Below are 115,343 nucleotides of genomic sequence, written 5' to 3' on the forward strand. Positions count from 1 at the left end.
CGTTGATGACCAGGGTATGGCCAGCGTTGTGGCCGCCCTGAAAGCGAACCACGCCCTGGGCAGACTCGGTCAGCCAGTCCACCAGCTTGCCTTTGCCTTCATCGCCCCACTGCGTGCCCACGACCACCACGTTGCGCCCCGGGGTGGCGCTGCTGTTCTTGCTCATTGCTTGTTTCCGTTTAAAGAGATTTCACTGTCCAGGCATCCGCATGGGCCGGATCGGCCACCAGTTCGCGGTCGCAGTGGAATTCGTTGACTTCGTGTTCATGGCCGGGCAGCACGCAAACCACGGTGTGGCCTTCGGCTCGCAAGGCGGCCACCGACCGACGCAGTCCAGGCGCCATGCCCCAGGGCGCACGGATGGCCGCGACCAAGGGACGTGGGGCCACGGCCGACACCAACTCCTTGATGTCGAGGCTGAACCCCACGGCGGGGCGCTTTCGCCCAAACACCGCGCCCACTTCGTCGTAGCGCCCACCACGGGCCAATTCGGTTGCCGCACCTTGCGTGTCTTGGGCAAACACCGCGAAACGCATGCCGGTGTAATAGGCATATCCCCGCAGGTCCGCCAAGTCAATCGACACGTTCATGCCCTGCCCTTGCGCCTGGCTGGCCAGCCAGACCAGATCGTCCAGCGCAGTGTGCAGGGCCACCGAGGGGGCCAGCCGGGTGCGGGCCTCCGCCAGCACCTCGATTCCACCAAACAGCCCGGGCAACGCACACAGATCGCTGCGCACGCGCTCGGGCAAATGCTGAGACAAGCCCTGCAACGCAGCCGCGTCCTTGCCCGCCAGCGCCGCATGGATCTGGCGTGTGTGCTCTGCATCCAGTTGCACGGAGGCCAGCACGGCGTCAATCACGCGCACATCGGCCAGGTCCAGCAAGAGGGTGTGCACCCCGGCGTGGCGCAAGCAGGCTCGCGCCAGCTCCACCACCTCCAGGTCGGCCTCCAGTCCGGCATGACCATAGATCTCGGCGCCGAACTGCAGTGGTTCTCGGCTGGCGAGCGGGCGGTCGATGCGTGTGTGCACCACCGGGCCGCAGTAGCTCAGACGGGCCACACCCTGGCGGTTGAGCAGATGGGCATCGATACGAGCGACTTGTGGCGTGCTGTCGGCGCGCAGGCCCAGCGTGCGACCCGAGAGCTGATCCACCAGCTTGAAGGTCATGAGATCCAGCGCTTCGCCGGTGCCGGTGAGGAGCGATTCCAGGTGTTCGACCAGCGGCGGCATGACCAGCTCGTAGCCGTAGCCTCGGGCTGTGTCCAGCAAGCCCCGGCGAAGTTCTTCGATGTGGCGGGCCTCGGAAGGCAAGACATCGGCAATGTGATCCGGGAGGACCCAGGCAGACATGGGCATTGTGGGGGGCTGTTAAAAACGTGATTTTACCGGGACGGCAGGACCGCCCCGGCGGACAGCACTCAGGCCACCCACCAGAGCAGCGCGCCGGCGAGCAGGCAGACGAGTCCGAAGAAACGAACCTGGCCATCGTTCAGCTTCAGCATCTCGCTGAACATGCGGCGCCAGGCGCCAGGCGCGAGGAAAGGCATCAAGCCTTCAAACACCAGGACCAGCGCGAGCGCTGGCCAGAACACATCGGCAAGCGACGTGTCCACTCAGCGAGCAACGTTGCTGCTGCGCATGGCCTTGAAGAAATCAGACGACGGGTCGATGACCATCACGTCGGACTTGCCCGCAAAGCTGGCCTTGTAGGCCTCCAGGCTGCGGTAGAACTGCGCAAACGCTGGGTCACGCCCAAAAGCCTCGCCATAGAGACCAGCTGCCTTGGCATCGGCCTCGCCCTTGATGGTCTGCGCCTGTTTGTAGGCCTCGGCCAGAATCACTTCACGCTGGCGATCGGCATCGGCACGGATCTTTTCACCCTCGGCGAAACCCGTGGATCGCAGCTCGTTCGCCACGCGCTTGCGCTCGGTTTCCATGCGCTGGTAAACCGACGCGGTGATGCTCTCGGCGTAGTCCACGCGCGTGATGCGCACATCGACCACGTCCATGCCCCAGGGCTGTTCAGCGCCCTTGACAGCCAACAACACCTCGCGCTTCACATCTTCCATCAGCTGCTCGCGGCGGGTGGACAGCAACTCATTGAGCGTGCGCTTGTTCACCTCCTGCTGAAAGGAGTTGCGAACCACGCGGTTGAGCTGCAGCGCTCCAGCGCTCTCATTCAAACCCACGTTGCGGATGTACTGCTGCGGCTCACTGATGCGCCAGCGCACATACCAGTCGATCACGACGCGCTGCTTCTCAGCCGTCAAGGTGGGTTCGGTGTCACTGCTTTCCAGCGTGAGCAGGCGCTTGTCGATGTACGACACGTTTTGCACCAGCGGAATCTTCCAGCCCAGACCAGGTTCGGTCACGACCTTCTTGATTTCACCGAGCTGGAACACCACGCCGAACTGGCGTTGGTCCACGACAAAAAAGGTGGCGCTCAGAAACGCCAGGGCCACCAGGATGGAGGTGGCAATGAAGCCAAGCTTGTTCATGTGTGGGTCTCTTCGTGGGCCGCGCTTCAGCGGCTCTCACGCTCGCGCGAGCGGGCGTTGTTGGTCGTGCTGGTGGTCGGTGCCACGGGTGATGGCGCACTGCTGGTCGGTGCGGAGCTTGCGGGCGCAGCGGCCGCGCCACCTTGTGCAGTCATCTGCATGATCTTGTCGAGAGGCAGATACAGGAGGTTGGAGCCGGCCTTGGTATCGACCATGACCTTGGTCACGTTCGAATACACCTGAGCCATCGAATCGGTGTACATGCGATCCCGCGTCACCTGCGGCGCCTTCTGGTACTCAACCAGCACAGAACGGAAACGTTGGGCATCGCCATCGGCCTGCCCGACGATGCGGGCGCGGTAGCCCTCGGCCTCTGCGCTCAGGCGCGATGCGGCACCACGAGCCCGCGGCACCACGTCATTGGCGTAGGCCTGAGCCTCGTTCTTGGCCCGGTCGCGCTCCTGGCTGGCCTTCAACACGTCATCGAATGCGGCCTGCACCTGTTCGGGCGGCCTCACATGGGTCAGGTTGATGCCTTCGACGACGACCCCGACCTTGTAACGGTCCAGAATGGTCTGCATCAGTGCCCGCACACGTGGCGCAATCTGATCACGCTCTTCCACCAGGGCAGCGTCCATCTTCATCTTGCCGACCACTTCACGAACGGCGGTCTCAGCGGCCTTGAGCACGGCCGCATCCGGGTCACGGCTCTCGAAAAGGTAGGCCCGCGCGTCATTGAGGCGGAACTGGACCACGAACTTGATGTCGACGATGTTCTCGTCGGCCGTCAGCATCGACGACTCGCGAAGGCCGGTGGCGGGCACGATGGCGTCACGCCCCACATCGACCGAGCGGAGCTGGGTGACGAAGATCGTTTCGTGGCGCTCGATCGGGTACGGCAAACGCCAGCGAAAACCGGCGCCTGCCGTGCTGCTGAACTTGCCGAATCGCGTGATCACGGCCTGCTGGCCTTCCTGCACGATGAAAAAGCCGGTGCCCAGCCAGATCAGCAATGCCACAACGGCAATCAATCCGGCTCCAATGCCCGCAGACTTGGGGCTGGGGTTGAAACCGGGCGTACCGCCACCATTGCCACCCCGGCCCGATCCACCGCCTTTGCCACCCAGCAAACCTCCGAGCTTGCGATTGAAGTCGCGCCAGAGCTCGTCCAGATCGGGTGGTCCTTGATTCGGTCCTTGCGGCGGGCGTTGGCCGCGCGTTGGTTGCCGGGGCTCATCGTCACGCCCGGGTTCAGCACCCGCCTTGGGCTCGTTTTCACCACGCGCAGGCTCGTCACGGCCCCAACGCGGATCATTCAGATTGAACATGCCGAGCAGGCGCCGAAGCCAGCCTGACGATTTGTTGCTGCTCGCGCCACCGGGTGGGGATTCCAGATTCACATCCATGGATTGCCAACTCTTCTTTCGAATCAAAACCATCACATTGTGCCCATTCCAGGGGGCATGTCTTGCGCACCGGTCAAGTCACGCTCGTCATCCGGAAGGGCATCGACCGGCCTCTCAGCCAGAACGACCGAAGACAACAGCGATCGCAAGTCCGGCAAACCGGATCCGTTCAAAGCGCTGACGAAGATACGAGGCACGCTCTGCCCACCGAGTTCCATGGAGTCGCTCAGCGTCAAGGGCAGGCTGGCGGGATCCATGGCGTCAAGCTTGTTGAACACCAGGATCTGCGGAACCTGGTCGGCACCAATGTCCTTCAGGACACCCATCACCGACGCGATCTGCTCGAGATGGGCGGGGTTGGAAGCATCCACCACATGCAGCAGCAGATCGGCGTCCGCCGCTTCTTGCAGAGTGGCCGCAAAAGCATCCACCAGTCCGTGCGGCAGGTCGCGAATGAACCCCACGGTGTCCGACAACGAAACTGAACGCCCCGCTTCACCGAGGTACAACTGGCGTGTCGTGGTGTCCAGCGTCGCAAACAGCTGGTCGGCCGCGTAGGCACGGGCTTTGACCAACGCATTGAATATCGACGACTTGCCGGCATTGGTATAGCCCACCAGCGAAATCGTGAACGCCTCACGACGCTCCCGCTGACGCCTTTGGGTGGCTCTCTGCTTCTTGACCTTTTCCAGCCGCTCTTTGGTTCGCTTGACCGCGTCATTGATCATGCGTCGATCCAGCTCGATCTGCGTCTCACCCGGACCGCCGCGCATGCCGATACCGCCGCTCTGGCGCTCCAGGTGGGTCCAGCGGCGGACGAGCCGGGTCGACAAATACTGCAACCGGGCCAGCTCCACCTGCAATTTGCCTTCATGGCTGCGGGCACGCTGGGCAAATATCTGAAGAATCAGCAAGGTCCTGTCGTTGACGGGCAAACCAAGCTCCCGCTCAAGATTCCGCTGCTGGGCCGGACTGAGCGCCTGATCGAACAGAACTTCGCTGGCGCCCGTGGACTGAGCCAGCATCCGGATTTCTTCCGCTTTTCCAGAACCTACAAACAATGCTGGATCGGGCGCCCGGCGCTTGCAGCTCACCCTATCGGCGACTTTAAAACCAGCCGTTTGCGCAAGCAAACCCAGTTCTTCAAGACCACGGTCGAAATGTGGGCCACCCAGATCCACGCCCACCAAGATCACCGATGGGGTGGAAGATGCAATGGATGCGGAGGGATTCAATTCAGATCCGCCCGATAGGATGAAGGGCATGGCCCATGCGGCACCCGCCCATCAGGAGCGGCGCCCCGATCAAGAGGCTGCGGCTTCGTCCGGACCGACGGCAGTGAACTGCACCGGACGGCCCGGCACGATGGTGGAGATGGCGTGCTTGTAAACCATTTGCGTGACGGTGTTGCGCAGCAGCACGACATACTGGTCAAACGATTCAATCTGACCCTGCAATTTGATGCCGTTGACCAGGTAGATCGACACGGGCACATGTTCCCGGCGAAGCTGGTTCAGGAAAGGATCTTGCAAGAGCTGGCCTTTGTTATTGCTCACGATATGCTCCGTGTTCAAAAGAAGTTGTTAGGGCGTGAACCATACCACACGCCTGCCAGTCTGCAGGGATTGGCGAAGCTCAATCCGCATCCTTGAAGGGGTTGTCCGCGGTTTTGAACTCGATGCGCAGCGGTGTTCCCACCAGATCAAAGGCTTTGCGGAAGCGTCCTTCAAGGAAACGCTTGTACGCATCAGGCACGTGCTGCAACGAGTTGCCGTGAATCACGATCACAGGTGGATTCATGCCTCCTTGATGAGCGTAGCGCATCTTGGGACGGAACATGCCGCCCCGGGTCGGCGCCTGGAAAGCCACGGCCTCCATCAGCAGGCGCGTCAGCACCGGCGTGGACATCTTGCGCATGGCCGACGTTCTCGCCTGGATGATCGATTTCCACACCGGGCCCAGACCCTGACGTTTCTTCGCCGAAATCAGGTGCAGCGAGGCGAACTTCAGGAACGCCAGCCGGGTTTCGATCTGGCGTTCGATCTGTTCGCGCTGGTAGGCGTCCACAGCGTCCCATTTGTTGATCGCCAGCACCACGGCACGCCCACTCTCCAGAATGAAGCCCGCGATGTGTGCGTCCTGATCCGTCACGCCCTGGGTGGCATCCAGCAGCAGCAGGACAACGTGAGCGCTCTCGATGGCCTGCAGCGTCTTGACCACAGAGAACTTCTCGATCGCCTCAAACACCTTGCCCTTGCGGCGCAAGCCGGCGGTGTCGATCAGCTCGAACTTCTGGCCATCCTTTTCGAACGGCACCGAGATCGCATCGCGGGTGGTGCCTGGCATGTCGAATGCCACCAGCCGCTCCTCGCCCAGCCACACGTTGATCAGGGTGGACTTGCCCGCATTGGGCCGCCCCGCCACCGCCAGACGGATGACACTGGTGTCCTCTTCTTCAGCTTCGTCGTCCTCATCGGCCAAGCCGGGTATGGCTTCAAGTGCTGCGTCAAGCATGGAGCGCACGCCCTGTCCATGCGCACTCGACACTGGCAACACCTCACCCAGACCGAGCTCAAAGAACTCCACCAGCTGCAGGCCTTGCGTCATGCCCTCAGCCTTGTTGGCCACCAACACCGTGGGTTTGCCCAACCGACGCAGGTATTTGGCGATGTCGTGGTCTTGAGCACTGATGCCAGCGCGGGCGTCCACCACAAAGATCACCACGTCCGACTCGGCCACAGCCTGACGGGTCTGCTTGGCCATTTCCTTGTAGATGCCGGACTCGGCGGTGGGCTCGAACCCACCGGTGTCGATCACAATGAACTCGCGCTTGCCCACATGCCCGTTGCCGTAGTGGCGATCACGGGTGAGGCCTGCGAAATCCGCAACGATCGCGTCGCGGGTGCTGGTCAGTCGATTGAACAGGGTGGACTTGCCCACATTGGGCCGCCCCACCAGGGCGATAACGGGTTTCACGGAAATAGACTTTCGTTCAGGAACGCAGAAAGCCTGTGTTCTTCAGCAAATATCACTGCGAGCGCCACGCAAAGACGCCGCCGTTGAGCGTCTGCACCACCAACGCGGGGCCCGACAGCACAGGTGAGGCCAAGATGGGCGAGCCATCGGTGGTGAGACGGGTCAACTCACTGCCGTCTTCCCGCGACAAGAGGTGCACCAGCCCGGTGCCGTCGCCCACAACCAGCAGGCGACCCAAGGCCAGCGGGGCCGTCAGTTCGCGGAATTTCAGGCGATCAACCTCCCAGCCACGATCCCCTTTGACACGTTGCCAGGCCATCAGGCGGCCGTCGGTTTCGCTGCCAAAAACATACTGCTCGTCACCATGCACGCCCGTCACACCTTGTGCGGGCTTGCTCCAGAGCAAGCGGCCTGTGTCGGTGTCCACACAGCCCACCGCCGAGTTGAAAGAGCGGGCGCACACCGTGTTGCCGACCCGGCTCACGGAGCCCACCAGATCCACCAGGCGCTCCACTTCATTGGTGCCGCGCGAATTCGCGATCGGAACTTCCCAGCGGAGCGTGCCATTCAGGGGGTTCAGCCCCACGAGACGACCCGACAACCCCGCCACCAGCGTGTCCCCCACAGCCAACAGCACACCCGACTGACGCAACACCAACGGCTCCCCGGGACGGGCCTGGGTCCACAACCGCGCGCCATTCTGCGCGTCAAAAGCCATGACACTGCGGTCGGCCGCCAGCACAAACACACGGCGCCCCGCCACGAGCGGCGCCGTGAACGAAGCGGCGGAAAGCTGCACCCGCCAGCTTTCTCGGCCATCGGCCATGGCAATCAACTGGTTGCCCTGGGTCACCACTGCCGTCGTCTGACCATCAGATCCCGCGCCCGTGGACAGCGATGTGCCCAGGTTCAAGCGCCAGACATCGCGCCCTGACGTTGCATCCACCACGGCGACGGTGCCCTTGGAACCCGTGAGGTACACCCTCCCCTGGTGCGCCAACGGCGCCATCGACGGTGACGAGGGGCCCATCTGGGTTGACCAGATCAGTTGCGCGCTCGCGCGGTTGGCCGCAGGGGCGAGTTCGGCCGGCTTCATCTTGACGGGACCTGACGAACACGCCGCCAGCAACATCGCGGCCGCCATGGCCACCACACCACCCATCACGCGCACATGGCCAAACTGGATCATTTTGTTCATGGCGCTCAACGCGCCGCCTCGGTGGAGACAGGCGCCGGGGACACGTCCACGCCCAGCGCCGCCAGTTTCACTTGCACCAGTTGCCGGTACTCATTGCGGTTGCTCAGCCCGTCCCAGGCCTTCTGGTACTGGGCCTTGGCATCGTCGCCCTTGCCCTGAGCCATGAGCACATCGCCACGGCGATCGGCGGCCAGCGGTTCGTAAGCCTTCGGCATAGGGGCCTCCAGCACCTTCAGCGCCTCGTCAAATGCCTTGGCTTCCAGATGCACACCCGCAAGTCGCAGACGCGCCACGGCTTGGAGGGACTCATCGCTGGACTTCTCTGCCACCCAGGCCAACGCCGCTTTGGCGCCATCGGGCTTGCCCGCCTCAAACAGGCTCCTGGCCGCCAGCAAGGCGCCTTGAGCGGCATAGCTGGTGCCTCCGAAGCGGTCCTTCATGTCCGCCAGCGCGCGCTCGATCTTTTCGGCATCCTTGGCACCGGATGCCCGCTCGATTTCGTCGAACAGGGCAGCGGCCTTGGTGGCCTGGGTGCGCTGCCAGTAGTTCCATCCGTTCCAGGCGGCGAATCCGCCGAGCACCGCGATCAGCAACCAGGTGATGAGGTTGCCGTACTGGGCCCAGAAGTGTTTGAGCTGGTCAAGTTGTTCCTGCTCTTCGAGATCGAGATGTTTCGCCATGGGTGTCCGGGGAGATTGCTTCGGCCGATTGTAGGTGGTGGGGTCCGGAGAGGCTCAGTCGCCGCGCAGCGAGACGCCCCAGGCGGAGGCATTGTTCAGCGGTTGGAGCTGCTGCCCCACATCGCCGTCGCGGGTGCCGCGCAGCGGCTTGACCGCCACCATGCCTTGCTCAAGCTCCTGCGCGCCGAACACCAGAGCATGACGCGCGCCACTGGCATCGGCCTTTTTGAACTGCGACTTCATGCTGCCCATGCCATCAGCGCCACCGGCGTGCATGGTGACGCTCACGCCTTGATGGCGCAGCTCGCGCAGCAGCCGCATGGCCACCGGCAGGGCCGCCACGTCCGGCACCACGGCGTAGGCGTCGGGTACCACCGGCTCTGGCAGGCGGCCCTGCTCTTTCAGCAGCTCCAGAATGCGCTCCATGCCCAAAGCCCAACCCACCGCCGGCGCGGCCTTGCCGCCGATCTGTTCAAACAGGCCGTCGTAACGCCCCCCGGCACACACCGTGCCCTGCGAGCCGAGCTGCGTGGTGACGAACTCGAACACCGACAGGTTGTAGTAGTCCATGCCGCGCACCAAGCGCGGGTTGATGCGGTAGGCGATGCCCTGCGCATCCAGCAGCGCCCGCAGGCGGTTGAAGTGATCCAGCGACTCGGGTCCCAAAAAAGCCATGAGGTGTGGTGCACCGTTCACCATCGCCTGCATGGCGGGATTTTTCGTGTCCAGGATGCGCAGCGGGTTGCTGTGCAGGCGGCGTCGGGCGTCTTCGTCCAGCAGGTCGGCGTGGGATTCCAGGTAGCTGATCAGTGCCGCGCGGTGCGCCTGTCGCTCGGCCGGCTGGCCCAGGCTGTTGATCTCCAGCTCGATGCCTTCCAAGCCCAGCTCGGCCCAGAGGTCGCAGGCCAGCACGATCAGCTCGGCGTCGACATCCGGCCCGGCAAAGCCCAGGGCCTCGGCACCAAACTGGTGGAACTGGCGGTAGCGCCCGCGTTGCGGGCGCTCGTGGCGAAACATCGGGCCCATGTAATACAGGCGCTTGCCGCCGTCGTACAACATGGAATGCTCTACCGCCGCTCGCACGACACCTGCCGTGTTTTCAGGGCGCAGCGTCAGCTGTTCGCCATTGAGACGGTCTTCGAAGGAGTACATCTCCTTCTCGACGATATCGGTCACTTCGCCCAGACCACGAACGAACAAGGCCGTGGGTTCGACGATCGGCGTGCGCACGTTGCGGTAGCCATAGCGGCGCATCAGCGCGCGCAGGGTCTCTTCCAGCCACTCCCAGTGCGCGGACACGGGAGGTGCAATGTCGTTCATGCCTTTGACGGCGCTCAATTTCTCGGCCATGGATGCTTGTCTTGTGAAGGCGCGGCTTCATCGCCACGCTGAGGGTCAGGCAGTGACGCCAAACCTCTTTTCAATGTAGTTTTCTACGACCGACTGGAACTCGGCGGCGATGCGATCGCCCCGCAAGGTCAGTGCCTTCTGGCCGTCGATGAACACCGGAGCCGCCGGGGCCTCGCCCGTGCCGGGAAGGCTGATGCCGATGTCGGCGTGCTTGCTCTCGCCGGGGCCGTTGACGATGCAGCCCATGACCGCCACCTTCATGTTCTCGACGCCGGGGTAACGCTCGCGCCAGGCGGGCATGGAGCTGCGCAGGTAGTCGTCGATCTGCTTGGCCAGCTCCTGAAAGGTGGTGCTGGTCGTGCGGCCACAGCCCGGACACGCCGTCACACTGGGCACAAAGGCTCGCAACCCCAGCGCCTGCAGGATTTCGGAAGCGATCAACACCTCCTGGGTCCGTGCCTCGCCGGGTTGCGGCGTGAGCGACACGCGAATGGTGTCGCCAATGCCCTGCTGCAACAGAACGGCCAGCGCCGACGCGGACGCTACCGCCCCTTTGGTCCCCATGCCGGCCTCGGTCAAACCCAGGTGCAGCACATGGTCAGTGCGCTGGGCCAGCGCCTGGTAGACCGCGATCAGGTCTTGCACGCCGCTGACCTTGCACGACAGCATGATGTTGTTCCGGTTCAGGCCGATCTCTTCGGCCCGCCGGGCAGAATCCAGCGCCGACGTGATGAGTGCCTCGTACATCACCTGGCGCGCGTCCCAAGGCTCGGCCCGCTCAGAATTGGCGTCCATCAGCCGCGCCAGCAGATCCTGGTCGAGACTGCCCCAATTCACGCCAATGCGGATGGCCTTGTCCCAGCGCGCGGCGATCTCGACCATCTGGGCAAACTGCCTGTCACCCTTGTCCCCGCGACCGACGTTCCCGGGGTTGATCCGGTACTTGGACAGTGCTTCGGCGCAGGCCGGGTGGTCGGTCAACAAACGGTGACCGTTGTAGTGGAAATCGCCGATCAGCGGGACGTGGATGCCCATGCGATCGAGCTGCTCGCGGATGTGTGGTACCGCCTTGGCGGCATCGTCGTTGTTGACGGTGATGCGAACCAGCTCGGAGCCCGCCTGGGCGAGTTCCTTGACCTGAATGGCGGTACCGATCGCGTCGGCGGTGTCCGTGTTGGTCATGGACTGCACGCGCACGGGCGCACCGCCGCCGACCGTGACACGGTGCGATTGCCAAGCCACCACGCCGGGGCGGCTCTGGCGAACACGTGGGGCACTGATGGCGATGGGACCGTTCAGGCCGGCCTGAGACCCCACGATGGAGCGATCTGACGTCATGGTCATTTCACCTTAAACCGCGCCACGCTGTTGCGCGCATAAGGCACGACGTCAAAGGCCTGCCCACGAACGGTGACCTCGACCGCGTCGGCCCTGCCCAGCACCACCGAATAGGGCGGCGAGGCCGAAAAGCTGAGAACGTCACCCGTCTTGAGCATGCGCTGCACCTGTGACACACCTCGGCCATCCACCACCTCGACCCACGAATCGCCGTTGGCCTTGATGCTCAGAAGACCCTCACTGTCAACGGAGGCAGGGGGAGCAGCCACGGAAGCGTCGACACTTGGCGTCACCACCGAGGACGGTGGCGTCAACACCACCGGCGCATCGCTGGTGACTGGGGCGCCCGGTGACAGAGGAACAACTTCCGTGGTGGATGTCCTGTTTTCAAAGGTCGTCGCTACAGAGGTGTCGGACAGGCGGGTCACCGCACCCGAGACGTTGTCCACTGTCGACCGCCAGTCGGGCATGTACATCAGCGCCACGGCAGCCATCACCAGCGCCCCGGCCACCAACACCGCCGGACGCCGCAACCATTCCGAGGGCTGCAGAGACAGTGACGATCCGCGGGGCGATCTGAAAGGGGCGTTGATGGTGTGCGACGAGTCACCCAGCATCGGCGTGCGCCCCGTGGGGATCTGCTCGAGAACAGGCGCAGGATCGATCTTGAGCTGGCGGCAGGCGCTGGAGGCCAGTGCGCGGGCAAACGTCATGTCCGGCAGCTCCTCATAGCGCCCGGCTTCCAGAGCATCCAGCTTCTTGACAGGGACTTTCAGCGCGGCCGCCAGGGCCGCAATGTGCAACCCAGCCGCCTCCCTTGACTGGCGCAGGAGCTCGGGCCGGGTCCAGGCCGTTTCACCAACTGCATCCGGCACCACCGACTCACTCATTGAACGCCCCCCGCTGATAGGAGGCGTACTCCGGCGAACGCGGGAACCGGCGCAGCAGCTGCTGCGCGAGCTGGTCGGCCGCCTGGGGGTTGTTCATGCGACGTTCGACCTTGATACCCAACCACAGCGACTCGGCATTGGCCAAATCGGAGTTGTTCAGGCGACGGATGTAAAACTGCGCGCGTTTGTCGTCACCCCGCTTGTACAGCAGTGACGCCAGGTTGTAGCCGGTGATGGGGTTGGCCGCATCCAGCTCATAGGAGCGGGCGAAGCTGCCTTCGGCCTCGGCGAACTGGCCCATTCGAACCTGGCACACACCCTTGGCCATGAGCGTCTTGGCCTGACCGCCGTAAACCGGGCTGGCCAGCGCGCGGACAAACAGCTGAACCGCCTCGGCATGGCGACCCTGTTGGCAAACAAACCAGCCGTAGTTGTGCAACGCATCGGGGTCGCGCTCGTTGATCTGCAAGGCGCGACGGAAGCTGTCTTCGGCCTGACCCGGTTCATTCATCCGCATGTAGACCAACCCGCGAAGCACATAAGCAGGGCCATAACCTGGGAACGCGGCGAGTGACTGCTTGATTTCATCCAGCGCCACCGAAGTCTGACCTTGTTCAAAGTAGCCGGTCGCCAGTTCGAGGCGAATGCGGGCGCGCTTTTGCGCCTCGGGTTCATCGGACTCGGTGAGCGGTTGCGCCGTGTTGGAGGTCGAGGTCCCGGGACCGCTCGCGCAAGCCGACAGCACCGACAACAACACGGCGAGAAGCAGCAACAGCGACCAACGGACCTCCACAGAAAGACCCATCAGAGGCGCACCATCAGACCGGGTCTGACGATCCGGTTGGGCCTTGAAGCGGATCGGGGAGGCGTGTGTCATTCCTGTTTTTCCTTGGCTGACTTCAAAAAGCGGATAGGCTGCGCCGCGGCTCGCCGCTTGGCCACCTGGGTTCGGTCCATCACGTCGCCGGCGAGCTGTCCGCAGGCTGCATCGATGTCATCACCGCGCGTCTTGCGCACGGTCGTCACGATCCCCCCCGCGATGAGGATCTGCCCGAAGGCCTGGACCACTGGGCGGGGTGAACATTTCAGACCGGAATCCGGAAACGGGTTGAAGGGTATCAGGTTGATTTTGCAGGGAACACCTTTGCCGCCATGGCCTTTGAGCAATGCCAGCAGCTGCTCGGCGTGTTCTGGCTGGTCGTTGACCCCGTCCAGCATGCAGTATTCGAAAGTGATGAAGTCACGCGGTGCCGCCGGCAGGTAACGAAGGCAAGCGTCGAGCAATTCAGACAATGGGTATTTTCGATTCAGCGGCACCAGCGAGTCGCGCAGCGCATCGTTGGGGGCATGCAACGAAACCGCCAGCGCAACCGGCACGTCGCCGGCCAGGCGGTCAATCATGGGCACGACACCCGAGGTCGAGACGGTCACCCGTCGGCGCGACAGGCCGTAGCCATGATCGTCCAGCATCACACGCAACGCCGGCACCAATGCGCTGTAGTTCTGCAGCGGTTCACCCATGCCCATCATCACCACGTTGGAGATGACCCGCTCGGTTGTCTTCAGGTGCTGACGCAGGAAAAATTCGGCGTGCCACAACTGCGCGACGATCTCACCTGTGGTGAGGTTGCGCGAAAAACCCTGATGACCGGTGGAGCAGAAACGGCAACCCACGGCACATCCGGCCTGCGAGGAAATGCAGAGCGTGCCACGGTCATCTTCGGGAATGAACACGGTTTCCACCGCATTGCCGCCACCCACATCGAACAACCACTTGATCGTGCCGTCGGATGAGTCCTGACGGGAAAGCACCTGCAAGCCCGTGATGGTGCAGACCGAGGGCAGCTTTTCGCGAAGGCTCTTGGCGAGATCGCTCATCTCGTCAAAGCGCGAAGCGCCCTTCTGGTGAATCCAGCGAAACAACTGGACGGCGCGAAAGCGCTTTTCGCCCAGCTGCTCGCAAAAGGCGGTCAGGCCCTCAAGATCGAAGTCGAGGAGGTTGACCGTCATGGCATGGTGGCCCCGCGCCGATCAGCGCGAGTAAACGTTCATGCCGGGGAAGAAGAAGGCAATTTCCACGGCAGCGGTTTCGGGAGCGTCGGAGCCATGCACGGCGTTGGCGTCGATGCTGTCAGCGAAGTCGGCACGGATGGTCCCTGCTTCGGCCTTCTTGGGATCGGTGGCGCCCATCAGGTCGCGGTTCTTGAGGATGGCGCCTTCGCCTTCCAGTGCCTGGATCATCACAGGGCCGGAAATCATGAAATCCACGAGGTCCTTGAAGAAAGGACGGGCTTTGTGAACCGCGTAGAACTGCTCGGCTTCGCCGCGCGACAGGTGCGCCATGCGAGCGGCCACCACCTTCAGGCCAGCGGCTTCAAAACGGGCGTAGATCTGGCCGATGACGTTCTTGGCGACGGCGTCGGGCTTGATGATGGAGAGAGTGCGTTCGATGGCCATGGTGATCCTTGAATTTATGGAATAAAAACGATTCTTGCGCGGGTGGCAAAGCTCTTGATTCTACATTGCCCAGAGCGAAAACAATGATGCGCCTGAGTGGCAACCTAGCGGTCAGCGGCCTCCGGAACGGCCACCACCACCGCTGCCACCCCGGCGGCGACCACCGCTGGGACCGCCACGGCCGGTGCCTTGTTCGCGCTGGCGCTGCAAAGCGTCCTGGCCGATGTAGCCAAGAGAGGTTTTCAAGGGGTCGGGCTGGCCACCGCCCGCGCCCTGCCCCTTGCCGCCCTTGCCTTTGCTCGCGGGTGTGTCGAACATGCTGCCGCGGCGCACGGCAGGCGCCTCCCCCCGGCTGCCCGCCGGATTGCCGTAGTTGCGTCCACCCTGTGGCCCCTGCTTCTTGCCACGCCCTGGCGTGGCCTTGCCGACCGGGCGCTCTGTGCGCTGGTAGACACCGGCCGCCGCCGTCAGGCGGTCAATGTCGCCCTGGTCGAGCTCCAGCCAGACACCGCGCTTGAGCCCGCGCGGCAACATCATGGCGCCATAGCGGATGCGGATCAAACGGCTCACGGCGTGGCCCACGGCTTCGAGCATGCGCCGCACTTCCCGGTTACGACCTTCGCCGATGGTCACGCGGTACCAGCAGTTGGCGCCCTCACCCCCGCCGTCTTCGATGCTGTCGAAACGGGCCTCGCCATCGTCCAACCGCACGCCGTCGAGCAGGCGCTGCTTTTCGTCGTTGGACAGGGCACCCAGCACCCGCACCGCGTACTCGCGCTGCAGGCCAAATCGCGGGTGCATCAGCCGGTTGGCGAGCTCGCCCGAGTCGGTGAGCAGCAGCAGGCCTTCGGTGTTCAGGTCGAGTCGACCCACTGACTGCCACTTGCCTTGGTAAAGACGCGGCAGGCGGCGAAACACCGTGGGCCGGTTTTGCGGGTCATCGTGCGACACCACTTCGCCCGCGGGCTTGTGATAGGCCAGCACGCGAGGGGGCGGCGGAGCGATGCGCACGCGCACCGGCTTGCCGTTGACCTTGATGTTGTCGCCGAACTGGATGCGCTGACCGATGTGGGCCGGCTCGCCGTTGACCGAGATGCGCCCCTCCAGAATCAGTTGCTCCATTTCCAGCCGGGAACCCATGCCAGCCTGTGCCAGCACCTTGTGCAGTTTGGGCGACTCGGCCTCGGGTTGCAGCACCCGCTTGGTCGGCAAGGGCAGTTCCTGCTCTTGCTCGGCGTCAAATGCGCCGCTGACCACGTCGTCAAAACGCAAGGCCTGTGGTTGCCCCTCCCCTTTCACAGGCGACGGGCTCGCAGCCGTCTTGGGCGTTGAGTCCGTGGTGGGCTCAGCGGGCAAAGCGCCTGCGTCGCTGCTGGACGGTTCAATCGGGTTGTGAGGGGGTTGCGCCGGTGTCATGGTCGTCCTGTGGTTCGTCCCGGGTCGGGACGGGGATCGCCGGTTCGCCGGCGGTGTCGGGGGTGTCTTCACCCACGGTTAAAGACTCGCCAGCAGGTGGCTCAGCCATTCCGCTGGCGAGAGATTCAAAGTCGAGTCGATCCAGCGCCGATTCCTGCACCTCGCTGCCATCCAGTGGCGGCAGCTGATCCAGGGAAGAAAGGCCCAGATCGTCGAGAAACTGGCGCGTGGTCGCAAACAGAGCGGGCCGCCCCACCGTTTCGCGGTGCCCGATCACTTCCACCCAGCCGCGGTCTTCCAGTTGCTTGATGATCAGGGAATTGATCGTCACGCCACGGATGTCCTCCATGTCGCCACGGGTCACCGGTTGGCGATAGGCGATGATGGCCAGGGTTTCCATCGCGGCGCGCGTGTACTTGGGTGGCTTTTCAGGATGCAAACGGTCCAGGAATGGTCGCAGCTCGGGCCGGCTCTGAAAACGCCAGCCGGTGGCCACCTGCACCAGTTCGACGCCGCGCCCGGTCCATTCGGTCTGGAGATCAGTCAGCAGGGTCTTGATCGTGTCGGGAGCGACTTCCATGTCGAACAGCACCCCGAGCTCTCTCACGGAGAGCGGCTGGGGTGCGCAAATCAAGGCCGTTTCGAGGACGCGCCTGGCATCCGTGGTGTTCATCGCTGGTGCCTAAAAAAACCGGTTGTCGGTCAAGGGGCAAGAAGTTGCGGACAAGGTCTGCAGGGCTCATCAGGCCCGCGGCGGACAACAGCAGCACGGGAGGGGTCGAGGAGGACCATCCGGGTGGGCTGTGGGAACGACCAGAAATCGCAACAGGGCCCGAGGGCGGGCCGCTGGACACCGGGATCAAGTCACCCCAGCTGAGCCGGATTGTAATGGAGCCCGGCCGCAGCGATGGCCTGGCCCATATCAGCGGGCGGTTCGCAGGCGAAAGCCAGTGGTGCGCCCGACACCGGGTGAGCCAACCGCAGCCGCGCAGCGTGCAAGGCCTGGCGTTCCATGCCGAAGAGAGTTCGTCCGCCATACACCGCATCACCCACCAGCGGATGCCCGAGCCAGGTCAGGTGCACGCGAATCTGATGGGTTCGCCCGGTGTGCAGCTTGCAGGCCACCAGACAGGCCTGGTCGGTCCCGTCGAGCAGCCGGATCGACGTGCGGGCGGACTTGGCCCCCGTGGTCTCCGGCCGCAGCACGGCCATGCGCAAGCGGTTGTGGGGATCGCGCCCCACCGGTTGCTCCACATCCAGCTCGGCCGGCCCCTTCCAGCGACCCTGCGCCAGCGCCAGGTATTCGCGATGCACCTCACGAGCGGCAATGGCGCGCACCAGCGCCTCCACGGCCTGGCGGCTCTTGCCCACGAGCATCAGGCCCGAAGTGTCCTTGTCGAGCCGGTGCACGATGCCGGCCCGCGGCAGCGCGGATGCGCCAGCATGATGCGCCAGCAAGCCGTTGAGCAAGGTGCCACTCCAGTGACCGGCCGCCGGGTGCACCACGAGACCTGCGGGCTTGTGAATCACCAGCAGGTCCGCGTCTTCGAACACCACCTCCAGCGCCATGGGCTGCGCCACGAACGCCATGGTCTGCTGCGTCGGGCGCAGCTCTACCTGCAAACGGTCTCCCACCGACACCTTCGCCGACGGCTTGAGCGCGGGCGCGCCACGCCACGCCACGGCACCGTCGCCCATGAGCTGCTGAAGATAGGAACGGGAGAATTCCGGGATCAACGCCGCGAGGGCCCGGTCGAGCCGCCAGCCGTGCATGGACACGGGCACCTCGCAATCCCGGACCTCGACCCCCGTCAGACTTTCGTCGGCATCGCCCTCACCCTCTGAGATGCCCAGGTCGGTTTCACCCCCCGTCGATATAATTTCAGCTGCCAAGACCTGTGTTCCTGTTGTGAAGGTGTGCGTGTGAAGCTATGTTCGAGATTATCGGCGGTGTCGTTCGGCGCACTGACCACGGTGCTGGTCGTCGCGGGTTGCAGCAGCACCCCCGTGGATCCGACCACGGACTGGAGTCCCAACAAGATCTACAGCGAAGCCAGCGACGAGCGTGAGGCGGGCAACTTCGACAAGGCCATCGGCCTGTACGAAAAACTCGAAGGCCGTGCCGCCGGCACCCCCCTGGCCCAGCAGGCCCAGCTCGACAAGGCCTACACCCAGTACAAGGGTGGCGAACAGGCCCAGGCACTCGCCACCATCGAGCGGTTTCTGCGCCTGCATCCGGCCAGCCCTGCGCTGGACTATGCGCTGTACCTGAAGGGCTTGGTCAACTTCAACGAAAACCTCGGCCTTTTCGGATCGCTGGCGCAGCAAGACCTGTCCGAGCGCGACCAGAATGCCGCGAAAGAATCTTTTGAGTCGCTGCGCGAGGTCGTGACCCGGTTTCCGGATTCGCGCTACGCGCCCGATGCCCGCGCCCGCATGACCTACATCGTCAATTCACTGGCGCAGTACGAGGTGCATGTGGCGCGATATTACTTTGGTCGTGGCGCCTACCTGGCAGCGATCAACCGTGCCCAGACCGCGGTGAGCGACTACGCCAACACGCCTGCCATGGAGGAGGCGCTGGTCATTCTGGTGCGGAGCTATGACGCCCTGGGCATGACCCAGCTGCGCGACGATGCCCGCCGAGTGCTTCAAACCAACTTCCCCAAAAGCAGCTTTCTGGGTGGCAGCGGCAGCAGCGGCTCCGGCGTCAGCAGCCCCTGGTGGAAGCTCTGGTAAGCGCCAGCTGATCGAGTTCCTCCAGCAGTTCCGCTTCGTCCAGAAGGCGGCGCATGGGCGGCATGGCCTCCAGCAGGTCGTTGCCGTATGAGCGCGTGAGCAGCCGCCGGTCGGCCACAACCAACACCCCCCGATCGGTTTCACTGCGGATCAACCGCCCCGCGCCCTGTTTGAGTGCCAGCGCCGCCTGGGGAAGGTAAGAGGAGCGGAAGGCGCTTCGCCCCTCAGCCTCATGCTGACGGGCCCGGGCCTCGACCAGCGGATCGTCGGGCGGCGGAAACGGCAGTTTGTCGATCACCAGCAACTGCAGCACGTCGCCGGCCAGGTCCACGCCCTCCCAGAAGGCCATTGACGCCACCAACACTGCGCCGGCCCCCTCCCCGCGTCCGGCGGCCCGGAACCGGGCCAGCAGCGCACGCCGCGACATCTGACCCTCGCACAACAATTGCAGCGGCTCGCGCTCCCCGTCCCCCACCATCTGCTGCAGGGCCTCCGTCAGTCGCGCCGTCGCCCGCAGCGTGGTGGTCAGCACGAGGGTGTGTCCGCCGAGCCGAGTGGCCCAGCGCGCGACGGCCTGGGCCAACACGGGCGTGTGGCGGGGATCGGCCGGCTCTGGCAGATCGTCCGGCACGTGCAGGGCCAGTTGCCGTGCGTGATCGAACGGGCTGGGCACCCGCAGCGTGCGCATGAGCGGGTGATGTCGCAGGCCCAGCGGCTCCGTGAACCAGCCCAATGTCTCTTCGGTGCCCAGTGTGGCGGACGTGAACACCCAGCTTCGTGCCTTGCCGGCCAGTTCGAGCGCGTCACCGATGTGCCGGGACGCGTCGATCGACGCCTGCACCAGCGCCCAGCCCGAAGCACCCACGTCCAGCCACGTCACAGTGGTGGTGTCTTCACCGGCGCTGCCCGGCCGGGTCAGCTGGCCCCACCCCGTCCAGAGACCATGCGCCTGGCGGTACAGTCCGTCCATCTCGGCCGCCGCTCCCGCGGTCGCCTGCAGCGCGGCCACCACCGCATGCAAGGCCCGGCTCACGGTCATGGTCCATGCCGACCACTGTTCGTCCTTTGACCTCCTCAGCCAGCGGTGCCGGCCGGGTGGACACGGTGGTGATGCGCCTGCCGCCTGATCCAGCACCAGCGCGAGGTGCGCCCAGGCGCGCTGGCCTCTCGCCCACCGGGGAGCGAGGTTCAACACGTCCCGCGCGAGCGCGCGCAACGACCCGCTGCCCACCGACTCGGCCATCAGCTCGACGCCGGTTGCGTTCAAGCGGTGTGCCTCGTCAAACACCACCACCTCGGCGCGTTCCAGAAGGCCGCCGAGCCAGGCGCCTTCGCCATGCAGGCTGGAGAAAAACAGGTGATGATTGATGATCACCCAATGCGCCTGCAGCGCCTCGTGTCTTGCGCGGTTCACGTGGCACCCATCCCGTCGGGGGCAGGTGTCACGCAGACAGTTGTCGCGGGTCGAGGTGATCTGGGGACGCAAGGCCGAGCGCTCGTCCAGCCACGGCAGCTCGGCCAGATCACCCTGCTGCGTGCGCCCCGCCCATTGCCTCACCCGATCCAGCCGCGAGGCCTGCGCAGGGTCGATCCCGCGCGACGGCACGTCGGCCACCTGGGCGAGGCGGTGCAAACACAGGTAGCTGGATCGCCCCTTGAGCATGGCCACGCGAACCGGCATGCCCAAGGTCTGCGTCAGCGTGGGAATGTCCCGCGCGAACAGCTGTTCCTGCAGCGCCTGGGTGGCGGTGGACAACAGCGCGCGACGGCCGCTGAGCAACAAGGGCACCAGGTAGGCCAGCGTCTTGCCGACGCCGGTACCCGCCTCCACCGCCAGCAAGCTCCCACTGTCAATGGCATCGGACACCGCCACCGCCATCGTGACCTGCGCCTCGCGGTGCACAAAGCCGGGTGACGCCGCCAGCGGGCCCTGGGCCGACAACGTTTGACGGACCCCGTCGGTGACCGAGGTCACCCGGAGCACCTGCCGCTCTCGCCTGGCACCATGGTACGGGTGGCCCGGCGCCGATGTGTTCGGTTTTGGTGACAAGCCAATCCGGCACAGAATTTAGTGGTTACCATCCGACACGTCACCGGCATACTGCTTCATTCTCACAACGAATTCCCATGTCCAAAGGCTATCGCATTCACGCGTCCACCGGCATTCACCGGGGTGACCGAGACTACCAGCAGGATCAGGTGTGCCTGCTGCACCATCCCCGCGAAAGCGCTTGCCTGCTGGCCGTGGTGGCCGACGGCATGGGGGGACGCAGTGGCGGTCGCAAGGCCTCTGACCAGGTGATGCTGACCTCGCGCCAGCTGTTCGAACGCTACGACCCGGAGACCGACGACGCCTCGTCGCTGCTGCGACAGATCGTGGAAGAGTCGCACCTAGTGATCAAGCTGACCGCGGTGTCGGCCGAACAGGAACCCCACAGCACCATTTCGGCCTTCCTCATCAACCCGGGTGGCAGCAGCCACTGGATCCACGCCGGCGACTCGCGCATCTATCACTTCCGCAACGGCAAGATGGTGTTCCGCACCATGGACCACTCCTATGTGCAAACCCTGGTGAACCAGGGCGAGATCACGGAAGAAGAGGCGCTCGATCACCCGCACTCCAACATCCTCATGGGCTGCCTGGGCACAGACAACGACCCGCCTGTGGACATCCATGTGGTTCAGCAACTGAGCCCCGGCGACGCGATCATGGCCTGCAGCGACGGGGTGTGGCACTACTTCACACCGGAGGAGCTGGCCAGCACCATCGCGATGCTCTCGCCCCGCGAAGCGTGTGAGTTCCTGATCCAGAAGGCCCGCTCGCGGGCCAAGGGCATGGGCGACAACCTGTCCATCACCATCGTCAAGCTCGAACCCCTGACCTGACCACCCACAGGTTCAGGTCAGGCCGGTGTCCACCTGGCGGTGCTCCAGCGCCAGAAATTCCGCCGACTGCATTTCGGTGAGCCGAGAGACCGTGCGGGGAAACTCGTGCGACATCGGGCCCTCGGTGTACAGAAGCTCCGGCGGCACCGCTGCCGACATGACCAGCTTGACACGCCGGTCGTACAGCACATCGATGAGCCAGGTGAAGCGCCGCGCTTCCGAGGCCTGCCGCACCGCCATCTGCGGCACGTTGGACAACATCAGCGTGTGGAACTGGGTGGCGATTTCCAGGTAGTCATTCTGCGAGCGTGGTCCGCCGCAGAGCGTGCGGAAGTCGAACCAGATCACGCCACCCGCGCGGCGCAGCGCCTGGATCTGCCGCGCCTCGATGTGCATCACCGGGTCCTGGTCGGCCATCTCAGCCAGCTCGCCGAACGTTTGCTCCATGGCCGCATCGGCCGCGGGGCCCAGCGGGCAATGGTAGAGCTGGATGTGGGTCAGCGTGCGCTGGCGGTAGTCGGTGCCGTTGTCCACACTCAGCACCTCCAGCCGCGATTTCAGCAGCTCGATGGCGGGCAGGATGCGATCGCGGTGAAGACCGTCCGGGTACAGGCCATCGGGGTGGAAGTTGGAGGTGGTGACGAAACCCACACCGGCCTTGAACAGCGCATCCAGCAGGCGGTGCAGGATCATGGCGTCGGTCACGTCGGCCACATGGAACTCGTCGAAGCAGATGAGCTTGTAGCGCTTGGCCATGCGCGCACCCAGCTCGTCCAGCGGGTTCACCGTGCCTTGCAGATCGCGCAGTTCGCGATGCACCTCGCGCATGAACTCGTGAAAGTGCAAGCGCGTCTTGCGCCGGATCGGGACCGCGTTGTAGAAGCAGTCCATCAGGAAGCTCTTGCCCCGCCCCACCCCGCCGAACATGTAGACGCCGCGCGGGATCTCCGGCTTGACGAACATCTTCTTCAGCGCATTGGAGCGGCGCTGCTTGTACGTCGCCCATTCGGCGGCACACCGCTCCAGCGCGTCGATGGCACGTTGCTGGGCGGGGTCGGTGGTGTAGCCGCGCTCCTTGAGCGCGGCTTCGTAGGTGCTGCGGACCGACAAGGGCGAACCCGGGTCAGAAGTTCAGCGTGCGCTTGTCCACCGCCAGAGCGGCTTCCTTGGTCGCCTCGGACAGCGACGGGTGCGCATGGCAGATGCGGGCGATGTCTTCGGCGCTGGCCTTGAACTCCATCGCCACCACGGCTTCGGAGATCAGCTCGGAGGCCATCGGGCCCACGATGTGCACACCCAGGATCTCGTCCGTGGTCGCGTCGGCCAGGAACTTGACCATGCCAGTCGTGTCGCCCAGCGCGCGTGCACGGCCATTGGCCAGGAACGGGAAGGTGCCGGCCTTGTACGCCACGCCGTCCGCCTTGAGCTGCTGCTCGGTGCGGCCGACCCAGGCGATCTCGGGGCTGGTGTAGATGACCCAGGGGATGGTGTTGAAGTTGACGTGCCCGTGCTGGCCGGCGATGCGTTCGGCCACGGCCACGCCCTCTTCTTCTGCCTTGTGCGCGAGCATCGGGCCACGCACCACATCGCCCACCGCCCACACGCCCGGCAGGTTGGTCTTGCATTCGGCGTCCACCATGATGGCGCCGCGCTCGTCCAGCGCCAGACCCACGGCTTCGGCGTTCAGGCCGATGGTGTTGGGCACGCGGCCGATGGACACGATCAGCTTGTCGGCCTCCAGCGTCAGGGCTTCACCCTTGGCGTTGGTGTAGGCGACGTTCACGCCCTTCTTGCCGGTCTTGATCTCGCCAACGGTCACGCCGAGTTCGATCTTCAGCCCCTGCTTGTCGAAGGCCTTCTTGGCTTCCTTGGCGATCTGCTCGTCCACCGCCCCCAGGAAGGTCGGCAGACCTTCGAGGATGGTGACGTCGGACCCCAGGCGGCGCCAGACCGAGCCCATTTCCAGGCCGATCACGCCGGAACCGATCAGCACCAGCTTCTTGGGCACCGCGCCGATGCGCAGTGCACCGTCGTTGGACAGCACGGTCTCTTCGTCGAATGGGGTGCCGGGCAGCGCGCGGGCATTGGAGCCCGTGGCCAGGATGACCTGCTTGCCCACCAGGGTTTCAGGCTTCTCGCCTGTCACCTGGACTTCGTAACCGCCTTCAGCGGCTTTGGCGAACGAACCCCGGCCGTGGAAGAACGTGACCTTGTTCTTCTTGAACAGGTAGAGGATGCCGTCGTTGTTCTGCTTCACGACGGTGTCCTTGCGGCCCACCATCTTGGCCACGTCCACCGTCACTTTGCCGGTGCTGATGCCGTGGTCGGCGAAGTGGTGGTTGGCGTGCTCGAAGTGCTCGCTGGATTGCAGCAGCGCCTTGGACGGGATGCAACCGACGTTGGTGCAGGTGCCGCCCGGGGCGGGGCCGCCAGCGGCGTTTTTCCACTCGTCGATGCACGCGACCTTGAAACCCAGCTGGGCAGCGCGAATGGCAGCGATGTAGCCGCCTGGGCCGGCGCCGATCACGACGACGTCAAATGCTTGAGACATGATTGTTCCTGAATGGGGTTGGACAAACGCCCCCGAAGGGGCGTCTGCAATGTCACTGTTCGATCAGATGTCGAAGAGCAAACGAGCGGGATCTTCCAGCGCTTCCTTCATGGCCACCAGACCCAGCACGGCTTCGCGGCCGTCGATGATGCGGTGGTCATAGGACATGGCGAAGTAGTTCATCGGGCGCACCACCACCTGACCGTTTTCGACCATGGCGCGGTCCTTGGTGGCGTGCACGCCCAGGATGGCCGACTGGGGCGGGTTGATGATGGGGGTGGACATCATCGAACCGAAGGTGCCGCCGTTGGAGATGGAGAAGGTGCCACCGGTCATGTCGTCCATGCCCAGCTTGCCGTCCTTGGCCTTCTGGCCGAATTCGGCGATCTTCTTCTCGATCTCGGCAAAGCTCATCTGGTCGGCGTTGCGCAGGATGGGCACCACCAGGCCACGCGGCGAACCCACCGCGATACCGATGTCGAAGTAGCCGTGGTAGACGATGTCGTTGCCGTCCACCGAGGCGTTGAGCACCGGGAACTTCTTGAGCGCGTGCACGGCGGCCTTCACGAAGAAGCTCATGAAGCCCAGCTTCACGCCGTGTTCCTTCTCGAACCGTTCCTGCATGCGCTTGCGCATCTCCATGACCGGGGCCATGTTGATTTCGTTGAACGTGGTCAGGATGGCGTTGGTCGCCTGCGACTGCAGCAGGCGCTCGGCCACGCGGGCGCGCAGACGCGTCATGGGCACGCGCTCTTCAGGGCGGTCGCCGAGGTCGGGGGCGACCGTGGCCACCTGCGGCAACACCTTGGTCGGTGCGCCGGTGGGGATGGCGGCGGGCGCGGCCACAGCTGCCTTGGGTGCCGCGGCGGCGGCGAGCACATCGCCCTTGGTGACGCGGCCGTCCTTGCCCGTGCCGGGCACCGAGCCGGCGGCCATGCCGTTGTCGGCCATCAGCTTGGCGGCGGCGGGCATGGCCACGCCGGCTTTGCTGGTGGAGACTACTGCAGCAGCAGCAGGCGCCGCCAAAGGCGCTGCGGCCACCGGAGCGGGCGCGGCGGCGGCGGGCGCAGCAGCACCCGCCACAGCGGCGGTGTCGATGCGCGCGATCAGCTGCTCGGCGGCCACCGTGGCGCCATCGCCCTGGAGGATTTCGACCAGCACGCCCGACGATGGTGCCGGGCATTCCAGCACGACCTTGTCGGTCTCGATCTCGATCAGGGTTTCATCCGCGGTGACGGCATCACCGACCTTCTTTTTCCATTGCAGCAGGGTGGCCTCGGCCACGGACTCGGAGAGCTGCGGAACTTTGACTTCTACGATTGCCATGTTCTTGTCCTAGAGATATTGCGTTCAGGGTCGGGGGTCGGGCGAGCCAGGCGCGGTGCGCGCGTGGCCAGCCGATCAACGTGCCGACAGTTACTTGGTGAGGATGAAACCCTTGAGCTTGCTGAAAGCGGCTTCGATCAGGGTCTTCTGCTGCTCCTGGTGCAGGTGGGCGTAACCCACGGCCGGCGATGCCGATGCGGCACGGCCGGCGTAACCCAGCTTCTGACCGTCGAGCATGTTCTCGTGGATGTAGTGCTGCACGAAGAACCAGGCCCCCTGGTTCTGCGGCTCGTCCTGGCACCACACGATGTCGGTGGCGTTGGGGTACTTCTTGAGTTCGGCGCCGAACACCTTGTGCGGGAACGGGTACAGCTGCTCCACGCGCAGGATGGCCACGTCGTCGTCGCCACGCTCTTCGCGTTTCTTGACCAGGTCGTAGTACACCTTGCCCGAGCAGCAGATCACGCGCTTGACCTTCTCGGCCTTCTTGGCCACGTCCGGATGGCTGTCCGGAATCACGGTCTGGAAACCGCCTTTGGTGAACTCGGACAGCGGCGAGGTCGCGTCCTTGTTGCGCAGCAGCGACTTGGGCGTGAAGATGATCAGCGGCTTGCGCAGGTTGCGGATCACCTGGCGGCGCAGGATGTGGAAGATCTGGCTGGCCGTGGTCGGCTGCACGAGCTGCATGTTGGTGTCGGCGGCCAGCTGCATGAAGCGCTCCAGGCGCGCCGAGCTGTGCTCGGGGCCCTGGCCTTCGTAGCCGTGCGGCAGCATCAGCGTGATGCCGTTGACGCGGCCCCACTTCACCTCGCCGGAGGCGATGAACTGGTCGATCACCACCTGCGCGCCGTTGGCGAAATCGCCGAACTGCGCTTCCCAGATCACGAGGGTGTTCGGGTCGTTGGACGCGTAGCCGTATTCAAAGCCCAGCACCGCCTCTTCGGACAGGATGGAGTCGATCACGACGAACGGCGCCTGATTGTCGGCCACGTTCTGCAGCGGCGTGTAGGTGCCTTCGTTCCACTTTTCACGGTTCTGGTCGTGGATCACGGCGTGGCGGTGCGTGAAGGTGCCACGGCCGCAGTCTTCGCCGGACAGGCGCACCGGGAAGCCGCTGGCCACCAGCGAGGCAAAGGCCATGTGCTCGCCCATGCCCCAGTCCACCGGAATGTCGCCACGGCCCATGGCCGCGCGGTCGGCGTACACCTTCTTCACCAGCTGGTGCGGGGTCACGCTGTCGGGGATGGTGGTCAGGCGGTCCGAGAGGCGCTTCCACTCGGCCATCGGAATGGCGGTGTCGCCCGAGTCGGTCCACTTCTTGCCCAGGAAGGGCGACCAGTCGACCGCGTACTTGCTCTTGAAGTTGGTCAGCACCGGGTCCACGGTGTGGCGACCAGCGTCGAGCGCGGCGCGATAGGCCTTGGACATGTCATCGCCCAGCGTCTCACCCAGGCCTTGCGCGGCCAGCTTGTCGGCGTAGAGCTTGCGGGTGCCGGGGTGGGCGCCGATTTTCTTGTACATCAGCGGCTGGGTCAGGCTCGGGGTGTCCTGCTCGTTGTGGCCCAGCTTGCGGAAGCAGATGATGTCCACGACCACGTCCTTGCGGAAGGTCATGCGGTACTCCAGCGCCAGCTGGGTGGCCAGCACCACGGCTTCGGGGTCGTCGCCGTTAACGTGCAGCACCGGCGACTCGACACCCTTGACGATGTCGGTGCAGTACAGCGTGGAGCGCAGGTCGCGCGGGTCGGAGGTGGTGAAACCGATCTGGTTGTTGATGATCAGGTGCACCGTGCCGCCCGTGGTGTAGCCACGGGTCGCGGCGAGCGCCAGGGTTTCCTGGTTCACGCCCTGGCCGGCGAAAGCCGCGTCGCCGTGCACGAGCACCGGCAACACCTGATTGCCCAGCGGGTCGCCACGGCGGTCCATGCGGGCACGCACCGAGCCTTCAACCACCGGGTTCACGATTTCCAGGTGCGACGGGTTGAACGCCAGCGAGAGGTGCACCGGGCCGCCAGGGGTGGACACGTCGGAGCTGAAGCCCTGGTGGTACTTCACGTCACCAGCGGGCAGCTCTTCGGGCGCGGTGTGGTCGAACTCGGCGAACAGGTCCTTGGGCATCTTGCCCAGGATGTTGACCAGCACGTTGAGGCGGCCGCGGTGGGCCATACCGATCACGATCTCCTGCACGCCCTGAGCGCCGGCCTGCTGGATCACCTCGTCCATGGCGGCGATGAAGCTCTCGCCACCTTCGAGCGAGAAGCGCTTCTGGCCCACGTACTTGGTGTGCAGAAAACGCTCCAGGCCTTCGGCCGCGGTCAGGCGGTCGAGGATGGCCTTTTTCTTGTCGGCGTTGAATGCCGGCTTGCTGCGGATCGATTCCAGCTTTTCCTGCCACCAGCGCTTCTGCGTCTGGTCGCTGATGTACATGTACTCGGCCCCGACGCTGGCGCAATAGGTTTCGCGCAAGGCGTTGAGCAGGTCGCGCAAGGACATGACCTCCTTGCCGAAGAAGGTGTTGCTGGTGTTGAACACGGTCTCGAAATCGGCGTCGGTGAAGCCGTAGAACGAGGGGTCGAGTTCGGGAATGTGGTCGCGCTCGGTGCGCTTGAGCGGGTCGAGGTCGGCCCAGCGAGAGCCGACGTTGCGGTAGGCGGCAATGAGCTGCTGCACGGCCACGCGCTTGCGACCCAGATCGGAGTCGGCGCCGGCGGCGACAACGACACGGGTTCCACCTTGTTTGGCGCGTTCGGCGAAGGCGTTGATGACGGGCAGGTGGGGCACATCACGGGCATCGGTGCCGTCGACGGCAGGCACGTGCTGCAAGGCGTCGAAGTAGCTGCGCCAGTTGTCTGGCACGCTGCCAGGGTTGTTCAGGTAGTTCTCATACATCTCTTCCACGTACGGCGCGTTGCCGCCGAAGAGGTACGAGTTGTTTTGGAAGGCAACATAGACGTTGCTCCCGTTCGATGGGGAATTGCTCATAGATCCGCTGACCTCCGCTTCCCTCTGGGAAACATTAGCTGGTTAAAGAAACCTCCCGCGACACGGCTTGACCGATTGGCGGATGCGACAGTGACTGTGGAAGGACCTGACTGCAGCCCGCGATTGTGCCATCGCCGGAACAGCTGCGGTGCAGAGATTGCGTGTTATCGGTGCATTGGCACCGAAATGAGGTTCGCGTGTTGCGCGACGGCGAAGCGACAGCCTCCCGTCAGCGAGCGCGCGTCAGGCGCCGACGCGGGGTGACAGGCGCTCGGAGGCAGGCACCGCGCTGGGCTCGTCCATCTCGATCGCGATCTGGGTGCAGACGGTGCGACACAGGGTCACCGCCTTCTCACTCTGGACACGGTAAATGACCTGCGTGCCCTCCTTGCGCTTGGCCAGCACGCCTGCCCTGTACAGCAGGTTCAGGTGTTGCGACAGGTTGGGCTGTGTGGTCTGGATCTCCAGCAGCAGCTGGGACACGGATTTTTCCTTGTCGCACAGGGCGCTCAGGATGCGCAAGCGCATCGGTGTGGCCAACACACCGAACAGTTCGGCTGCCAGCTCGAAAACACGGACTTTCTCGATGTGGGCGTCAGACCCGATCATTTGTTCCATGGTTCACCACACTTTTGTCAATATAAGCATGGATCATACTGACTTCAGGAGGGCTGTCACCCGCCCAAAATACACCCGGGAGTTCAAAAAAAAACACCGGCGCCCTTGCGGGTAGCGCCGGTGCTTTCTACAGCCCGGAACGCGCCTCAGGTCTGCAGGTCCTTGATTTGCTGCAAGGCAGCCGGGTCGTCCATGGTCGTCAGGTCCCCCGGGTCGCGCCCTTCGCACACCGCCTGAATGGCACGCCGCAGCAGCTTGCCGCTGCGGGTCTTGGGCAGCACGTTGACGAAACGAACCCGGGCAGGACGCGCAACCGCACCCAGCTGCTCGTCCACCAGCTTCATGACCTCGCCTTCAAGCTTCAACCGCGCCGCTTCGTCGCCCAGCAACGAAGCGTCCTTGACCACGGCGAACGCCATCGCCACCTGACCCTTGAGCTGGTCGGCCACGCCCACCACCGCCACCTCGGCGATTTTCGGGTGACTGGAAATGCTCTCCTCGATCTCGCGCGTGCCCAGGCGGTGACCGGCCACGTTGATCACGTCGTCGGTGCGGCCCAGGATGAAGTAGTAGCCGTCTTCGTCGCGGATGCCCCAGTCAAAGGTGCTGTAGACCATCTTGCCTGGCACGCTGGACCAGTAGGTCTTGACGAATCGCGCGTCGTCGCCCCAGATCGTTTGCATGCAGCCTGGCGGCAGCGGGCCCTCGACCGCGACCACGCCCTTCTGGTTCCCGCCCTGCAGCTCGGCGCCGGTCTGGTCGTCGAGCAGCTTGACGTTGTAGCCGTACACCGCCTTGCCCGGGGAACCGAACTTGCTGGGCGCCTTTTCCACGCCGTTGCAGATCGCCAGGATCGGCCAGCCCGTTTCGGTCTGCCAGTAGTTATCGACGATGGGCTTGCCCAGCTCGTCGGAAATCCACTTGGCGGTCGGCTCGTCCAAAGGCTCTCCCGCCAGGAACAGCGCCTTGAGGCTGGACAGGTCGTATTTCTTGATGAACGACGGGTCGTACTTCTTGAGCACGCGCACGGCCGTCGGCGCACTGAACATGACACTGACCTTGTACTTTTCGACCAGGCTCCACCAGATGCCGGCGTCGGGCCGGATCGGCAGACCCTCGTACATGATGGTCGCCATGCCGCCGATCAGCGGGCCGTAGATGATGTAGCTGTGGCCCACGACCCAGCCGATGTCGCTGGTGGAGAAATAGGTTTCGCCCGGCTCGCCCATGTAGATGTGCTTCATGGACGCCGCCAGGGCCACGGTGTAGCCGCCGGTGTCCCGCTGCACGCCTTTGGGCTTGCCGGTGGTGCCGCTGGTGTAGAGCGTGTAGCTGGGGTGGGTGGCGTCGACCCATTCGCAGGGGACCACGGTGTCCATGTGCTTCGCACGCTCGACCTCGTAGGCCACATCGCGCCCCGCCTCGGCGCTGAACGGCGCCAGCCCGCGATTGACCATCACCACCTTCTGTGGCTTGTGGGCGGACAGCTTGATGGCCTCGTCCAGCAGGGGCTTGTATTCCACCACCTTGCCCCCGCGCGAGCCGGCATCGGCGCTCACGATGGCCACGGGCGAAGCGTCTTCAATGCGGCTCGCCAGCGAGTGGCTGGCGAAACCGCCGAACACCACGGAGTGAATGGCGCCGATGCGCACGCAGGCCAGCATGGCAAACGCGGCCTCGGGAATCATGGGCATGTAGATCAGGACACGGTCGCCCTTCTTGACACCCTGGTCTTGCAGGATGGCGGCCATGCGCTGCACCTCGGCGTGCAGTTGGCGAAAGCTGTAGATCGTCTCGACGTTGGTTTCCGTGGACACGAAGATCAGGGCGTTCTGGTCCGCGCGGTCTTTCAGGTGTCGATCGACCGCGTTGTGGCACAGGTTGGTCAGTCCACCCTCAAACCAGCGCGCAAACGGCGGGTTGTCGTAGTTGCAGACACGGTCAAAGGGCTTGTGCCAATCCACCAGCGCCGCCTGCTCCGCCCAGAAAACGTCGCGCTCTTCGATCGAGCGTTGGTGAAAGGCCGCATAGCCTTGTGGATTGCCCATGGGAGTCTCCTGCAGGTGGTGGTTCGAAACGACTGAAACGGCGTCGGCTGGCGCACCGAGGTGCATCCATCGAAACTGAATTCATAATTATGAAGACCAGACTTTCGGGAGTCTGACACCCGACACAGATGGTCCCTGGGTCGCCGATCAACCCCTGCCCTTGGGGCAGCGGAACCACACCCCTCCAAGCGACCTACTTGATCAGCGCCTGAACTTCACGGAAAGCAGGGTGTTCGGCGCTGCGCAACCATTCAAACACCACCATCTCGGTGGTCACCAGCTCGCAACCAGCGCCGGCGAGCCGGTCAAACGCAGCGTCCCGGTTGCGCTCGGTGCGCGAGCCGCAGGCATCGGTGACCACCCAGACATCGATTTCCTGCTCGACCAGTTCCAGCGCCGTCTGCAGGAGACACACATGGGCCTCGCAACCGGCGAGCACCACAGTGTTGCGCTCGGCAACCGGGGCGGCGGGCTTCTGCAAATGGCGCGGCAGGCTGCGGGCATTGCCTCCGGCTTGTTGGCGGGCCGGCGGCCGCAGCCACTCCATGAGGCCATCACTGGCCGCGCTGAAGCTCATCTTGGTCAGGGTGCGCTGGCACAACTCGCGCAAGGCGGGATCATTGGCGCCGAGCTTCTCGGGGTTTTGTTCGGTGCCGAACGCGGGTACGCCCAGCAGGCGTGCCGCGCGCGCCAGACGCAGCGCATTGGCCAGCACCTGTTCGCGCTCGGGCATGGCCGGCATCAGGCGCTCCTGGTAGTCCACCAGAACCAGTTGGGAATCGGTTACGTCAAGCAGCATGAAATGTCCTGTGGAATGTCTTGGATCGCGCCGGGTGCGCGCGCCGCCGATTGTGACAAAACCGGGCCGCCTGGCGACACTGGTGACGAATCACACGGCGAACAAGTCGCCTTGCTCGATGGACGTGGTGCCCGTCGCGCCGAGCGCGCTCGCGAGCGCCACGTCCAGCCAACGTTGAAGGCTCTGAACGAAACGCGACTCCAGAGCCGTCTGGCCGCTCGCCGGTTTCGATCCCTGCAGCACCAGCAAGCCCAGTCCGTAGGCCAGCACCTCATCGTGCAACTGCAAAGCGCACTCGGGCGGCAAGCCCGTGGCCAACAAAGCGTCCAGACACGGCTGCAAAGCATCGGTCAGCTGCGCAAACGGCACCGAAGCCGCGCCCTGATCGGGGGACACATCGGGAAGACCGTCAGATCCGCCATGCAGAACCAGCTGCAAACGCTGCGCGTCCCTGGCAAGACAGCCCCACCACGCCAGCGAACGGTCCAGGAACAGGTGGCGTGCGGCCTGCACATGGCCTGGAATCGGCACCCCGTCGGTCCGAGCACGCGAGCTCCGTTCGCCGCGGGACGCCTTCTGCGACCTGACCTGCTCTCCCAATTCTTGGATCACGCGCTGCTGCAGCGCCGACAGGATGGCGTCGCGCCCTGGAAAGTACGCGTACAGCGCGCCTGCCGTGTAGCCGGCCCGCTGAGCCAGCTGGCGCATGTTGAACCCCTGGGCACCCGTCTCACACCAGAGCGCCCACGCCACATCCAGCAGTTGAACCCGCCGTTCATCACCGAAACGCTGTTGCCGCAACTGCCGGTCGATGGCCCGCTGCTGCATGTGTCGCACCTGCTCAGTAGTCAGCACTGGGGTGATCGCATCAAATTTGACAGACATGGACGATGGGGGGCTGCCGCTCAGAAAAAGGGTTCAATTGTATGAACAATGTTCAAATTAATGATCCGGGGCAACCTACTTTAAGGATGTTTGATGGGTTTTGCGGTGACAAAGGGCTCGAACAACGTCCGCCGAAGCAGAACGGCGCCCCTTGAATTCTTTTGTGTTCAGAGGGATTCAAAAATGAGAACTTCAAAGAAATATTGAACAGAATCAATCTTCTGCAACCCATTCCTCGCTTGACTCGTCATCTCCAGGACGATAAGCTGCGGCGATGCATCGTGTGATACTGATCCCCCTTCTGATGAGTTGTGCCTTGGCGCAGGCCGCACCAACAGAAGAAGAAGGGGCAGTCGGTCACGACGACATGACTCAGCTGCTTGAAGAACGGGGTGTGATATCCCGTCTTGGATCCCAACTGAAGTTGGCCCGGAGCAACGTGGGCGAGAAGGCCTCGGACCTCGTGATGAGTGCCATGGGTTTTCTGGGGGTGCCTTACCGGTACGGTGGCAACAGCGCAGACACCGGGTTTGATTGCAGTGGGCTGGTGCGCGCGGTGTTCGAACAATCGGTGGGCAAGATTCTCCCGCGACGGGCCGACGAGCAGGCCGCAGCCACCCAAGCCATCGACCGCAGCGAACTCAAACCGGGCGATCTCGTGTTCTTCAACACCATGCGACGTGCGTTCAGCCACGTGGGCATTTACGTCGGCGATGGAAAATTCATCCACGCGCCGCGCACAGGCGCATCGGTTCGGGTGGAAGACATGCGCATTTCCTATTGGCAGACGCGCTTCAATGGTGCGCGGCGCGTTCCCTTGCCGGGTGGCGACACGACCGCTTCACGCTGATTGACCACCTGGAACGTTCCGTGCGAGCCGCGCGGCACCTGCGCCACAGGCCCCTCAGACGCCTGATCAGATCAACGAATAGACCCTTGTGCCGCGCACGTTGCCGGTCACCGGTCAACCGCGCTTCTGTATCGACCTGCTGAAAAACCGCTCGCGAACGCGGCGCACATTGCGCCAGACCACTGGCGGCGCGAAATCCTGGCCCATGCGCCACATCACACCCTTGAAACTCTCGTCCGGCCGCGCCTTGAAGATGGTGGTGTGGATGCCATCGTCTTCGCCTTTCGGGCGACCGTTGGTGTAGTAGTACAGCGCCAGTGACTTGCGGGTCATGTCTTCCGGACAATTGAGCGGGTCCGGGTGACCGTGGAAGGAATCGCTGGTGGTGGTGAAAATGGCCAGCCGGTTGAACACGGGAAGGATCCTGTCGCCACAGAAAGTGGTGTCCTTGTCCCACAGCTCCAGGCAACCCCCGTACTCCTCTTTCCAGTCCTTGTTGAGATACAACAGGATGTTGATGCGCCGGTCGAGGAACAGGCTGTCGTGCTTGTTGAAGTCGGCGTGCAGCTTCAACAGTCCGCCACGACGGATCTGGTGCAAGCCGCCACCTCGCAACAGTGGATCGGGTATCAGGTTGGGAATCCCCGTGACTTTTTCCAGGAACCGCAGGAAAGGGATCGAGTGAAACTGGTAGAACAGGTTGCGCGTGACGGGGCCGAACTTCGTTTCATCCGCGCACACCAGTTTGATCTCGGTCTGCCGGTTGTAGTTGTGCCAGTCGATGTCAGCCGGCTTGGGGAACTCTGCCAACACCGCCTCTGCCACATCTGCCGGCAGGAAGTTGTCGAAATGGATGTGAGGAAACGGCGAGCCCGCCGCGTATTTCTGAGCGCTCTGTTCGGCGAGCAAGCCATATTTGGGATCATCAAAAACGAACCGCTCACTCAGATCCACTGTCGCCATGTCCATACAGACCTCGGTAGTACTTCAGTAACATCCTCGTTGGCGCCGATCCACGGTATCGAGGGTTGCCATGGACAGGGCCAACGTTCCAGAGGAAGGCGACCCACAACCGCAGCGGCGAGGGCAGCTTCACAGCCTGAGGATGCTAGTGCGAGAGACTTAAGGTTCGATTAAGAATCCTGTCGCACCGGCACACGCATGGATGCGGGCGATGCCAGGTGACAACAGGGCCTGATCGGTACTTCGGGTCTATGAAGCTGGCCTTCAGACCCGCCCAGCCAATGGTCAAAGGCTCCAGCCCCCTGACGCGCTTGAAATGGCCATGGGACAAACTCTGCTCAGTGCTGGGCTTGCGGTGGCGCCCATTCCGATGTGCCGAAGCCCTGCGGCATTGAGATGCAGAACGTCGCACCTTCTCCTGGCACCGCCTGTGCGGCGATCTCGCCGCCATGCCGGTGGACGATGCGCTGCACAGTCGCCAGCCCAATACCGATCCCGGGAAACTCGTCCTGGCGGTGCAAGCGCTGGAAAGGTCTGAAAAGTCGTTCCGACTGAGCCATGTCGAAGCCGGCGCCATTGTCGGAAACGCAGATTCCTCGCAAGCCGCCGACCTCGCCCCTGTGCACGCGAATGGCCGGTGTCACGGTGATGCCAGTGTATTTCCAGGCGTTGTCGAGCAGATTGACCAGGGCGCAGTCGAGCATGCGCGCATCCCCCTGCACAACAAGGCCATCTTCGACGTCCCACGCGACCCGCCGTTCAGGCTCTGCCGTGGTCAGTTCGGTCAGACGTCGGCGCGCCACTGCCGACAGGTCAACACGATCTTGTCGAAGATCACCGCGTGTGCTTCGCGACAGGGCCAACAGACCGTCGATCAAGTCGCTCATCTTGTGAGTCGCGAGAGCCATCTGATCGAGATAGGTCTTGGCCGGGCCCTGCAGCGAGGCACCACAGTCCTCCCGCAACGCCTGAGCGAAGCCGTTCATTGAGCGCAGCGGTGCCCGAAGGTCGTGCGAGACAGCGTCGGCAAATGTCTCCAGCTCCCGGTTCGCGGCGGTGAGTTCGGCCGTTCGTTCGATCACGCGGGCCTCAAGGGTCGTGTTGATGTCGCGCAGCGCGGTTTCCGCTGTCTTGAGCACGTCAATGTCGGTGTGGGTTCCGAGCATGCGAAGCGGCCGCCCTTCGGCAGAGCGTTCTTGGAGCTCACCCATGGAGAGGATCCACTTCCAACCGCCATCATGGGTCCGCAGGCGGTGCTCCACACGGTAGGCCGGCAGATGGCCGGCCAGATAGTCGTCCAGCGTCTTGAGCACCATGACACGGTCGTCCGGGTGCAGGCGCTTGCGCCATTCGGCAAACGTTTCCCTGAAAGACGTTGGATCATGGCCGAGCATGGTGGCGTAGTCCTGACTCACCATCACCTCGCCCGTCTCCAGGTTCAGGTCGTAAAGGCCCTGCTTGGCCGCCACCAAAGCCAGTCGCAAGCGCTCTTCACTGTCGTGCAGGGCCTGCTCGGTCTTCCTGCGGTCAGTGATGTCGCGTGAGATGCCAAAGGTACCGAAGGTTCGGCCCTGCGCGTCGCGCAGCGGTCCCTTGGTGGCCAGAAACACCCGTTCGCCCTGTGCGGTGTTCAGGCACTCTTCATTGGTTTCGACCTGTCCTGAAACGAAAACCCGTCGATCGATGGACATGATCCGCGCCGCCTGTTCGGCCGGGAAAGCGACGCGGTCGTCCTGCCCCAGCAGGTCCTCGGCGGACTTGCCCATGTACCGTGCGGCCGCGTTGTTGACCAGCAAATAGCACCCCTGGTCGTCCTTGGCGAAGATGGCATCGCTGGAACTCTTGGCGATGGCAGCAAGGAGTTGCATGGCCCGTCGCTTTTCTTCAGCCTCGGCCTGCTCTCGTTGGTGCGACGTGTTCAGCTGATCGACCAGCTGACCGACCAGCACATACAGCAGCAGGGTGGTGACCGCAACAAAGAACCAGCCCTTGGCCATGCTCGCGCGCACGAGCGCCTCGGGATCGCTGAACAGCAGCCCCATGGCCCGGTCGGACAGCAGGATCCACAAACCTGCGAAAACGGCATACGCCAGCGCCACGCGAGTGGCGCCTTGCCGGGGAGTCGATCGTGCGGGGGCGGAGTTCACGGAAGCCGGATGCGTGGAACCTGGTTAACCTCAATGGAAGAGACTATGCCTCGGCCCCACTTCGCCATGCGCCCTTCAACAAGGACTGCCGAGGAAGTGAACACATCGTTGGAAAAATGCAACGCCACGAGCCATCTGGACACCATCGATCGAGGCAGCAGGTGGCAACCGGCGTGCGCGCCGTCTTTGCCGCACCGTGCAGCACTGCGCCACAATCGCCCATCATGTCCCCTACCCCTCCTGCGGCACCGACCCCACCCGCACCCGGCTCCGCACTCCCATGCGCCCAGTGTCACTTGCGGCCACTGGCTTTGTTTCAGGCACACGAAGCCGCCGAGCTGGAACTCGTGCAGTCGCTCAAACGCCGGGACATGCGCCTGCTCATGGGACAAACGCTGATTCAAGAGGGACAGGTCGACGCGCCGCTCTACACCCTGCAGTCCGGCTGGGCGTTTCGCTTCAAGACGCTGAGCGACGGGCGCCGGCAGATTCTCAATTTTCTGCTCGCAGGTGACTTCATCGGCGTTCAGCAGAAGATGGGTGACGCAGCGGCCCACGGTGTCGAGACGCTGACCGATGCCGTGTTCTGCGTGTTCCAGCGCGACTCGCTGTGGGAGATCCACCGCCGCTCGCCCAGCATGGGCTTCAACGTGACCTGGCTCACCGCGCACGAAGAGTCGCTGGTGGACGACACCTTGCTCTCTGTGGGGAGGCGCAGCGCCGAAGAGCGCATTGCCACGTTGCTGATCCTGCTCTTCAAGCGCGCCGCCGCGCTGCAGGCCGATGCCGGTGCGAGCGGTGTGCCGTTTCCCCTGACGCAGCAACACGTGGCCGATGCCCTCGGGCTGTCACTGGTGCACACCAACAAGACGCTGCGCAAGCTGGAGCGCCGCGGACTGCACCACATTGGCGACGGTCGGCTGTTCATGCGGGACGTGAAGGCGCTCGCGCGCCTCGCCGACCTGTACGGCGACGGCCGCCCGCCCGTGCGCCCGCTGGTGTGACCGGGGCCCGGCGGCCCCCGTCTGCGCACGCCTGGCCCGCCCACACCCGGTAACAACTGGATCGGCACACATGTCTTTGTACACAGTGAAAGACTGACCGGCCACCTACATTGCGTTCAACCCTGCTCCCCGCCTTTCAGGCCCGCAGGGACATCGAGAGACCCATGGCCTTTGAAGCCCGGGCTCCAGATGGAACGCAATGCCCTAAGGAGGCCGCATGACAGCCACCGCTTCACGGTTCAACACGAACCAACTGCTCGCCACCCTCTCCAGCGCCGAATGGCAGCACCTGGAGCCCGACCTGGAATGGGTCGACCTGTCGGCCGGCACCGTGCTGCATTCCAATGGCAAGGCCCTGCGCCATGTGCACTTCCCGGTCACCGCAACCGTGTCCCTTGTGTCCTCCATGTCCGACGGCGCCTCGGCCGAAGTGGCCGTGGTGGGCAGTGAAGGCATGGTCGGCATCTGTGCCTTCATGGGCAATGCCAACGCCCTGAGCGACGCGGTGGTCCAGCGACCCGGCCATGCCTGGCGCATGGGCACGGCGGACGTGCAGCACCACACCCGCCGATCACCCGACTTCATGCAGCAGTTGCTGGGCTACACCCAGGCCTTGTTCACGCACATGGCGCAGTCATCGGCCTGCAACCGCCATCACGCGCTGGACCAGCAACTGTGCCGCTGGCTGCTGCAGCACCTGGACCGACAAGAAGGCACCGACATGCAGATCACCCAGGAGCGCATTGCCAGCCTGCTGGGCGTGCGACGCGAAGGCGTCACCGGTGGTGCACTCAAGCTGCAGAAGGCCGGATTGATCGACTACCACCGGGGTCACATTTCCATCATCGACCGCAGCGGCCTGGAAGCCCGCAGCTGCGAGTGCTACGGCGTGGTCCGGCAGGCGTACGACCGCTTGTCCTGCGCCCACGGCGCACCACGCCGAACGCCTGGCATGGGCAACCTGGGGCTGGCCGCTCCGGTGGTGCACCGCCAGCCCATGCAAACCGCCTGATCCTTGCGAGGAATGCGCCCACGGTGCCACGCGGCCCAACGCGCAAAGGCAGCCCCTCTCTGCAGGGCACGTGGTCAACAGCCACGCTGCCCAGCAGACTCCACCCTTCCCTGCAGCCCCTTTTCTTGAAAACCATCACATGAACTACGAAGAACGCGACAGCTTTGGCATGTACGCCGCCGCCACCGTCCTGGACGACACCGTCCCCAACCGCAATCGCGGCCCAGGCCCCTACCTGATGGGCGCTGACACTTTGTTGGGCAACGACGTGGTCAATGCCAGGGACCAAGACCTGGGCGACATCAAGGAGATCATGCTCGACATGCGCACCGGCCTGGTGAGCTATGCCGTGCTGTCGTTCGGCGGCTTTCTGGGTCTGGGGGAGAAGCTGTTCGCTGTGCCCTGGTCTGCGCTGAAGCTGGACACCAACAACAAGCGCTTCGTGCTCGATGTGAACATGGACCGCCTCGAAAGCGCACCCGGTTTCGACAAAAACGACTGGCCCGACATGGCCGACACCGCCTGGGAAAAAGGTGTTCATGACTACTACGGCACCCAGCCACACGTGGCCCCCCGCGGCAGTTGATCGGGCGGTCAGGGCAGCGGGCCGAACACCTGTTCCAGGCTCAGTTGGTCGGGCAGCACATAGATGGCAGCGGCCCGGGCGGAGAACACGGGCAGCAGGTGGGCATCGAAAAACCCGGCCGGCACATTGATGCAGCCGTAGGAAATGCGGTTGTCTTCGATGGTGTCGGAGGCCAGGCGCTGCAAGCGCCGCTCGGCGGGCTGGTGCGCGCGCACGCGGTGCATGGACACGGCCGCGTCGTAGTCGACCCACACCACCTCTTCCCCCGTGAGGTTGCGACCCAGTCGGCCGTTGAAGCGGCCCGCCGGCGTGGTCCGTTCTTCGGGGAGCACGTCGGCAATGGCCTTCTGTCCGATACCGGGCACCGAATGATCGCCCAGGGCCGAACCAATCAGCACGGCGGTGTGGGCTTGCAGCCGGGCCATGGCGTCAAACACGTACAGCCGCGCTGCCTGCTTGTCGACGACGACAAAGGGCATGGCAGCATGGTCCTGCGTGCCCACGCTCCAGCTGGCGATCCGCTTCACCTGTTCAGATGCAGGTACCACACCCAGATCCGCACGGTGCGGCGGGATGAACGGCAGCGCCGGGACGCCCGCCGCGAGCTCCCCCGGCGGGCTCTGTTCGGGCGTGCCGCTCGGCATGAGCAGCACCACGACGGTGAAGCCCGCGATCAATCCGGTGCGCAGCTCGGCGATCACCCGCGCAACGGTGTGTTGTTCAGCAGGAAACGGCAAGCCTGTGCCGCGGTTGAGGGGCGCAGGCAACGGGCCAGATGAAGGCGGCATGGTGGTTGCGGCGTGAGCCAGTGGCACAAGGCCGGCGACCCGGCATCCACCCACGCTGTCGCAGCGAGGATGACACCGGGCCGGGTGGCGTGCCGATCAGTTGCGGTCGGCGCGGGCCACAGGTTGGTCCATCGTGGACGCATCCTGGTTCATGGCGGGGGCGGTCATACCACCGCTCGCGGGAGGCGTCACCAAAGGCTGTACCTGAACCGTCGGTTCAGTCGCTGGCGTGGCGGTGCCAGGCGTGGACTGGGCATAGACCAGTCCGACAGTGCCAGCGACGGTGAGTGCGGTCAACGAAGCGGTGAGAAGTTTGGACGTGAGCATGGAAGTTTCCTTTCGGCTGCAAGCAGCACATTTCGTGTTCAGCCGGGAATTGCCGACCGGGTTTCAGCGTAGGTGGCGGCCACCCGAGGGGTCTGTACGCCCGCGTACCAACGCTTCGTCCTGCATGTAAGACATTGCGTCTGGCGCGGGGTGCGTTGGTGCGCTGCCGAACCGACCGGTCTGCGCACCTGCGCCAAGATGGTTCTTTAAAGAATGAAAGGAACAGACATGGCTCAAAGCGCAAAGATTGTGGGCAAGGTGGAATACCGGGGCGGCGATGGCCCGGCCGTGGAGATCCGCGAAGGCCCGGTGGAGGTGTCGGTCTCGACGGCCGACGCCACCCTGAGCTGGGTGGACGAGGATGTGCATGGCTCGGCGGCCATGCCCATCGGTGACTTTCGCCGCTATGTGAAAGAAGGGAAGATCAAGCTCGATGGACCGGTACAGGCCGAGCCTGAGCCGTCACCAGCGGGCCAGCCGCCGGTGACCTGAGGCCGGCCATCAGGACGACCGGTCGGAAAGGTCGAACGTCTTCACCAGTGTCGCCGGATTGCCGCTGACCACCACACCGGCTGGAACGCTGGACCGCACCACCGATCCCGCACCCACCACGCTGTCGTCGCCTATGGTCACCCCTTTCAGGACGATGCAGCCATAACCCACCCAGACGTTCGCGCCGATGCACACCGGCTCCGTCACCTCGGGCCGAGGCGGCGATCTGCGGATGTTTGGCGCCAGGTTGTGGAAGTCGGTGTCGGTCACCAGACCGGCGCCCACCAGCGAATGGCGACCGATCGACACCGATTGCATGCAATTGATCTTGGTGGCGTTGAGCACCACCCCTTGCTCCACCCGGACGCGGCCACGTCCGTAGATGCGCACGCCCATGATCACGTTCACACCCTGCGCCAGTTCGACCACAGCCGAACCCCACACTTCCAGGGTGTCGGCGATCACCGAGCCTTCACCGATGCGGAGCTGGCAATCTTTGTGCAGGGAAATCCGGCCAAGGAGACGGACCCCTGGGTGGATGGTGATGCGGGCGCCGTATCGACCGATGAGCCAGCGCCGGTAGATCCGGCTGCGGAGCTTTTGCCACTGGGCCACGACCCTGGCCCCCACGGTTTCGACGAGCTTTCGAACGGCCATCAATCAGCCCGCAGGCTTGAACGCCAGCGCTGCGGTCGCCGCAACGGGCAGGGAATGGAACGGCATGGGCAGAAGTATGGCATCCCGTTCGGGCCCGCACATCAAGGCGGAAGCGGTTATGCCTTCGCCGACGGTCACCTGGCTGGCTGCAGCAACAAAAGCCAATCACCTTCACCGGCGGCGTTCTTGCGATGGGGTTGGACGTGCATCAGCTGGCCCCGCACATCGAACCGAGCGGGGTGTTCATCGAAACTGGTGGGGTCGATCCAGGTGCCTTTCACCGGCCCTTTGAACAGGCGCAGGTCCACACTGAACGACTGGTCTGAAACCGTGTAGGCGATGGCGACCGACTTGTCCCTGGCGATGCCCATGGCCACGGGGGCACGGTGTGCCTGGAGCCATCCCAGTTTGTGCACGACCCGCCGCAGACGCGGTGAATGCTGCAAAAACGTGTCCAGTCGGCTGGTCTGAACCGGCTGCGGCTCGACTTCGTTCCAGGGGAGCGTTTCCAGGAATTTTCTGGCCCGCCCCAGTTGTCGGGCGCCGGGAAGATCCATCGCCTGATCCCAGGGCATGTTGCCCCAGCAGGACCCTGAAGGCGATGGTCCGAACGGCCGTTGAACCGCATTGACCTGCCAGATGCCATTGGCGCCGTAGGTGTGCCCGGCCAGACCGCTGTTGAGCGCGTGCGCCCAGAAAGCTTCGCGTGCGTTCCGGGCGGTGACGGTGGGGCTGATCTCCAGACCCTCGTAGCGTGCTTCCGCGCTGATCACGGGCATCGCCGGCGGCGTGCACCAGCCTTGCCACGCCCGCATGGCGTGGTGTGCCGTGGGCCCCCCGTGACCCGTTTGCTGCATCTCGAAGTCGAGCAATCCAGTGTCCGTGACCGATTCACGGGCGCTTTCGACGGGATGGGTGGTGATCAGGCGACCGAACCCGTTGAGGGTGCGCATGTAGGCCATCACCTGGCTCCAGTCCGATCTCAGCTGGATCCTTGAGGCCACCTTCTGGGCATGGCTCTCGAGGTACCAGGGCATGGTCTGCTCACCGGCCGCGGCCCAGACCAAGGGCAGCGCCCCCCAGCGCGCGATCAGGTAGCGCCAGTGGCGCTGCATGTTCTCCAACCCGATCATGGGCAGGTAATACCCCCAGGCTCCCAGAATGCACGGCGTCAAACCCTGCTCGACCAGATGAAAGATCCGCTGATCGGCCTCATCAAAAAAGCGGGGATTGATCTGTCCAAGGTCTTTTTCCCAGCAGAATCCACTGGGACTCACCCCCCGCTCGTCAAACAGCGGCATGTCGGGATACAGGCCCGCAACCAACTGGATCACGTTGAAGCCGGTCTCCTTCCGGTTGTGTGCCAGCGCCTGAAAGTCGTCCGGCCAGGACAGGCGACCGCACAGCCCCATCCACCAGGTGTCGCCCAGCCAGAAGAACGGCGTGCCGTCCGCGTGACAGAAATGGCGCCGATCCTCCGCGACCCGTATCCCGCCGTGTCGATAGAGCGGGTTGTCGCCGAGGTACGGTTCGATGTGCGCTTCACCGACCTGACCATGCAGGGACGGGTTGCCCTCGTCGCTGCACTGGGTCTTGAACGCATGGACGCCGGTTTCCGGCGAGGCGTACCGGACACACCAGGTGGTTTCACCGGCCCAGAAAGCAGGAACCACCACGGTGTTCCCGCTGGGGGCCGTGAAAGCCACGTCCAGCTCAACGTCCTTGAAGGGCTCCGCGTAGGCGGTCTCCGACTGAAAGCGGATCTCGATCGCCTGGTTCTGGTGCGCCTTGAACGAGGTGGTGTTCAACACGGCCAACCTGCGGTCAAGGGCTCGGGCTGGTGCCGGTGACGCGCCAGATCACGTCGCCCACGTCGTCGGCCACGAGCAAGGAATGGGCATCCGGCCCGATCGCGACACCCACCGGCCGGCCGTACGACACCGATTCGTCGGGCGCCAGGAAGCCCGACAGGATGTCGCGCACCGGGCCTGCGGGCCGGCCGTCGGCGAACGGCACAAACACCACCCGGTAGCCGCTGAGCGTGCTGCGGTTCCAGGAGCCGTGCTGCCCGATGACCATGCCGTCAACGTCGAAGCCCGGCAGGGTGCCGGCCGGCATCCAGCACAGGCCCAGCGAGGCGGTGTGCCCGCCCAGCGCGTAGTCGGGGGTGCGTGCGGTGGCCACTTTCGCCGCGTCCTGCGGCACACGGTCGTCCACCGTCTGGCCCCAGTAGCAGAAGGGCCAGCCATAGAAGCCGCCCTCGGCGACCGAGGTCAGGTAGTCGGGGGGTGTCTCGTCGCCCAGGCCGTCGCGCTCGTTGACCACCGTCCACAGGCGCTGCGTGGTCGGCTCCCAGGCCATGCCCACGGGGTTGCGCAGACCGCTGGCGAACACCCGGCAATCGTTTGTGGCCAGGTCCAGTTCATAGATGCATGCCCTGCCCTCTTCGACCTCCATGCCGCCTTCGGCGATGTTGGTGAGCGAGCCAACACCGACATAGAGCCGTCGACCGTCAGCACTGGGCAGCAGGCTGCGCGTCCAGTGACCGTCGGGCTTGAAGGTGGTCAGCCGCCTCGCCGGTGCGCTGATCCTTGTGCTGCCCTCGGTGTAGGCAAAGGCCATCACGCCGTCGGTGTTGCCGACATAAAAGGTATCGCCCAGCAGCGCCATGCCAAAGGGCTGGCGCTGGTTCTCCAGCAAGACATGCCGCTCTTCGGCCACCCCGTCGCGGTCGGCGTCACGCAGCAGTGTGATGCGGTTGGGGCTCTCGCCAAAGGCCGCCGCGCGGCGCATGGTGGCGACCATCGCATGGTCGAACAAGGTCTGAGGCTTCCCACCGGACTGCAAGGCCTCGGCGACGGTGACGTCGCCATTGGGCAGCACCAGAATCCAGCGCGGATGCTTCAGCCCGGACGCAAAGGCGTTGACCTTCAGGCCGGGGGCGGCTGTCGGCAACTGGCCCGGCGCCCAGCCGCGTGCGGTGGGCATCTTCAAGGTCGGAATGCGGCCCTGCGGGCGGGCCTCCGGAATCTGCGGAGCTTCACCCACCGCCGGACTTTGCGCACCATCCTGAAGGCTGCGCCACTTCACGGCACCGGCACCGACTACGGCCACCACCTTCGCCAATACATCATAAAAAACCATCGCAAGGCTCCTCGTCTGGGTTCAAAGGCCGGACAACATTGTCGGGCCGCGAACAAACCGGTGGGGTCACCCAAACAAAAAGCCCGGACGGTGTCTCATCCGGGCGCCAAGTCGTGTGCGTGCCTGCGGCACCCACATCAGATCACGGGTTCGCACGCACCAAATGAAGCGCTCTTAAATTGGACGGGCTCTCGATTTGACTGGTGCCGTTATGCAGATTGACGGACCAGGTGAAATTGCTGTTGAACGAGCGATAGGGGGTGGTTGACCATGTGAAATAGGAGGGGTTGTGCGGAAACACCGACGCATCGAGCGCAGGCGCCGCGCAACCATGGTCCACCACACTGAGCAATTCCTTGACATTGGGCACGCGCCAGCCGGCCTGTGTCCTGGCGTACTGCAAGGCCCCGAAATAGGTCATCGGCAAAGACTCCCCTGTGCAGGTGAATCCGTCCCAGCTCTTCCCTGCGGCGCAACGCGCCCAGACCAACCCGGTGGTCTTGTCCGTGGCTTCTGCACCGTTCAGCGTGAATCGCTCGGCCGTGGGTTGACTGGGGCAGGTGGACTCCGAAACCGTCCAGGCGCTGCGGACCAGACGCACGCCAGACGAACGCCACTCGCTCCGGCTCTCCGGCAAAGCCCCATGGGCGCCGCCGACGACCCATCCATCCCCGCTACGTATGGACACGCTAGGCGTGGCCGCCCAATAGGGGGACCAGGACTCAGCGTTCACGAACCAGCTTTGGTCGACGCCGGCCGGTGTACCAGCATGGAGGATCGAGTTGAGTTCCTTCACCGTTGGCAGTCGCCAGTCGGCATACCCGCAAAGTCCGACACTGTTGACATGGTTGAGATAGCCCACGCTGTTGGTGATGGCGAGAATTTCTGCCTGAGTGGGGTTGATCCAATCGCCCCCACTCCACTTCTGCGGCAGCGCCGGGTTGTCAAGATTTGTGGTTCTGTAGAGTCCCGATCGCACGCCACTGGCGGTCTTGCCTTCCCAGACCAGACCTGTGACGTTGTCCAGAACACATTCGGATTTGTCGTAGGAGCCGCCGCCTGGCTTGGGCAACAAGCTGTAGCTCAAGGGATTGACGGCGGATCGGTGTCCATCCTGCTGGTCGTAGAAGTCCAGCACAGAAGACGCCGCGCAGTCAGTCAGAGCGCCGGACAGGTTGAGGCACTCCGTATTGGAGAAACCGGTGTGTGGCACCTTGAACTTGGGGGCGATATAGGTGGCATCCGGCACGTAGTAAGCCGCGTTTTCGAACGCATATTGCGGCAGCGTGGCGCGGACGCGGTCCTTTTCCACCTCGTCCACCGTGTAGAAGTGGACCCCCTTGTTGAACTGGTAGAAGCGGTACAGCGGCCGGTAGCCATCGCCCAGGACCTTGCTGGCGTAGTAAGCCACGCCCTCGTAGGCAAACTGGGGCAGCGATGCCTCAATGAACGCCTTCTCCTCATCGCTGATGGAGTAGAAGTGGATGCCGGTACGCCTGTTGAAGAACCGGTACACGGGACTCAACCCGCTCTGAGCCGACTCGCTGACCTGAAAGGCAATACCTTCGTACACAAACTGGGGCAGGTTGGCCGTCACCGAGTCGCGCTCCTCTGCGCTGCTGGTGTAGAAGTGGGCGCCGGACCGGGTATTGAAGAAGCGATAGACCGGAACAGTGGACAGCCCTTTGGCGAGGCGCTTGGCCAGGCCCTTCGATGGCGAACCGCCAGCCTCTGCAGCAGACTGTGCCCCGGCAAGCTCTCGCGAATTGAGCTCAGCGCCTCTCCTGATCAAGGCATCCGACTGCTCCGTCGACGTCGTGGTGTCCGCCGCGCCGTTCGTCTTGAGTTTGGCATCGGACGATACGCTTCCACCGCCACAAGCCGTCAGCACGAGCCCCATCGCGATGCCGGCCAGAATTCGCCGGCCCAACGAGCGCCCAGCCAGCAGCGCATTGGATGTGATGACCAGGTGATCCATGCTTCCTCCCTTTACTTTCAGTTTTCAGCAGATCTCCGCATCAGATGCACGATCTGTCTGATGAAGTGATCCAACGACCCAGAATGTTTCTTTCGATCATAGATGGCAAAAGCCCTGGACAGTTTCCCGTCCTGGGCTTCTTGCTGGTGTGCGTGACAGCGAATTACTTCTTGCTCGGCGGCAAGTCGGTACAAGAGCCGTGCGCCACCAGCGCCGCCATGCCGATGCTCTCGCCCAGCGTGGGGTGCGGGTGGATGGTCTTGCCGATGTCGATGGCGTCTGCGCCCAGCTTCCGGGCTGTCGTCGAACAGCAGCTTGGTCGCGCCTTCGTCGCGGCCGTTGGCAATGGCGCGGCCAGAGGCCATCCAGGGGAACAGGCCCTTCTTGACCTTGATGCCCTGGGCCTTGGCTTGGTCTTCGGTCAAGCCCACCCAGGCCACCTCGGGGTCGGTGTAGGCCACGCTGGGGATCACGCGGGCGTTGAAGGCGGCTGCGGCCAGCTCCTTGTTGCCTTGGAGTTCACCGGCAATCACTTCAGCGGCCACATGGGCCTCGTGCACCGCCTTGTGCGCCAGCATGGGCTGACCCACGATGTCGCCGATGGCGAAGGTGTGGGGCACATTGGTGCGCATCTGGATGTCGACGTTGAGAAGCCGCGGTCGGTCACGACCACGCCGACCTTGTCGGCGGCGATCTTCTTGCCATTGGGCGTGAGGCCCACGGCCTGCAACACGAGGTCGTAGACCTGCGGCGCGGGGGCGGTGCCGCCCTCTTCCGCAGCGGCAAACGTCACCTCGATGCCTTCGGGCGTGGCCTTGGCGCCCACTGTTTTTGTCTTCAACAACCCATGAACCTCCACAAACCGCTGATGAGGGCCGTTGATTCCAGCATGTCTGCGCAGCATTGCAGGCAGCTTCCGTATTGTCGAACGCCTATGAAGCAGACGGTTCCTCTTCAGACTATTTGGCAAAGCCCAATCCCAAAAGGCACGAACCACCCGCGTGCCGATACGAGCGAGTTTAAGAAGCCCGCTATAGCTTCTTCACCTGAAAGGCGCTTGAGTCTTGGACACCCCCCATTCCGGCAGCAGGGCAAGAGAGGCACGTCGTACGCTGGCGACTGCTCTGATGTTCAAAGCGGAGGGCTTGGTAGCGCGAGTTATTCCAGATCTTTTCAAAGGAATCGGTTTTCAAATTTCCCATTGACTCTTCGGGGTAATACCACCAGCCGCAAGGTACGACATTCCCATAGCAATCGATACCGATGAAGTGCCAAGGGAATGGGCAGCAGTTTCTTGTTGTTTGCTCGGTGATTTGCAGGTCGAAATAAGAACGACCCAAATGAATCAAAGACACCTCGCCTTCAATCTTAAAGTTCGGGGGAAAATTGACCGAGATACCCAATCGGCTCGCCAAAACTCTAGCCTCATCCATCATACGGTTGCAAAGTTCTTTTTCGCCTTCAAGGGTTTCGTCAAGCGTGTCTGTATTTTCGTAACGAACAACATGCGTCGCGCTGATTCCCTCTATCCCAAGTTCATGGGCCAACTGGACCATTGCCGGCAATTCACGGATGTTGGAGCGCATCAGGACAAAGTTGAAGCTCAAGTGAGGAATGTTCGTTCCATGAAGATTTTTAGCCGTTTGCAGAGCCTTGATATTTCCGATGACCTTTTCGAAACTTGAGCCAACCCGGATGCGCTCGTAGGTTGGCGCTGTGGCTCCATCAATGGAGATGGATATATGAGTTAAAGCCGACCGCAGAACTGCATCGATTCGATTTTTATTGAGGAGAAGACCATTGGTGTTGATGTACACCATTGGAACCTTGTACCGTCCGGTTATCGAAAGCAACTCCTCAAAACGCTGGTGAAGCAATGGTTCGGTGCCGATGGAAAGTGAAACCCTTTCGCAAAATGGGAAAATTTGCTCGGCAATCCGGGCAAAGTCGGCCACACTGATATCTTCCCGCTTGCGCTTATAGATACGCTCATCGCTAAAGTAACACATAATGCAACGAAGATTGCACTGATTGGTAATATCCATCTCAAGTTTGAAGGGCCTGATTCCCAGATGGGTCCGAATATTTCCTTCAGAGATGGCCTGCTGGCAAGCCTTGACGCTTCCAAAGTGTTCATGGAACTGACTCAGTAGCGACATGACCTCGCTGGGGGTTGGTTGGCGGAGAAGATATTGGTTGTAGATGTTGGCGATTTCCGTGAACAGAGGCTTACCCACCACAGAGTAAAACGCACTACGCTGGATTTCGTATTGAAGTCGATCCAGGGTTACTCCCTCTTCCGCGAGACGCGATAAATAACGAAGTTGGGAATCGATCCCAAATCGGCGATTGACAAATCGGATCACTTGAGCCGGCAGATTTCTCCATGCAACCGTTCTGAGCATATCTAAGCACCTTTTGTCTGAGCACTACAAATGACAAGAATAGCTTTTATTCTTGTTTTTAACATTCAAAATTCTTTATCAAATCCCAACTTTAGCCTCACCATGCAATGTATTTCAATTTTCAAGAGTCAAGCGACATATTCAACCTCTATCATCTCTTGGTCGTGAAATGAGGTATACGAATCGGAAATGCAGCAGCATGAAAAACCATGACATGAGGATTGTGCATCACAAGCCCGTATATCGGAATACATAGGCAACTTGTTCCGAGCCAGTTGCCCGAACTGGGCAGGTTTGACCCGTTTGGTTCTGTGGCAGTCACAGCCGCACCGGAACGATGTTGTTTTCGCATTCTTTCAACTCACCGGCTGATGCGCTGGTCGACATCGATGTCCTGCGCGAGGACAGGAATTTCAACCACATGAGGTCAAGCATTGCATGGATCTGGGGCTAACGAAGCGTCCTTGTTTGCTGAGTTTTAGGTGGTGTTGTTTGTCCGCAAGTGATTTTGGAATGTGTCCGGTCGTTGGAGATGCTGCATATGCAATGCGTGTCGCTGCGGGTCAAAGCCGCTGTCTTTTCGTTCACTAAGGAAGGTCTGCACAACACCCGCTACGGCGCGAGGTGATGCATGCAATTTCAAATGATGGCGATTTCAGGCTCACGAGGGCGCTTTGTTGGCCGATTTCGCCCTGATTCGTGGCCGTTGGCCGCATTCGGACGCACTCATCCTCGGGTCTCCTTCAAAAGCGTTCGGCGCACCATCCAGATGTTGGACAACGCAAACAGGGTGTGCAGCTGCGCCGTGTTCTTGGCCAATCCCCGGTAGCGCACCTTCACATATCCGAACTGGCGCTTGATCACCCGGAACGGGTGTTCGACCTTGGCTCGGATGCGCGCCTTGGTTTTCTCCAGCGCTTCCATGATCGAGCCCATGGGCGTTTCCTTGTCCAGCGCCTTGCGATGGCTGGGCATCATGGCCACGTACCAGTGGACCTCGGGATGGTCCTTGATCACCTCATCGCGCTTGTGAACGCCCCGGTAGCCAGAGTCGGCAAAGACATCGGTTTCGTCGCCGTGCAGCAGTTCGCTGGCCTGGGTGATGTCGTGCGCGTTGGCCGCTGTGGCCTTGACGGTGTGCACCAGGCCCGATTCGGCATCGACCCCAATATGCGCTTTCATCCCGAAGTGCCACTGGTTGCCCTTCTTGGTCTGATGCATCTCGGGGTCGCGTTCGCCGCTGTTGTTCTTGGTCGAGCTGGGGGCGGCAATGAGCGTGGCGTCGACGACCGTACCGCTCTTGAGCAGCAGGCCTTTGTCGGCCAGGGTGGCGTTGACCGTGGCAAGCAATTGCAGGCTCAAGTTGTGTTGTTCGAGCAGATGGCGAAAGCGCAGGATGGTGCTCTCGTCAGGCAAGTTCTCCTCACCCTGGTCCAGCCCCGCAAACTCTCGAAACATGGGCGTGTCGTACAGCGCCTCCTCCATCGCCGGGTCGGACAGGTTGAACCACTGCTGCAGGAAGTGAATGCGAAGCATGGTTCGCACGGCAAACGGCGGACGACCACCCTTGGCGCCAGGCGTTGGTGCATGCTGTGCAATCAGCGACACCAGCTCGGTCCACGGCACTACCAGGTTCATCTCGTCGAGGAACTCGCGCTTGCGCGTTCTCTTGGTCTTGCGCTCGAATCCGCTCTCGCCCAGGCTCATTTGCTTCATGACGTCACTGTCTCACATCGGCCCACGGCGCCGCGGTTTTGCAGACCTTCCCTAACTGACGCGCGGACCCACCTGATAGTTCGGTGCCGATTGTGCAGCCTCATACTGTCCAAGCCGTTGATCAACGCATCCACTTTGGCACATCGATGCCGATCAGGGTGGGGGCGTCCATCCCATTGCTGATTGCCCTTCTTGGTCTGGTGCGTCTCGGGGTCGCGCTCGCCGCTGCTGTTCTTGGTCGAACTGGGCGCGGCAATCAGCGTGGCATCGACCACCGTGCCGCTCTTGAGGAGCAGCCCCTTGGCCGCCAGCTTGGCGTTGACGGTGGCCAGGATCTGCAGGCTCAGGCGGTGCTTCTCCAGCAGATGGCGAAAGCGCAGGATGGTGCTCTCATCGGGCACGTAGTCCCCGCCCATGTCCAGCCCGGCGAATTCGCGAAACATCGGCGTGTCGTACAGCGCCTCTTCCATTGCCGGGTCCGACAGGTTGAACCACTGCGGCAGGAAGTGGATGCGCAGCATCGTCTGCAGAGCAAACAGCGGGCGACCGCCTTTGCCACCAGGGGCCGGCGCGTGCGGGGCAATCAGCGCCACCAGCTCCGCCAACGACACCACCAGGTTCATCTCGTCGAGGAACTCGCGCTTGCGCGTCCTCTTGCTCTTGCGCTCGAATCCGCTCTCGCCCAGGCTCATTTGCTTCATGCCGGCAATGTCTCACATCGTTCGATGGATGCCGAGGTTGTGCAGACCATCCGTGGCGGATCCAGAATCCGCGTCAGCTGGGTGCCGCCCATTGCCCGCTCGGCCACGATGGCCACCGCCTCATGGGTTGCATCATCGACCACGGTCAGGTTCTTGAGAGTGCGACCTTCAGCCGTTCGGTCAAAGACGAAGTCCATGGACCACACCTGGTTGGCAACCATCGGACGTTGCAGGGGGGTGGCGGTCAGCCAGCGGGATCTTCTTGCGCTTGCGTTTCCTGACCTGCAGACCCGCCTCGGCATACAGGCGCTCGACGCGCTTGTGGTTAACGATCTCACGGAACTGGCGCACGTCAGGTAGATCATGCCCGCACCGTACCGTCGATGGCGTTGCGCCGGGGCGATGATCTTGTCCTTCAAGGCGCTGTTTCAGTCTGCAGCGGGCTCACAACGATAGGCGCTGGCGCTCATGCCGATGACGCGCAGTGAACGGCGTTCGCTCAGTCCGCAGCCGACCATGTGGCTCACCATCTCGCGCCGTGCGGGTGCGTTCACCACTTTTTTCTCAAGGCTTCTTTCGTCACCTCGCTCTCAAGCATCGACTCGGCCAGCAGCCGTTTGAGGCGAGCGTTTTCAAGCTCGAGGTCCTTGAGGCGCTTGGCATCAGAGATGCTCATGCCACCGAACGTGTTGCGCCAGAGGTAGTAGCTGGCTTCCGAGAAACCGTGCCGACGACACAACTCGGCCACCGGCAGACCCGTCTCAGCCTCGCGCAAGAGGCCAATGATCTGCTCTTCCGTAAATCTCTTCTTCACGTCCAATCCCCTGTCCTCGGGATTGGACTCCAGATATTGAGCGTGAAAAGCACAAGGCCCGATACATTTCGGGACCGGGCCTCGTCGGGGTGTCGGGTAGGCCGTGCTACTTTTTCGACGGTGGCAAATCGGTACAAGACCCGTGCGCCACCTCCGCCGCCATGCCGATGCTTTCGCCCAGCGTGGGGTGCGGGTGGATGGTCTTGCCGATGTCGATGGCGTCTGCACCCATTTCAATGGCCAGCGCGATCTCGCCGATCATGTCGCCCGCGTGTGTGCCGACCATGCCGCCGCCGAGGATCTTGCCGTGGCCATGTGCCTCAGGGCTGTCGTCGAACAGCAGCTTGGTGACGCCTTCGTCGCGGCCGTTGGCGATGGCGCGGCCTGAAGCCGTCCAGGGGAACAGGCCCTTCTTGACCTTGATGCCCTGCGCCTTGGCCTGGTCTTCGGTGAGACCCACCCAGGCCACCTCGGGGTCGGTGTAGGCCACGCTGGGGATCACGCGGGCGTTGAAGGCGGCCGCTGCAAGCTCCTTGTTGCCCTGCAATTCACCAGCGATGACTTCCGCCGCCACGTGCGCCTCGTGCACCGCCTTGTGCGCCAGCATGGGCTGGCCCACGATGTCACCGATGGCGAAGATGTGCGGCACGTTGGTGCGCATCTGGATGTCAACGTTGATAAAGCCCCGGTCGGTCACGGCCACGCCGGCCTTGTCGGCGGCGATCTTCTTGCCGTTGGGCGTGCGGCCCACGGCCTGCAGCACCAGGTCGTAGACCTGCGGCGCGGGGGCGGTGCCGCCCTCTTCCGCTGCGGCGAACGTCACCTCGATGCCTTCGGGTGTGGCCTTGGCCCCCACCGTCTTGGTCTTGAGCATGATGTTGTCGAAGCGCTTGGCGTTCATCTTCTGCCAGATCTTGACCAGGTCGCGGTCGGCGCCCTGCATCAGGCCGTCGAGCATTTCCACCACGTCCAGGCGCGCGCCCAGGGTGCTGTAGACCGTGCCCATCTCCAGGCCGATGATGCCGCCGCCCAGGATCAACATGCGCTTGGGCACTTCCTTGAGCGCCAGCGCGCCGGTGCTGTCCACCACGCGCGGATCGTCGGGCATGAAGGGCAGGCGCACCGCCTGCGAGCCGGCGGCGATGATGCACTTCTTGAAGGCCACGACCTTCTTGCTGCCGGTCTTCTCCTGGCCGGTGCCGGTGGTCTCTTCCACTTCCACATGGTTGGGACCGACGAAGGCGCCGTAGCCGCGCACGGTGGTGACCTTGCGCATCTTGGCCATCGCGGCCAGGCCGCCGGTCAGCTTGCCGATCACCTTCTCTTTGTGGCCGCGCAGTTTGTCCACGTTGACCGAGGGTGCACCGAAGTCCACGCCGAGGTCGGCCATGTGGCTGACCTCGTCCATCACCGCGGCCACGTGCAGCAGCGCCTTGGACGGGATGCAACCCACGTTCAGGCAGACGCCACCCAGCTGGGCATAACGCTCGACCAGCACGACCTTCAGGCCGAGGTCGGCGGCGCGGAACGCCGCCGAGTAGCCGCCGGGGCCGGCGCCGAGCACGAGCACGTCGCACTCGATGTCGGCGCTGCCGCCGAAGCTGGCTGCGGCAGGGGCCACCACGGAAGCCGTCGCCGGAGCGGCAGCAGGTGTCGGCGCTGCAGCAGCGGGCGCTGCCGCTGGTACTGCAGGAGCGCTGGCAGCGCCCTCACCGTCCAGCACCAGCACCACCGAGCCTTGCTTGACCTTGTCGCCCAGCTTCACTTTGAGCTCTTTCACCACACCGGCGTGCGACGAAGGAATCTCCATCGAGGCCTTGTCGGACTCCACGGTGATCAGCGATTGCTCGGCCTTGACGGTGTCACCGGGTTTGACCAGCAACTCGATCACGGCCACTTCGTCGAAGTCGCCAATGTCGGGAACTTGAATATCGATCAGTGCCATCGTCATTCCTTAAAGAAGAACACGACGGAAGTCGCCGAGGATCTGACCGAGGTACGCGTTGAAGCGGGCCGCCGCGGCGCCGTCGATCACGCGGTGGTCCCAGGTCAGCGACAGCGGCAGCATCAGGCGCGGCTGGAAGGCCTTGCCGTCCCACACCGGTTCCATGTTGCTTTTGCAGACGCCGAGGATGGCGACTTCGGGCGCGTTGATGATGGGCGTGAAGTAACGGCCGCCAATGCCACCGAGGCTGGAGATGGTGAACGTGGCACCGCTCATTTCAGCCGGGCTCAACTTGCCGTCGCGCGCCTTCTTGGCGAGCTCGCCCATTTCCTGGCTGATCTGCAGCACACCCTTCTTGTCAGCGTCCTTGATCACCGGGACCATCAGGCCGTTGGGCGTGTCGGCCGCAAAGCCGATGTGCCAGTACTGCTTGTAGACCAGCGAGTCGCCGTCGATCGAGCTGTTGAACTCGGGGAACTTCTTGAGCGCGGCAACCGATGCCTTGATCAGAAAAGCGAGCATGGTGACCTTAACGCCGCTCTTCTCGTTCTCCTTGTTGGTGGAGACGCGGAAGGCTTCGAGGTCGGTGATGTCGGCGTCATCGTGGTTGGTGACGGCCGGGATCATGATCGCGTTGCGCAACAGGTTGGCGCCGCTGATTTTCTTGATGCGGCCCATCTCCTTGCGTTCGATGGGGCCGAACTTGGCGAAATCCACCTTCGGCCAGGGGATCAGGCCCAGCTCGGAACCACCACCGCCGGTCGATGCCGGGGCCTTGGCCTTTTGGGCGGCGGTCTGCACCGCACCGGCCATGACCGATTTGGTGAAGCCCTGCACGTCGTCCAGGGTGATGCGGCCCTTGGGGCCCTTGCCCTGCACTTCGCTCAGCGGCACGCCGAGCTCGCGGGCGAACTTGCGCACCGAGGGTGAGGCATGCGGCAGGCCCAGCGCCGGGGTGCTGGTGGGGTTGTGGGCCGGTGCGGCTTCCACCGACGCTGTGGCGGCCGCAGAAGCGGCCACGGCAGCAGCAGCGGGCGCAGCGGCCTGGGCAGCCGGTGCGGCTGCTGGGGCCGAAGCGGCGGCGCCAGCGGCGCCCTCCAGGATGGCCAGCAGGTCACCGATGTTGACCGTGTCGCCGACCTTGACCTTGAGTTCCTTCAGCACGCCGGCGTGCGACGAAGGGATCTCCATCGAAGCCTTGTCCGACTCGACCGTGATCAGGCTCTGCTCGACCTTGATGGTGTCGCCGGGCTTGACGAAGACCTCGATGACGGCGACGTCCTTGAAGTCGCCGATGTCGGGCACGAACACCTGCACCGGGCCTGAAGCCGCGGGTGCGGCCGCAGGCGCAGCAGCGGCAGCTGGCGCGGCCACCGGTGCAGGTGCGGGCGCCGCAGCAGGAGCTGCTGCAGGCGCAGGGGCGGCGGCCTCACCGGCGGCTTCCACCACCAGCACCACCGAACCCTCTTTCACCTTGTCGCCCAGCGCCACTCGCAGTTCTTTCACCACGCCAGCGGTGCTGGACGGAATTTCCATCGAGGCCTTGTCGGACTCGACCGTGATCAGCGACTGTTCGGCCTTGACCGTGTCGCCCACCTTGACCAGCAGTTCAATGACCGCCACTTCGTCGAAGTCGCCGATGTCCGGGACCTTCACTTCTACCAGTGCCATGTTGTTGTCTCCGGAAATTTATGCGTACAAGGGATTGATCTTGTCGACCTTGATGCCGTACTTCTTGATCGCCTCGGCCACCTTGGCCAACGGCAGCTTGCCCTCGTCGGCCAGCGAACGCAGGGCGGCGATGACGATGTAGTGGCGGTTGATCTCGAAGTGCTCGCGCAGCTTGCTGCGGAAGTCGCTGCGGCCAAAGCCGTCGGTGCCCAGCACCTTGTACGAACGGCCCTTGGGCATGAACGGGCGGATCTGCTCGGCGTAGTTCTTCATGTAGTCGGTGGACGCGACCACAGGGCCGGCGTGCTTCTCCAGCTGCTGCGCCACAAAAGGCACTCGCTGCGGCTCGGTCGGGTGCAGCATGTTGAAGCGCTCGGCGTCCTGGCCGTCGCGGGTCAGCTCGTTGAAGCTCGGGCAGCTCCACACATCGGCCTGCACACCCCAGTCGGCGGCCAGCAGATCCTGGGCGGCGATGCTCTCGCGCAGGATGGTGCCGGAGCCCAGCAGTTGCACGCGCTGGTCGCCCTTGGCGCCCGGCTTGCACAGGTACATGCCCTTGATGATCTGCTCTTCGGTGCCGGCGGTCAGGCCCGGCATGGCGTAGTTTTCGTTCAGCAGGGTCAGGTAGAAATACACGTTGTCCTGCTTTTCCACCATGCGCTTCAGGCCATGGTGCAGGATCACGCCCACTTCGTGCGCGAAGGTCGGGTCGTAGCTGATGCAGTTCGGGATCGTGCCGGCCAGGATGTGGCTGTGGCCGTCTTCGTGCTGCAGGCCTTCGCCGTTGAGCGTGGTGCGGCCGCTGGTACCGCCGAGCAGGAAGCCTCGCGCCTGCATGTCGCCGGCCGCCCAGGCCAGGTCGCCGATGCGCTGGAAGCCGAACATCGAGTAGTACACGTAGAACGGCACCATGATGCGGTTGCTGGTGCTGTAGCTCGTGGCCGCCGCGATCCAGCTGGACATGCCGCCGGCCTCGTTGATGCCTTCCTGCAGGATCTGACCGGCCTTGTCTTCCTTGTAGTACATGACCTGGTCTTTGTCGACCGGGGTGTAGTTCTGGCCTGCCGGGTTGTAGATGCCGATCTGACGGAACAGGCCTTCCATGCCGAAGGTGCGGGCCTCGTCCACCAGGATGGGCACCACGCGCGGACCCAGGGCCTGGTCGCGGAGCAACTGCGTCAGGAAGCGCACATAGGCTTGCGTGGTCGAGATTTCACGGCCTTCGGCGGTGGGTTCCATCACGCTCTTGAAGGTGTCGAGCGAGGGCACGGTGAAGCTCTCGTCGGCCTTGGTGCGGCGGTGCGGCAGGTATCCCCCCAGCGCCTTGCGGCGGGCGTGCAGGTACTGCATCTCCGGCGTATCGTCGGCCGGCTTGTAGAACGGCAGCTTGGGCAGCTCGCTGTCGGGGATCGGCAGGTTGAAGCGGTCGCGGAAGATCTTGATGTCTTCGTCGGTCAGCTTCTTGGTCTGGTGCACGTTGTTCTTGCCTTCGCCCGACTTGCCCATGCCAAAACCCTTGACGGTCTTGATCAGCAGCACGGTCGGCTGGCCCTTGTGGTTCACCGCCTTGTGGTACGCGGCGTAGACCTTCTGCGGGTCGTGGCCACCGCGACGCAGGTTCCAGATGTCGTCGTCGCTCAGGTGCGCCACCATCTCCAGCGCCTTGGGGTCGCGGCCGAAGAAATGCTTGCGCACGTAGGCACCGTCATTGGCCTTGAACGCCTGGTAGTCGCCGTCCAGCGTGTCCATCATGATCTTGCGCAGGGCGCCGTCCTTGTCGCGCGCCAGCAGCGGGTCCCAATTGGAGCCCCAGAGCAGCTTGATCACGTTCCAGCCGGAGCCACGGAACTCGCCTTCGAGTTCCTGGATGATCTTGCCGTTGCCGCGCACCGGGCCGTCCAGGCGCTGCAGGTTGCAGTTCACCACAAAGATCAGGTTGTCGAGGTTTTCGCGCGCGGCCAGGCTGATGGCGCCCAGCGACTCGACCTCGTCCATTTCACCGTCGCCGCAGAACACCCAGACCTTGCGGTTCTCGGTGTTGGCGATGCCGCGGGCGTGCAGGTATTTCAGGAAGCGCGCCTGGTAGATCGCCATCAGCGGGCCCAGGCCCATCGAGACGGTGGGGAACTGCCAGAACTCGGGCATCAGCTTGGGGTGCGGGTAGCTGGAGAGGCCCTTGCCGTCCACTTCCTGACGGAAATGGAGCAGTTGCTCTTCGGTCAGGCGGCCTTCGAGGTAGGCGCGGGCGTACACGCCGGGCGACACGTGGCCCTGGATGTAGAGGCAGTCGCCACCGTGGTTCTCGCTCTCGGCGTGCCAGAAGTGGTTGAAGCCGGCGCCGAACATGTGGGCCAGCGAGGCAAAGGAGCCGATGTGACCGCCCAGGTCGCCACCGTCTTCGGGGTTGTGGCGGTTGGCCTTGACCACCATCGCCATGGCGTTCCAGCGCATGTAGGCCCGCAGCCGTTCTTCGATCTCGATGTTGCCTGGGCAACGGGCTTCCTGGTCGGCCTCGATGCTGTTGACGTAGCCGGTGTTGGCCGAGAACGGCAGGTCGATGCTGTTCTGGCGGGCTTCTTCGAGCAACTGTTCCAGCAGGAAGTGCGCGCGCTCCGGCCCCTCCCGCTCGATCACGGCGGCCAGCGCCTCCATCCATTCGCGGGTTTCCTGGGAATCGGCATCCCCCACACCACGGCCATTGAGAGCGTCGGACGCTGACATGCTTGTCTCCTGTTGGTTTGAAATTGAGCTTACGGCGGGCTTCCCGCAGTGTCACGGATTTTTCCACAAAACAGCGGCAATTTCAATATGTGCTTTTATATTTCATTATGCGGAATACTGCAGATATCAAATTTATAGCAGCCTGTGGCTTTTATCCTCTTGCAGGCAGGTGCCCACACGTAAACTCGGCGCATGAAATCTGCCCCCGAAAAACCAGTCACCCCGGTGGGGAACAGCACCCCGCTGGGCTGGTGGAACCGCTGGTGGCGCAGGCTGCCGCCCTCGCGCCAGGACCGCTTTGCGACGCTGGCGCCGTTGCTCTCGGTGCTGCTCTTTCTCTCGGCCATCGCCGTGGCGATCACCTACCTGCGCTATGAAGAGCTGGAGCGCGAACAGGAAGCGGTGACCCGCGACGTCGAGTACGCACAGCAGCGCCTGAGGCTGCGGCTGCTGGAACGCCAGGAGCAGCTGATGCGTCTCGCCCGCGAGGTGGACAACAAGGAAATCAGCGCCGAAGAATTCGAGTTCCAGGCCGAGACCCTGATCAGCCAGTTTCCGGAACTTCAGGCCATCAGCTGGGTGGACGCACGGCGCACCGTGGCCGCCAGCTACACCTCCCCCAGCGCGCCGGTGAGCCTGATGCGCCTGAAGGGCGCCACCATGACCGCTGCCGAAACGGATGGGTCGTTCGAGCTGGCGCGCGATCTGCGCCAGCCCATCTACTCGCGCCCGCTGGGTGAAGACTCGCGCCAGTCCACCCTGATGCTTCAGGTGCCACTGACCGAACAGGGCCGCTTCGCCGGCACGGTGATGGGCGAGTATTCGATCGATGGCCTCATGCGCTTTGGCATGCCGCCGGAAATCATGGCCCGCTACGCCGTGGCCCTGATGGACGACCGCGGGCGGGTGCTGGCCGGCAGCCTGCAGTCGCCAAGCGCCGTGTTGCGCCTGCTGCCCTGGTCAGCGCAGCCGCTGGAACACGAGGTGCCTGTCTCGCCGGTGGGCAACGGTCTGCTGCTGAAAGCGCAGGGCTACCGCACCTCCCAGGACATCGTGGGCAGCGGCTTTTTCTGGGTCATTGGAGCCCTCTCGGCGCTGACGGTGTGGATGCTGTTGGGCACCTGGCGCCACACGCGGCGTCGCGTGCAGGCCCAGCAAGCCCTGGTGTCCGAGACCAACTTCCGCCGCGCCATGGAAAACTCCATGCTCACCGGCATGCGTGCGCTCGACATGCAGGGCCGTATCACCTATGTGAATCCCGCTTTCTGCTCGATGACCGGCTGGACCGAGGCCGAACTGGTGGGCCGCACAGCCCCCTTCCCCTACTGGCCCGATGACGACCACGACCAGCTCGCGGCCCGTCTTGACGACGAACTCAGCGGACGCTCGACGCCGGGCGGTTTTGAAGTGCGCGTGCAGCACCGCAATGGCACCATCTTCGATGCGCGCATGTACGTTTCGCCGCTGATCGACCCCAAGGGCCACCAGACCGGCTGGATGACGTCGATGACCGACATCACCGAGCCCAAGCGCATCCGCGAGGAGCTGTCCGCCTCCTACGAACGTTTCACCACCGTGCTGGAGTCACTGGACTCGGCCGTGTCGGTGGCGCCGCTGGGCAGCGACGAGATGCTGTTCGCCAACAAGATGTACCGCCTCTGGTTCGGCACCCGCGGCATGGGCCATCGCCATCTGGTCGACCTCGCAGGCAACCAGCCCACACCGAGCCCGGACAACGGCGATGCGGTGGACGCCTTCGCCGGCATGCCTACCGAAACACTCACCGATGCGGGTGCGGAAAACGCCGAGGTGTTCGTGGAAGAACTCGACCGCTGGCTGGAGGTGCGCACGCGTTACCTGACCTGGGTGGACGGTCGCCTTGCGCAGATGGTGATCGCCAGCGACATCACGCCGCGCCGCAACGCCGAAGCGCAGGCCGCGCTGCAAAACGAACGGGCCCAGACCGCCAGCCGCCTGATCACCATGGGCGAGATGGCCTCGAGCGTGGCGCATGAGCTGAACCAGCCGCTGACCGCCATCAGCAACTACTGCAACGGCATGATCTCGCGCCTGAACGAACAGCGCATCAGCAATGAAGATCTGCTGAATGCCCTGGACAAGACCGCGCGGCAGGCCCAGCGCGCGGGCCAGATCATCCAGCGCATCAAGGCCTTCGTGAAACGCAGCGAACCCAACCCGATGCCATCGGATGTGCCCACCATGGTGAGCAACGCGATCGAGCTGGCCGACATCGAGCTGCGGCGTCAGCAGGTCAGGTTGTCGCCCTATGTCGCCGCGCGCCTGCCCACGCTGATGGTGGACCCGATCCTGATCGAGCAGGTGCTGATCAACCTGCTCAAGAACGCGGGCGAAGCCATCACCCAGGCAGGCCGTCCACCGGGCGAGCGGTACGTGGAGTTGAGGGTGGGCCCGCGCCGCCTCGAGAACCAGGAAGTGGTCGAGTTCTCCGTGCGCGACTCCGGCAACGGCGTGCCCGACGAAATGATCGAGCGCATCTACGAAGCGTTCTACAGCACCAAGAGCGAAGGCATGGGCATCGGCCTCAAGCTGTGCCGCAGCATCGTGGAGTCTCACCACGGGAGGATGCAAGTGCAGAACATCTACAATGGTGAAGAGGTGGTGGGTTGCTGCTTCAGCTTCTGGATACCGGTGCAGTCCCGATTGACACCGCCTCCGGAAGCCACCGAACCCTCCAAGGCGTCGTTGCCGGACACAGAAAGAGCGAGATGAGTTTGATCCCCAAAAAAGGCACCGTCTATGTCGTCGATGACGACGAGGCCGTTCGAGACTCCCTGCAGTGGCTGCTGGAAGGCAAGGACTACAGGGTCCGGTGCTTCGAATCCGCAGAAGCCTTTCTCAGCCGATACGACGCCCGCGAGGTGGCCTGCCTGATCGCCGACATCCGAATGGGTGGCATGACCGGCATGGAACTCCAGGAAAAACTGATCGAGCGCCAGTCGCCACTGCCCATCGTCTTCATCACCGGACACGGCGACGTGCCGATGGCGGTGGAGTCCATGAAGAAGGGTGCGCTGGACTTCATCCAGAAGCCGTTCAAGGAAGACCAGCTCGTGGTGCTCGTCGAACGCATGCTGGAAACCGCCAAGGAAGCCTTCGCCACCCACCAGCAGGCCGCCAGCCGCGACGCCCTGCTCTCCAAGCTGACCGGCCGTGAAGCCCAGGTGCTCGAACGCATCGTGGCCGGCCGTCTGAACAAGCAGATCGCCGATGACCTCGGCATCAGCATCAAGACGGTGGAAGCGCACCGCGCCAACATCATGGAAAAGCTGGGTGCCAACACCGTGGCCGACCTGCTCAAGATCGCACTCGGCCAGACGCCCGCCAAAGCCTGACACCACCCCACCCTTTGCCACGACGCCCGCCCTCACCGGCGGGCGTTTCCGTTTCAACCACTGCACAGACATCCCACCATGACCGCCCAACTGATCGACGGCAACGCCCTCTCCCGACAACTGCGCGCCGACGTCGGTGCGCGGGTGACCGCACTCAAGGCCAAGGGCATCACCCCCGGCCTGGCGGTGATCCTGGTCGGCGACAACCAGGCCTCGCAGGTGTACGTGCGCAACAAGGTCAAGGCCTGCGAAGACACCAGCATGCACTCGGTGCTGGAGACCTGGCCCGCGAGCATGACGGAAGCCGAACTGCTGGCGCGCGTGGCCGCGTTGAACAATGACGCCACCATCCACGGCATCCTGGTACAGCTGCCGCTGCCGGCGCACATCGACGCGCAGAAGGTGATCGAGGCGATCTCGCCGGCCAAGGACGTGGACGGCTTTCACATCGCCAGCGCCGGCGCGCTGATGACCGGCCTGCCCGGCTTCTGGCCCTGCACGCCCTATGGCTGCATGAAGATGCTGGAAAGCATCGGCTACGAACTCAAGGGCAAACACGCGGTGGTGATCGGCCGCAGCAACATCGTGGGCAAACCCATGGCGCTGATGCTGCTGCAGCAGAACGCCACCGTCACCATCTGCCACAGCGGCACCAAAGACCTGAAAGCCATGACGCTGCAGGCCGACGTGATTGTCGCCGCCGCGGGCAAACGCAACGTGCTGACCGCCGACATGGTCAAGCCCGGCGCGGTGGTGCTCGATGTGGGCATGAACCGCAACGAGGAAGGCAAACTCTGCGGCGACGTGGACTTTGCCGGCGTGAAAGAGGTGGCGAGCCACATCACCCCCGTGCCCGGCGGCGTGGGCCCCATGACCATCACCATGCTGATGGTGAACACGCTGGAATCGGCCGAGCGCCTCGCCGGCTGATCGGCTTGGTGCCCTGAGCGCAGACCCGGATCAGGGCACCCGCAGCAATCCGCATGGCTCGGGATGAACCCCGAGCAGTGGCGCCGTGCCGGCCGATGGCGCGAAAGGCCCCAGCCGCTGGCGCTCCATGAAGTCCCATTGCGCCTGCCTCCCCATCCAGCCGGCCTGGTAGGCGTGCAGGTCGTCCTGCTGCAGAAGGCGCTCGTCCGCCTGGGCCACGCTGCCTCCGGTGGCGAGGTATTGCTCGATCCAGCACAGTTTCACCGCCGCGTAATACCGCCCCTGCACGTAAGCCAACCGGGTTTCCGGCACGGCGCGCAGCAGGAACAGCACCAGCAACGCCAGCAACACCGGGGCGGTCTGTTCGCGGCGGCGGAACAGCACCAGGCAGATCGCGGCCCAGGCGGGCAGCGTCAACGCGGTGTAGCGCGAGGCGATCGCCGCCTCGACACCCAGCTGAACCCGTCCGTAGGCGGTGAGCAGCGCAAACACCAGGCTGCAGCCCACGAGGATCACACACACCTGCCAGAAACGGTGTGACGTCGGCGTCCCGGTGTTCGTCGGACGAACGGCCAGACGCTTCAGGCCCCAGCCGAACATCGTAAGCATCGCCGCCAGGAACACCGTGCCGACCGGGTACAGGAACCACCACGACATGCGCTGCACCATGAGCACGAAGTAGCTCAGCATGGCCGCCACGAACCGCAGGTAGTCCAGCGGATTGGGTCGGAACACCTGAAACCCCTCGGCCGACACCACAAACCGGTAATTCACCAGAAACGCCGCCAACGTCAGCAGGCAGGCCGCCACCAGCGCCAGCGCATGCCCGCGCTGGGTCGCCGAACCGCGCCACGCCTCCATGGCCAACACCAGGCCCAGGGCGGGCAGCGCCGTCAGACCGAAGCCCGTGAACCCCAGACCCACCACCAGCACCGCGAGGGCGGCCGTGCGCGCCCCACCCGGCGCCCACAGCCAGACGTTGACCAGCAGCATCAGCAGGAACAGGGGAACCACGCTGTGGGAGCCATTGGGCGCCACCCACATGGTTTCAAAACCGGCCACACCCCAGAACGGCAGCAGCAGGAGCGCATCCCAGACCGACCAGGGACCCGGCACCAGTCGCCGGCGCAAACGCAAGGCCAGGGCCCCGGACGCCAGTTGCACACAGGCCATCCAGAGGCTCTCCCACCGGACGCTCCAGTCGCTGAAGTGGTAAGCCGGCAGCGCCAGCGCGAAGGCCAGACCTTGCCGGTGCGGCCCGTGCTGCCAGAAAAAAGCCGCCGGCACGTCGCTCCACTGGAAGCCGTTGTACAGCCGCGTGAGGAGGGCCCACTGGTCAGAAAACGGGACATTGACCGAGAGCAGCCAGGTCAGACCCAGCAACCGGGCCGCCAGCGCGACGCCGAGCACCACCAGCAGCACCTTGGCGACCGGGGGCGGCAGCGCCGCCAGCGGGCCAGACAGGTGCCGCAAAGGGTTCATGGGCGCGACGGCCATGCCACGCGGCGGGCCAGTCGCCAGAGCACCCACCCGCTGCACACCCATTGCCCCAGCACCATGACAGAGCCCATACCGTGCCAGAGCCGCAGGTTCCCGCCAGTGGCGCGCGCGCTGACGATCTTCTGCGCCACGCCAAACTCCTGCACCAGGGCCAGCAACATGGCCAGCAAGACCACCGCCAAGGTCACCAGCAACCCGCGCAACGCCGACAGCCCCTCCGGGGAGACCTCCGCCGCCAGCAGCGCGCGCTGCCGGCGAAGGATCAGCATCAGCACCGCACCCAGGACCAACCCGGCCCAGCACTGAAGGGAAAACAGCCGGGCCGCCACAGGGCCCGCCACAGCGGGGTTGCCCAGGCTGGCGAACAAGGTGGGCACGGCGACAAAACTCAGCGCGTTGATGCCGCCCCACCAGAGGGCGGCCATCATCACGGACAGGCGCTGCCAGGGCATGGGCGCAGGATCAGATGTAGCGCACCGCCACGACCTCGAAGCGGCGCGTGCCGCCCGGGGTCTGGACCTCAGCCACATCCCCCTCTTCCTTGCCGATCAAGGCGCGGGCGATTGGGCTGCTGATGTTGACGAGACCCAGCTTGAGGTCGGCCTCGTCTTCGCCCACGATCTGGTAGGTCACTTCGGCTCCCGTGCCTTCATCGGCCAGATCCACCGTGGCGCCGAAGACCACGCGGCCCGACGCATCCACCGCCGTCGGGTCGATGATCTGGGCGACCGAGAGCTTGCCCTCGATCTCGGCGATGCGCCCTTCGATGAAGCCCTGGCGCTCCTTGGCGGCGTCGTAGTCGGCGTTTTCGCTCAGGTCACCCTGGGCACGGGCTTCGGCGATCGCCTGGATCACGGAAGGACGCTCCACGGTCTTGAGTTTGTGCAGCTCTGCCTTGAGCAATTCGGCGCCGCGCTTGGTGATGGGGAAAGTGGACATCGGGAACTCCAGATCAGGGGCGGCCCCGATCGGGGCCTGTTGGGCAGCACAGGCCACCCGGAAAAAGGCAAACCGCCGAACGTTTCCGGTCGGCGGCTTCACTGCCCGAAATTATGCCCTGAATCGATCCGACCGCATGCCGTCGCCGGGCCGTCTCAGTCGCGACCCGCACGCTCGATGGTGTCGGCCAGCCGGGCCGGATCGGTGAAGCGCAGTTCGTGGCTGCCCTGGCACTCCACCAGCCGGAACAGACCCAGCCGCTCCGACAGTCGCGGGTGCCAGGGCAGGTTGTGCGGCAAGGCCGTGTCCTGCTGACCATTGATGTAGCTCTTGCCCATGGGCATGGCCTCCAGCGGCGTCGCGGCGGCATCAACGAAGGCGCACGCCATGTTTCAGGTGCCAGTGGAGGGCCAACTGGACCACAGGCAGAACGGAATGGCTGGACTGCGCGCAGGCCGTGGGCTGTGGCAGAAAGCACAACGGGCATGGCCGCAATCCAGCGTCCATGCCCGTTGGGTTCAAGAGGGAAAGCCCCTCGGCCGGATCAGGCCACCAACTGCGCGTGCATCTCCTGCACGGAAATCACGCCGAGGCTGTCCATGTACTTCATGCCCTCGACGGCCGCTTCAGCGCCGAAGATCGTGGTGAAGGTGGTCACGCGGGCCAGCAGGGACGAGGTGCGGATCGCGCGCGAATCGGCGATGGCGTTGCGGCGCTCTTCCACCGTGTTGATCACCAGACTGATGTCGCCGTTCTTGATCATGTCCACGATGTGCGGGCGGCCTTCGGTGACCTTGTTGACCGCGACCACCGGCACGCCGGCCGCGGCAATGGCGGCGGCGGTGCCGCGAGTGGCGACCAGCTCGAAGCCCATGGCCACCAGCGCGCGCGCAATCTCCACCGCACGCGGCTTGTCACCGTTCTTCACGGTCAGGAACACCTTGCCCGACGGGCTGCCGTCGGCCTTTTTGGGTCGCGGCAGCTTGGTGCCGGCACCCAGCTGGCTCTTCACGAAGGCTTCGCCAAAGGTCTTGCCCACGCCCATGACTTCGCCGGTGGACTTCATCTCGGGGCCGAGGATGGTGTCCACACCGGGGAACTTGACGAACGGGAACACCGCTTCCTTCACGCTGAAGTAAGGCGGCGTCACCTCGGCGCCGATGCCTTGGTCGTCCAGCGACTGGCCGGCCATGCAGCGTGCGGCCACCTTGGCCAGCTGGATGCCCGTGGCCTTGGAGACGAAGGGCACCGTGCGCGAAGCGCGCGGGTTCACTTCCAGCACATAGATCACGTCCTGACCGTCCTTCTCCTGGATCGCGAACTGCACGTTCATGAGCCCGATCACGTTCAGGCCTTGTGCCATGGCCGCGGTCTGGCGCTTGAGCTCGTCGATCGTGGCTTGTTTCAGGTAGTACGGCGGCAGCGAACAGGCCGAGTCGCCGCTGTGCACGCCGGCCTGCTCGATGTGTTCCATCACGCCACCGATGAAGACACGGCCCGTGTGGTCGCGGATCGCGTCCACGTCGCACTCGATGGCGTCGTTCAGGAAGCGGTCCAGCAGCACCGGCGAATCGTTGCTCACCTTCACGGCTTCGCGCATGTAGCGCTCCAGATCGCGCTGCTCGTGCACGATTTCCATCGCGCGGCCACCCAGCACATAGCTCGGGCGCACCACCAGCGGGTAGCCCAGGGCGGCGGCTTTTTCCAGCGCTTCAGGTTCGGCACGCGCGGTGGCGTTGGGCGGCTGGCGCAGCTTCAGCTCGTGCAGCAGCTTCTGGAAGCGCTCACGGTCTTCGGCGGCGTCGATCATGTCGGGGCTGGTGCCGATGATGGGCACGCCCGCGGCTTCCAGGCCGAGCGCGAGCTTCAGCGGCGTCTGACCACCGTACTGCACGATCACACCGGCGGGTTTTTCCTTGTCGACGATCTCCAGCACGTCTTCCAGCGTCAGCGGCTCGAAGTACAGGCGGTCGGAGGTGTCGTAGTCGGTGGACACGGTTTCGGGGTTGCAGTTGACCATGATGGTCTCGTACCCGTCTTCGCGCATCGCCAGTGCGGCGTGCACGCAGCAGTAGTCGAACTCGATGCCCTGTCCGATGCGGTTCGGGCCACCGCCCAGCACCATGATCTTCTTGTTGTTCGTCGGCTCGGCTTCGCACTCGCCGTCGCCGTGGCCTTCGTAGGTGGAGTACAGGTAGGCGGTGTCGGTCGAGAACTCGGCCGCGCAGGTGTCCACGCGCTTGTAGACCGGGCGGATGTTCTGCGCGATGCGGCGCGCGCGCACGGCGGCGTCGGTGGTCTTGAGCAGCTTGGCCAGGCGGCGGTCCGAGAAGCCCTTCTTCTTGAGGCCGCGCAGGGTGTCCGCGTCGATGGCGTCGAGGCTGGTCTGCTCCAGCTTGAGTTCGATCTGCACGATCTCTTCGATCTGCACCAGGAACCAGGGGTCGATTTTGGTGAACTGGTGCACCTCGGCCAGCGTCCATCCGGCCGCAAAGGCATCGCCCACGTACCAGATGCGTTCGGGACCGGGTTCACCCAGCTCGCGCTCCAGGATCTCGCGGTCCTGGGTCTTTTCGTTCATGCCGTCCACGCCGACCTCCAGGCCACGCAGGGCCTTCTGGAAGCTTTCCTGGAACGTGCGGCCCATGGCCATGACCTCGCCCACGGACTTCATCTGTGTGGTCAGGCGGCTGTCGGCGGTGGGGAATTTCTCGAACGCGAAACGCGGGATCTTGGTCACCACGTAGTCGATGCTGGGCTCGAACGACGCCGGCGTCGCGCCGCCGGTGATCTCGTTGCGCAGCTCGTCCAGCGTGTAGCCGATGGCCAGCTTGGCCGCGACCTTGGCGATGGGAAAGCCGGTGGCCTTGGAGGCCAGGGCCGAGGAGCGCGACACGCGCGGGTTCATCTCGATCACCACCATGCGGCCGTCGGCCGGGTTGATGGAGAACTGCACGTTGGAGCCACCGGTGTCCACACCGATCTCGCGCAGCACCGCCAGCGAGGCGTTGCGCAGGATCTGGTATTCCTTGTCGGTCAGCGTCTGCGCCGGAGCCACGGTGATGGAGTCACCGGTGTGCACACCCATCGGGTCCAGGTTCTCGATCGAGCAGATGATGATGCAGTTGTCCGCCTTGTCGCGAACCACTTCCATCTCATACTCTTTCCAGCCGAGCAGCGACTCTTCGATCAGCAGCTCGTTGGTCGGCGAGGCTTCGAGGCCGCGCTTGCAGATGGTCTCGAACTCCTCCGGGTTGTAGGCGATGCCACCACCCGTGCCACCCAGCGTGAAGCTGGGGCGGATCACGACCGGGAAACCCACGGTCTTCTGCACACCCCAGGCCTCTTCCAGACTGTGGGCGATGCCCGAGCGCGCGGAACCCAGACCGATCTTGGTCATGGCGTCCTTGAACTTCAGGCGGTCTTCAGCCTTGTCGATCGCCTCCGGCGTGGCACCGATCAGCTCGACGTTGTGTTTCTCCAGCACGCCGTGGTGCCAGAGGTCCAGCGCGCAGTTCAGCGCGGTCTGGCCACCCATGGTGGGCAGGATCGCGAAACCACCGGGGGTGAGCGGCCGCTCCTTGGCGATGATCTTCTCCACCGTTTGCCAGGTGATGGGCTCGATGTAGGTGACGTCAGCCGTGGCCGGGTCGGTCATGATCGTGGCCGGGTTGCTGTTGATCAGCACCACCCGGTAACCCTCTTCGCGCAGCGCCTTGCAGGCCTGCACGCCGGAGTAATCGAACTCACAGGCCTGGCCAATGATGATCGGGCCGGCGCCAATGATGAGGACGGTCTGGATGTCTGTTCTTTTGGGCATGGTTCGCTTGTGTGTCTTGTGGCGCAGGCTTCAGCCTTGGCGCTGGGTGTCCAGTGTGTTCAGCAGCGCCTGGATGCGCTCGGCGGGCACGTTTTTCTGCATCAGCTGCAGCAGGCCGTCGCCTTCGATCAGGGGGCGCAGCACCTCGACCTCGGCTGGGTAGAACAGCGCGTCCCAGGCGGCCAGCTCGGTGTTGAAGGTCTCGTCGTCCCAGGTCTTGCCTTTGGCCAGCAGGGTCACCAGCGGCGCGGCCTTGTTTTCGACGAAGGCCTTTCGGTAGGGCTTCTGTGCCCAGCGCTGGGCAAACCACTCCTTGTGTGGCGACTCCAGTCCCAGCATGCGTTTGGCAATGGCTTTTTCGATCGCAAAAACCGGGAAACTGAAGAGCTTCATGGGGGTTCCTTGTGGCGCGCGGAAGTCAGGCCTTGGCCTGCTGCATCAGACCGATGAACCGGTCAAACAGATAACCGATGTCGTGCGGGCCGGGCGAGGCTTCCGGGTGGCCCTGGAAGCAGAAGGCCGGCTTGTCGGTACGGGCCAGGCCCTGCAATGTGCCGTCGAACAGGCTCACGTGCGTGGCGCGCAGGTTGGCCGGCAGGTTCTTCTCGTCCACCGCGAAACCGTGGTTCTGGCTGGTGATGCTCACGCGGCCGTTGTCGAGGTCTTTCACCGGGTGGTTGGCGCCATGGTGGCCGAACTTCATCTTGAAGGTCCGGGCACCGCTGGCCAGCGCCATGATCTGATGTCCGAGGCAGATGCCGAAGGTCGGCACGCCGCTGTCGATGATTTCGCGCGTGGCGGCGATCGCGTAGTCACAAGGCTCCGGGTCGCCCGGGCCGTTGGACAGGAACACGCCGCTGGGCTTGAGCTTGAACACGTCGGCCGCGGGCGTCTGGGCCGGAACGACCGTGATCTTGCAGCCGCGTTGCGCCAGCATGCGCAGGATGTTCCTCTTGACGCCGAAGTCGTAGGCCACGACGTGGAACTTCGGTGCAATCTGCTCGCCGTAACCGAAGCCCAGTTGCCACTCGGTCTGGCTCCAGTCGTAGGGTGCATCGGCGGACACGACCTTGGCCAGGTCCTGCCCGGCCATGTTGGGAGCCGCCTGGGCGGCGGCAATGGCCTGCGCGCGGTGTGCTTCGGTGATAGCTTCTCCGGCAGCGAGCGCGACGATGCAGCCGTTCTGGGCGCCGTGGGTGCGCAGCCGACGCGTCAGGGCACGCGTGTCCAGATCGGCGATGGCCACCGTGCCCTCGGACTGCAGGTAGTTGGTGAGTGTCTTTTCGCTGCGGAAGTTGGACGCTAGCAGGGGCAGGTCTTTGATGATCAGGCCGGCCGCATGGATGCGATTGGCCTCCACGTCTTCACCATTGACACCGGTGTTGCCGATGTGCGGGTAGGTGAGCGTGACGATTTGCTGGCAATAGCTCGGATCGGTGAGGATTTCCTGGTAACCGGTCATGGAGGTGTTGAACACCACTTCACCGGTCGTCTGACCGGTGGCACCGATGGAAATCCCTGTAAAGACCGTGCCGTCGGCGAGCGCGAGAAGGGCTTTCGGATGGACGGGAAGCACGGTTTTCTCCAGAGAGTTTTCGAAACGCACCCGCATGTCACCATGAGGCGATGCCGAAGCCGTTTCGCGCCCGCACCCAAGGAGTCGCGAGCGGATCGCGACGGGGTTCGTGTGCGGGGAATCTGGGCTGGCAGCCGGGGCTGACGCAGAGCTTGCGTCGAATGCGGGTAAACCTTGAGATTATAGCCGCTCACCCCCTGCCCTTCGGCCACCACCATCCGGAAAACGCACCCATTCGGGGCAGCCAACCAGACCGCAACGAGGGCTCATCGCGCCGCTGCGCTGGCGTGCAGACAGATCGCCGCCGCTGCCGCGACATTGAGCGACTCCTCGCCGCCCGGCTGGATGATGCGCACGGATTGCGCGGCCAGGGCGCCGAGCGCCGGGCTCACGCCCTGCCCTTCGTGACCGAGCACCCAGGCACAGGGCCAGGGCAACCGGGCCTGATGCAACAGATCCCCTTGATGGGAACTCGTCACCAGCAGCGGCACGGCCAGATCGCCCAAGTCGTCTGCGGCGAGCCCCTCCACCAGATGCAGGGCAAAGTGAGCCCCCATGCCGGCACGCAGCACCTTGGGCGACCACAACCCCGCTGTGCCCTTGAGCGCGAGCACCTGTACAAAACCCATGGCGGCGGCGCTGCGAAGGATGGAGCCCACGTTGCCCGCATCCTGCAGGCGGTCGAGCACCACCGCCGCGCCACCTGTCTGCAAGCCAGCCGCCTCGGGCAGGTCCCAGACAAAGCCGACCCCCGCGGGTGATTCGAGACCGCTGATCCCCGCCATGAGCGCGTCGGGCACCGTGACGATGTGGTCGGCGGCATCGCGCAGATCGTGGGGCGCCTGGGGCCAGAAACTCTCGGTGAACACCGCCGTCGCGGGCCGCCGCCTGCGCGCGAGCAAGGCCCTGCACAGGTGGTCCCCCTCCAGCCAGATCTGCCCCTGCTTGCGGTAGGCGGTGCTGTCCTGTGCGAGCAGGCGCAAGCGCTTGAGCAAGGGGTTGTCGCGAGAGGTGATGGCGGTGGGTTGATTCATGGAGGCGCTTGGTCGGGTGAGGCTGCGAGCACGCGTGCCACGGGTGCGAAGCTGCGGCGGTGCTCGGCGAGCGCGCCGTGCGTCTGAAGCGCTTGCAGGTGCGCGGCCGTGCCATACCCTTTGTGGCGATCAAAGCCGTACACGGGGTGCAACAGGTGCAACTCGTCCAGCAGGCGGTCCCGGGCGACCTTGGCCAGGATGGACGCCGCCGAGATGGCGGGCACCAGCGCATCGCCCGAGACGATGGCCTCGGCCAGCACGTCCAGCGACGGCAGGCGGTTGCCATCCACCAGCACCTTGACCGGCTTCAGGCGAAGGCCATTCACCGCTCGCTGCATGGCCAGCATCGTGGCCTGCAGGATGTTGAGCCGGTCGATTTCTTCCACCGAGGCCTGGGCCACACTGCAGCACAGCGCCTTGGCACGGATTTCGTCGTACAGCTGTTCGCGCCGCCTGGCCGTGAGCTGTTTGGAGTCGGCCAGGCCTTTGATCGGCGCCTTGTCATTGAGGATGACCGCGGCTGCGACCACCGGCCCGGCCAGGGGTCCGCGACCGGCCTCGTCCACGCCCGCGACCAGACCCGGCACATCCCAGATCAGGGACGCCTGCTCAGCCTTGAAGAACTTTTTCAATCGCATCGGCGGCCAATTGTGCGGTGTCGCGGCGCAAGCTGTGGTGCAACTCGGTGAATCGCGCCTGCAACGCTGCGGTTTGGGCCGGCGCATCCAGCCAGGCCAATGTGGTCTGCGCGAGTGCCGGCGGCGTGGCGGCATCCTGCAGCAGCTCGGGCACCACAAAGTCGCGGCACAAGATGTTGGGCAGGCCCACCCAGGGCTGCAGCTGCTTGCGCCGCATGATGTGCCAGGACAATCGGTTCATGTTGTACGCGATCACCATCGGCCGCTTGAACAGGGCCGCCTCCAGCGTGGCCGTGCCACTCGCAATGAGCGTCACGTCGCAGGCAGCCAGCGCATCGTGTGAACGACCGTCCAGCACCATCAGGTTGTCCAGACCGCTGGCCGACGCGATGGCCACGATGCTGTCCTTGAGCGCAGGCACGGCAGGCACCACGAATTTCAAACCAGGCCTTTGACGCCGCATCAGCACCGCAGCATCAAAAAACCGTCGGGCGTTGTACTGCACCTCCGAACGGCGGCTGCCAGGCAGGATCGCCACGACGGTCTCGTCGTCACGCAAACCCAGTCGCCGCCGTGCCGCCGACCGATCTGGCACCAGCGGAATCACACTGGCCAGCGGGTGCCCGACGTAGGTAGCATCAATGCCATGCCGGGCGAGCAGCTCGGGCTCGAACGGAAAGAGGCACAGCACATGATCGGCGCTGTTGCGCAGCTTCAGGACCTTCTTGGGCCGCCATGCCCAGAACGACGGGCAGACGAAATGCACGGTTCGAATGCCATCGGCCTTCAGCGCGGCCTCCAGGTCGAAATTGAAATCGGGCGCGTCGACGCCGATGAAGATGTCGGGCCGATCGGTCGTCAGCAGCCGCTCCTTGAGCCGGTTGCGGATACCGAGGATTTCCATGAACTTGGGCAGCACCTCGATGTACCCGCGCACGGCCAGCTTGTCACTGGGCCACCAAGCTTCGAACCCCTGGTGGGTCATGCTGGCGCCACCAATGCCCATGGCCGTCAGACCGGGCCAACGTTCGCGCAGGCCTTGGAGCAGCAACCCCGCGAGCAAGTCGCCAGAAGCCTCGCCGGCCACCATCGCAAAGCGGCGTTGCGCTTCCATGAGTCGAGCAGCGGAACCGTTAACGGGCAATGCCGCGGGTCGCGGACGCGAGGAAGCGGTTCATCATCTCCACATCGCCAGCAGCATCGGGGATGTCATGCGCCAGGGCCTCGATACCGCCCCGGGCCTGCTCCAGGGTGAGCCCCTGGCGGTACAGCAGCTTGTGCATCTGCTTCACCGCCGCCACCCGCTCCGGCGTGAAGCCGCGACGGCGCAAACCCACCACGTTGAAGCCGCGCACGGCCAGCGGATTGCCGTCGACAAGCATGAAGGGCGGCACGTCCTGCGAAACCGCGCTGGCAAAGCCAACCATCGCGTGCGCACCGACCGAGACGAACTGATGAATACCGGTCAGACCACCGACTGTCACCCAGTCGGCGAGGTGAACGTGACCTGCGAGCGTGGTGTTGTTCGCCAGCGTGGTGTGGTTGTCGACAATGCAGTCATGGGCGATGTGTGTGTACGCCATGATCCAGTTGTCGTTGCCCACCCGCGTGACCCCGCCCGCGCCCGGCACGCCCAGGTTGAAGGTGCAAAACTCGCGAATGGTGTTGCGGTCTCCGATGATCAGCTCGGTGGGTTCTCCCGCGTACTTCTTGTCTTGCGGGATCGCACCGATCGAGTTGAACTGGAAAATCCGGTTGTCCCGTCCGATGGTGGTGCGGCCGTCGACCACACAATGAGGGCCGATGGTCGTGCCCGCACCCACTTTCACGTGGGGACCGATCAGGGCGTAGGGGCCGACGGTGACAGAACTGTCGAGCTCGGCACCCGGGTCCACCAATGCGGTGGCGTGGATCTGCGTCACAGCGTGCTCCCGGTGTCGATCAGGCAATCGTGCGCATGGTGCACATCAGCTCGGCCTCGCACACCACATCGCCCGCCACGCGGATCACGCCTTTGAACTTGTAGATGCCTGCGCGCACGCGGTCGAGGTCCACATCCATGATCAGCTGGTCACCAGGCTCCACGGGGCGCTTGAAGCGGGCGCCATCGATGCCAGCGAAGTAGTACACCGTCTTGTCGTCCATGGTCACGCCCGCCGTATCAAACGCCAGCAGCGCTGCCGCCTGTGCCATGGCTTCGAGCATCAGCACCCCGGGCATCACGGGTCGGTTGGGGAAATGCCCCCCGAAGAACGGCTCGTTGATCGTGACGTTCTTCAGCGCCTTGATGCGCTTGCCTTTTTCGAGCTCCAGCACACGGTCCACGAGCAGAAAGGGATAACGGTGCGGCAGCTGCTTGCGAATCTCGTGAATGTCCATCATGGTGATCGGGTGTCTTGGGAAGCGTTGTCGAGGCTCTGTTCGACGGCTCGGAGCCGTTCGCGCAGGCGGTTGAGTTGTTTGAGGGAAGCGGCGTTCTTTTCCCAGGACGCATTGTCGTCGATGGGAAACATGCCGGTGTAGTGACCCGGCTTGCCGATGGAGCGCGTGACCACCGTCGCCGCCGAGATGTTCACCCCGTCGGCCAGCGTCAGGTGTCCCAGCACGATGGCGCCACCACCGATGGTGCAACGCGCACCGATCACAGCGGTGCCAGCCACCCCCACACATCCGGCCATGGCCGTGTGGTCGCCCACACGCACGTTGTGGCCGATTTGGATCAGGTTGTCCAGCTTCACACCGTTACCGATCACCGTGTCGTCCAGCGCTCCGCGATCAATGCAGGTGTTGGCGCCGATCTCCACATCGTCACCAATGCGTACCGCACCGAGCTGTTCGATCTTGACCCACTCACCACGGTGCGGGGCAAATCCAAAACCATCCGCACCGAGGACCACGCCGGGGTGAAGAATGCAGCGCTGTCCCACAGCGCAGCGCTCCCCCACCGTGACGCGCGCATAGAGCAGCGAACCCGCGCCCACGCTGCTGCCTGCCTCCAACACGACGTGGGGACCAATGCGAACGCCGGTACCGACATGCACCCCTTCGCCCACCACCGCAAAGGCAGCGATTGAAACGCCCGCCTCGATCACAGCCGTGGGGTGAATGCTCGCCAGTGGGTCGATGAGTGCCGGTTCGGCCGCCCGATGCTCTGCGCGCCACCATTGGGTGAGCCGGGCAAAGTAAAGGTAAGGGTCGTCAATGACGATGCACGCGCCCCGTGAGGCAGCGGCTTCCAGAAGCGTGGGCGGAACGATCAGCGCCCCTGCCTGGGTGGTATGCACCTGATTCGCATACTTCGCCTGCGCCACAAATGACAGATCGGAAGGCGTTGCCGTGGCCAACGGCGCCAGGCGATGAATCTGGAGGTGGGGCTCGCCGAACAACTGGCCCCCTAGGGCCTCGACAATGGCGCCGAGTGGCCGGGACACGTCTCGGCCGCGCCTTACTTGACGCTGTTCAAGCCACTGAGCACCTTGTCGGTGATGTCGTGCTTGGGGTTGATGTAGACGGCTTCTTGAAGGATAAGGTCGTACTTTTCTGTCTCCGCCACCTGCTTGATCACGCGGTTGGCTTTCTCAAGAACCTGCTGGAGTTCCTCATTCTTGCGCAAGGTCACGTCTTCCTGGAACTCGCGTTGCTTGCGCTGGAAGTCGCGATCTTGATCGACCAACTGACGCTGGCGAGCGATGCGTTGCGCTTCCGGCAATGTGGGCGCTTCCCGCTCCAACTTTTCTGACGCGGCTTTGAGCTGGCCGCCCAAAGTCTGCAGATCCTTCTCGCGGCGCGAAAACTCCTGCTCCAGTTTGGCCTGAGATGCTTTGGCAAGATTGGCCTCGCGAAGCACTCGCTCGGTGCTGACAAAGCCGATCTTGAAATCCTGCGCCCCTGCCGCGAGTGCGACGCATGCACCGGCCAGCAAAACGGCGAGATGGCGCGCGAAACGGCGCTGAGAAGTCTTCATCAAAAAGAGGTTCCGATCTGAAACTGGAATTTCTGGATTCTATCGCCCGAGAACTTGCGCACGGGGTTGGCAAGAGCGAACCGCAGCGGACCCACAGGGGAAATCCAGCTCAAGCCGATGCCAACCGATGACCGCAACTGACTCAGGTCCACGCTCTCCGACTCCCCGTACACATTGCCCGCATCGACAAAGGCAAACCAGCGCAGCGTGCGGTCGTTGCCCGCCCCAGGAAACGGTGCGATGAACTCGGCGTTGAGCACCAGGTTGCGCGCACCGCCGACGTTGACGGTTTCACCGGTCGTGGACCCCATGACCGCGGAAGTGGGGCCCAAGGTGCCTTGCTCGAACCCGCGCACAGAACCCAGGCCACCACCGTAGAAGTTGCGCAGCACAGGGTAGGGCTTTCCACCCAGACCCTTGCCAACGCCCAGTTCAGTATTGAAGGCGAGTGTGTACTGGCGGGTCAGCGCAACATACTGTTGAAACTGGTAGGTCAACTTGGCGTAACGCCTGTCACCACCCAAGCCAAATTCGGTGTTGAAACGCTGCAGGCGTCCGGTCGTGGGGACCAGCGCACTGTCGCGGTTGTCACGCGCCCACCCGATCGTGGCCGGAAGGTAAGTCCCACTCTGATCGCGATAGGCTTCGGGCAACTGATCGCCCTCCTTCACCTTTACGCGCTCGGCACCCGCCCCGAAATACACCGTGTCCGTCTCGGTGAAGGGCACGCCAAAGCGCACACCCACACCCGGCGTGGCGATTTCGTAGTCACCCCCCTGCGCGTCGTAGGGACGGGTGGTCTTGTAGTAAAGGTCAAAGGTGCGCGAGATGCCGTCTTCGGTGAAGTACGGGTTGGTCGTGCTCAGGACGAACTGTCGGTTGTACTTGCTCGTGTTCAGGTCCAGCCCGAGGTAGTTCCCGCTGCCGAACACGTTTTCCTGCTTGATGCTGGCAATCAGCGACAGCTTGTCGGCTTGCGAATAACCCGCACCAATGGACAGGTTGCCGGTGGGCTTCTCGGCCACGGTGACCGTGAGGTCCACCTGGTCATTGGACCCGGGCACGGGTTCGGTCTCGATGCCAACCTCAGTGAAAAACCCCAGACGGTCGACACGATCGCGCGACAAGCGGATGCGGTCGCTGTCATACCACGCCGACTCCAGCTGGCGGAACTCGCGCCGGATGATCTCGTCACGGGTCCGGTTGTTGCCTTCGACATTGATGCGACGCACGTACACGCGACGCGCCGGCTGCGCGCGAAGCACGAACGCCACGCGGTTGTTGGCCCGATCGATCACAGGACTCGCTTCGACCTGAGCAAAAGCGTAGCCAAAGGCCCCAAAGTAATCGGTGAACGCCTTGACCGTGCGCGTCACGTCCTCGGCGTTGTAAGCCTCACCCGCCCGGACGCTCACCAGCGACTTGAACTCCTGCTCTTTGCCCAGGTACTCGCCTTCCAGCGTCACCGAAGAAACCACGAAGCGGTTGCCCTCTGTGATGTTGATGGTCACCGACATGTCGCGCTTGTCGGGGGAAATCGCCACCTGGGTCGAGTCGATGCGGAACTCCAGATAGCCACGCGCCAGGTAGTAGGAACGCAGCGACTCCTGATCGGCATTGAGCTTCGCCCGCGAATAACGATCTGCCTTGGTGTACCAGCTCATCCAGCCACCGGTGTCCAGATCGAACAGGTCGCGCAGCGTGGACTCCGAGAAGGCCTTGTTGCCAACGATGCGGATGTCCTTGATCTTGGCCACTTCGCCTTCGACCACGTTGAAATTCAAGTTGACGCGATTGCGTTCGCCCGGTGTGACCGTCGTCACCACCTGAGCAGCGTACATGCTTCGGTTGATGTACTGTCGCTTGAGTTCCTGTTCGGCACGGTCGGCCAGCGCCTTGTCAAAAGGGCGCCCCTCAGCCAGACCCACTTCGCGCAGTGACTTCTTCAATATCTCGGCGTCGAACTCCTTGATCCCCGAGAAGCTCACATCGGCCACTGTGGGCCGCTCTTCCACGATCACGACGAGCACATCGCCATTGATCTGCAAACGCACATCAGTGAACAAACCCAGCCCGAACAGCGAGCGAATCGCCGTTGAACCCTTGTCATCGCTGTATTGATCGCCGATGCGAAACGGCAGCGACGCGAACACCGTCCCAGGCTCCACGCGCTGCAACCCCTCGACGCGGATGTCCTTCAATGTGAATGGATCCACAGCCCATGCAGGCAGCGCTGCAAACAAGGAGGAGGCGACGGTCAACAGCGTCAGGCCACGCAGTCGGTGATGGATTTTTTTCATGAAGAGAGAGGGTTCAGCCCACCAAGCGGGTGATATCGTTGAACAGGGCGACGGACATGAGTGCCAACAGCACCGCCACACCCCCGCGCTGCAGCCGCTCCAGCCAGACGTCCGAGACGCTTCGACCAGTGACACCCTCCCAAAGATAATACATCAGGTGCCCCCCATCGAGCACTGGCAGCGGCAGCAAGTTCAATACGCCGAGACTCACGCTGATCAGGGCCAGAAACACCAAGTATGACGTCAACCCGATGCTGGCCGACTTGCCTGCGTAATCCGCAATGGTGAGTGGCCCGCTCAGGTTCTTGAGCGAGGCTTCGCCGATGACCATTCGGCCCATCATCTTGAGGGTGAGCCAGGACACCTCCCAGGTGCGGACCACGCCCAGCCAGAGGCCGTCCACCACACCATGTCGCACCGTGGTCATGGCCGGCGCGGACCCCACATAGGCTCCAATGCGGCCGATCCAGACACCCTCGACCTGCTCCAGGCGCGGCTGCACATTCAGCTTCAAGGCCTGACCTGCGCGTGAAACATCCCATTGTTGTGTCGAGGCATTCCCCTGCGCACCCACCGACTGACGGATCGACATGCGCAGCGACTGCCCGTCAGCCACAGGCCGGCCGTTCACCCGCAACACGTGATCTCCGGCTTTCAGCCCCGCCGCTTCGGCCGCCCCTCCCGGCATCACCTCACCCATCACTGGAGCGGTCCAGGGGGCGGTGATGCCGATGCGTTGAAACAGGCTGGCGTCGGCCTCGCGCACTGTCAGGCCACTCAAAGGCAAGATCAACATGCGGGTGGGAGCGCCCTCTTCCCGCGCCACCCATAGTCGCATGTCCATGCCCGACAGCGCCGACTGGGTCAAGCGCCAGCGCAGATCCTCGAAAGAGCCGACCGGCGACGCTTCATCATCGCCAGACGCCGTCTCAGCCACCCACTCGCCCCCCAACAGGCCCGCCTTCTCGGCCAGAGAGCCCGCCACGGGACCCGCCAGAACGGGCTTGGGCTCTTCGACACCCATCCAGTTCACCGCCGTGTACAAAACGACCGCCAGCAGCAGGTTGGCCAGTGGCCCTGCCGCCACGATCGCCGCTCGGGAACGCAGGGGCTGGGTATTGAACGCGAGGTGGCGCTCTGCCGCGTCCACAGGGGCTTCACGCTCGTCCAGCATGCGCACGTAGCCCCCGAGCGGCAGCATGCACAGCACAAACTCCGTGGGGTTGCCTGGCCGTTGCCAGCGAACCAAGGGCTTGCCGAACCCCACGGAATAGCGCAGCACCTTGACACCACAAGCCACCGCCACCCTGTAGTGACCGTACTCGTGCACAGCGATCAACAGGCCCAGGGCCACCACAAAGGCAATCAGGGTCATCATCTTGAATCTTTCGAAAGGCCTCCACCGCGCCCGGCGGAGAAGTCACGGCTCAGGGGTCACCTGCGACTCAAACGGTGTAGCGCGCCACACAAGATGCTGCCATCGCCCGGGCTTCGGCATCGATGGCCAGCAAGGCGTCCAGGTCATCGGACTTGGAGGGGCTCAGGGCGCCCAAAGTTGCGTGATTGACCGCATGAATCTGGTCAAACCTCAAACGGCGTGACAGAAATGCCTCCACGGCCACCTCGTTGGCCGCGTTGAGCACGGCCGTGGTGCCTGCCGTTGCGGCCAGCGCATCCCAGGCCAGACGCAACCCAGGGAAGCGCCGCTCGTCCGGCACCTCAAAGGTCAACGCACCCAAGGTCGAAAAATCGAGCGCGGCCGCGCCAGATGCCATCCGCTCCGGCCACGAAAGGCCGTATGCGATCGGCACACGCATGTCGGGCGTCCCCAGCTGGGCCACCACGGAGCGGTCGTGGTACTGCACCATGGAGTGGATCACGCTCTGGGGGTGAATCACCACCTCGATTCGGGAGGGTTCCAGACCGAACAGGTGGTGCGCCTCAATGACCTCCAGCGCCTTGTTCATCATGGTGGCCGAGTCCACCGAGATCTTTCGCCCCATGACCCAGTTGGGGTGGGCGCAGGCCTGCTCCGGTGTGATCTCGGCGAGCGTGGCCGGGTCACGTTGACGGAAGGGCCCACCCGATGCGGTCAACACGATCTTGTCCACACGGCGCGTCCAGCTTGACGCGTCTTCAGGCAACGACTGGAAGATGGCCGAGTGCTCGCTGTCGATGGGCAGCAAGGTGCCGCCACCGTCGCGCACCGCGCGCATGAACATCTCGCCTCCGACCACCAGGGCTTCCTTATTGGCGAGCAACAGCTTCTTGCCCGCGCGGGCCGCGGCCAGACTCGGAGCCAGCCCCGCAGCACCCACGATGGCGGCCATGACCGTGTCAACTTCCGGATCGGCGCTCACCTCGCACAAGGCATGGGCGCCAGACAACACCTGAACCGACAGACCCAGATCTTTCACCCGGTCAGCGAGCTGCCGGGCATGCATGGGGCTGGACATCACGGCGAACCGGGGCGAATGGAGGCGGCACTGGGACAGCAACAAGTCGACCTGGGTCGCGGCCGTGAGCGCGAACACCCTGAACCGTTCCGGGTGACGAGACAACACGTCGAGCGTGCTCGTGCCGATGGAGCCCGTGGAACCCAGGATGGTGACGTTTTGCAGGGACGAACTCATGGTTTCAGCGTACTCGTGATCAACATGGCCACCGGCAACACCGGCAGCAAGGCATCCACTCGGTCCAACACGCCTCCGTGCCCGGGCAGCAACTGGCTGGAGTCTTTCATGCCGGCCCCACGTTTGACCAGCGACTCCAGCAAGTCCCCAACCACACTGGTGCCCGCCAGAACAACAAACACAACAACCGCCCAAACAGGGCTGGCGGTCCACAGCTGGGCGAACAGGCTGGGCGCCGCGGCCGGAAACCGTTGGTCAAACCAGATCCAGAACCAGCCCAACAGGCACACACCCAACACGCCGCTGAACACACCTTCCCAGCTTTTGCCGGGACTCAGGGTGGGCGCCAGCTTGCGCCGGCCGAAGGCCCGTCCACCCGCGTAGGCGGCGATATCGGCGGCCCACACAAGGGTCAACACCGACAGCAGAAACCCCAGGCCCACGATGCGGGCCTGCACCAGTGCCAGCCAGGCACACGCCAGCAGCACCAGTCCGCCGGCCAAGCGCGACCAGGCAGGCCATGACAACCACCCCGCCACACCCCGGCGCAACATCACCACAGACAACACCAGCCAAGCTGCCGACGCCGCCCACCAGACCTCAGGCCACGACCGCTCCAGACCTCCCCACCACCAGAAAAAACACACGGCCAACCCCAGCGTGCCGCCCAGCAGCCTGGCGCTCCATTCGCTGCACCCATTGAGCCGTGCCCACTCCCAACCTGCCGCCCCCATCACCAGCGCCGACAGCGCGGTGAAGGGCTCCATTGAGGGGTAAAACATCGCAGGCAGCAGCACCGCCAGCAGCAGCAACGCCGTGACGATCCGCTGCTTAAGCATGGGATGGCGCCACCAATTGTTCGGACGTCAGGCCAAAGCGCCTCTCGCGTCCCGCAAAATCGGCAAACGCCCGGTCCAATTCGGCGGCATCAAAATCGGGCCAGAGACAGGGGGTGAAAAACAGCTCGGTGTACGCACACTGCCACAGCAGGAAGTTGCTGATTCGCATCTCCCCCCCCCGTGCGAATCAGCAAATCGGGATCCCCCACGTGGGCCAGCGCTGTGGTCTCGCACAGCCCAGCCTCGGTGACTTCTTTGCCCTGCTCGACCAGTCGACGCGCAGCCTGCGCAATGTCCCAGCGCCCGCCGTAGTTGAAACAGACGTTGAGCACCATTTTCTGATTGTGCGCCGTGGTTTGCTCGGCTTTTTGCAAGCCCTGCAAAACACGTGGCGACAGGCCACCCGCTTCACCTGGGAAATGGAGTTGAACGCCGTTTTTGCCGAGCTTGGGCACTTCCCTGGACAAGGCCATCAGCAGCAGGCTCATCAGACCGGACACCTCGTCTTCCGGACGGCTCCAGTTTTCCGACGAGAAGGCAAACACGGTCAGCACCTGGACATTGCGCTCCAGGCAAGCTCGCACGGTGCGCCGCAGCGCGTCCACACCTTGTTTGTGTCCCGCCACGCGGGGTAGGTGGCGCTTTTGCGCCCAGCGTCCATTGCCATCCATCACGATGGCCACGTGGCGAGGGACACAGGAGGCGGGCGGCGGGGTGTGGGCCATCAGCACAGACAGGGGATGCAGTTCATGGAGCAAAGCGATGCCAAATGGCCACGCATCAAACGGCCATGATGTCTTGCTCTTTGGCCGCCACCAGCCGATCCACCTCGCCAATGACGCGATCGGTGAGCTTCTGGATCTCGTCCACCGAGCGGCGCTCATCGTCTTCCGATGCCAGTTTGTCCTTCACCAGTCTTTTGACGTGTTCGTTGGCATCGCGACGCAGATTCCGGATGGCGATCTTGGCGGCTTCACCTTCGCCTCGAACGACCTTGGTCAGCTCCTTGCGGCGCTCCTCGGTCATGGGCGGCATGGGCACGCGGATCAGATCACCCTGGCTCGCAGGGTTCAAGCCCAGATCAGACTCGCGGATGGCCTTTTCGATTTTCGCGCCCATGCCCTTTTCCCACGGCGCCACGCCAATCGTGCGGGCATCCAGCAACGTCAGGTTGGCTACCTGCGACAACGGGACCATGGAACCGTAGTAGTCCACGTGCACCGTGTCGAGCAACTGGGGGTTGGGGCGACCGGTACGGACTTTGGTCAGGTTGTTCTTGAAGGACTCCACCGATTGCTGCATTTTGTGCTCTGCGGTGTTGCGAATCTCGGTCGTGCTCATGAATGCTCCTCAATGCGACTGATGGGGGTGTTCCTGGGGTGTCAAACGTGGACCAGGGTGCCCTCGTCGCCACCCAGCACCACGTTGCGCAGCGCGCCCGGCTTGAAAATCGAAAACACCTTGACGGGCAGCTTCTGGTCGCGGCACAGCGCAAACGCCGTGGCGTCCATCACCTGCAGATTCTTGGCCATGGCCTCGTCGAAGGTCAACGTGGCATAGCGAGTGGCCTTCGGGTCCTTGTTCGGGTCAGCGCTGTACACCCCGTCGACCTTGGTGGCCTTGAGCACAATTTCAGCACCGATTTCGGCGCCGCGCAGCGCTGCGGCCGTGTCGGTGGTGAAAAACGGATTGCCCGTGCCTGCGGCGAAGACCACGACCTTGCCCTCTTCCAGGTACTGCAGGGCTTTGGGGCGCACATAAGGCTCGACCACCTGCTCGATGGCAATGGCCGACATCACACGGGCCACCAGGCCCGCCTTGTCCATGGTGTCGGCCAACGCCAACGCGTTCATCACCGTGGCCAGCATGCCCATGTAATCTGCGGTCGCGCGGTCCATGCCCACCGATCCACCAGCGACGCCGCGAAAGATGTTTCCACCACCAATCACGATCGCCACCTGCACACCCAGGCGGGTGACCTCGGCAATCTCCTCCACCATGCGCGCGATGGTGGCACGGTTGATGCCGAAGGCGTCGTCCCCCATGAGGGCCTCACCGGACAGTTTCAGCAGGATGCGTTTGTAGGCTGGCATGGAAGATTTCCCTAATATCAACTCGATCTGGACCCGACCGGCAAGTGTACCGAGGAGCGGCGGGCGATCCCGCACTCAAAACACCTGCCGTCCGCAAAAGCCAGGTTTCACATACGACAACGGGCCTTGCGGCCCGTTGTCTGGATCGGCGAACGAACCGCCAATCGGGTGCCGTTATGCGCCCTTGGCCGCAGCGACCTGCGCTGCCACTTCTGCCGCAAAGTCGTCAACCTTCTTCTCGATGCCCTCGCCCACCACGTACATGGTGAACGATTTGACGGTGGTGCCGGTGGCTTTGAGCATCGCACCCACGGTCTGTTTGCCGTCAGCGGCTTTCACAAACACCTGGTCAAACAGCGAGACCTCCTTCAGGTACTTCTGCACCGCACCGTCGATGCGCTTGGCAACGATCTCGGCGCTTTGCGCTGGCTTGCCAGCCGCCACCAGTTCCTTGTTGGCTTCGTCCGCCTTGGCCGTGGCCACGGACCGCTCCCGCTCGATGAACTCGGCCGGCACATCGGCGCTGGTCAGCGCCACCGGCTTCATGGCGGCCACGTGCATTGCCACATCCTTGGACGCCACGGCATCGCCTTCAAACTCCACCACCACGCCAATGCGCGTGCCGTGCAGGTAGCTCACCAGTGAAGCACCGTCGGCATAGCGTTTGAAGCGGCGGAAACTCATGTTTTCGCCGATCTTGCCAATCAAACCCTTGCGCACGTCTTCCAGCGTGGGGCCGAAGTTGTCCTGACTGTAGGACAGGCCTCCCAGCGCCGCAACGTCGGCGGGGTTGTGCTCGGCCACCAGCTTGGCAGCGGCATTGGCCAGCGCCAGGAAACTGTCGTTCTTGGTCACGAAGTCGGTTTCGCAGTTGACTTCAATCAGCGCACCGGTATTGCCACTGAGGTAGCTCGCGACCACGCCTTCGGCCGTCACGCGGCTGGCGGCCTTGCCAGCCTTGGTGCCGAGCTTGACGCGCAACAACTCTTCGGCCTTGGCCATGTCGCCATCGGCTTCGGTCAGCGCCTTTTTGCACTCCATCATCGGCGCGTCAGTCTTTGCGCGCAGTTCACCAACCATGCTTGCGGTAATTGCCATTTCAGTTCTCCATTGGCCGCATCGAACCCACAACGGGGACACGGACTCATCGATTGATCGGTTTCGCTTGTGAAAAAGGGGCTACTGGAGCCCCTCTTTCGCTCAGCGGCGAGGCTCAGGCAGCCGCGTCTTCCTTGACCTCAACGAACTCGTCGCCGCCTTCGGCAGCCACAGCCCTGACGACATCGTTCACCGCATTGGAACGGCCTTCGATGATCGCGTCAGCGATGCCACGGGCGTACAGCGCCACGGCACGGGCCGAGTCGTCGTTACCAGGAATCACGTAATCGATGCCAATGGGCGAGTGATTGGTATCGACCACACCAACCAGTGGGATGCCCAGCTTCTGGGCCTCGAGGATGGCGATCTTGTGGAAACCCACGTCGATCACAAAGATAGCATCGGGCAGTGCAGCCATGTCCTGAATGCCACCAATATCCTTCTCCAGCTTTTCCATTTCGCGAGCAAACATCAGCTGCTCTTTCTTGGTCATGCTGTCCAGACCGGCTTCTTTCTGGGCCTGCATGTCTTTCAGACGCTTGATCGAGGTCTTGACGGTCTTGAAGTTGGTCAGCATGCCGCCGAGCCAACGCTGATCAACGAACGGCACGCCAGCACGGCGGGCTTCCTGGGCCACGATGTCGCGCGACTGGCGCTTGGTGCCCACCATCAGGATCGTGCCGCGATTGGCGGACAACTGCTTCACGAATTTGGCAGCCTCCTCAAACAGGGGCAGCGTCTTTTCGAGGTTGACGATGTGAATTTTGTTGCGGTGACCGAAGATGTACGGGGCCATCTTGGGGTTCCAGAAGCGGGTTTGGTGACCAAAATGGACACCGGCTTCCAGCATTTCGCGCATGGAGATAGACATGAGAAAGATTCCAGAGGTTGAGACTAAAATCCAGCCCCGATTGCTTGCAAACCAAGCCACATTTCGGGCCTAGCTCGACAAAACAACACCTGGTTGGGCTGGTTTGAGATTGACTCTGCAGAGGGAGATCGGAACAAGCGTTCCGCCCATCGCCCGCAAAGCCAGTCAATTATAGCAGCCCGGGCCACAACCAAGCGCCTGCACTCCAAACGGCTTTTCAGCAAGCCAAACTCTCTTTTTGCCCCATCCATGCCAGCACTCCCGCCACAAGAACGATCGACCGTGCGTCTGCCAGAGTCCTTGAACCCTTCAACTGGAGCGATGCCTTGCGACTGGCAGTGATCGGGGCAGGCGTGGTGGGTGTGACCACGGCCTATGAACTGACCGAAGACGGACATGAGGTCACGGTGTTTGAGCGCCACAACACGGCGGCCGAGGGCGCCAGCTTCGCCAATGGTGGCTTGATTGCCCCGGAATGGATCGCCGCCCAGGCGGCGGCGGCATGGCGTTCGGATCAGGCCACGGGTTTTCGCGCCTTATGGCGGTCGGTTCGCGCAGGCAAGGCACCTCGACATGCCAACCCCGCACCGGGTCTGCTCCACCTGGCGCGATACAGCTCCGAACGTTTGATCGCGCTCACCGAGCAACATCAGTTGACCCTGGACAGCCATCAGGGCTTGCTGGTCCTCTGGCGCAGCGAACGAGAGGCCGTCCTGGCCCAGTCCATGCAAGCGGAGATTCGTGAAATGGGTGGCGAATGTGCCCTTTTGGAGGCCGCCCAGGCGCGGGATCTGGAGTCGGCCCTCAACGCAGAAACAGCCCTGCACAGCGCGTTGCTGCTTCCTGATGCGTGGTCGGCCAATTGCCGGCAGTTCACGTTGCAAATGCGGGCCATGGCTCAACAGCGAGGCTGCCAGTTTGAGTTCGACACGGCGGTGCAGGGCCTGGAGATTGGCAACGGCGTCCAGGTTCTGGCCACGGGGCCGGCCCACAACGCCCACCGATTTGACGGGGTGGTGGTGTGTGCCGGCACCGCCAGCGCCGAACTGCTGCGTCCGCTGGGGCTTCGCGTCCCGCTCCACGCCCTGCGAGGCCATTCTCTCAGCGCCGCAGTGCGCGAACCCCTCGACGCTCCACTGTCGGTTGTGCACGACCATCGCCTCCAAGTCACCATGGCCCGCATGGGCCAGAGGGTCAGGGTGTCGAGCACGGGGCATTACGACCATGCCACCGAGAAGTCGCCGAAAGAAATCAAAAAACTGTACGCGGTGTTGAACGACTGGTTTCCCGGCGCCATCCGCTTGGGGGGTGCTGCGAACGTACAGGAATGGTCCAGCACCGTGTCGATCACACCCGATGGCCTGCCTCTGTTGGGCCATGCTGGATTGCCCGGCGTTTGGCTCAACCTGGGACACGGCATGCACGGATGGGCCATGGCGTGCGGCAGCGCGCGCACGATCGCAGACCAGGTGGCAGGCCTGTCGCCCGCTGTGGATCTGGCGTCATACAACCCTGGGCGATTCGATCGCTGAAGAACATCGGCGGCGTCGGCACCACTCCGTGATGAAATGCGGACAGACGCAGTTCCCGTTGCGGCGCGCACCCCCATGCAGTCATGCGCCAGCGCTTGAAGGTCATTTTTTGACGAGGATCCCAACAGCATGCAGGTATCTCTCTGCGGTCCCACCTTCCCAACCAAAAGCGCCACCATGGGCATGTTCTGTTTCGCTAGCGGAAAGCTGCTCGACCCCTTCAAGGCGCGGGCTGCGCCCGCTGCCGCACCGTCCGCACACTGTGGTGATCGCGACACCCGGCTGAACAACCCATGAAACGGATCGGCACATCGGGCTCAGAGCAACTTTATGACGTGGAGGGCACGCGAGCGATCGAGCGCGCCTTGGCTTCCAAGCTTCTGCCTTTTGAACTCATGGACCGGGCCGGGCTGGCCGTCGCGCGTCTCGCGCTGGCGGTTGCGCCCCACAGTCGGCACATCTGGGTCGCCTGTGGACCCGGCAACAACGGCGGCGACGGTTTGGTGGCGGCAAGGCACCTGCTGGGCCACTCCCGTCGAAACGGTGGCCATCTTCACGTGACCGTCACGCTATGCGGCGACATGGCCCGGCTGCCGCCCGACGCAGCGCGCGCGCTTGACAGGGCACTGGAAACCGGCGTTGTGATCGCCCCGCGCCCCCCTCGTGTGTTCGATTGCGCGATCGACGCCCTGCTCGGACTGGGCGCACAACGCCCCCCCGAAGGCCGCCTGGCCGAGCAACTGCAGACCATGCACAGCGGCAGTGCCACTGTGCTCAGCGTGGACCTGCCCAGCGGCCTGCTGGCTGACACCGGCGTCTACTTCGGTCCTGCGCCCAAGATCGGGCCAGGTCCACGCCACACATTGTCTCTGTTGACTCTCAAACCCGGACTCTTCACGGCCGACGGAAGGGACATGGCAGGCACCGTGTGGTTCGACGACCTGGGCGCCACACCCCTGGACCAGGTCGCCCCGGTTGCCATGCTGCAGTGCGTACTGACCACATCGCCTCAGCGCGCGCAGGCGGCCCACAAAGGCAGTCAAGGTGACGTGGTGGTGGTCGGTGGTCAGGGCGTCGCCATCACCGGCGCCGGCATGACCGGTGCCGCCATTCTGGCCGCTCGTGCCGCCCTGCATGCGGGCTCAGGGCGGGTGTATGTGGGCCTGCTGAATGGCGCAGAGCCCTCCGTGCACTGGGATCCTCAATGCCCTGAACTCATGTTTCGAGAGATCGACACGCTGCTTCAGGATCACCGCCTGCTGCAGAACGCAGGCGTGGTGTGCGGCTGCGGAGGTGGATCTGCCGTGGTGGTCCGACTGCCGCAGCTTTTGTCAACGTGCCCCACGCTGGTGTTGGATGCCGATGCGCTGAACGCCATTGCGCAAGATGCGCTGCTGCAGACACTCACCAGGCAGCGCGCTCTGCGCGGGTGGGTGACCGTGCTCACCCCCCACCCACTGGAAGCCGCCAGGCTGCTCGGTCAGAGCACCGGCACCGTGATGTCAGACCGCCTGGCTGCCGCGCAAGCCTTGACCAAACAACTCGGAGCCATATGTGTGCTCAAGGGCTCGGGCAGCGTGATCACCGGACCGGAGCAGACACCCGTCATCAACGCCAGTGGCAATCCGCTGCTGGCCACGGCAGGCACAGGCGATGTTCTCGCAGGCATGGTGGGTGCCGCGCTGGCCGTGCCGCCCAGGTCTGCTTTTCAAGCGGTTGCAACCGCTGTGGCCCAGCATGGTCAATTGGCCGATCGCTGGGACCGCGAGCGCATGGGTGAACTCACCGCAGGACGCCTCGCGCTGAAAACACGGCACCTGCGCTGAGAGCAGTAGAAATCAGCCAAGCATGATCAGGCCGATCTGCAACAGAACAATCAGCACCATCACAGACAGGTCGACGCCGCCGACCAGGGGCAGGACGCGGCGGATCGGCTTGAGGAGCGGGCCACACAAGCGGTCCAGCGTCGTCAGCACCGGAGAGGCTGGCTGCACCCATGACAGCACGGCGAAGATGAGCAAAAGCACCATCAGACCCTGAAGCAGCACGCGCAGCAACAGCTTGAACGCCAACGACGGGATCGCGAGCAGAGGCGCCACCGCCGAACCATCTGTAGGTGACACAGCAGTCACCAGCACCACCCACACCCCCCCATAAGCCAGCGCCAGCAACAGTGCCGCCACGAGACTGCCCCAGTCGATCCGGCTGTGCACCATCGCCTTGGGCAGGAACCGCCGAACAGGTGCCACCAGCCAATGGGTCAATGCCATTACAAAACGACCTGGCTGCGCGGACATGTTGACGCGAAGCTGATTCATCCAGGCCCTCAGAAGAGCGGCTCCGACCAAAAAGAAGAACAGGGTTTCCAGCAGAAAAAAAAGCACCCTCATCAGCGACGCCCCTTGCGAGATTTGCCTGAGGGTTGCCGTGCGCTGCTCCGAGCTTCATTCCGGCTCGAAGAACGTCCCGAGGGGCTCTTGCCTGCGGCCGGCGAGGACGGCGCCTTGCCCGGCTTCTTGGTCTGCTGTTTGGAGTGGGCACTGCGAGGTGTGCCCTCCTCCACCTCGGCAGCGCCACCCGTCTTGTCACGCATGGCGCGGAGAACCAGATCGTCTTCACCCGACACCAAGCGGAAATCGATGCGCCGGCCATCCAGGTCCACACGGCTCACTTGCACCTGGACGCGGGTCCCCAACGCATAGCGAATGCCGGTGCGCTCCCCGCGCAGCTCCTGTCGGGCTTCATCGAAGCGGAAATACTCACCGCCCAACTCAGTGATGTGAACCAGCCCTTCAACATACATGGCATCCAGCGTGACGAACAACCCAAAGCTCGTGACCGAGCTCACAACCCCGCTGAACTCCTCGCCCAGGTGCTCGCGCATGTACTTGCACTTGAGCCAGGCTTCCACGTCGCGACTGGCTTCGTCAGCCCGCCGCTCATTGGCGCTGCAATGCAACCCAGCGGCTTGCCAGGCCAAGGTGTCGGCAGACGGCTTTTTGACCTGTTCACCCGCAACGGGTGGCTTCACGCGACTGGCCAGGCGCTTGCTCAACTTGGCGTGCGCTTCCCCCGGTGTGGGCAAGACGGGCAACTGGTACCGCTGCTTGTTGAGGATGGCCTTGATGACGCGGTGAACCAGCAGATCCGGGTAGCGCCGGATCGGGCTGGTGAAGTGGGTGTAAGCCTCGAACGCCAAACCAAAGTGGCCCTGGTTCATGGGGGTGTAGATGGCCTGCTGCATGGAGCGCAACAGCATCATGTGGATTTGCTGGGCTTCAGGCCTGTCTTTGGTTGCCGCCGCGATCTGCTGGAACTCTGAGGGCTGCGGGTTGTCGCTGATGGTTTGCGGCACCCCCATGGCTTTGAGGTAGTTGCGCAGAATGTCCTGCTTCTCTGGGGTCGGGCCCTCGTGCACCCGGAACAGCCCCACGTGTTTGCCCTGGCTGATGAAATCGGCCGAACAGACGTTGGCCGCCAGCATCGCCTCCTCGATCAGCTTGTGTGCATCGTTGCGGGTGCGGGGCACGATCTTTTCGATCCGACCCGATTCGTCGCAAACGATCTGCGTTTCGGTGGTTTCAAAGTCCACCGCTCCGCGTGCATTGCGCGCAGTCAGCAGGGCACGGTAAACATCGTGCAGATTCAGGAGATACGGCACCAAGGGCTTGCGCAGCGCCGCTTCTGGTCCACGCGTGTTCTGAAGAATCGCCGCCACCTCGGTGTAGGTGAAACGAGCGTGGCTGAACATGACCGCCGGGTAGAACTGGTAGGCGTGCACCTCGCCCTTCGCGTTGACCAGCATGTCGCAGACCATGCACAGGCGCTCCACGCCGGGGTTGAGGGAGCAAAGGCCGTTGGACAGTTTTTCCGGCAGCATCGGGATCACACGACGCGGAAAGTAAACCGACGTGGCGCGATCATAGGCATCCACATCGATGGCCGAACCCGTTTGCACGTAGTGGCTCACATCTGCAATGGCCACGAGCAATCGCCAGCCCTTGGCGCGTCCCACCTTGGCTGGTTCGCAATACACGGCGTCATCGAAGTCGCGCGCATCTTCGCCATCGATGGTGACAAGCGGCACGTCGCGCAGGTCGACACGGTTTTTGTGGTCTGCCGAGCGCACATGGTCGGGAAGACCTCGTGCCTGGGCCAGTGTCGCCTCGGAGAACTGATGAGGCACGTCGTACTTGCGCACGGCAATTTCGATTTCCATGCCAGGATCGTCGATTTCGCCAAGCACTTCCTTCACACGCCCCACTGGCTGCCCGTAGAGTGCTGGAGGTTCGGTGAGTTCGACCACCACGACCTGACCAGGCTTGGCGGAGCCCGTGGCGCCCTTTGGAATCAGAACATCCTGGCCATAGCGCTTGTCCTCCGGGGCAACGAGCCACACACCGCTTTCCTGCAGCAGTCGCCCGATGATGGGCGAGCTGGAACGTTCGATGATTTCAGTCACCCGTCCTTCCGGACGGCCTTTCCGGTCCGTGCGCACGATCCGTGCCTTGACGCGGTCCTTGTGCAACACCGCCCGCATTTCGTTGGAAGGCAGATAGATATCAGCCTGCCCGTCGTCGCGGACCACAAAACCATGTCCGTCGCGATGACCGGACACGACGCCTTCAAACTCGGCCAACAGATTGTTTTTTTCGTTCACTTTTGAGGTTCTTTTTTATCGTGCTATACTAGCGTTTTTCCTGAAATGCCCAGGTGGCGGAATTGGTAGACGCACTAGTTTCAGGTACTAGCGCTGAGAGGCGTGGAGGTTCGAGTCCTCTCCTGGGCACCAATCATAAGGGGTTGCAAACACGATGTTTGCAACCCCTTTTTTGTTTTCCCTTTCGGGAAAATGGCGGTCAATGACCGCCATCAAAAAGGCACCGCCAGCAGGTCGTGTCCTTCGGCCGCAACGATGCGAGCCTTCGTGAACTCTCCCACTTTCAGTGTCTTGCTGATTTTCTCTGGCGGCAGCAGTCGAACGACGCCATCAATCTCCGGCGCGTCGGCGTAGCTCCGGCCCACACCCCCCTTCTTGCCCATGCCCGGCGCTGAATCCACCAGCACCTGCATGGTGGCGCCCACCCGCTCGCGCAATTTTTCGGATGACACCGCTTCGGCCACGGCCATGAAACGCGCGCGGCGCTCCTCGCGCACCGCATCGGGAACCGCATCGGGCAACGCATTCGCCGCCGCGCCATTCACCGGCGAGTAAGCAAAACAACCCGCTCGATCGATGCGAGCCTCCCGCACGAAATCCAGGAGGTGCTGGAACTCGGTCTCGGTTTCGCCGGGGAAGCCGGCGATGAAGGTACTGCGCACCACGATCTCGGGACACAGCTCACGCCAACGGGCAATGCGCTCCAGGTTCTTTTCGCCGCTGGCAGGGCGCTTCATGCGCTTGAGCACGTCAGGGTGGCTGTGCTGCAGCGGCACGTCGAGATAGGGCAAGCACAAGCCTTCTGCCATCAACGGAATGACGTCGTCCACGTGCGGGTAGGGGTACACATAGTGCAAGCGCACCCAGGCACCAAACCCCTTGGCCAGTTCACCCAGGGTCCGCACAAGATCGAACATGCGGGTCTTCACTGGCTTGCCATCCCAAAAGCCCGTGCGGTACTGCATGTCCACACCATAGGCAGACGTGTCTTGGCTCACCACGAGCAACTCTTTCACGCCCGATTCAAACAGCTTCCTTGCCTCCGTGAGCACATCGCCGATGGGGCGACTCACCAGATCACCGCGCATCGATGGGATGATGCAGAAGGTGCAGCGGTGGTTGCAACCCTCGCTGATTTTGAGATAGGCGTAGTGACGAGGCGTCAACTTGATGCCTTGCGCAGGCACCAGATCCACGAACGGGTCATGCGGCTTGGGCAGGTGCTGGTGCACCGCCTCCATCACTTCATGGGTCGCATGCGGTCCTGTCACTGCAAGAACGCTGGGGTGCATCTCCCGCACCATGTTGCCGCCGCCTGCGCCTTCACGCGCCCCCAGACACCCGGTGACGATCACCTTGCCGTTCTCAGCCAACGCCTCACCGATGGTGTCCAGGCTCTCCCTGACGGCATCGTCGATGAAACCGCAGGTGTTGACGATCACCAGATCGGCGCCTGCGAAAGTCTTGGAGGTTTGATAACCCTCAGCGCTGAGTTGCGTGAGGATGAGTTCGGAGTCGGTGAGCGCCTTGGGGCAGCCGAGGCTCACAAAACCCACTTTGGGCGCGGAAGCACCCGAGGAAATAGCTGTTTCTGTCATGGTCTGATTGTCTCAGACCCTTGACCTCGGTGCGCTGCCAGCCTCAGCGCTTGAGCCCGAGGGCAGCCAGCATCTGTTCGCTGTGTTTCTGCATCTGCTCCTGCATCTGGGTGAACGCGGTTCGGGACTGCTCCATGTAGGTGCCCATCATGCCCTGCATCATCGGCGACTGAACATTGGTGAACTGCTTCCACAAATCAGGATTCACACCCTTGGTCTGCTCGGTCATTTTGTTCTGCAGGTCCATGAAGATCTGGACGTTCCTTTCCAGGTAGGTTCCCATGAAGTCCTGCATGGCATGGCCATAGAACCGGATGATGTTGGCCAACACCTGCTCGGTGAAGATCGGCACCCCGGCGGTTTCTTCCTCAAGAATGATCTGCAAAAGGATGCTGCGGGTGAGGTCGTCGTTCGTCTTGGCGTCGCGCACCACGAAACGCTCGTTGTCCATCACCAATGCTTTGACCTCAGCCAACGTGATGTACGAGGAAGTGTCGGTGTCGTACAGCCGACGGTTGGGGTATTTCTTGATGACCCGCACGGCGTCTGGGTGGGGTCCATTGGCATCTGCCTTGCTTTTTTGCACTACACGACTTTCTTGAGTGAACAGGACACCACCCGGTGTCGGGGCTGACGTTACGCCACATTCTAGAAACCGGAGACCCGCATGGCGAGCATGGGTTTACCCTGTGCGGCAAAAGAACCCCCACACGGTGTGTTCGGCACAAAGCAAAAAGGGCCTGACTGACGTCTGGCCCTTTGATTTCCGGAGATGTTTGGTAGGCGCGATTGGACTCGAACCAACGACCCCCACCATGTCAAGGTGGTGCTCTAACCAGCTGAGCTACGCGCCTACAAACTGTCCGAAGCCTCGCAGTATAGCAGCTTTTATGCGCTTATCGAAACACCCACTATTCATTTGCGCCTGACCACGCGCACGCCAGCCACATCACCCACCACCGCCATGGCCCGCGAGACCTGACGGGCATCGGTGACCTCAATCGTGAAGGTCATCCAGGCAATGCCTTTGACCGACTGCGTCTGCACACCGATCACGTTCATTTTCTCTCGCGCGAACACTTCGGAGATGTCCCTCAGCAAACCTTGTCTGTCCAGCGCCTCGACCGCCACATCGACCGGGTACACCGCTGCGTGGCCATCGCGGCCTGCGGGCGTCTGACCGCCCCATTGAACATCAATCACCCGATCGGGACTCTTTCGCTGCAAATGAGCAAAGTCACTGCAGTCACTTCGATGGATGCTCACGCCCTTGCCCCTTGTGACGAACCCCCGAATGTCGTCGGGCGGCGCCGGCTTGCAACATTTGGCCAGCTGGGTCATCAGGGAGTCCACGCCCACGACCAGCACTCCGCCTCCGGTTGAACTGCTCGCCTTGCGGGGCTTCTTCAACCAAGGTGGCACCTCGTCGACCACGGCAGGTTCGCCGGGGCGCAGTTGCACCTCGATGGCTCGCAGTGACAACTCGTCCTTGCCCACTTGTTCGAACAGCTCCTGTGCCGAATTCAGGCCCATGGTGCTGGCCAGTTCATCAAAACGCAGCGCTGTGCGTCCCTCCCGCTGCAAGAGCTTTTCCACCGCCTCACGGCCACGCGCCACGGTCTCTTCCATGGCCAGGACGTTGAACCACGCGCGCACCTTGCTCTTGGCGCGGTGACTGACCAGAAAACCGAGTTCGGCATTCAGCCAGTCGCGTGAGGGGCCTCCGTCTTTGGTGGCAATGATCTCGACCGTCTGACCGTTCTGCAACGGCGTGTTGAGCGTGACCATCACGCCGTCCACCCGGGCCCCGCGGCAACGGTGACCCAGGCTGGTATGAACCGAGTAGGCAAAATCCACAGGCGTCCCGCCTTGCGGCAGCTCGACGATTGCCGCATCGGGCGTGAGCACGTAGATGCGATCGTCGAACAGCCCCTGGGCCGTTCCGCTGAGATCGCGCTCCCAGGCCAACAACTGGCGCAGCACAGCGATCTTGGCGTCGTATTCCGAGCTGGCCGATACACCGGCGTAGCCCTTGGCGCCCGCCTCCTTGTAGGCCCAGTGGGCCGCCACGCCGTGCTCGGCGTGATCGTGCATGGCCTGCGTCCGGATCTGGATTTCAAACGCCCTGCCCTGCGCGTCGCGCACCACGGTGTGCAGCGACTGATAACCATTGGGCTTGGGTTTGGCGATGTAGTCGTCAAACTCTTCAGGCACCGGGGTGAAATGAGCGTGCACCAGGGCCAGCACGCCATAGCAGTCGTTCTTCTCCGGCACCACCACGCGCAGCGCGCGGATGTCGAACACGCGGTCAAAGTCCAGTGACTTGCCACGCATTTTCTTGACGATGCTGTAAATGTGTTTGGGCCGTCCCTGCACCGAGGCCTGTATGCCCTGGCCCTGCAGGTCCTGCTCCAGCTGGGCTCGCACTTGCTCCACATGGACTTCTCGCTCGGCCCGCTTTTCATCCAGAAACCGCGCGACCTGCTTGTACGTCTCAGGCTCAAGGAAACGGAACGCCAGATCCTCCATTTCCCACTTGATCTGCCAGATGCCCAAACGGTTGGCCAACGGCGCGAACACGTGCAGCGACTCGCTCGCGAGCGCCTGCCCTGGGTCCTCCTTGCAGGTGGCGAAATAGCGCAGGGTCTGCAGCCGAGAAGCCAGGCGCAACATGACCACCCGCAGATCGCGCGAGAACGCCAGCAGCATCTTGCGCACGTTCTCCGTCTGGCTCGCGGCCAGCTCGGACACCGGCGCCTTGGCCTGCGAAGTCAACGGCAACGCCGCTTCATGCGCAGCCTGGCGTTCCTCGTTCTTTTTGGCCAGCACCTCGGCCGACTTGATTCGCGCCTGCCGCTGCAGCTGCACCAGCTTGGTCGTCTCCAGCGCCAGCGCGGCGTAGTTGTCACCAAACGCTTTGGCAATCACCTCTTGCGGCCGGTTCAGGTGCTGGCAGGCATAGACCAGGTAAGCGGCGGCCTGCATCGCCTCGGAGCCACCGATGTCCCTCAGCACCGCGGCCACGGCGTCGGCGTGAGCGAGGATGTTTTCACCCGTGTCGAGCTGCTCACAGGCCAGCAGCGGCTCGGCAAAGGCGCGCGCGCGCGCCAGGGCCTGGGCCTCGTGCGGCAGGCTGTCAGACGTGGCGGCCACAATGGCCGATGGCTGGGAAGGGGGAGCCACAGCAGCGCTGTACTTCATGGCAATGGTTCGACGTCAAGCCGCCGCAAGAAAATCGCGCACGGCAGCGATCTGATCGGCGGCCACCAGGGTGGGCGCATGCCCCACGCCCGCGAACTCAACACATCGCGCGCGCGGTCCGCGCTCGGCCATGGCCCTCGCGGTGTCCTGGGTGAGCAGATCGGATTCGGCGCCACGCAGCAGCAAGGTGGGCGCGGTGATCGCGTCGTACAGCCCCCACAATGCGGCCTCCCCGTCCCGTACCGATTGCCTGGCGGCCGCCTGGTCGGTGGCGTCCGTCAGCGCCCTGAGCGGCAACGCAAGTCCCGGGTCGTAGTGCAGCCACCAGCGGCCATCCCGCTGCCGCAGCATGGGGAGCGTGAGCGCCAGCCATTGCTCGGGTGTGTGAGGGCCAAATCCGCTGGAAATGGCCGCCAGCTGGTCCGACGCCTCCTTTTCGCTGCCGAAGGAGGGGTTGAGGCCCAGGTAGGTGCCGATGCGCTGCAGCGCTTCCCACTGGATCACGGGGCCGACGTCGTTGAGCACCAGCCTGCGCAGACCCAAGGTCGGTTGGGCGGCGAGTGCCATGCCGATCAGGCCTCCCATGCTGGTCCCCACCCAGTCGATCTGGACGTCGGGATCCTGTTCCCGCAAGTGCATGATCAAGGTGGCCATGTCCGCCACATAGGTACCCACCTGGTAGGCCATGGGATCGGCGAGCCAATCGCTGTGCCCTCGCCCAGCGACATCCACCGCGAGCACGCGCGCCTGGCTGGTCAGTTCACGGGCCAAGGTATCGAAGTCCCGCCCCTGGCGCGACAGACCATGCACACACAGCACCACCCGGTGGACGTCAGCGCCTGGGGCTGCGGGCCAATCCCAGTAGGCCATGCGGCGTGCGTTGCCGCCAGTGGCCAGAGGTCCGCCCACCGCAAGAAACCGAAGCTGGGGCATCTGACTGGAACCGCTCATCCCTTGTGACTCCGTGATAATGACTCGCATGTGTTTGAACCTATCGTAATGGAACTGGAGATCTCTCATGCTTGCCAACAAAACCGCCCTCGTCACCGGCTCCACCAGCGGCATCGGTCTGGGCATCGCCAAATCCCTCGCGCGCCAGGGCGCCAACATCTTGCTCAACGGTTTCGGTGACGTCGAAGGCCCGAAGGCCGAGATCGCAGCACTGGGGGTGAAGGTGGCTTACCACGGCGCTGACATGAGCAAGGCGGGGGACATCGAAGACATGATGGGCTTCGCTGCGGCACAGTTTGGACAGGTGGACATTCTGGTGAACAACGCGGGCATCCAGCACGTGGCGCGCATCGAGAGCTTTCCGATCGATCGCTGGGACGCGATCATCGCGATCAACCTCTCGAGCGCCTTCCACGCCACCCGCCTTGCATTGCCGGCCATGCAGGCCCGGAACTGGGGACGCATCATCAACGTGGCGTCGGTCCACGGCCTCGTGGGATCGGCGGAAAAGTCGGCGTATGTCGCGGCCAAGCACGGCGTGATTGGGCTGACCAAGGTGACGGCGCTGGAAAACGCCACCACCGGCGTCACCTGCAATGCCATCTGCCCCGGCTGGGTGCTCACGCCCCTGGTTCAGAAGCAGGTGGACGCCAAAGCGGCCGCCTTGGGCATCTCGAACGAAGACGCCAAGAAACAGTTGCTGGGTGAGAAAGAACCCTCCATGCAGTTCACCACCCCCGAGGAACTGGGCGAGCTGGCCGTGTTCTTCTGTTCGCCGGCCGGCGCCAACGTGCGCGGGGTGGCCTGGAACATGGACGGTGGCTGGGTCGCCCAATAAACGACTCACCGCCAGCCCCAACAAAAAAACCCGGCGCCGCCGGGTTTTTTTGTTGGGTGAACCGAATCGCTCAACGCAGCTGGATCGAACCCGACACCGTCACATTGACCTGGCTCTTGCCCGCCTCCACCGGCACGGGCGCGTCGGAGGCCATCGCCACATTGGCCCGAGCAGCCATCGGGCGCGGGTACCCGGGACCACCACCTTGATCGGCCGAGCTGATGGACAGCTCACGCAGGCTGTAGCCCGAAAACCCGAAGCCCCTGGCCACCTCCACCGCCCGGGTCTTGAAGCGTTCGATCGCCAGAGCCTGCACATCGGACTCCAGCTTTTGCTGGGCCTCGCGCGACAGCGAGAAAGCCATGCTGCCCATGGTCAAAGTCTGGATGCTTCCCGCGGTGCTGCTGATGCGCACGAAATCCCGCCCCTCCAGAATCAGCTCGGTGCTGCCTTGCCAGCCATTGATCTTGCCGTTGCTGCCGTAACGCGGGTACAGGCCCAGCTGCCCCGTGCGAACCTCCAGCTGCTTCGGGGCCGCGGCCGACTTCGCCACCGTCAGCGCCGCATCCAGCGCCTGCTTGAGCTGGTTCTGCACCACGGCCGCATCGCTGCCTTCGCGGGTCGTGGTCAAGGTCATGCTCAACCAGTCTTGTGGCACATCCAGGAAACCGCTGGCCGCGATGTTCACCACGTTGACCGGCTCTTCAGGCTTGAGCTGCTGGGCACTGACGCCGGTGTGCAGAAACCATCCGGCGGCCAGAGCGAGCGGAACCAGCCAGCCTCGACCCATGTGTGTCGCCCCCGTCAAAAACAACCGGTTCATTTGTTGCGCTCGGTGGGCAAGGTCTGGCTGCGCAACTGCTCGCGCAAGTGCTGGCGCTGCTCTGCACTGAGGCGGTAGGGCTTGCCAGCCAGTTCGCTGTCGCTCAATGGCTGGCGCAGTGCATCACGCAGTCGGTGTGGCTCACGCAGATCGGCTGAGTCGGCGGTCGGGGATGGCGCCACGGTCATGGCCTGAAGCGGGGGTTCACGGAGATCCAGCCCATGGGCCCACGTGGGAAGACCAAGAACCAGCGCGAGTACGGTATGTTGGGTTGTCATGAAAAGTTCGGAACACGGGACTGCTTCAGATTGTGGGCGGAGCGCATGGTAACGGTCCTGAGGCCTTGGGCAACATTTGTAACAGCCTGTCAAAAAAGCAAAAATCCAGCGCTGACAACCACTTGCCGCTGCCACAATCGAGTTTGTTACATTTTCCGAGAGTTGTTGCCATGACACAAACTGCTGCCCGACCGAACAAGATTCTCGTTGTGGACGATGACGTCCGCATCCGCGATCTGCTGCGCCGCTACCTGATGCAGGAAGGTTTCGAGGTCATGCTCGCTGAAGACGGCAAGGCATTGAACCGGGTATTGCAACGCGAGGCGGTCGACCTCATCGTGCTCGATCTGATGATGCCGGGCGAAGACGGCCTGTCGATCTGCCGCCGCCTGCGCGCCAACGGTGACCGCACCCCCATCATCATGCTCACCGCCAAGAGCGAAGACGTCGACCGCATCGTGGGCCTGGAGGTGGGCGCCGACGACTACCTGGGCAAACCCTTCAACCCCCGCGAGTTGCTGGCCCGTGTGCATGCGGTGCTGCGCCGCCGGCCGCCGGCCGAGGTGCCCGGCGCGCCGTCCCAGGATGCCGAAGTGGTGAACTTCGGTCCGTTCGAGTTCGACCTCAGCCTGCGCACACTGCGCAAAGACAACGCCGACCTTCCGCTGACCACCGGTGAGTTTGCGATGCTCAAGGCACTGGTGCGCCATCCGCGACAGCCGCTGTCCCGCGAAAAGCTGGCACAGCTGGCCCGTGGCCGGGAGTTCGAACCCTTTGACCGCAGCCTCGACGTGCAGGTCTCGCGCCTGCGCAAGCTGATTGAAGAGGACGCCGCTTCTCCACGCTACCTGCAGACGGTGTGGGGGGTGGGTTACGTGTTCGTTCCGGACGGCAACGCCTGATGACCGAAGAGTCCCGCGTTCCGTCGTTCGAGACCGAGCCGGCGGCGCTGGAGACTGCCCCTGCGCCGCTGGAGATGCGTCCACCGCGCGAAGTGAGCCTGTTCTGGCGCACCTTTTTTCTGCTGTCGCTGCTCCTGCTCGGGTGCTTTGTCGCCTGGCTGCAGACCTTCCGTGCGCTGGAGTTCGAGCCACGCACACTGCAGAGTGCACAGCAGTTGGCCTCGCTCGTCAATCTCAGCCGTGCCGCGCTGGTGCACTCGGACTCCATCGCCCGGGTGTCACTGGTCAAGACCATGGCCGACGAAGAGCAGGTGCGCATCGCACCCCGCGAGCCGGGTGATGTCTACCGCAGGTACGACGCCGATCCGCTCAGCCGCACGGTCAGCGCCCAGCTGAGCGCCCGGCTAGGCCCGGACACGGTGGTGGCGCGAGAGGTGAACGGCAAGGCAGGCCTCTGGATCGGGTTTTCGATCGACAGCGACCCTTACTGGCTGCAGACCGATCCGTCGCGGGTCGAGCTGGTCACCGGCACCACCTGGCTGATCTGGCTGGGCACGGCGGCCCTGCTCTCGCTCACCGGCGCCGCGCTGATCGCGCGCCTGATCAATCGTCCGCTGCAGAAGCTGTCTTTCGCCGCGAGCCGCGTGCGGGAGGGCGACTTCAATTCCAGCCAGCTCAATGAAGCGGTGGCGACCAGCGAGATCCGCCAGGTCAACATCGGGTTCAACCGCATGGCGCAGCGCCTCTCCAAGATCGAGCAGGACCGGGCCCTGATGCTGGCCGGCATCTCCCACGACCTGCGCACACCGCTGGCCCGGCTGCGGCTGGAGACGGAAATGAGCGTGCACGACCTGCAGGCGCGCGAGCACATGGCGGCCGACATCGAACAGGTCAATGCCATCATCGACAAATTTCTCGACTACGCGCGGCCCGACCACCTGGAACCGCAGCGGGTGGACCTCAACGAGGTGATCGACGCGGCGGTCTTTGCGCTGGGCAATGCACCGGATGTCGTGGTGCAGACCCGCATCCCGCCCGACACCATGGTGATGGGCGACGCGGTCGAGCTCAACCGCGTGTTCTCCAACCTGCTGGAGAATGCCTTGCGTTATGGCAAGAATCCGGTGACGGGTGTGGCCCACATTGAGGTCGGTGCCAAGGCCAAAGACGAGTGGGTGTTGGTCAAGTTGCGCGACCACGGCTCGGGGGTGAACCCCGACATGCTGGCGCAGTTGACGCAACCCTTCTTCCGTGGCGACGCTTCGCGCAGCTCCGCCACCGGCACCGGCCTCGGGCTGGCGATCGTGGAACGGGCGATTGCGCGCATGGGCGGCCGCTTTGCGTTGGCCAACAGCAGCTCGGGCGGGCTGGCCGCGCACATCAAACTGCCCATCGCGAAAAAAGGCTGACGGGCCGCCGCCGGCCTCAACGGCCCAGCCTCAAGCGGGTGCCTGGCGCACGAGCAGCGCCACCGCGCGGGCCTCCATCGAGAGGCTCTGCCCCACCGGCCCCAGTTTCTCTGCGGTCTTGGCTTTCACGTTCACCTGATCCACCGCCACCCCGAGCGCGGCGGCGATGCGCTCGCACATGGCGGGAATGTGGGGCGCCAGCTTGGGCGCCTGGGCGATCACCGTGCTGTCCACGTTGCCGATCTCGAAGCCCGCCGCGCGCACGCGCCGCGCCACCTCCGCCAGCAGACGCCATGAATCGGAGCCCTTGAAGCGTTCGTCGGTGTCAGGAAAATGCCGACCAATGTCGCCGAGTGCCGCCGCGCCCAGCAGCGCGTCGGTGATGGCGTGCAACAGCACGTCGGCGTCCGAATGCCCGAGCAGGCCCAGGGTGTGCGGAATGGTCACGCCACCGATGATGAGCGGCCGACCGGGCACCAGAGCGTGCACGTCCCAGCCCTCACCGATGCGAAAGGGAATGGTGTTCATGAGCGCGCTCCGCGAGTCCACCCCAAGGAGCGCGACGCTCCCTCGGAGGACCGTGAACACACAAAGTGAAAAACGTGGGGGTTCAAGTTCGGTTCCTCAGGATGGCTTCCGCCAGGGCAAAGTCTTCCGGGTAGGTGACCTTGAAGTTCTGTGCGCTGCCGGGCACCAGCAGCGGTTGCTGGCCCGCCAGTTCTATGGCACTGGCCTCGTCGGTCACGCCAGCGAAGCCATTGCCGGCCTGCGCGGCCAGCGCCGCCTGCAGGGCCCCGATGCGGAACATCTGAGGCGTCTGCGCCAGCCATTTGTCGGACCGGTCCACCGTCGCGGCCACGCGGCCCCCGGCTTCGGACTTGAGCGTGTCGGGCAGTTTGAGCGCCAGCAGGCCGCCCACCCGGTCGTCCGCGCAGGCGTCGATCAGCGCATCAACCTGCGCCGGGGTGACGAGACAACGCGCCGCGTCGTGCACCAGCACCCAGTCGCTCGCATCGGCGCCGCTGTCCAGCAAGGCCTGCAAACCGTTGAACACACTGGCCGCGCGCGAGCTGCCGCCCACCCGGGCGAGCTGGATGCGCGGGTCGTCCACGCTCAGGAAGCGGTCGCCCGCCGCCACCACCACCAGGCAGCGGTCGATGCGGTCAACGGCTGTGAACGCCGCCAGTGTGTGCAGCACCATGGGCAGCCCGGCCAGCGGCTGGTATTGCTTGGGCTCGGCGGTGCCGGCGCGCGAACCCGTGCCGGCGCAGGGCAACAGGGCATGGCAACGGGGTGCCGGTTGGGGGGGCATTGGGCGAGGGATGTCGGTCATGGAAGTGAGCGCATTCTAGAATCAGGTCTTTCACACCCCCCACCTCCTCAGGCGGGGGGTGTTTGTCATGGGAGGTTCGGGGCCGGTGGCCCTGTGCAGCCCCAACCGCGTCAGTGCAACCGCCCATGGACCTGCCCAAACTCACCCCCGGCAAACGCTTCACCCTGCCCCGCCCCAGCGGCGCGGCCGATGCCCTGCTGCTGGCCCAGCTCGGTGCGCGCGAAAAAGCCGCAGGCCGGCTCACGGCCATCGTCACGGCCGACGCCACCGACGCGCAGCGCCTGATCGACGAGATGGCGTTCTTCGCGCCCGGTCTGCGCTGTGCGCTGTTCCCGGACTGGGAAACCCTCCCCTACGACACCTTTTCGCCGCACCAGGACCTGATCTCCGAACGTCTGGCCACCCTTTGGCGCATCCAGCAGCACGACAAGGACACCGGTGCTGACGTGGTGCTGGTGCCCGCCACCACCGCGCTCTACCGGCTGGCGCCGCCGTCCTTCCTGGCCGGCTACACCTTCCAGTTCAAGGTGAAGCAGAAGCTCGACGAAGCCAAGCTCAAAGGCCAGCTCACGCTGGCGGGCTACCAGCACGTCACCCAGGTGGTGAGCCCGGGCGAATACGCGGTGCGCGGCGGCCTGATCGATCTCTTTCCCATGGGCTCGCAGGTGCCCTACCGCGTGGACCTGTTCGACGACGAGATCGACAGCATCCGCACCTTCGACCCGGACAGCCAGCGCAGCCTCTACCCGGTTCCCGAGGTGCGGCTGCTGCCCGGTCGCGAGTTCCCGATGGACGACGCGGCGCGCGCCAAATTCCGCAGCCGCTGGCGCGAACTGCTCGACGGCGACCCGACCAAGAGCCGCGTCTACAAGGACATGGGCAACGGCGTGGCCACCGCCGGTATCGAGTACTACCTGCCGCTGTTCTTCGAGCAGACCGCCACCGTCTTTGACTACCTCGGGGAGAACGCGACGGTCGTGCTGCACGGCGACCTCGAGCCCGCGTTCCAGCGCTTCTGGCAGGACACGCAGGACCGCTACCGCCTCGTCAAGAGCGACCCCGAACGCCCGGCGCTGCCGCCCGAGAGCCTGTTCCTCTCGGCCGAGCAGTTCTACACCGGCGCCAACGCCCACGCCCAGCTCGCCATCCGTCCGGCGGTGGAAGACGTTGCCGACAACGCCTTCGCGCAGAAGCTGGGCGACCTCTCGGTGGTGCGCGGCGCCGAAGACCCGCTCTCGCGTCTGCAAAGCCACATCCGCAACACCGCGCACCGCGTGCTGCTGCTGGCCGAGAGCGACGGCCGGCGCGAGAGCCTGCTGGACTTCCTGCGTGCCAGCGGCCTGAACCCGCCCGCCTTTGAAACGCTCGCCGAGTTCCAGGCCAGCGACGAAAAGACCGGCATCGCCACCTCGGTGCTGACGGTCGGTTTCAGCTCGCTGGAAGACGGCATCGACTTCGTCACCGAGACCGAGCTCTTCGCCGCCGGCCCCGCCACGCGCCGGCGCAAGAAGCAGGAACAGGTCAGCGACGTCGATGCGCTGATCAAGGACCTGAGCGAGCTCAATGTAGGCGACCCGGTGGTGCACAACGCGCACGGCATCGGCCGCTACCGCGGCCTGGTCCACATGGACATGGGCGAAAAGAACCCGGACGGCACGCCCGCGCTGATGGAGTTCCTGCACCTCGAATACGCCGACAAGGCGGTGCTCTACGTGCCAGTGAGCCAGCTGCAGCTGATCGGCCGCTACACCGGCGTGAGCGCCGACGAGGCGCCGCTGCACCGCCTGGGCAGCGGGCAGTGGGAGAAGGCCAAGCGCAAGGCGGCCGAGCAGGTGCGCGACGCCGCCGCCGAGCTGCTGAACATCTACGCCCGCCGCGCCGCGCGCCAGGGCCACGCGTTCCGCTTCTCGGCGCAGGACTACGAGATCTTCGCCAACGACTTCGGCTTCGACGAAACCGCCGACCAGCGCGGCGCGATACACGCCGTGATCCAGGACATGATCAGCCCGCGCCCGATGGACCGGCTGGTGTGTGGCGACGTGGGCTTCGGCAAGACCGAGGTCGCCTTGCGCGCCGCGTTCGTGGCCGTGACCGGCGGGCGCCAGGTGGCGTTCCTCGCGCCGACCACGCTGCTGGCCGAACAGCACTACCAGACGCTGGTGGACCGCTTCGGCAAGTGGCCGGTCAAGATCGCCGAGATGAGCCGCTTCCGCTCGCAAAAGGAAATCACCGCGGCACAGAAAGGCATCGCCGACGGCTCGGTGGACATCGTCGTCGGCACGCACAAGCTGCTGAGCGAGAAAACGCAGTTCAAGGACCTGGGCCTGCTCATCATCGACGAAGAGCACCGCTTCGGCGTGCGCCACAAAGAGCAGATGAAGGCCCTGCGCGCCGAGGTCGATGTGCTCACGCTCACCGCCACGCCGATCCCGCGCACGCTGGGCATGGCGCTCGAAGGCCTGCGCGATCTGTCGGTCATCGCGACCGCGCCGCAACGCCGCCTGGCGATCAAGACCTTTGTGCGCAGCGAGAGCAACGGCGTGATCCGCGAAGCCGTGCTGCGTGAATTGAAGCGCGGCGGCCAGGTCTACTTCCTGCACAACGAGGTCGAGACGATCGAAAACCGCAAGCAGAAGCTGGAAGAAATCTTGCCCGAGGCGCGCATCGCCATCGCCCATGGCCAGATGCCCGAGCGCGATCTGGAGCGGGTCATGCGCGACTTCGTGGCGCAGCGCTACAACCTGCTGCTGTGCTCGACCATCATCGAGACCGGCATCGACGTGCCCACCGCCAACACCATCGTCATGAGCCGCGCCGACAAGTTCGGTCTGGCCCAGCTGCACCAGCTGCGCGGCCGCGTGGGCCGCAGCCACCACCAGGCCTACGCCTACCTCATGGTGCCGGACATCGAAGGCCTGACCAAACAGGCCGCGCAGCGGCTCGACGCGATCCAGCAGATGGAAGAACTGGGCAGCGGCTTCTACCTGGCCATGCACGACCTGGAGATCCGCGGCGCCGGCGAGGTGCTGGGCGAAAACCAGAGCGGCAACATGCTGGAAGTGGGTTTCCAGCTCTACAACGAGATGCTCAACGAAGCCGTGCGCTCGCTGAAAGCCGGTAGCGAACCCGACCTGCTCTCGCCGCTGTCGGTCACCACCGACATCAACCTGCACGCCCCCGCCCTGCTGCCCAGCGACTACTGTGGTGACGTGCACCTGCGCCTCTCGTTCTACAAGAAGCTCGCCACCGCCAAGACCACCGACCAGGTGGACGCGCTGCTCGAAGAGATCGTCGACCGTTTCGGCAAGCTGCCGGCCCAGGCGCAGACGCTGATCGACGTGCACCGCCTGCGCTGCATCAGCGCGCCCTACGGCGTGGTGAAGGTCGATGCGGCGCCTGGTGTCACGAACATCACCTTCAAGGCCAACCCGCCCATCGAACCGATGCGCATCATCGAGCTGATCCAGAAGAACCGGCACATCAAGCTCGCGGGCAACGAAAAGCTGCGCATCGAGCGAGCGCTGCCCGAGGTGAAAGACCGGGTGCAACTGGTGCGCGACGTGCTGCGCTCGCTGGGGCAGCCGCTGAAGCCCGAGCCTGCGCCCGCCGCGGCTTGATCTGCATCAAGGACCGGAGCCGTGGGGCGCGGCGTTCACCTGCCGTTCACGTGCGCGCCAGGAAACTTCATGTTGGCGCCGCACCATGGCGGCTTCTGAACCGAAGGGAACCCACATGAACCTGTCCACTCAACGCCCCTGGATCACGCCCGTCGTGATCGGAGCATTCCTTTTGTCCGCCGTCACCGGCGTGCTGATGTTCTTTCACCTCGACAGTGGCCTGAACAAGACCGCGCACGAATGGCTGAGCTGGGCCATGGTGATCGGCGTTTCGCTGCACGTGCTGCTGCACATGCCAGCCTTCAAACGCTATTTCAGCCAGACCCCGGGCCGCATCGTCATGGGCGCCTTCGCCCTCGTGCTCGCACTGAGCTTCATCCCGGCCGGCGGCAGCGCAGGCAGCGAGCCTGGCTTTGCGCCCCCGGTGCGCGCCCTGGCCAAGGCCCCGATCACCGTGCTGGCCCAGGTGGCCGGCACCAGCACCGGCGATTTGAAGGCCAGGCTGCAAGCGGCCGGCCTCACCGTCACCAGCGACCAGCAGTCGGTGGCAGATTTGGTGGGCGGTGACCTGAAAGCGCAGATCGGAACGATGAACAAGGTGCTGGCGCAAACGAAGTCCTGAGCGGAGCATTGGTGCGGGCTCCCGCGATAATTCCGGGATGACTTCAACCACCATCGAATTCGCCCCCGGCCTCACCGTCCAGGGCTTCACGCCGCCGCTGAACCTGAAGGACTTCAAGCTCATCGCGTTCGACATGGACTCCACGCTCATCAACATCGAGTGCGTGGACGAAATCGCCGACGCCGCCGGCCGCAAGGCAGAGGTGTCGGCCATCACCGAAGCTGCCATGCGCGGCGAGATCACCGACTACAAGGAGAGCCTGCGCCAGCGCGTGGCGCTGCTGCGCGGTGTGACCGTGGCGCACATGGAGCAGGTGCTCGCCGAACGCCTGCAGCTCAACCCAGGCGCCGAAGCGCTGGTCAAGGCCTGCAAGGCCGCGGGGCTGAAGGTGCTGCTGGTCTCGGGCGGTTTCACCTATTTCACCGACCGCGTGCGCGATCGCCTGGGCATCGACTTCACCCGCTCCAACGTGCTGGAAATCGAGAGTGGCCCCAACTGCGGCCAGCTCACCGGCCGCATGGTCGACCAGGCCTGGGGTGACATCTGCGATGGCGCGGAAAAGCGCCGCACGCTGCTGGAAGTGGCTTCGCTGCTGGGCATCGAACCGGGCCAGTGCATCGCCATGGGCGACGGCGCCAACGACCTGCCGATGATGGGCGTGGCGGGCCTGTCGGTGGCCTACCACGCGAAGCCCAAGGTGCGCGAGCAGGCCATGGTCGCCATCAATCAAGGCGGTCTCGACCGCCTGCTCGAAGTCCTGCGCTGAGGGGTCGGTCGCTTGGCTGCGACCGACTGCGCACCCCGGGGCAACACAAGGCGACGCTCAGCCTGCCGTGCGTCGGTTGTGCTTGGTGCGGCGGATCTTGTGGCTGGCGCGGTCCTGCGCCTTCTCCATGCGCACGGCCTCCTTGCCGGTCACCTGACCGTCCGCCTCGGTGCGGCCTTCCAAGCGGTTGATGTGGCGCTGCTGTTGCTCCAGCCGGGCCTGCTCCACCGGGGTGATCTGACCGGACTCCACACCCTGATCGATGCGGTGGGACTGGCGGGCCTGCCGGTTGTCCATGCGTTGGGACTGCAGGTCGCCCGCTTGCGCCTGAGCAGCGAACAGGGTCAGGCCGAGGGCGGCGGCGGTCAGGGGTTGGAGCCAGTGGGTCATGGTGCTTCCTTTGGGTTGGGGTGTCGGGGCCGGGGTGGCCCTTGCCTGCTTTGAACCAGCACCGGACCCGCGGCTTACGCTACCGAGGCTCAACCCGTGTAAAACGCTGGGGTATGGCGTAAGAACCCGAACCGGGCGGGGTTGAACCGGTGGCAGACACGCCCTTCACCCGCCCTCCGTCACCATGAACAACGCCTTCCGTTCGCTGCTGGTCCGCTGGCTGGCCTGTTGCACCCTGCTGTGCAGCACCGCGCAGGCCGCCCCCCTGACCGTGCCCGACGCCCGTGAATGGTCGCGCCTCAACCCCGCGCAGCAGGCCGAGATCAAGCAGCGGCTCAAGAACGCCTCGCCCGCAGAGCGCCAGGCCTTCCGCCAGCGCCTGCGCGAGCAGCTGGAGACCCTGACACCGCAGGAGCGGCAGGCCCTGATTGAACAGACGCGCCAACGCTGGCAGGCACTGGCCCCGGAAGAAAAACGCCGCCTCGCCGAAGAGCGCCGCGATCAGGTACGCGAGATGACCCCCGACGAACGCCGCGAGCTGCTGCGCCAGCGGCGCGACATGCTCAACAAGCTGAGCCCCGCCGAGCGTCGGGCGCTGCGCGAAAAACTCCCGGCCGACTGAGAGGCTGAGAGGAAATCGGTCATGCCCGCTTTGACGCCCCAAACCACCACCAGCCGCGTTGCAAATGCGCGCCGTAGCCCGAGCTACGGCTGTGCTTTGCGCCTTGCCGGCAGCGCTTTGGGACGCCAATTCGGGCACGCCCAATTCCCTCCCAGCCTCTGAACCCATGAGCGAACCCCCTGCCGTCTTGGGCTTGAGTGCCTCCCTTCAAGGCCTGGGTCGCTGGGTCGGCCGCGCGCTGACACCCGGCCCAGCGAGCCTGCCGCGAGGCGACGGTTGGGCGCTGTGGCGCGCCGCCTGCGACGGCCACGCGCCCAGCGCCCGGGGCCTGGTCCACCTGCTCACGCCGCAGGCCATGGGCCTGGCGATGCAGATGCTGGCGCGGCGGGAAGACGCGGAAGACGTGGTGCAGGAGGCCTTTCTGCGCCTGTGGAGCAGCCGACCGAGCGACACCCACGGCGCCACCCTCGCGACCTTCTTCAACACCATCGTCATCAACCGCTGCAAGACCTGGCTCACCCGGCGCCGCGAACTCAGCGCCGACCCCGAGCAACTGGCCGAGCTGTCCGACGCTTGGCAGCACGACCAGTCCGAGGCCCCCGACCCGTTGCCCGCGCTGAGCGCCACCCAGCTGCAGACCGCCATGGCGCGCCTGCCCGCGCGCCAGCGCATGGCCCTGGCCATGTGGGCCTACGCCGACGCCGACGTGGCCGACATCGCCCGATCGATGGAACTTGACAGCAACGCGGCACACCAACTGCTGCACCGGGCGAAATCCGCCCTCCGACGCCAGCTCCAGGAGCGCACCCCATGAACACCCGTCCCTCCCCGTCCGAACCCGACAGCGACGCCCGCCTGAAGCGCAGCCTACGCGACTCTTTGGCGCACTCGCCCGGGGAAGGCCTGGCCGCATTGGAGGCGCGCACCATGGTGCAATGGCAGCAGCGCACCTCAGCCGCCCCGGCCTTGGTGCACGCTGGCCCGCTGGCCACCTTGCAGGCGGGATGGCGTGAGCACCCGGTGGTCTGGAGTGGCACGCTGATGGCGCTGGTGCTGGCGGCGCTGCTGTGGCTCAAGCCCTGGGCGCCCGCCGAGCCAGGCATCGACGAACTGATGCAACCCGACGTGCTGTCGCTGATCACCATGGGCGAACTGTGAAGGTGTTGAAACGCCTCTTTGCCGCGCTGCGCCGCGACTGGAAGTCGCACCTCGGCACCCTGCTGATGGTGCTGGTGATCTTCGCTGGCGCGCAGGCCTGGCAGACCCGCCACGTGCCTTCGGGCCTGGCGCCCGACTTCGCTCTCACGCTGATCCAGCCCGACGGGAGCCACACAGACACCACCCTTGCCACCTGGCGCACCGCCCATCCCGGCCAGCCGGTGGCGCTGCACGTCTGGGCCGACTGGTGCCCGATCTGCCGCACCGAAGAACACAGCGTCACGCGCCTTTCACGCGACCACCCGGTGCTGACCGTGGCCATGCAGTCGGGGCCCGCCGACAAGGTTCGGAAGGTGTTGGTGCAGCGCCAGCTGCCCTGGGCCACCGCGGTGGATCCGCGAAGCGAGATCGCCCGCGCGCTTGGGGTGGCCTCGGTACCGGCCTTCATGGTGGTGGACGCCCACGGGCGCTTGCGCACCCCCACGGCCGGCTACACCTCCGAACTGGGCATGCGCCTTCGGCTGCTTTGGGCGCGGTTCTTCTGACGCTGTCTCTCAACCACCTGAACGCTTGACGCTGTGACCTTGCGCCTTCAGCGCGGCCATCACCCGCTCAATGTGATCGCCCTGGATTTCGATCACGCCGTCTTTCACCGTGCCGCCGGACCCGCAAGCCGCCTTGAGCTGCTTGCCCAGCGCCGTCAGCCCGGCCTCATCCAGCGCCACACCTTTCACCAGCGTCACCGCCTTGCCACCGCGCCCCTTGGTCTCGCGCGACACGCGCACGGTGCCGTCTCCCTGAGGGATGGCCTTCTGACCGCAGGTGCATTGGGCGACCGGCTGACGGCAGCCGGGGCACATGCGGCCGGACTCGGTCGAATACACCAGCCCGCCGGACAACAACTTGTTTTTCATGGGCACGCATCGTAGCGCGGGCCACCGCAGAAGGCTGCGCGCCAGGGGCGCCCGTTAAACTGGGCAAAAGATCCCACACATGCCATTCACCTCCCTCGGGCTCGTCCCATCCCTCGCCCAGGCCGCCGCCGATCTCGGTTTCACCGCGCCCACCCCCGTCCAGACCGACGCCATCCCCGCCGTGCTCGCCGGCGGCGACCTGCTCGCCACCGCCCAGACCGGCTCCGGCAAAACCGCTGCCTACGCCCTGCCCTTGCTGCAGCGCTGGCTAGCTGGCCCCGCACACACGCCGCGCCGCGTGCGCGCGCTGGTGCTGGTGCCCACGCGCGAGCTCGCCGCCCAGGTGGGCGAAGTGCTGCGTTTACTGGCCGAGAAGCTGGCCCCCCGGCCCAAGCTGATCGTGGCCTTCGGCGGCGTGTCGATCAACCCGCAGCTGATGGCGCTGCGCGGCGGCGCCGATGTCGTGGTCGCCACGCCGGGGCGCCTGCTCGATTTGGTGGAACACAACGCGCTGAAGCTCGGCGCGGTCGAGCTGCTGGTGCTGGACGAAGCCGACCGCCTGCTCGACCTCGGCTTCGCCGACGAACTCGCGCGCGTGCTGGCGCTGCTGCCCGCAAAGCGCCAGAACCTGTTTTTCTCGGCCACGTTCCCGCCGGCGGTGGAAACGCTGGCCCGCGAGCTGCTGCACGAACCGCTGCGCGTGGACGTGCCCTCGCCCACGCAGGACGAAGCGCCCGTGGTGCTGCAGCGCGCCATCGCGGTGGACGACAAGCGCCGCACGCAGCTGCTGCGCCAGCTCATCAAAGACAACGGCTGGCAGCGCGTGCTGGTTTTCGTGGCCACGCAATACGCCGCCGAGCGGCTGGCGGGCAAGCTGCACCATGGCGAGATCTTCGCCACCTCGTTCCACGGGGGCCTGAGCCAGGGCGCACGGCAGCAGACGCTGAAAGAGTTCAAGGAAAAACGCTGGGACGTGGTGGTCACGACCGACCTCGCCGCGCGCGGCCTTCACATCGACCAGCTGCCGGTGGTGGTGAACTACGACCTGCCGCGCTCGGCGGTGGACCACGTGCACCGCATCGGGCGCACCGGCCGCGCGGGCGAAAGCGGTCTGGCCGTGAGTTTCGTGACCGCCGCCACGCTGGCGCACTGGCAGCTGATCGAGAAACGCCAGGGCATGAGCCTGCCGCTGGAACACATCGCCGGCTTCGAGCCCACCGACCCGGCCCCGCCAGCGGAAGCGGGCACCGGCGGCATCAAGGGCAAACGCCCGAGCAAGAAGGACAAGTTGCGCGCGGCTGCGGCGGCTCAAAAAGGCGAGGACTGAGGCCGGGTTGAGCCACGCCCCTGCCGGCGCCGGGCCAGCCGGATGTCAGGCGGCTTCGTCGCCGGGGTCTGTGGCGTGATCAGGCGCTGAGCCCGGCGCGCGCGGCTGGCGCACACCCGGCTTGGCCAGCAGCTCCACATAACACTGCACCGCGCCCTCTTTCACCAGCGCGTCGAGCGCACCGATCAGCTCGGCCGGGTGCACGGTCTGTGCGCTGTCTTTGTCGGCGCCGAAACGGCAGTCGAAGTCCCAGAAGTGCGCGCCCTCGGGCAAGTCGCGGCGCCGCTCGCGCTTCATGTACTTGCGGATCTCGTGCTTGACGGCTTCGAGCACGCGGTCCGGGTGCTTGCCTTCGGGGCGAAGCTCAAAAAATTTTCTCATGGGATGTCCTGCAAAGGGGGGTGGCGCCCTGGAAGGACGTGAAGCGGACCCGGATTATGGGGCCAGCACGATCTGGTAGCCGCCTTCGTCCAGGTGGCGGTGCGGGCCGAACACGGCCTCCATGGCGGCCGCCTCGGCCTGCTGCCAGGTTTCGAGCACCAAGCGCTCGTCCAGCGTCAGCGCCTCGGTGTCGGGCACCTCCCCGTGTTGTCCCACGATGTTCAGGTAGGCGCTGTACACCGGCACCACCATGGCCGCGTCGCCCAGCGCGCCCTCCAGCGCCTGGCGGAACAACCGCTCGGCCGCCTGCCGTTGCGCGGGCTGGGTGTCGTCGGGCACGTAGAGTTTGAGGATGTAGGTCATGGCCAGCGGGCGGCGCGGGAGCGCGTTGCACAATGCCCGATTATCCGTGTGCCCACCGTTGTGCCCCCATGAACACCACCCGCCCCACCCCGAGCAAGGAAGAGATCGCCCTGCTGCCCGAATTCCGCCGCCTCGGGCTGCACCAGATCACCCTGGTGGACAACGCGCCGCGGGCGCGCGAGGCGGTGGCCGCGCTGCGCGACCACGCCGACTGGGGTTTCGACACAGAGAGCAAGCCCACTTTTTTCAAGGACCAGGTGTCCGACGGGCCGCACATCGTGCAGCTCTCCACCCGCGAGCAGGCCTGGGTGTTCCAGCTGCACGACCCGGCCTGCCTGGAGCTGGTCGCCGGGCTGCTGGCCGACGGCCGCCACACCAAGGCGGGCTTCGGCCTGGGCGACGACACCAAGCGCATCAAGTCCAAATTGCTGGTCGAGCCCGCCGGCGTGCTGGAACTGAACCACATCTTCCGCGAGCAGGGCTACCGCAAAGACATGGGCGTCAAGGGCGCGGTCGCGGTGCTGTTCCACCAGCGATTCATCAAGTCGAAAAAGGCCGCCACCTCCAACTGGGCCAACCCGCGCCTGAGCGATGCCCAGCTGGTCTACGCCGCCAACGACGCCTGGGCGGCGGCCATGGTGCACGCAGCGCTCAGAGGCTGAGCGTTTTTGGGCGTGGCCGCTCACCACGTCAAAACGTGTCCAATCAAGGCGCAAAGCACAGCCATGGCTGGCCATGGCGCGCATTTGCAACGCAGAGTGGGTGCGTTTTGGCGTGGTGAGCGGGCATGAGCAAAAGACGCTCAGCCTCTCAAGAACGGCGCCGCTGGCGCAGCGGGGTGAGCAGGTCGCTGAGGCCGTTGTGGTCGATCTCGTGCATCAACGCGAGCAGCCGGCCAATGTCGCCCTTGGGGAAACCTTCGCGCGCGAACCAGTTGAGGTAGTTGCCCGGCAGGTCGGCGATCATGCGGCCCTTGTATTTGCCGTAGGGCATCTCCACGGTGAGCAGGCGCTCCAGGTCTTCGGGGTTCACTTGGCTTTCACCGCCTCGGTGGGCGACGGCGCAGGTGTCTTGTCCAGCCAG

102 protein-coding genes, 2 tRNA genes and 5 pseudogenes (2 of these 109 running past the window's edge) are annotated in these 115,343 nt (G+C 64.1%); 25 read left to right on the plus strand and 84 right to left on the minus strand.

What is annotated here, in order from left to right:
- The 19 genes from IM738_RS09365 to IM738_RS09455 all read right to left on the minus strand — a co-directional run.
- Positions 1-166: the start of an adenylosuccinate synthase gene (locus IM738_RS09365; protein WP_236965604.1), read on the minus strand. Its footprint begins 1,220 nt before the window's first position; only the first 166 of its 1,386 coding nucleotides appear in the window; its start codon is at positions 164-166; its stop codon lies beyond the left edge, outside the window.
- Positions 167-179: 13 nt separating this feature from the next.
- Positions 180-1,352, minus strand: a complete 1,173-nt coding sequence (locus IM738_RS09370) for an ATP phosphoribosyltransferase regulatory subunit (RefSeq protein ID WP_236965605.1) — start codon at positions 1,350-1,352, stop codon at positions 180-182.
- 68 nt (positions 1,353-1,420) lie between these two features.
- Positions 1,421-1,615 carry a DUF2065 domain-containing protein gene (locus tag IM738_RS09375; protein WP_236965606.1) on the minus strand — a complete coding sequence of 65 codons (195 nt, stop codon included), beginning with the start codon at positions 1,613-1,615 and terminating at the stop codon, positions 1,421-1,423.
- Positions 1,616-2,500, minus strand: a complete 885-nt coding sequence (gene hflC / locus IM738_RS09380; protein WP_077330554.1) for a protease modulator HflC — start codon at positions 2,498-2,500, stop codon at positions 1,616-1,618. It lies immediately after the preceding gene.
- A 26-nt stretch (positions 2,501-2,526) separates the two neighbouring features.
- On the minus strand, positions 2,527-3,906 hold the full coding sequence (hflK, locus tag IM738_RS09385) for an FtsH protease activity modulator HflK (protein WP_442908501.1): 1,380 nt from the start codon (positions 3,904-3,906) through the stop codon (positions 2,527-2,529).
- Between the two features lie 32 nt (positions 3,907-3,938).
- Positions 3,939-5,102 (minus strand): GTPase HflX, encoded by a 1,164-nt coding sequence (hflX, locus tag IM738_RS09390; RefSeq protein WP_236966282.1) that lies wholly within the window; start codon positions 5,100-5,102, stop codon positions 3,939-3,941.
- Between the two features lie 108 nt (positions 5,103-5,210).
- A complete protein-coding gene (hfq, locus tag IM738_RS09395) occupies positions 5,211-5,480 on the minus strand; it encodes an RNA chaperone Hfq (RefSeq protein WP_077330557.1) in 270 nt (89 codons plus the stop codon).
- A 61-nt stretch (positions 5,481-5,541) separates the two neighbouring features.
- Positions 5,542-6,882, minus strand: a complete 1,341-nt coding sequence (gene der / locus IM738_RS09400) for a ribosome biogenesis GTPase Der (protein ID WP_236965607.1) — start codon at positions 6,880-6,882, stop codon at positions 5,542-5,544.
- A 52-nt stretch (positions 6,883-6,934) separates the two neighbouring features.
- Entirely contained in the window at positions 6,935-8,026 is a 1,092-nt protein-coding gene (bamB, locus tag IM738_RS09405) for an outer membrane protein assembly factor BamB (RefSeq protein WP_236965608.1), read from the minus strand.
- A 59-nt stretch (positions 8,027-8,085) separates the two neighbouring features.
- Positions 8,086-8,760 (minus strand): YfgM family protein, encoded by a 675-nt coding sequence (locus IM738_RS09410; RefSeq protein WP_236965609.1) that lies wholly within the window; start codon positions 8,758-8,760, stop codon positions 8,086-8,088.
- Positions 8,761-8,814: 54 nt separating this feature from the next.
- A complete protein-coding gene (gene hisS / locus IM738_RS09415; protein WP_236965610.1) occupies positions 8,815-10,110 on the minus strand; it encodes a histidine--tRNA ligase in 1,296 nt (431 codons plus the stop codon).
- 45 nt (positions 10,111-10,155) lie between these two features.
- Entirely contained in the window at positions 10,156-11,448 is a 1,293-nt protein-coding gene (ispG, locus tag IM738_RS09420; protein ID WP_236965611.1) for a flavodoxin-dependent (E)-4-hydroxy-3-methylbut-2-enyl-diphosphate synthase, read from the minus strand.
- Between the two features lie 2 nt (positions 11,449-11,450).
- Positions 11,451-12,338 (minus strand): helix-turn-helix domain-containing protein, encoded by an 888-nt coding sequence (locus tag IM738_RS09425; protein ID WP_236965612.1) that lies wholly within the window; start codon positions 12,336-12,338, stop codon positions 11,451-11,453.
- The gene (gene pilW, locus IM738_RS09430; protein ID WP_236965613.1) at positions 12,331-13,215 is read right to left on the minus strand and encodes a type IV pilus biogenesis/stability protein PilW; all 885 of its coding nucleotides are present in this window, start codon (positions 13,213-13,215) and stop codon (positions 12,331-12,333) included. Before pilW ends, IM738_RS09425 begins: the two co-directional genes overlap by 8 nt.
- Positions 13,212-14,348 (minus strand): 23S rRNA (adenine(2503)-C(2))-methyltransferase RlmN, encoded by a 1,137-nt coding sequence (gene rlmN / locus IM738_RS09435; protein WP_236965614.1) that lies wholly within the window; start codon positions 14,346-14,348, stop codon positions 13,212-13,214. The genes pilW and rlmN overlap by 4 nt, the downstream gene beginning before the upstream one ends.
- 21 nt (positions 14,349-14,369) lie before the next feature.
- Entirely contained in the window at positions 14,370-14,795 is a 426-nt protein-coding gene (gene ndk, locus IM738_RS09440; RefSeq protein WP_236965615.1) for a nucleoside-diphosphate kinase, read from the minus strand.
- A 111-nt stretch (positions 14,796-14,906) separates the two neighbouring features.
- Positions 14,907-16,211, minus strand: coding sequence for a pseudouridine synthase (locus tag IM738_RS09445; protein ID WP_236965616.1), 1,305 nt, complete (start codon positions 16,209-16,211; stop codon positions 14,907-14,909).
- Positions 16,177-16,884, minus strand: a complete 708-nt coding sequence (gene scpB / locus IM738_RS09450; RefSeq protein ID WP_236965617.1) for an SMC-Scp complex subunit ScpB — start codon at positions 16,882-16,884, stop codon at positions 16,177-16,179. Before scpB ends, IM738_RS09445 begins: the two co-directional genes overlap by 35 nt.
- Before the next feature lie 191 nt (positions 16,885-17,075).
- Positions 17,076-18,104, minus strand: coding sequence for an RluA family pseudouridine synthase (locus tag IM738_RS09455; RefSeq protein WP_236965618.1), 1,029 nt, complete (start codon positions 18,102-18,104; stop codon positions 17,076-17,078).
- Positions 18,105-18,161: 57 nt separating this feature from the next.
- On the opposite strand from IM738_RS09455, the gene IM738_RS09460 reads away from it, so the two are divergent.
- Positions 18,162-18,950: an outer membrane protein assembly factor BamD gene (locus IM738_RS09460; protein ID WP_236965619.1), complete on the plus strand. Its 789-nt coding sequence runs from the start codon at positions 18,162-18,164 to the stop codon at positions 18,948-18,950.
- On the opposite strand, the gene IM738_RS09465 is transcribed toward IM738_RS09460, so the two are convergent.
- Entirely contained in the window at positions 18,922-20,925 is a 2,004-nt protein-coding gene (locus IM738_RS09465; protein WP_236965620.1) for an ATP-dependent DNA helicase, read from the minus strand. The two genes, IM738_RS09460 and IM738_RS09465, sit on opposite strands and share 29 nt — an antisense overlap.
- A 152-nt stretch (positions 20,926-21,077) precedes the next feature.
- On the opposite strand from IM738_RS09465, the gene IM738_RS09470 reads away from it, so the two are divergent.
- Positions 21,078-21,836 carry a PP2C family protein-serine/threonine phosphatase gene (locus IM738_RS09470; protein WP_236965621.1) on the plus strand — a complete coding sequence of 253 codons (759 nt, stop codon included), beginning with the start codon at positions 21,078-21,080 and terminating at the stop codon, positions 21,834-21,836.
- A gap of 12 nt (positions 21,837-21,848) precedes the next feature.
- Here the strand turns inward: IM738_RS09470 and zapE are convergent, their stop codons facing one another.
- The 8 genes from zapE to IM738_RS09510 all read right to left on the minus strand — a co-directional run bounded on the left by zapE (position 21,849) and on the right by IM738_RS09510 (position 33,045).
- The gene (gene zapE, locus IM738_RS09475; RefSeq protein ID WP_236965622.1) at positions 21,849-22,946 is read right to left on the minus strand and encodes a cell division protein ZapE; all 1,098 of its coding nucleotides are present in this window, start codon (positions 22,944-22,946) and stop codon (positions 21,849-21,851) included.
- A gap of 13 nt (positions 22,947-22,959) precedes the next feature.
- Positions 22,960-24,387: a dihydrolipoyl dehydrogenase gene (gene lpdA / locus IM738_RS09480; RefSeq protein ID WP_236965623.1), complete on the minus strand. Its 1,428-nt coding sequence runs from the start codon at positions 24,385-24,387 to the stop codon at positions 22,960-22,962.
- Between the two features lie 63 nt (positions 24,388-24,450).
- Complete coding sequence (gene odhB / locus IM738_RS09485; RefSeq protein ID WP_236965624.1) at positions 24,451-25,713, minus strand: 2-oxoglutarate dehydrogenase complex dihydrolipoyllysine-residue succinyltransferase; 1,263 nt, start codon at positions 25,711-25,713, stop codon at positions 24,451-24,453.
- Between the two features lie 90 nt (positions 25,714-25,803).
- Positions 25,804-28,695 (minus strand): 2-oxoglutarate dehydrogenase E1 component, encoded by a 2,892-nt coding sequence (locus IM738_RS09490; RefSeq protein ID WP_236965625.1) that lies wholly within the window; start codon positions 28,693-28,695, stop codon positions 25,804-25,806.
- Between the two features lie 243 nt (positions 28,696-28,938).
- Complete coding sequence (locus tag IM738_RS09495) at positions 28,939-29,313, minus strand: ArsR/SmtB family transcription factor (RefSeq protein ID WP_236965626.1); 375 nt, start codon at positions 29,311-29,313, stop codon at positions 28,939-28,941.
- Positions 29,314-29,459: 146 nt separating this feature from the next.
- A complete protein-coding gene (locus IM738_RS09500; RefSeq protein WP_272907842.1) occupies positions 29,460-31,427 on the minus strand; it encodes a propionate--CoA ligase in 1,968 nt (655 codons plus the stop codon).
- A 127-nt stretch (positions 31,428-31,554) separates the two neighbouring features.
- The gene (locus tag IM738_RS09505; protein WP_236965628.1) at positions 31,555-32,160 is read right to left on the minus strand and encodes an isochorismatase family protein; all 606 of its coding nucleotides are present in this window, start codon (positions 32,158-32,160) and stop codon (positions 31,555-31,557) included.
- Between the two features lie 90 nt (positions 32,161-32,250).
- Entirely contained in the window at positions 32,251-33,045 is a 795-nt protein-coding gene (locus IM738_RS09510) for a TetR/AcrR family transcriptional regulator (protein WP_236965629.1), read from the minus strand.
- A gap of 274 nt (positions 33,046-33,319) precedes the next feature.
- Between IM738_RS09510 and IM738_RS09515 the strand changes: the two genes are divergently transcribed.
- Positions 33,320-33,895: a C40 family peptidase gene (locus IM738_RS09515; protein WP_442908502.1), complete on the plus strand. Its 576-nt coding sequence runs from the start codon at positions 33,320-33,322 to the stop codon at positions 33,893-33,895.
- Between the two features lie 114 nt (positions 33,896-34,009).
- On the opposite strand, the gene IM738_RS09520 is transcribed toward IM738_RS09515, so the two are convergent.
- Positions 34,010-34,864, minus strand: a complete 855-nt coding sequence (locus tag IM738_RS09520) for a 2OG-Fe(II) oxygenase (RefSeq protein WP_236965630.1) — start codon at positions 34,862-34,864, stop codon at positions 34,010-34,012.
- A gap of 332 nt (positions 34,865-35,196) precedes the next feature.
- Positions 35,197-36,957: a sensor histidine kinase gene (locus IM738_RS09525; RefSeq protein ID WP_236965631.1), complete on the minus strand. Its 1,761-nt coding sequence runs from the start codon at positions 36,955-36,957 to the stop codon at positions 35,197-35,199.
- A 359-nt stretch (positions 36,958-37,316) separates the two neighbouring features.
- On the opposite strand from IM738_RS09525, the gene IM738_RS09530 reads away from it, so the two are divergent.
- From IM738_RS09530 to IM738_RS09540, 3 genes are all read left to right on the plus strand, one after another.
- A complete protein-coding gene (locus IM738_RS09530) occupies positions 37,317-38,009 on the plus strand; it encodes a Crp/Fnr family transcriptional regulator (protein ID WP_236965632.1) in 693 nt (230 codons plus the stop codon).
- 217 nt (positions 38,010-38,226) lie between these two features.
- Complete coding sequence (locus IM738_RS09535) at positions 38,227-39,021, plus strand: Crp/Fnr family transcriptional regulator (protein WP_236965633.1); 795 nt, start codon at positions 38,227-38,229, stop codon at positions 39,019-39,021.
- Positions 39,022-39,160: 139 nt separating this feature from the next.
- A complete protein-coding gene (locus IM738_RS09540; RefSeq protein WP_236965634.1) occupies positions 39,161-39,607 on the plus strand; it encodes a PRC-barrel domain-containing protein in 447 nt (148 codons plus the stop codon).
- Between the two features lie 8 nt (positions 39,608-39,615).
- Here the strand turns inward: IM738_RS09540 and IM738_RS09545 are convergent, their stop codons facing one another.
- Together IM738_RS09545 and IM738_RS09550 are read right to left on the minus strand one after the other, a co-directional pair.
- Positions 39,616-40,344, minus strand: a complete 729-nt coding sequence (locus IM738_RS09545; protein ID WP_236965635.1) for a hypothetical protein — start codon at positions 40,342-40,344, stop codon at positions 39,616-39,618.
- Between the two features lie 147 nt (positions 40,345-40,491).
- A complete protein-coding gene (locus IM738_RS09550; protein WP_236965636.1) occupies positions 40,492-40,722 on the minus strand; it encodes a hypothetical protein in 231 nt (76 codons plus the stop codon).
- Positions 40,723-40,950: 228 nt separating this feature from the next.
- On the opposite strand from IM738_RS09550, the gene IM738_RS09555 reads away from it, so the two are divergent.
- Positions 40,951-41,214 (plus strand): hypothetical protein, encoded by a 264-nt coding sequence (locus IM738_RS09555; RefSeq protein WP_236965637.1) that lies wholly within the window; start codon positions 40,951-40,953, stop codon positions 41,212-41,214.
- A gap of 9 nt (positions 41,215-41,223) precedes the next feature.
- On the opposite strand, the gene IM738_RS25915 is transcribed toward IM738_RS09555, so the two are convergent.
- From IM738_RS25915 to aceE, 12 genes and pseudogenes are all read right to left on the minus strand, one after another.
- Positions 41,224-41,871, minus strand: a complete 648-nt coding sequence (locus tag IM738_RS25915; RefSeq protein ID WP_272907844.1) for an acyltransferase — start codon at positions 41,869-41,871, stop codon at positions 41,224-41,226.
- Between the two features lie 134 nt (positions 41,872-42,005).
- Positions 42,006-43,682: an apiosidase-like domain-containing protein gene (locus IM738_RS09565; RefSeq protein WP_236965638.1), complete on the minus strand. Its 1,677-nt coding sequence runs from the start codon at positions 43,680-43,682 to the stop codon at positions 42,006-42,008.
- A gap of 13 nt (positions 43,683-43,695) precedes the next feature.
- Complete coding sequence (locus IM738_RS09570) at positions 43,696-45,015, minus strand: PQQ-dependent sugar dehydrogenase (RefSeq protein ID WP_236965639.1); 1,320 nt, start codon at positions 45,013-45,015, stop codon at positions 43,696-43,698.
- Between the two features lie 142 nt (positions 45,016-45,157).
- Positions 45,158-46,993 carry a DUF1566 domain-containing protein gene (locus IM738_RS09575; RefSeq protein WP_236965640.1) on the minus strand — a complete coding sequence of 612 codons (1,836 nt, stop codon included), beginning with the start codon at positions 46,991-46,993 and terminating at the stop codon, positions 45,158-45,160.
- 163 nt (positions 46,994-47,156) lie between these two features.
- A pseudogene (locus IM738_RS09580) lies at positions 47,157-47,837 on the minus strand (FAD-dependent oxidoreductase); the annotation flags it as partial.
- Positions 47,838-48,024: 187 nt separating this feature from the next.
- On the minus strand, positions 48,025-49,398 hold the full coding sequence (locus tag IM738_RS09585; RefSeq protein ID WP_236965641.1) for a radical SAM/SPASM domain-containing protein: 1,374 nt from the start codon (positions 49,396-49,398) through the stop codon (positions 48,025-48,027).
- Positions 49,399-50,124: 726 nt separating this feature from the next.
- The gene (locus IM738_RS09590; RefSeq protein WP_236961435.1) at positions 50,125-51,114 is read right to left on the minus strand and encodes an IS5 family transposase; all 990 of its coding nucleotides are present in this window, start codon (positions 51,112-51,114) and stop codon (positions 50,125-50,127) included.
- A gap of 173 nt (positions 51,115-51,287) precedes the next feature.
- Positions 51,288-51,815: pseudogene (locus tag IM738_RS09595) on the minus strand (IS5 family transposase); the annotation flags it as partial.
- A 59-nt stretch (positions 51,816-51,874) separates the two neighbouring features.
- Positions 51,875-52,629, minus strand: a pseudogene (locus tag IM738_RS09600) (transposase); the annotation flags it as partial.
- 106 nt (positions 52,630-52,735) lie between these two features.
- Complete coding sequence (gene lpdA / locus IM738_RS09605) at positions 52,736-54,574, minus strand: dihydrolipoyl dehydrogenase (RefSeq protein WP_236965642.1); 1,839 nt, start codon at positions 54,572-54,574, stop codon at positions 52,736-52,738.
- Between the two features lie 9 nt (positions 54,575-54,583).
- Positions 54,584-56,245: a dihydrolipoyllysine-residue acetyltransferase gene (gene aceF, locus IM738_RS09610; protein ID WP_236965643.1), complete on the minus strand. Its 1,662-nt coding sequence runs from the start codon at positions 56,243-56,245 to the stop codon at positions 54,584-54,586.
- Between the two features lie 18 nt (positions 56,246-56,263).
- The gene (gene aceE / locus IM738_RS09615; RefSeq protein WP_236965644.1) at positions 56,264-58,966 is read right to left on the minus strand and encodes a pyruvate dehydrogenase (acetyl-transferring), homodimeric type; all 2,703 of its coding nucleotides are present in this window, start codon (positions 58,964-58,966) and stop codon (positions 56,264-56,266) included.
- A 192-nt stretch (positions 58,967-59,158) separates the two neighbouring features.
- On the opposite strand from aceE, the gene IM738_RS09620 reads away from it, so the two are divergent.
- From IM738_RS09620 to folD, 3 genes are all read left to right on the plus strand, one after another.
- A complete protein-coding gene (locus tag IM738_RS09620) occupies positions 59,159-61,717 on the plus strand; it encodes a PAS domain-containing sensor histidine kinase (protein ID WP_236965645.1) in 2,559 nt (852 codons plus the stop codon).
- Positions 61,714-62,340 (plus strand): response regulator transcription factor, encoded by a 627-nt coding sequence (locus IM738_RS09625; protein WP_077330607.1) that lies wholly within the window; start codon positions 61,714-61,716, stop codon positions 62,338-62,340. The genes IM738_RS09620 and IM738_RS09625 overlap by 4 nt, the downstream gene beginning before the upstream one ends.
- Before the next feature lie 78 nt (positions 62,341-62,418).
- Complete coding sequence (gene folD, locus IM738_RS09630) at positions 62,419-63,270, plus strand: bifunctional methylenetetrahydrofolate dehydrogenase/methenyltetrahydrofolate cyclohydrolase FolD (RefSeq protein WP_236965646.1); 852 nt, start codon at positions 62,419-62,421, stop codon at positions 63,268-63,270.
- Between the two features lie 30 nt (positions 63,271-63,300).
- Here the strand turns inward: folD and IM738_RS09635 are convergent, their stop codons facing one another.
- From IM738_RS09635 to rpsB, 23 genes and pseudogenes are all read right to left on the minus strand, one after another.
- Positions 63,301-64,752, minus strand: a complete 1,452-nt coding sequence (locus tag IM738_RS09635; RefSeq protein ID WP_236965647.1) for a hypothetical protein — start codon at positions 64,750-64,752, stop codon at positions 63,301-63,303.
- Entirely contained in the window at positions 64,749-65,222 is a 474-nt protein-coding gene (locus IM738_RS09640; RefSeq protein WP_236965648.1) for a DUF4149 domain-containing protein, read from the minus strand. The genes IM738_RS09635 and IM738_RS09640 overlap by 4 nt, the downstream gene beginning before the upstream one ends.
- Positions 65,223-65,232: 10 nt before the next feature.
- A complete protein-coding gene (gene greA / locus IM738_RS09645) occupies positions 65,233-65,709 on the minus strand; it encodes a transcription elongation factor GreA (protein WP_236965649.1) in 477 nt (158 codons plus the stop codon).
- A 155-nt stretch (positions 65,710-65,864) separates the two neighbouring features.
- Positions 65,865-66,065: pseudogene (locus IM738_RS09650) on the minus strand (alpha/beta hydrolase); the annotation flags it as partial.
- A gap of 188 nt (positions 66,066-66,253) precedes the next feature.
- Positions 66,254-69,529, minus strand: a complete 3,276-nt coding sequence (gene carB / locus IM738_RS09655; protein ID WP_236965650.1) for a carbamoyl-phosphate synthase large subunit — start codon at positions 69,527-69,529, stop codon at positions 66,254-66,256.
- 30 nt (positions 69,530-69,559) lie between these two features.
- The gene (locus tag IM738_RS09660; protein ID WP_236965651.1) at positions 69,560-69,922 is read right to left on the minus strand and encodes a hypothetical protein; all 363 of its coding nucleotides are present in this window, start codon (positions 69,920-69,922) and stop codon (positions 69,560-69,562) included.
- A gap of 25 nt (positions 69,923-69,947) precedes the next feature.
- Complete coding sequence (gene carA, locus IM738_RS09665; RefSeq protein ID WP_236965652.1) at positions 69,948-71,105, minus strand: glutamine-hydrolyzing carbamoyl-phosphate synthase small subunit; 1,158 nt, start codon at positions 71,103-71,105, stop codon at positions 69,948-69,950.
- Positions 71,106-71,371: 266 nt separating this feature from the next.
- The gene (locus IM738_RS09670; RefSeq protein WP_236965653.1) at positions 71,372-72,139 is read right to left on the minus strand and encodes a TrmH family RNA methyltransferase; all 768 of its coding nucleotides are present in this window, start codon (positions 72,137-72,139) and stop codon (positions 71,372-71,374) included.
- Positions 72,136-72,777: a ribonuclease HII gene (rnhB, locus tag IM738_RS09675; RefSeq protein ID WP_236965654.1), complete on the minus strand. Its 642-nt coding sequence runs from the start codon at positions 72,775-72,777 to the stop codon at positions 72,136-72,138. Before rnhB ends, IM738_RS09670 begins: the two co-directional genes overlap by 4 nt.
- On the minus strand, positions 72,749-73,891 hold the full coding sequence (lpxB, locus tag IM738_RS09680; protein WP_236965655.1) for a lipid-A-disaccharide synthase: 1,143 nt from the start codon (positions 73,889-73,891) through the stop codon (positions 72,749-72,751). Before lpxB ends, rnhB begins: the two co-directional genes overlap by 29 nt.
- A 19-nt stretch (positions 73,892-73,910) precedes the next feature.
- Positions 73,911-74,699, minus strand: coding sequence for an acyl-ACP--UDP-N-acetylglucosamine O-acyltransferase (gene lpxA, locus IM738_RS09685; RefSeq protein ID WP_236965656.1), 789 nt, complete (start codon positions 74,697-74,699; stop codon positions 73,911-73,913).
- A 19-nt stretch (positions 74,700-74,718) separates the two neighbouring features.
- Positions 74,719-75,159 carry a 3-hydroxyacyl-ACP dehydratase FabZ gene (fabZ, locus tag IM738_RS09690; RefSeq protein WP_236965657.1) on the minus strand — a complete coding sequence of 147 codons (441 nt, stop codon included), beginning with the start codon at positions 75,157-75,159 and terminating at the stop codon, positions 74,719-74,721.
- Entirely contained in the window at positions 75,156-76,208 is a 1,053-nt protein-coding gene (gene lpxD / locus IM738_RS09695; RefSeq protein ID WP_236965658.1) for a UDP-3-O-(3-hydroxymyristoyl)glucosamine N-acyltransferase, read from the minus strand. Before lpxD ends, fabZ begins: the two co-directional genes overlap by 4 nt.
- A gap of 14 nt (positions 76,209-76,222) precedes the next feature.
- A complete protein-coding gene (locus IM738_RS09700; protein WP_236965659.1) occupies positions 76,223-76,741 on the minus strand; it encodes an OmpH family outer membrane protein in 519 nt (172 codons plus the stop codon).
- Positions 76,741-79,041, minus strand: coding sequence for an outer membrane protein assembly factor BamA (bamA, locus tag IM738_RS09705; protein ID WP_236965660.1), 2,301 nt, complete (start codon positions 79,039-79,041; stop codon positions 76,741-76,743). Before bamA ends, IM738_RS09700 begins: the two co-directional genes overlap by 1 nt.
- A 13-nt stretch (positions 79,042-79,054) precedes the next feature.
- Positions 79,055-80,419: an RIP metalloprotease RseP gene (rseP, locus tag IM738_RS09710; protein WP_236965661.1), complete on the minus strand. Its 1,365-nt coding sequence runs from the start codon at positions 80,417-80,419 to the stop codon at positions 79,055-79,057.
- Between the two features lie 67 nt (positions 80,420-80,486).
- Positions 80,487-81,674, minus strand: a complete 1,188-nt coding sequence (gene ispC, locus IM738_RS09715) for a 1-deoxy-D-xylulose-5-phosphate reductoisomerase (protein WP_236965662.1) — start codon at positions 81,672-81,674, stop codon at positions 80,487-80,489.
- Complete coding sequence (locus IM738_RS09720) at positions 81,671-82,513, minus strand: phosphatidate cytidylyltransferase (protein ID WP_236965663.1); 843 nt, start codon at positions 82,511-82,513, stop codon at positions 81,671-81,673. Before IM738_RS09720 ends, ispC begins: the two co-directional genes overlap by 4 nt.
- Positions 82,506-83,238 (minus strand): annotated as a pseudogene (gene uppS / locus IM738_RS09725) (polyprenyl diphosphate synthase). The gene IM738_RS09720 and the pseudogene uppS overlap by 8 nt, the downstream one beginning before the upstream one ends.
- A gap of 55 nt (positions 83,239-83,293) precedes the next feature.
- Positions 83,294-83,854: a ribosome recycling factor gene (gene frr, locus IM738_RS09730; protein WP_236965664.1), complete on the minus strand. Its 561-nt coding sequence runs from the start codon at positions 83,852-83,854 to the stop codon at positions 83,294-83,296.
- A gap of 41 nt (positions 83,855-83,895) precedes the next feature.
- Positions 83,896-84,606: a UMP kinase gene (pyrH, locus tag IM738_RS09735; protein WP_236965665.1), complete on the minus strand. Its 711-nt coding sequence runs from the start codon at positions 84,604-84,606 to the stop codon at positions 83,896-83,898.
- A 174-nt stretch (positions 84,607-84,780) separates the two neighbouring features.
- Entirely contained in the window at positions 84,781-85,704 is a 924-nt protein-coding gene (gene tsf / locus IM738_RS09740) for a translation elongation factor Ts (RefSeq protein ID WP_236965666.1), read from the minus strand.
- A 115-nt stretch (positions 85,705-85,819) separates the two neighbouring features.
- Positions 85,820-86,575 (minus strand): 30S ribosomal protein S2, encoded by a 756-nt coding sequence (gene rpsB / locus IM738_RS09745; RefSeq protein WP_236965667.1) that lies wholly within the window; start codon positions 86,573-86,575, stop codon positions 85,820-85,822.
- 326 nt (positions 86,576-86,901) lie between these two features.
- Here rpsB and IM738_RS09750 point away from each other — a divergent pair, with 326 nt between their 5' ends.
- Positions 86,902-88,107, plus strand: a complete 1,206-nt coding sequence (locus IM738_RS09750; RefSeq protein WP_236965668.1) for an FAD-dependent oxidoreductase — start codon at positions 86,902-86,904, stop codon at positions 88,105-88,107.
- Between the two features lie 293 nt (positions 88,108-88,400).
- Entirely contained in the window at positions 88,401-89,933 is a 1,533-nt protein-coding gene (locus tag IM738_RS09755; RefSeq protein ID WP_236965669.1) for an NAD(P)H-hydrate dehydratase, read from the plus strand.
- A gap of 12 nt (positions 89,934-89,945) precedes the next feature.
- On the opposite strand, the gene IM738_RS09760 is transcribed toward IM738_RS09755, so the two are convergent.
- Both IM738_RS09760 and rnr read right to left on the minus strand, forming a co-directional pair.
- Positions 89,946-90,497 carry a YggT family protein gene (locus IM738_RS09760; RefSeq protein WP_236965670.1) on the minus strand — a complete coding sequence of 184 codons (552 nt, stop codon included), beginning with the start codon at positions 90,495-90,497 and terminating at the stop codon, positions 89,946-89,948.
- A complete protein-coding gene (gene rnr, locus IM738_RS09765; protein WP_236965671.1) occupies positions 90,497-92,767 on the minus strand; it encodes a ribonuclease R in 2,271 nt (756 codons plus the stop codon). Before rnr ends, IM738_RS09760 begins: the two co-directional genes overlap by 1 nt.
- 47 nt (positions 92,768-92,814) lie before the next feature.
- Between rnr and IM738_RS09770 the strand changes: the two genes are divergently transcribed.
- Positions 92,815-92,899, plus strand: a tRNA-Leu gene (locus IM738_RS09770).
- An 80-nt stretch (positions 92,900-92,979) separates the two neighbouring features.
- Here the strand turns inward: IM738_RS09770 and rimO are convergent.
- The 5 genes from rimO to IM738_RS09795 form a co-directional block, all read right to left on the minus strand.
- Positions 92,980-94,365 carry a 30S ribosomal protein S12 methylthiotransferase RimO gene (gene rimO, locus IM738_RS09775; RefSeq protein WP_236965672.1) on the minus strand — a complete coding sequence of 462 codons (1,386 nt, stop codon included), beginning with the start codon at positions 94,363-94,365 and terminating at the stop codon, positions 92,980-92,982.
- A 43-nt stretch (positions 94,366-94,408) separates the two neighbouring features.
- On the minus strand, positions 94,409-94,951 hold the full coding sequence (gene phaR, locus IM738_RS09780; protein ID WP_236965673.1) for a polyhydroxyalkanoate synthesis repressor PhaR: 543 nt from the start codon (positions 94,949-94,951) through the stop codon (positions 94,409-94,411).
- A gap of 191 nt (positions 94,952-95,142) precedes the next feature.
- Positions 95,143-95,219, minus strand: a tRNA-Val gene (locus tag IM738_RS09785).
- 61 nt (positions 95,220-95,280) lie between these two features.
- On the minus strand, positions 95,281-97,566 hold the full coding sequence (locus tag IM738_RS09790) for a RelA/SpoT family protein (protein ID WP_236965674.1): 2,286 nt from the start codon (positions 97,564-97,566) through the stop codon (positions 95,281-95,283).
- A 15-nt stretch (positions 97,567-97,581) separates the two neighbouring features.
- Positions 97,582-98,517 carry an alpha/beta fold hydrolase gene (locus IM738_RS09795; RefSeq protein ID WP_442908503.1) on the minus strand — a complete coding sequence of 312 codons (936 nt, stop codon included), beginning with the start codon at positions 98,515-98,517 and terminating at the stop codon, positions 97,582-97,584.
- Positions 98,518-98,584: 67 nt separating this feature from the next.
- Here IM738_RS09795 and IM738_RS09800 point away from each other — a divergent pair, with 67 nt between their 5' ends.
- On the plus strand, positions 98,585-99,355 hold the full coding sequence (locus IM738_RS09800; RefSeq protein WP_236965675.1) for a 3-hydroxybutyrate dehydrogenase: 771 nt from the start codon (positions 98,585-98,587) through the stop codon (positions 99,353-99,355).
- Positions 99,356-99,425: 70 nt separating this feature from the next.
- On the opposite strand, the gene IM738_RS09805 is transcribed toward IM738_RS09800, so the two are convergent.
- Together IM738_RS09805 and IM738_RS09810 are read right to left on the minus strand one after the other, a co-directional pair.
- Entirely contained in the window at positions 99,426-100,145 is a 720-nt protein-coding gene (locus IM738_RS09805; RefSeq protein WP_236965676.1) for an SIMPL domain-containing protein, read from the minus strand.
- A gap of 29 nt (positions 100,146-100,174) precedes the next feature.
- Entirely contained in the window at positions 100,175-100,366 is a 192-nt protein-coding gene (locus IM738_RS09810) for a hypothetical protein (RefSeq protein ID WP_236965677.1), read from the minus strand.
- Positions 100,367-100,626: 260 nt separating this feature from the next.
- Here IM738_RS09810 and ompR point away from each other — a divergent pair, with 260 nt between their 5' ends.
- Together ompR and IM738_RS09820 are read left to right on the plus strand one after the other, a co-directional pair.
- Entirely contained in the window at positions 100,627-101,358 is a 732-nt protein-coding gene (gene ompR, locus IM738_RS09815) for an osmolarity response regulator transcription factor OmpR (RefSeq protein ID WP_236965678.1), read from the plus strand.
- Positions 101,358-102,767 carry a sensor histidine kinase gene (locus IM738_RS09820; RefSeq protein ID WP_236965679.1) on the plus strand — a complete coding sequence of 470 codons (1,410 nt, stop codon included), beginning with the start codon at positions 101,358-101,360 and terminating at the stop codon, positions 102,765-102,767. The genes ompR and IM738_RS09820 overlap by 1 nt, the downstream gene beginning before the upstream one ends.
- A gap of 30 nt (positions 102,768-102,797) precedes the next feature.
- Here the strand turns inward: IM738_RS09820 and ispF are convergent, their stop codons facing one another.
- Both ispF and ispD read right to left on the minus strand, forming a co-directional pair.
- Positions 102,798-103,295 carry a 2-C-methyl-D-erythritol 2,4-cyclodiphosphate synthase gene (ispF, locus tag IM738_RS09825; protein ID WP_236965680.1) on the minus strand — a complete coding sequence of 166 codons (498 nt, stop codon included), beginning with the start codon at positions 103,293-103,295 and terminating at the stop codon, positions 102,798-102,800.
- An 82-nt stretch (positions 103,296-103,377) separates the two neighbouring features.
- Complete coding sequence (gene ispD, locus IM738_RS09830) at positions 103,378-104,100, minus strand: 2-C-methyl-D-erythritol 4-phosphate cytidylyltransferase (protein ID WP_236965681.1); 723 nt, start codon at positions 104,098-104,100, stop codon at positions 103,378-103,380.
- Between the two features lie 125 nt (positions 104,101-104,225).
- Between ispD and mfd the strand changes: the two genes are divergently transcribed.
- From mfd to serB, 3 genes are all read left to right on the plus strand, one after another.
- Complete coding sequence (mfd, locus tag IM738_RS09835) at positions 104,226-107,717, plus strand: transcription-repair coupling factor (protein WP_236965682.1); 3,492 nt, start codon at positions 104,226-104,228, stop codon at positions 107,715-107,717.
- Between the two features lie 115 nt (positions 107,718-107,832).
- The gene (locus IM738_RS09840; protein WP_236965683.1) at positions 107,833-108,339 is read left to right on the plus strand and encodes a DUF4405 domain-containing protein; all 507 of its coding nucleotides are present in this window, start codon (positions 107,833-107,835) and stop codon (positions 108,337-108,339) included.
- 37 nt (positions 108,340-108,376) lie between these two features.
- The gene (gene serB, locus IM738_RS09845) at positions 108,377-109,105 is read left to right on the plus strand and encodes a phosphoserine phosphatase SerB (RefSeq protein ID WP_236965684.1); all 729 of its coding nucleotides are present in this window, start codon (positions 108,377-108,379) and stop codon (positions 109,103-109,105) included.
- 57 nt (positions 109,106-109,162) lie between these two features.
- Here the strand turns inward: serB and IM738_RS09850 are convergent, their stop codons facing one another.
- Positions 109,163-109,495: a hypothetical protein gene (locus tag IM738_RS09850; RefSeq protein ID WP_236965685.1), complete on the minus strand. Its 333-nt coding sequence runs from the start codon at positions 109,493-109,495 to the stop codon at positions 109,163-109,165.
- Positions 109,496-109,679: 184 nt separating this feature from the next.
- Here IM738_RS09850 and IM738_RS09855 point away from each other — a divergent pair, with 184 nt between their 5' ends.
- The 4 genes from IM738_RS09855 to IM738_RS09870 all read left to right on the plus strand — a co-directional run bounded on the left by IM738_RS09855 (position 109,680) and on the right by IM738_RS09870 (position 111,820).
- Entirely contained in the window at positions 109,680-110,117 is a 438-nt protein-coding gene (locus IM738_RS09855) for a DUF3106 domain-containing protein (RefSeq protein ID WP_236965686.1), read from the plus strand.
- A 166-nt stretch (positions 110,118-110,283) separates the two neighbouring features.
- Positions 110,284-110,931, plus strand: a complete 648-nt coding sequence (locus IM738_RS09860) for an RNA polymerase sigma factor (RefSeq protein WP_236965687.1) — start codon at positions 110,284-110,286, stop codon at positions 110,929-110,931.
- Positions 110,928-111,275, plus strand: coding sequence for a hypothetical protein (locus IM738_RS09865; RefSeq protein ID WP_236965688.1), 348 nt, complete (start codon positions 110,928-110,930; stop codon positions 111,273-111,275). Before IM738_RS09860 ends, IM738_RS09865 begins: the two co-directional genes overlap by 4 nt.
- A gap of 5 nt (positions 111,276-111,280) precedes the next feature.
- Positions 111,281-111,820 carry a redoxin domain-containing protein gene (locus IM738_RS09870; protein ID WP_236965689.1) on the plus strand — a complete coding sequence of 180 codons (540 nt, stop codon included), beginning with the start codon at positions 111,281-111,283 and terminating at the stop codon, positions 111,818-111,820.
- 9 nt (positions 111,821-111,829) lie between these two features.
- Here IM738_RS09870 and IM738_RS09875 read toward each other — a convergent pair whose 3' ends face one another.
- Positions 111,830-112,189: a translation initiation factor Sui1 gene (locus IM738_RS09875; RefSeq protein WP_236965690.1), complete on the minus strand. Its 360-nt coding sequence runs from the start codon at positions 112,187-112,189 to the stop codon at positions 111,830-111,832.
- Positions 112,190-112,268: 79 nt separating this feature from the next.
- Here IM738_RS09875 and IM738_RS09880 point away from each other — a divergent pair, with 79 nt between their 5' ends.
- A complete protein-coding gene (locus IM738_RS09880; protein ID WP_236965691.1) occupies positions 112,269-113,516 on the plus strand; it encodes a DEAD/DEAH box helicase in 1,248 nt (415 codons plus the stop codon).
- Between the two features lie 45 nt (positions 113,517-113,561).
- Here IM738_RS09880 and IM738_RS09885 read toward each other — a convergent pair whose 3' ends face one another.
- Both IM738_RS09885 and IM738_RS09890 read right to left on the minus strand, forming a co-directional pair.
- Positions 113,562-113,897: a DUF6172 family protein gene (locus tag IM738_RS09885; protein WP_236965692.1), complete on the minus strand. Its 336-nt coding sequence runs from the start codon at positions 113,895-113,897 to the stop codon at positions 113,562-113,564.
- 54 nt (positions 113,898-113,951) lie between these two features.
- Positions 113,952-114,293, minus strand: a complete 342-nt coding sequence (locus IM738_RS09890; protein WP_236965693.1) for a hypothetical protein — start codon at positions 114,291-114,293, stop codon at positions 113,952-113,954.
- 35 nt (positions 114,294-114,328) lie between these two features.
- Between IM738_RS09890 and IM738_RS09895 the strand changes: the two genes are divergently transcribed.
- Entirely contained in the window at positions 114,329-114,922 is a 594-nt protein-coding gene (locus IM738_RS09895; protein WP_236965694.1) for a 3'-5' exonuclease, read from the plus strand.
- A gap of 148 nt (positions 114,923-115,070) precedes the next feature.
- On the opposite strand, the gene IM738_RS09900 is transcribed toward IM738_RS09895, so the two are convergent.
- On the minus strand, positions 115,071-115,292 hold the full coding sequence (locus IM738_RS09900) for a DUF3820 family protein (RefSeq protein WP_236965695.1): 222 nt from the start codon (positions 115,290-115,292) through the stop codon (positions 115,071-115,073).
- Positions 115,289-115,343 carry the 3' end of an alpha/beta fold hydrolase gene (locus tag IM738_RS09905; RefSeq protein WP_236965696.1) on the minus strand. 794 nt of this gene lie beyond the right edge of the window, so only the last 55 of its 849 coding nucleotides appear in the window; its start codon lies beyond the right edge, outside the window; its stop codon occupies positions 115,289-115,291. The genes IM738_RS09900 and IM738_RS09905 overlap by 4 nt, the downstream gene beginning before the upstream one ends.

Source organism: Hydrogenophaga sp. SL48, from assembly GCF_021729865.1.
Taxonomy (GTDB): Bacteria; Pseudomonadota; Gammaproteobacteria; order Burkholderiales; family Burkholderiaceae_C; genus Hydrogenophaga.

Excerpts from the sequence above, each read along its gene's own strand:
- lpxB (WP_236965655.1), bottom strand. The coding sequence starts at position 73,891 with ATGGAAGCGCAACGCCGCTTTGCGATGGTGGCCGGCGAGGCTTCTGGC.
- IM738_RS09670 (WP_236965653.1), bottom strand. The coding sequence starts at position 72,139 with ATGAATCAACCCACCGCCATCACCTCTCGCGACAACCCCTTGCTCAAG.
- IM738_RS09515 (WP_442908502.1), top strand. The coding sequence starts at position 33,320 with ATGCATCGTGTGATACTGATCCCCCTTCTGATGAGTTGTGCCTTGGCG.
- IM738_RS09875 (WP_236965690.1), bottom strand. The coding sequence starts at position 112,189 with ATGAAAAACAAGTTGTTGTCCGGCGGGCTGGTGTATTCGACCGAGTCC.
- ispG (WP_236965611.1), bottom strand. The coding sequence starts at position 11,448 with ATGACGTCAGATCGCTCCATCGTGGGGTCTCAGGCCGGCCTGAACGGT.
- hflC (WP_077330554.1), bottom strand. The coding sequence starts at position 2,500 with ATGAACAAGCTTGGCTTCATTGCCACCTCCATCCTGGTGGCCCTGGCG.
- frr (WP_236965664.1), bottom strand. The coding sequence starts at position 83,854 with ATGAGCACGACCGAGATTCGCAACACCGCAGAGCACAAAATGCAGCAA.
- IM738_RS09755 (WP_236965669.1), top strand. The coding sequence starts at position 88,401 with ATGAAACGGATCGGCACATCGGGCTCAGAGCAACTTTATGACGTGGAG.
- ndk (WP_236965615.1), bottom strand. The coding sequence starts at position 14,795 with ATGGCCATCGAACGCACTCTCTCCATCATCAAGCCCGACGCCGTCGCC.
- ompR (WP_236965678.1), top strand. The coding sequence starts at position 100,627 with ATGACACAAACTGCTGCCCGACCGAACAAGATTCTCGTTGTGGACGAT.
- IM738_RS09470 (WP_236965621.1), top strand. The coding sequence starts at position 21,078 with ATGTCCAAAGGCTATCGCATTCACGCGTCCACCGGCATTCACCGGGGT.
- IM738_RS09520 (WP_236965630.1), bottom strand. The coding sequence starts at position 34,864 with ATGGACATGGCGACAGTGGATCTGAGTGAGCGGTTCGTTTTTGATGAT.
- bamB (WP_236965608.1), bottom strand. The coding sequence starts at position 8,026 with ATGGCGGCCGCGATGTTGCTGGCGGCGTGTTCGTCAGGTCCCGTCAAG.
- IM738_RS09805 (WP_236965676.1), bottom strand. The coding sequence starts at position 100,145 with ATGGGTCGAGGCTGGCTGGTTCCGCTCGCTCTGGCCGCCGGATGGTTT.
- IM738_RS09490 (WP_236965625.1), bottom strand. The coding sequence starts at position 28,695 with ATGAGCAATTCCCCATCGAACGGGAGCAACGTCTATGTTGCCTTCCAA.
- IM738_RS09495 (WP_236965626.1), bottom strand. The coding sequence starts at position 29,313 with ATGGAACAAATGATCGGGTCTGACGCCCACATCGAGAAAGTCCGTGTT.
- IM738_RS09660 (WP_236965651.1), bottom strand. The coding sequence starts at position 69,922 with ATGAAGCTCTTCAGTTTCCCGGTTTTTGCGATCGAAAAAGCCATTGCC.
- IM738_RS09505 (WP_236965628.1), bottom strand. The coding sequence starts at position 32,160 with ATGCTGCTTGACGTAACCGATTCCCAACTGGTTCTGGTGGACTACCAG.
- IM738_RS09500 (WP_272907842.1), bottom strand. The coding sequence starts at position 31,427 with ATGCACCTCGGTGCGCCAGCCGACGCCGTTTCAGTCGTTTCGAACCAC.
- ispC (WP_236965662.1), bottom strand. The coding sequence starts at position 81,674 with ATGAGTTCGTCCCTGCAAAACGTCACCATCCTGGGTTCCACGGGCTCC.
- rnhB (WP_236965654.1), bottom strand. The coding sequence starts at position 72,777 with ATGCGATTGAAAAAGTTCTTCAAGGCTGAGCAGGCGTCCCTGATCTGG.
- greA (WP_236965649.1), bottom strand. The coding sequence starts at position 65,709 with ATGTCCACTTTCCCCATCACCAAGCGCGGCGCCGAATTGCTCAAGGCA.
- IM738_RS09810 (WP_236965677.1), bottom strand. The coding sequence starts at position 100,366 with ATGACCGTGGCGCCATCCCCGACCGCCGACTCAGCCGATCTGCGTGAG.
- rpsB (WP_236965667.1), bottom strand. The coding sequence starts at position 86,575 with ATGTCTATCTCCATGCGCGAAATGCTGGAAGCCGGTGTCCATTTTGGT.
- IM738_RS09570 (WP_236965639.1), bottom strand. The coding sequence starts at position 45,015 with ATGGTTTTTTATGATGTATTGGCGAAGGTGGTGGCCGTAGTCGGTGCC.
- IM738_RS09410 (WP_236965609.1), bottom strand. The coding sequence starts at position 8,760 with ATGGCGAAACATCTCGATCTCGAAGAGCAGGAACAACTTGACCAGCTC.
- rimO (WP_236965672.1), bottom strand. The coding sequence starts at position 94,365 with ATGACAGAAACAGCTATTTCCTCGGGTGCTTCCGCGCCCAAAGTGGGT.
- IM738_RS09535 (WP_236965633.1), top strand. The coding sequence starts at position 38,227 with ATGACAGCCACCGCTTCACGGTTCAACACGAACCAACTGCTCGCCACC.
- tsf (WP_236965666.1), bottom strand. The coding sequence starts at position 85,704 with ATGGCAATTACCGCAAGCATGGTTGGTGAACTGCGCGCAAAGACTGAC.
- IM738_RS09700 (WP_236965659.1), bottom strand. The coding sequence starts at position 76,741 with ATGAAGACTTCTCAGCGCCGTTTCGCGCGCCATCTCGCCGTTTTGCTG.
- IM738_RS09885 (WP_236965692.1), bottom strand. The coding sequence starts at position 113,897 with ATGAGAAAATTTTTTGAGCTTCGCCCCGAAGGCAAGCACCCGGACCGC.
- IM738_RS09555 (WP_236965637.1), top strand. The coding sequence starts at position 40,951 with ATGGCTCAAAGCGCAAAGATTGTGGGCAAGGTGGAATACCGGGGCGGC.
- IM738_RS09820 (WP_236965679.1), top strand. The coding sequence starts at position 101,358 with ATGACCGAAGAGTCCCGCGTTCCGTCGTTCGAGACCGAGCCGGCGGCG.
- IM738_RS09510 (WP_236965629.1), bottom strand. The coding sequence starts at position 33,045 with ATGTCTGTCAAATTTGATGCGATCACCCCAGTGCTGACTACTGAGCAG.
- rseP (WP_236965661.1), bottom strand. The coding sequence starts at position 80,419 with ATGATGACCCTGATTGCCTTTGTGGTGGCCCTGGGCCTGTTGATCGCT.
- fabZ (WP_236965657.1), bottom strand. The coding sequence starts at position 75,159 with ATGATGGACATTCACGAGATTCGCAAGCAGCTGCCGCACCGTTATCCC.
- IM738_RS09625 (WP_077330607.1), top strand. The coding sequence starts at position 61,714 with ATGAGTTTGATCCCCAAAAAAGGCACCGTCTATGTCGTCGATGACGAC.
- IM738_RS09800 (WP_236965675.1), top strand. The coding sequence starts at position 98,585 with ATGCTTGCCAACAAAACCGCCCTCGTCACCGGCTCCACCAGCGGCATC.
- IM738_RS09760 (WP_236965670.1), bottom strand. The coding sequence starts at position 90,497 with ATGAGGGTGCTTTTTTTTCTGCTGGAAACCCTGTTCTTCTTTTTGGTC.
- IM738_RS09620 (WP_236965645.1), top strand. The coding sequence starts at position 59,159 with ATGAAATCTGCCCCCGAAAAACCAGTCACCCCGGTGGGGAACAGCACC.
- IM738_RS09640 (WP_236965648.1), bottom strand. The coding sequence starts at position 65,222 with ATGCCCTGGCAGCGCCTGTCCGTGATGATGGCCGCCCTCTGGTGGGGC.
- mfd (WP_236965682.1), top strand. The coding sequence starts at position 104,226 with ATGGACCTGCCCAAACTCACCCCCGGCAAACGCTTCACCCTGCCCCGC.
- pilW (WP_236965613.1), bottom strand. The coding sequence starts at position 13,215 with ATGACACACGCCTCCCCGATCCGCTTCAAGGCCCAACCGGATCGTCAG.
- ispF (WP_236965680.1), bottom strand. The coding sequence starts at position 103,295 with ATGAACACCATTCCCTTTCGCATCGGTGAGGGCTGGGACGTGCACGCT.
- carB (WP_236965650.1), bottom strand. The coding sequence starts at position 69,529 with ATGCCCAAAAGAACAGACATCCAGACCGTCCTCATCATTGGCGCCGGC.
- IM738_RS09425 (WP_236965612.1), bottom strand. The coding sequence starts at position 12,338 with ATGAGTGAGTCGGTGGTGCCGGATGCAGTTGGTGAAACGGCCTGGACC.
- IM738_RS09585 (WP_236965641.1), bottom strand. The coding sequence starts at position 49,398 with ATGCTCAGAACGGTTGCATGGAGAAATCTGCCGGCTCAAGTGATCCGA.
- IM738_RS09860 (WP_236965687.1), top strand. The coding sequence starts at position 110,284 with ATGAGCGAACCCCCTGCCGTCTTGGGCTTGAGTGCCTCCCTTCAAGGC.
- scpB (WP_236965617.1), bottom strand. The coding sequence starts at position 16,884 with ATGAACACCACGGATGCCAGGCGCGTCCTCGAAACGGCCTTGATTTGC.
- odhB (WP_236965624.1), bottom strand. The coding sequence starts at position 25,713 with ATGGCAATCGTAGAAGTCAAAGTTCCGCAGCTCTCCGAGTCCGTGGCC.
- IM738_RS09790 (WP_236965674.1), bottom strand. The coding sequence starts at position 97,566 with ATGAAGTACAGCGCTGCTGTGGCTCCCCCTTCCCAGCCATCGGCCATT.
- IM738_RS09855 (WP_236965686.1), top strand. The coding sequence starts at position 109,680 with ATGAACAACGCCTTCCGTTCGCTGCTGGTCCGCTGGCTGGCCTGTTGC.
- IM738_RS09720 (WP_236965663.1), bottom strand. The coding sequence starts at position 82,513 with ATGCTTAAGCAGCGGATCGTCACGGCGTTGCTGCTGCTGGCGGTGCTG.
- hflK (WP_442908501.1), bottom strand. The coding sequence starts at position 3,906 with ATGGATGTGAATCTGGAATCCCCACCCGGTGGCGCGAGCAGCAACAAA.
- lpdA (WP_236965623.1), bottom strand. The coding sequence starts at position 24,387 with ATGTCTCAAGCATTTGACGTCGTCGTGATCGGCGCCGGCCCAGGCGGC.
- rlmN (WP_236965614.1), bottom strand. The coding sequence starts at position 14,348 with ATGACGGTCAACCTCCTCGACTTCGATCTTGAGGGCCTGACCGCCTTT.
- IM738_RS09865 (WP_236965688.1), top strand. The coding sequence starts at position 110,928 with ATGAACACCCGTCCCTCCCCGTCCGAACCCGACAGCGACGCCCGCCTG.
- ispD (WP_236965681.1), bottom strand. The coding sequence starts at position 104,100 with ATGACCGACATCCCTCGCCCAATGCCCCCCCAACCGGCACCCCGTTGC.
- serB (WP_236965684.1), top strand. The coding sequence starts at position 108,377 with ATGACTTCAACCACCATCGAATTCGCCCCCGGCCTCACCGTCCAGGGC.
- IM738_RS09445 (WP_236965616.1), bottom strand. The coding sequence starts at position 16,211 with ATGACACCGGCGCAACCCCCTCACAACCCGATTGAACCGTCCAGCAGC.
- IM738_RS09370 (WP_236965605.1), bottom strand. The coding sequence starts at position 1,352 with ATGTCTGCCTGGGTCCTCCCGGATCACATTGCCGATGTCTTGCCTTCC.
- IM738_RS09880 (WP_236965691.1), top strand. The coding sequence starts at position 112,269 with ATGCCATTCACCTCCCTCGGGCTCGTCCCATCCCTCGCCCAGGCCGCC.
- aceF (WP_236965643.1), bottom strand. The coding sequence starts at position 56,245 with ATGGCACTGGTAGAAGTGAAGGTCCCGGACATCGGCGACTTCGACGAA.
- folD (WP_236965646.1), top strand. The coding sequence starts at position 62,419 with ATGACCGCCCAACTGATCGACGGCAACGCCCTCTCCCGACAACTGCGC.
- IM738_RS09575 (WP_236965640.1), bottom strand. The coding sequence starts at position 46,993 with ATGGATCACCTGGTCATCACATCCAATGCGCTGCTGGCTGGGCGCTCG.
- IM738_RS09540 (WP_236965634.1), top strand. The coding sequence starts at position 39,161 with ATGAACTACGAAGAACGCGACAGCTTTGGCATGTACGCCGCCGCCACC.
- IM738_RS09635 (WP_236965647.1), bottom strand. The coding sequence starts at position 64,752 with ATGAACCCTTTGCGGCACCTGTCTGGCCCGCTGGCGGCGCTGCCGCCC.
- bamA (WP_236965660.1), bottom strand. The coding sequence starts at position 79,041 with ATGAAAAAAATCCATCACCGACTGCGTGGCCTGACGCTGTTGACCGTC.
- IM738_RS09795 (WP_442908503.1), bottom strand. The coding sequence starts at position 98,517 with ATGAGCGGTTCCAGTCAGATGCCCCAGCTTCGGTTTCTTGCGGTGGGC.
- aceE (WP_236965644.1), bottom strand. The coding sequence starts at position 58,966 with ATGTCAGCGTCCGACGCTCTCAATGGCCGTGGTGTGGGGGATGCCGAT.
- IM738_RS25915 (WP_272907844.1), bottom strand. The coding sequence starts at position 41,871 with ATGGCCGTTCGAAAGCTCGTCGAAACCGTGGGGGCCAGGGTCGTGGCC.
- IM738_RS09895 (WP_236965694.1), top strand. The coding sequence starts at position 114,329 with ATGAACACCACCCGCCCCACCCCGAGCAAGGAAGAGATCGCCCTGCTG.
- hisS (WP_236965610.1), bottom strand. The coding sequence starts at position 10,110 with ATGGCCGAGAAATTGAGCGCCGTCAAAGGCATGAACGACATTGCACCT.
- IM738_RS09550 (WP_236965636.1), bottom strand. The coding sequence starts at position 40,722 with ATGCTCACGTCCAAACTTCTCACCGCTTCGTTGACCGCACTCACCGTC.
- pyrH (WP_236965665.1), bottom strand. The coding sequence starts at position 84,606 with ATGCCAGCCTACAAACGCATCCTGCTGAAACTGTCCGGTGAGGCCCTC.
- IM738_RS09840 (WP_236965683.1), top strand. The coding sequence starts at position 107,833 with ATGAACCTGTCCACTCAACGCCCCTGGATCACGCCCGTCGTGATCGGA.
- lpdA (WP_236965642.1), bottom strand. The coding sequence starts at position 54,574 with ATGGCACTGATCGATATTCAAGTTCCCGACATTGGCGACTTCGACGAA.
- IM738_RS09850 (WP_236965685.1), bottom strand. The coding sequence starts at position 109,495 with ATGACCCACTGGCTCCAACCCCTGACCGCCGCCGCCCTCGGCCTGACC.
- IM738_RS09590 (WP_236961435.1), bottom strand. The coding sequence starts at position 51,114 with ATGAAGCAAATGAGCCTGGGCGAGAGCGGATTCGAGCGCAAGACCAAG.